The 115,343-nt window shown below is 67.5% G+C and carries 100 protein-coding genes and 2 pseudogenes (2 of these 102 cut by a window edge); 61 read left to right on the forward strand and 41 right to left on the reverse strand.

Annotated features, from left to right (window positions below):
• The 4 genes from ACFXKN_RS00760 to ACFXKN_RS00775 all read left to right on the forward strand — a co-directional run.
• Positions 1-1,298, forward strand: the 3' portion of a protein-coding gene (locus ACFXKN_RS00760; RefSeq protein ID WP_378948631.1) for a glycoside hydrolase family 65 protein. It extends 1,036 nt beyond the left edge of the window; only the last 1,298 of its 2,334 coding nucleotides appear in the window; the start codon falls outside the window, past its left edge; the stop codon is at positions 1,296-1,298.
• A complete protein-coding gene (locus ACFXKN_RS00765) occupies positions 1,295-2,023 on the forward strand; it encodes an HAD family hydrolase (protein WP_378948635.1) in 729 nt (242 codons plus the stop codon). Before ACFXKN_RS00760 ends, ACFXKN_RS00765 begins: the two co-directional genes overlap by 4 nt.
• Positions 2,024-2,152: 129 nt before the next feature.
• The gene (locus ACFXKN_RS00770) at positions 2,153-3,229 is read left to right on the forward strand and encodes a metallophosphoesterase (protein ID WP_378948638.1); all 1,077 of its coding nucleotides are present in this window, start codon (positions 2,153-2,155) and stop codon (positions 3,227-3,229) included.
• A gap of 37 nt (positions 3,230-3,266) precedes the next feature.
• On the forward strand, positions 3,267-3,884 hold the full coding sequence (locus ACFXKN_RS00775) for a methyltransferase domain-containing protein (protein WP_378948641.1): 618 nt from the start codon (positions 3,267-3,269) through the stop codon (positions 3,882-3,884).
• A 13-nt stretch (positions 3,885-3,897) separates the two neighbouring features.
• On the opposite strand, the gene ACFXKN_RS00780 is transcribed toward ACFXKN_RS00775, so the two are convergent.
• The 3 genes from ACFXKN_RS00780 to ACFXKN_RS00790 form a co-directional block, all read right to left on the reverse strand.
• Complete coding sequence (locus tag ACFXKN_RS00780; RefSeq protein ID WP_378948644.1) at positions 3,898-4,836, reverse strand: sigma-70 family RNA polymerase sigma factor; 939 nt, start codon at positions 4,834-4,836, stop codon at positions 3,898-3,900.
• Positions 4,837-4,846: 10 nt separating this feature from the next.
• Positions 4,847-6,031 carry an NAD(P)/FAD-dependent oxidoreductase gene (locus tag ACFXKN_RS00785; protein WP_378948648.1) on the reverse strand — a complete coding sequence of 395 codons (1,185 nt, stop codon included), beginning with the start codon at positions 6,029-6,031 and terminating at the stop codon, positions 4,847-4,849.
• A 147-nt stretch (positions 6,032-6,178) separates the two neighbouring features.
• Positions 6,179-7,024 (reverse strand): alpha/beta fold hydrolase, encoded by an 846-nt coding sequence (locus ACFXKN_RS00790; protein WP_378948651.1) that lies wholly within the window; start codon positions 7,022-7,024, stop codon positions 6,179-6,181.
• 65 nt (positions 7,025-7,089) lie between these two features.
• Between ACFXKN_RS00790 and ACFXKN_RS00795 the strand changes: the two genes are divergently transcribed.
• Complete coding sequence (locus tag ACFXKN_RS00795; RefSeq protein WP_379432099.1) at positions 7,090-7,701, forward strand: TetR/AcrR family transcriptional regulator; 612 nt, start codon at positions 7,090-7,092, stop codon at positions 7,699-7,701.
• A gap of 73 nt (positions 7,702-7,774) precedes the next feature.
• Here the strand turns inward: ACFXKN_RS00795 and ACFXKN_RS00800 are convergent, their stop codons facing one another.
• Positions 7,775-8,182 carry a hypothetical protein gene (locus ACFXKN_RS00800; RefSeq protein WP_378948657.1) on the reverse strand — a complete coding sequence of 136 codons (408 nt, stop codon included), beginning with the start codon at positions 8,180-8,182 and terminating at the stop codon, positions 7,775-7,777.
• A gap of 50 nt (positions 8,183-8,232) precedes the next feature.
• Positions 8,233-9,060, reverse strand: a complete 828-nt coding sequence (locus ACFXKN_RS00805) for an alpha/beta fold hydrolase (protein ID WP_378948660.1) — start codon at positions 9,058-9,060, stop codon at positions 8,233-8,235.
• 256 nt (positions 9,061-9,316) lie between these two features.
• On the opposite strand from ACFXKN_RS00805, the gene ACFXKN_RS00810 reads away from it, so the two are divergent.
• Positions 9,317-10,042, forward strand: a complete 726-nt coding sequence (locus ACFXKN_RS00810) for a helix-turn-helix domain-containing protein (RefSeq protein WP_378948665.1) — start codon at positions 9,317-9,319, stop codon at positions 10,040-10,042.
• Between the two features lie 81 nt (positions 10,043-10,123).
• Here ACFXKN_RS00810 and ACFXKN_RS00815 read toward each other — a convergent pair whose 3' ends face one another.
• Positions 10,124-11,038 carry an endonuclease/exonuclease/phosphatase family protein gene (locus ACFXKN_RS00815; RefSeq protein ID WP_378949757.1) on the reverse strand — a complete coding sequence of 305 codons (915 nt, stop codon included), beginning with the start codon at positions 11,036-11,038 and terminating at the stop codon, positions 10,124-10,126.
• 204 nt (positions 11,039-11,242) lie between these two features.
• Here ACFXKN_RS00815 and ACFXKN_RS00820 point away from each other — a divergent pair, with 204 nt between their 5' ends.
• Together ACFXKN_RS00820 and ACFXKN_RS00825 are read left to right on the forward strand one after the other, a co-directional pair.
• Positions 11,243-12,604: a M20/M25/M40 family metallo-hydrolase gene (locus tag ACFXKN_RS00820; protein WP_378948668.1), complete on the forward strand. Its 1,362-nt coding sequence runs from the start codon at positions 11,243-11,245 to the stop codon at positions 12,602-12,604.
• A gap of 128 nt (positions 12,605-12,732) precedes the next feature.
• Positions 12,733-13,260, forward strand: a complete 528-nt coding sequence (locus ACFXKN_RS00825; RefSeq protein ID WP_378948671.1) for a YbhB/YbcL family Raf kinase inhibitor-like protein — start codon at positions 12,733-12,735, stop codon at positions 13,258-13,260.
• 53 nt (positions 13,261-13,313) lie between these two features.
• On the opposite strand, the gene ACFXKN_RS00830 is transcribed toward ACFXKN_RS00825, so the two are convergent.
• From ACFXKN_RS00830 to ACFXKN_RS00840, 3 genes are all read right to left on the reverse strand, one after another.
• Complete coding sequence (locus ACFXKN_RS00830; RefSeq protein ID WP_378948674.1) at positions 13,314-15,137, reverse strand: AMP-dependent synthetase/ligase; 1,824 nt, start codon at positions 15,135-15,137, stop codon at positions 13,314-13,316.
• Between the two features lie 131 nt (positions 15,138-15,268).
• Positions 15,269-16,018: a GTP cyclohydrolase II gene (locus ACFXKN_RS00835; RefSeq protein WP_378948677.1), complete on the reverse strand. Its 750-nt coding sequence runs from the start codon at positions 16,016-16,018 to the stop codon at positions 15,269-15,271.
• Positions 16,019-16,140: 122 nt separating this feature from the next.
• Positions 16,141-17,583 carry a PfkB family carbohydrate kinase gene (locus ACFXKN_RS00840; RefSeq protein ID WP_378948680.1) on the reverse strand — a complete coding sequence of 481 codons (1,443 nt, stop codon included), beginning with the start codon at positions 17,581-17,583 and terminating at the stop codon, positions 16,141-16,143.
• 297 nt (positions 17,584-17,880) lie between these two features.
• On the opposite strand from ACFXKN_RS00840, the gene ACFXKN_RS00845 reads away from it, so the two are divergent.
• Complete coding sequence (locus tag ACFXKN_RS00845) at positions 17,881-18,279, forward strand: hypothetical protein (protein WP_378948683.1); 399 nt, start codon at positions 17,881-17,883, stop codon at positions 18,277-18,279.
• A 1-nt stretch (position 18,280) separates the two neighbouring features.
• Here ACFXKN_RS00845 and ACFXKN_RS00850 read toward each other — a convergent pair whose 3' ends face one another.
• The 3 genes from ACFXKN_RS00850 to ACFXKN_RS00860 are packed head-to-tail and all read right to left on the reverse strand — an operon-like array spanning position 18,281 to position 20,626.
• Entirely contained in the window at positions 18,281-19,360 is a 1,080-nt protein-coding gene (locus tag ACFXKN_RS00850; protein WP_378948686.1) for a quinone-dependent dihydroorotate dehydrogenase, read from the reverse strand.
• Positions 19,361-19,367: 7 nt separating this feature from the next.
• Entirely contained in the window at positions 19,368-19,619 is a 252-nt protein-coding gene (locus tag ACFXKN_RS00855) for a DUF5703 family protein (protein ID WP_378948689.1), read from the reverse strand.
• Entirely contained in the window at positions 19,619-20,626 is a 1,008-nt protein-coding gene (locus ACFXKN_RS00860; RefSeq protein WP_378948696.1) for a hypothetical protein, read from the reverse strand. The genes ACFXKN_RS00855 and ACFXKN_RS00860 overlap by 1 nt, the downstream gene beginning before the upstream one ends.
• A 167-nt stretch (positions 20,627-20,793) precedes the next feature.
• Between ACFXKN_RS00860 and ACFXKN_RS00865 the strand changes: the two genes are divergently transcribed.
• The 3 genes from ACFXKN_RS00865 to ACFXKN_RS00875 are packed head-to-tail and all read left to right on the forward strand — an operon-like array spanning position 20,794 to position 23,788.
• A complete protein-coding gene (locus tag ACFXKN_RS00865; RefSeq protein ID WP_378948699.1) occupies positions 20,794-21,150 on the forward strand; it encodes a hypothetical protein in 357 nt (118 codons plus the stop codon).
• A gap of 6 nt (positions 21,151-21,156) precedes the next feature.
• Entirely contained in the window at positions 21,157-21,690 is a 534-nt protein-coding gene (locus ACFXKN_RS00870; RefSeq protein WP_378913605.1) for a hypothetical protein, read from the forward strand.
• 19 nt (positions 21,691-21,709) lie between these two features.
• The gene (locus ACFXKN_RS00875) at positions 21,710-23,788 is read left to right on the forward strand and encodes an MMPL family transporter (protein ID WP_378948702.1); all 2,079 of its coding nucleotides are present in this window, start codon (positions 21,710-21,712) and stop codon (positions 23,786-23,788) included.
• A gap of 46 nt (positions 23,789-23,834) precedes the next feature.
• Here the strand turns inward: ACFXKN_RS00875 and ACFXKN_RS00880 are convergent, their stop codons facing one another.
• The 5 genes from ACFXKN_RS00880 to ACFXKN_RS00900 all read right to left on the reverse strand — a co-directional run bounded on the left by ACFXKN_RS00880 (position 23,835) and on the right by ACFXKN_RS00900 (position 28,573).
• Positions 23,835-24,167: a VOC family protein gene (locus tag ACFXKN_RS00880; protein WP_378948705.1), complete on the reverse strand. Its 333-nt coding sequence runs from the start codon at positions 24,165-24,167 to the stop codon at positions 23,835-23,837.
• A gap of 220 nt (positions 24,168-24,387) precedes the next feature.
• Positions 24,388-25,266, reverse strand: coding sequence for a heme ABC transporter ATP-binding protein (locus ACFXKN_RS00885; RefSeq protein ID WP_378948715.1), 879 nt, complete (start codon positions 25,264-25,266; stop codon positions 24,388-24,390).
• Positions 25,267-25,309: 43 nt separating this feature from the next.
• Entirely contained in the window at positions 25,310-26,431 is a 1,122-nt protein-coding gene (locus tag ACFXKN_RS00890; protein WP_378948718.1) for a FecCD family ABC transporter permease, read from the reverse strand.
• Positions 26,432-26,564: 133 nt separating this feature from the next.
• Complete coding sequence (locus tag ACFXKN_RS00895; RefSeq protein ID WP_378948721.1) at positions 26,565-27,578, reverse strand: hemin ABC transporter substrate-binding protein; 1,014 nt, start codon at positions 27,576-27,578, stop codon at positions 26,565-26,567.
• A 17-nt stretch (positions 27,579-27,595) separates the two neighbouring features.
• Positions 27,596-28,573: an aldo/keto reductase gene (locus ACFXKN_RS00900; protein ID WP_378948724.1), complete on the reverse strand. Its 978-nt coding sequence runs from the start codon at positions 28,571-28,573 to the stop codon at positions 27,596-27,598.
• Positions 28,574-28,813: 240 nt separating this feature from the next.
• On the opposite strand from ACFXKN_RS00900, the gene ACFXKN_RS00905 reads away from it, so the two are divergent.
• From ACFXKN_RS00905 to ACFXKN_RS00935, 7 genes are all read left to right on the forward strand, one after another.
• Positions 28,814-29,743 carry an undecaprenyl-diphosphate phosphatase gene (locus tag ACFXKN_RS00905; protein WP_378949759.1) on the forward strand — a complete coding sequence of 310 codons (930 nt, stop codon included), beginning with the start codon at positions 28,814-28,816 and terminating at the stop codon, positions 29,741-29,743.
• Between the two features lie 33 nt (positions 29,744-29,776).
• Complete coding sequence (locus ACFXKN_RS00910) at positions 29,777-30,493, forward strand: histidine phosphatase family protein (RefSeq protein WP_378948727.1); 717 nt, start codon at positions 29,777-29,779, stop codon at positions 30,491-30,493.
• 49 nt (positions 30,494-30,542) lie between these two features.
• Positions 30,543-31,130: a DUF3090 domain-containing protein gene (locus ACFXKN_RS00915; protein WP_266288581.1), complete on the forward strand. Its 588-nt coding sequence runs from the start codon at positions 30,543-30,545 to the stop codon at positions 31,128-31,130.
• A gap of 6 nt (positions 31,131-31,136) precedes the next feature.
• Positions 31,137-31,934, forward strand: a complete 798-nt coding sequence (locus tag ACFXKN_RS00920; protein WP_378948731.1) for an SCO1664 family protein — start codon at positions 31,137-31,139, stop codon at positions 31,932-31,934.
• A gap of 178 nt (positions 31,935-32,112) precedes the next feature.
• Positions 32,113-32,478 (forward strand): DUF4345 family protein, encoded by a 366-nt coding sequence (locus ACFXKN_RS00925; RefSeq protein ID WP_378948734.1) that lies wholly within the window; start codon positions 32,113-32,115, stop codon positions 32,476-32,478.
• A gap of 44 nt (positions 32,479-32,522) precedes the next feature.
• Complete coding sequence (locus tag ACFXKN_RS00930) at positions 32,523-33,074, forward strand: dihydrofolate reductase family protein (RefSeq protein WP_378948737.1); 552 nt, start codon at positions 32,523-32,525, stop codon at positions 33,072-33,074.
• Positions 33,075-33,187: 113 nt separating this feature from the next.
• Entirely contained in the window at positions 33,188-33,451 is a 264-nt protein-coding gene (locus ACFXKN_RS00935) for a hypothetical protein (protein WP_378948740.1), read from the forward strand.
• A 51-nt stretch (positions 33,452-33,502) separates the two neighbouring features.
• Here the strand turns inward: ACFXKN_RS00935 and ACFXKN_RS00940 are convergent, their stop codons facing one another.
• Both ACFXKN_RS00940 and ACFXKN_RS00945 read right to left on the reverse strand, forming a co-directional pair.
• Positions 33,503-34,345, reverse strand: a complete 843-nt coding sequence (locus ACFXKN_RS00940) for an alpha/beta fold hydrolase (protein WP_378948745.1) — start codon at positions 34,343-34,345, stop codon at positions 33,503-33,505.
• Positions 34,342-34,764 (reverse strand): helix-turn-helix domain-containing protein, encoded by a 423-nt coding sequence (locus tag ACFXKN_RS00945; RefSeq protein WP_378948748.1) that lies wholly within the window; start codon positions 34,762-34,764, stop codon positions 34,342-34,344. Before ACFXKN_RS00945 ends, ACFXKN_RS00940 begins: the two co-directional genes overlap by 4 nt.
• A 295-nt stretch (positions 34,765-35,059) precedes the next feature.
• On the opposite strand from ACFXKN_RS00945, the gene mshC reads away from it, so the two are divergent.
• The 5 genes from mshC to ACFXKN_RS00970 all read left to right on the forward strand — a co-directional run bounded on the left by mshC (position 35,060) and on the right by ACFXKN_RS00970 (position 40,387).
• A complete protein-coding gene (gene mshC / locus ACFXKN_RS00950; RefSeq protein ID WP_378948751.1) occupies positions 35,060-36,298 on the forward strand; it encodes a cysteine--1-D-myo-inosityl 2-amino-2-deoxy-alpha-D-glucopyranoside ligase in 1,239 nt (412 codons plus the stop codon).
• A gap of 90 nt (positions 36,299-36,388) precedes the next feature.
• On the forward strand, positions 36,389-37,087 hold the full coding sequence (locus ACFXKN_RS00955; protein ID WP_378948754.1) for a dienelactone hydrolase family protein: 699 nt from the start codon (positions 36,389-36,391) through the stop codon (positions 37,085-37,087).
• Between the two features lie 85 nt (positions 37,088-37,172).
• Positions 37,173-37,958, forward strand: coding sequence for a universal stress protein (locus tag ACFXKN_RS00960; protein ID WP_378948757.1), 786 nt, complete (start codon positions 37,173-37,175; stop codon positions 37,956-37,958).
• Between the two features lie 180 nt (positions 37,959-38,138).
• Positions 38,139-39,557 carry a hypothetical protein gene (locus ACFXKN_RS00965; RefSeq protein ID WP_378948760.1) on the forward strand — a complete coding sequence of 473 codons (1,419 nt, stop codon included), beginning with the start codon at positions 38,139-38,141 and terminating at the stop codon, positions 39,555-39,557.
• 2 nt (positions 39,558-39,559) lie between these two features.
• On the forward strand, positions 39,560-40,387 hold the full coding sequence (locus ACFXKN_RS00970) for an Abi-alpha family protein (protein ID WP_378949762.1): 828 nt from the start codon (positions 39,560-39,562) through the stop codon (positions 40,385-40,387).
• Between the two features lie 18 nt (positions 40,388-40,405).
• On the opposite strand, the gene ACFXKN_RS00975 is transcribed toward ACFXKN_RS00970, so the two are convergent.
• A complete protein-coding gene (locus tag ACFXKN_RS00975; RefSeq protein ID WP_378948763.1) occupies positions 40,406-41,062 on the reverse strand; it encodes an enoyl-CoA hydratase-related protein in 657 nt (218 codons plus the stop codon).
• Between the two features lie 12 nt (positions 41,063-41,074).
• Positions 41,075-41,683 (reverse strand): TetR family transcriptional regulator, encoded by a 609-nt coding sequence (locus tag ACFXKN_RS00980; protein WP_378948766.1) that lies wholly within the window; start codon positions 41,681-41,683, stop codon positions 41,075-41,077.
• Between the two features lie 214 nt (positions 41,684-41,897).
• Here ACFXKN_RS00980 and ACFXKN_RS00985 point away from each other — a divergent pair, with 214 nt between their 5' ends.
• Positions 41,898-42,443: a TetR/AcrR family transcriptional regulator gene (locus ACFXKN_RS00985; RefSeq protein ID WP_378629092.1), complete on the forward strand. Its 546-nt coding sequence runs from the start codon at positions 41,898-41,900 to the stop codon at positions 42,441-42,443.
• A 46-nt stretch (positions 42,444-42,489) separates the two neighbouring features.
• Here ACFXKN_RS00985 and ACFXKN_RS00990 read toward each other — a convergent pair whose 3' ends face one another.
• Both ACFXKN_RS00990 and ACFXKN_RS00995 read right to left on the reverse strand, forming a co-directional pair.
• The gene (locus tag ACFXKN_RS00990) at positions 42,490-44,349 is read right to left on the reverse strand and encodes a Na+/H+ antiporter (protein ID WP_378948769.1); all 1,860 of its coding nucleotides are present in this window, start codon (positions 44,347-44,349) and stop codon (positions 42,490-42,492) included.
• A gap of 117 nt (positions 44,350-44,466) precedes the next feature.
• Positions 44,467-45,195 carry a histidine phosphatase family protein gene (locus ACFXKN_RS00995; protein WP_378948774.1) on the reverse strand — a complete coding sequence of 243 codons (729 nt, stop codon included), beginning with the start codon at positions 45,193-45,195 and terminating at the stop codon, positions 44,467-44,469.
• A 175-nt stretch (positions 45,196-45,370) separates the two neighbouring features.
• Between ACFXKN_RS00995 and ACFXKN_RS01000 the strand changes: the two genes are divergently transcribed.
• Positions 45,371-46,102 (forward strand): DsbA family oxidoreductase, encoded by a 732-nt coding sequence (locus tag ACFXKN_RS01000; protein ID WP_379432100.1) that lies wholly within the window; start codon positions 45,371-45,373, stop codon positions 46,100-46,102.
• Between the two features lie 19 nt (positions 46,103-46,121).
• Here the strand turns inward: ACFXKN_RS01000 and ACFXKN_RS01005 are convergent, their stop codons facing one another.
• Complete coding sequence (locus ACFXKN_RS01005; RefSeq protein ID WP_379432101.1) at positions 46,122-47,171, reverse strand: glucose 1-dehydrogenase; 1,050 nt, start codon at positions 47,169-47,171, stop codon at positions 46,122-46,124.
• A gap of 291 nt (positions 47,172-47,462) precedes the next feature.
• Here ACFXKN_RS01005 and ACFXKN_RS01010 point away from each other — a divergent pair, with 291 nt between their 5' ends.
• From ACFXKN_RS01010 to ACFXKN_RS01045, 8 genes are read left to right on the forward strand one after another with little or no spacing between them, the layout of a single operon-like run.
• Positions 47,463-48,251 carry a DUF1460 domain-containing protein gene (locus tag ACFXKN_RS01010; RefSeq protein ID WP_379432102.1) on the forward strand — a complete coding sequence of 263 codons (789 nt, stop codon included), beginning with the start codon at positions 47,463-47,465 and terminating at the stop codon, positions 48,249-48,251.
• Positions 48,252-48,270: 19 nt separating this feature from the next.
• Complete coding sequence (locus ACFXKN_RS01015) at positions 48,271-48,468, forward strand: hypothetical protein (RefSeq protein WP_378948787.1); 198 nt, start codon at positions 48,271-48,273, stop codon at positions 48,466-48,468.
• Between the two features lie 17 nt (positions 48,469-48,485).
• Entirely contained in the window at positions 48,486-49,031 is a 546-nt protein-coding gene (locus ACFXKN_RS01020; protein ID WP_379432103.1) for a class I SAM-dependent methyltransferase, read from the forward strand.
• Between the two features lie 9 nt (positions 49,032-49,040).
• Complete coding sequence (locus tag ACFXKN_RS01025) at positions 49,041-49,457, forward strand: MerR family transcriptional regulator (protein WP_379432104.1); 417 nt, start codon at positions 49,041-49,043, stop codon at positions 49,455-49,457.
• Positions 49,458-49,486: 29 nt separating this feature from the next.
• A complete protein-coding gene (locus tag ACFXKN_RS01030; RefSeq protein ID WP_378913637.1) occupies positions 49,487-49,930 on the forward strand; it encodes a helix-turn-helix transcriptional regulator in 444 nt (147 codons plus the stop codon).
• 10 nt (positions 49,931-49,940) lie between these two features.
• Entirely contained in the window at positions 49,941-50,351 is a 411-nt protein-coding gene (locus tag ACFXKN_RS01035; RefSeq protein ID WP_378948801.1) for a VOC family protein, read from the forward strand.
• Between the two features lie 55 nt (positions 50,352-50,406).
• Complete coding sequence (locus ACFXKN_RS01040) at positions 50,407-52,788, forward strand: ATP-binding cassette domain-containing protein (RefSeq protein ID WP_379432105.1); 2,382 nt, start codon at positions 50,407-50,409, stop codon at positions 52,786-52,788.
• 58 nt (positions 52,789-52,846) lie between these two features.
• Positions 52,847-53,263, forward strand: a complete 417-nt coding sequence (locus tag ACFXKN_RS01045) for a GNAT family N-acetyltransferase (RefSeq protein WP_379432106.1) — start codon at positions 52,847-52,849, stop codon at positions 53,261-53,263.
• A 43-nt stretch (positions 53,264-53,306) separates the two neighbouring features.
• Here the strand turns inward: ACFXKN_RS01045 and ACFXKN_RS01050 are convergent, their stop codons facing one another.
• On the reverse strand, positions 53,307-53,717 hold the full coding sequence (locus ACFXKN_RS01050) for a RidA family protein (RefSeq protein WP_379432107.1): 411 nt from the start codon (positions 53,715-53,717) through the stop codon (positions 53,307-53,309).
• Between the two features lie 78 nt (positions 53,718-53,795).
• Here ACFXKN_RS01050 and ACFXKN_RS01055 point away from each other — a divergent pair, with 78 nt between their 5' ends.
• On the forward strand, positions 53,796-54,194 hold the full coding sequence (locus ACFXKN_RS01055; RefSeq protein WP_379432108.1) for a winged helix-turn-helix transcriptional regulator: 399 nt from the start codon (positions 53,796-53,798) through the stop codon (positions 54,192-54,194).
• A gap of 67 nt (positions 54,195-54,261) precedes the next feature.
• Here the strand turns inward: ACFXKN_RS01055 and ACFXKN_RS01060 are convergent, their stop codons facing one another.
• On the reverse strand, positions 54,262-55,179 hold the full coding sequence (locus tag ACFXKN_RS01060) for an aminoglycoside phosphotransferase family protein (RefSeq protein ID WP_379432109.1): 918 nt from the start codon (positions 55,177-55,179) through the stop codon (positions 54,262-54,264).
• A 47-nt stretch (positions 55,180-55,226) separates the two neighbouring features.
• Between ACFXKN_RS01060 and ACFXKN_RS01065 the strand changes: the two genes are divergently transcribed.
• Entirely contained in the window at positions 55,227-55,556 is a 330-nt protein-coding gene (locus ACFXKN_RS01065) for a carbonic anhydrase family protein (protein ID WP_379432253.1), read from the forward strand.
• A gap of 40 nt (positions 55,557-55,596) precedes the next feature.
• Here ACFXKN_RS01065 and ACFXKN_RS01070 read toward each other — a convergent pair whose 3' ends face one another.
• Positions 55,597-56,196: a TetR/AcrR family transcriptional regulator gene (locus ACFXKN_RS01070; RefSeq protein WP_379432110.1), complete on the reverse strand. Its 600-nt coding sequence runs from the start codon at positions 56,194-56,196 to the stop codon at positions 55,597-55,599.
• A 78-nt stretch (positions 56,197-56,274) separates the two neighbouring features.
• Between ACFXKN_RS01070 and ACFXKN_RS01075 the strand changes: the two genes are divergently transcribed.
• Positions 56,275-57,570, forward strand: coding sequence for a DUF3533 domain-containing protein (locus ACFXKN_RS01075; RefSeq protein WP_379432111.1), 1,296 nt, complete (start codon positions 56,275-56,277; stop codon positions 57,568-57,570).
• 29 nt (positions 57,571-57,599) lie between these two features.
• A complete protein-coding gene (locus ACFXKN_RS01080) occupies positions 57,600-59,414 on the forward strand; it encodes an AMP-dependent synthetase/ligase (RefSeq protein WP_378948830.1) in 1,815 nt (604 codons plus the stop codon).
• 724 nt (positions 59,415-60,138) lie between these two features.
• Here ACFXKN_RS01080 and ACFXKN_RS01085 read toward each other — a convergent pair.
• Complete coding sequence (locus tag ACFXKN_RS01085) at positions 60,139-60,495, reverse strand: hypothetical protein (RefSeq protein ID WP_378948833.1); 357 nt, start codon at positions 60,493-60,495, stop codon at positions 60,139-60,141.
• 576 nt (positions 60,496-61,071) lie between these two features.
• Here ACFXKN_RS01085 and ACFXKN_RS01090 point away from each other — a divergent pair.
• The 11 genes from ACFXKN_RS01090 to ACFXKN_RS01140 are packed head-to-tail and all read left to right on the forward strand — an operon-like array spanning position 61,072 to position 77,357.
• Positions 61,072-61,809, forward strand: a complete 738-nt coding sequence (locus tag ACFXKN_RS01090; protein WP_379432112.1) for a glycosyltransferase family 2 protein — start codon at positions 61,072-61,074, stop codon at positions 61,807-61,809.
• Entirely contained in the window at positions 61,806-63,176 is a 1,371-nt protein-coding gene (locus ACFXKN_RS01095) for a glycosyltransferase (protein ID WP_379432113.1), read from the forward strand. Before ACFXKN_RS01090 ends, ACFXKN_RS01095 begins: the two co-directional genes overlap by 4 nt.
• Before the next feature lie 8 nt (positions 63,177-63,184).
• On the forward strand, positions 63,185-68,416 hold the full coding sequence (locus ACFXKN_RS01100) for a glycosyltransferase (protein WP_379432114.1): 5,232 nt from the start codon (positions 63,185-63,187) through the stop codon (positions 68,414-68,416).
• A 4-nt stretch (positions 68,417-68,420) separates the two neighbouring features.
• Positions 68,421-68,834 (forward strand): hypothetical protein, encoded by a 414-nt coding sequence (locus ACFXKN_RS01105; RefSeq protein WP_379432115.1) that lies wholly within the window; start codon positions 68,421-68,423, stop codon positions 68,832-68,834.
• Entirely contained in the window at positions 68,831-69,664 is an 834-nt protein-coding gene (locus ACFXKN_RS01110) for a polysaccharide deacetylase family protein (protein WP_379432116.1), read from the forward strand. Before ACFXKN_RS01105 ends, ACFXKN_RS01110 begins: the two co-directional genes overlap by 4 nt.
• Before the next feature lie 2 nt (positions 69,665-69,666).
• On the forward strand, positions 69,667-70,611 hold the full coding sequence (locus tag ACFXKN_RS01115) for an NAD-dependent epimerase/dehydratase family protein (protein WP_379432117.1): 945 nt from the start codon (positions 69,667-69,669) through the stop codon (positions 70,609-70,611).
• Between the two features lie 38 nt (positions 70,612-70,649).
• On the forward strand, positions 70,650-71,729 hold the full coding sequence (locus ACFXKN_RS01120) for a GNAT family N-acetyltransferase (protein WP_379432118.1): 1,080 nt from the start codon (positions 70,650-70,652) through the stop codon (positions 71,727-71,729).
• A gap of 19 nt (positions 71,730-71,748) precedes the next feature.
• Positions 71,749-72,741, forward strand: coding sequence for a beta-propeller fold lactonase family protein (locus ACFXKN_RS01125; protein ID WP_379432119.1), 993 nt, complete (start codon positions 71,749-71,751; stop codon positions 72,739-72,741).
• Positions 72,738-73,580: a family 16 glycosylhydrolase gene (locus ACFXKN_RS01130; protein WP_379432120.1), complete on the forward strand. Its 843-nt coding sequence runs from the start codon at positions 72,738-72,740 to the stop codon at positions 73,578-73,580. Before ACFXKN_RS01125 ends, ACFXKN_RS01130 begins: the two co-directional genes overlap by 4 nt.
• Positions 73,581-73,584: 4 nt before the next feature.
• Complete coding sequence (locus tag ACFXKN_RS01135) at positions 73,585-74,736, forward strand: GNAT family N-acetyltransferase (RefSeq protein WP_379432121.1); 1,152 nt, start codon at positions 73,585-73,587, stop codon at positions 74,734-74,736.
• A complete protein-coding gene (locus ACFXKN_RS01140; RefSeq protein WP_378948866.1) occupies positions 74,733-77,357 on the forward strand; it encodes an HAD family hydrolase in 2,625 nt (874 codons plus the stop codon). The genes ACFXKN_RS01135 and ACFXKN_RS01140 overlap by 4 nt, the downstream gene beginning before the upstream one ends.
• On the opposite strand, the gene ACFXKN_RS01145 is transcribed toward ACFXKN_RS01140, so the two are convergent.
• Complete coding sequence (locus ACFXKN_RS01145; RefSeq protein WP_378948869.1) at positions 77,342-78,040, reverse strand: ANTAR domain-containing protein; 699 nt, start codon at positions 78,038-78,040, stop codon at positions 77,342-77,344. The two genes, ACFXKN_RS01140 and ACFXKN_RS01145, sit on opposite strands and share 16 nt — an antisense overlap.
• A gap of 66 nt (positions 78,041-78,106) precedes the next feature.
• Positions 78,107-78,641, reverse strand: a pseudogene (locus tag ACFXKN_RS01150) (alpha/beta fold hydrolase); the annotation flags it as partial.
• Here ACFXKN_RS01150 and ACFXKN_RS01155 point away from each other — a divergent pair.
• The 3 genes and pseudogenes from ACFXKN_RS01155 to ACFXKN_RS01165 form a co-directional block, all read left to right on the forward strand.
• Positions 78,642-78,770, forward strand: a pseudogene (locus ACFXKN_RS01155) (CGNR zinc finger domain-containing protein); the annotation flags it as partial.
• Positions 78,771-78,822: 52 nt separating this feature from the next.
• On the forward strand, positions 78,823-80,517 hold the full coding sequence (locus tag ACFXKN_RS01160) for an AMP-binding protein (RefSeq protein WP_378948872.1): 1,695 nt from the start codon (positions 78,823-78,825) through the stop codon (positions 80,515-80,517).
• A 279-nt stretch (positions 80,518-80,796) separates the two neighbouring features.
• Positions 80,797-82,044: an SGNH/GDSL hydrolase family protein gene (locus ACFXKN_RS01165; RefSeq protein WP_378948875.1), complete on the forward strand. Its 1,248-nt coding sequence runs from the start codon at positions 80,797-80,799 to the stop codon at positions 82,042-82,044.
• 173 nt (positions 82,045-82,217) lie between these two features.
• On the opposite strand, the gene ACFXKN_RS01170 is transcribed toward ACFXKN_RS01165, so the two are convergent.
• From ACFXKN_RS01170 to ACFXKN_RS01180, 3 genes are all read right to left on the reverse strand, one after another.
• Positions 82,218-82,712 carry a nuclear transport factor 2 family protein gene (locus tag ACFXKN_RS01170; protein ID WP_379432122.1) on the reverse strand — a complete coding sequence of 165 codons (495 nt, stop codon included), beginning with the start codon at positions 82,710-82,712 and terminating at the stop codon, positions 82,218-82,220.
• Positions 82,713-82,840: 128 nt separating this feature from the next.
• Entirely contained in the window at positions 82,841-83,227 is a 387-nt protein-coding gene (locus ACFXKN_RS01175; protein ID WP_378948878.1) for a hypothetical protein, read from the reverse strand.
• 154 nt (positions 83,228-83,381) lie between these two features.
• On the reverse strand, positions 83,382-84,608 hold the full coding sequence (locus tag ACFXKN_RS01180) for a PucR family transcriptional regulator (protein ID WP_379432123.1): 1,227 nt from the start codon (positions 84,606-84,608) through the stop codon (positions 83,382-83,384).
• A gap of 263 nt (positions 84,609-84,871) precedes the next feature.
• On the opposite strand from ACFXKN_RS01180, the gene ACFXKN_RS01185 reads away from it, so the two are divergent.
• From ACFXKN_RS01185 to ACFXKN_RS01195, 3 genes are all read left to right on the forward strand, one after another.
• A complete protein-coding gene (locus ACFXKN_RS01185) occupies positions 84,872-101,698 on the forward strand; it encodes an amino acid adenylation domain-containing protein (RefSeq protein ID WP_379432124.1) in 16,827 nt (5,608 codons plus the stop codon).
• A gap of 65 nt (positions 101,699-101,763) precedes the next feature.
• Positions 101,764-102,888 (forward strand): serine hydrolase domain-containing protein, encoded by a 1,125-nt coding sequence (locus tag ACFXKN_RS01190; RefSeq protein ID WP_379432125.1) that lies wholly within the window; start codon positions 101,764-101,766, stop codon positions 102,886-102,888.
• Positions 102,889-103,011: 123 nt separating this feature from the next.
• Positions 103,012-103,797 (forward strand): MerR family transcriptional regulator, encoded by a 786-nt coding sequence (locus ACFXKN_RS01195; RefSeq protein WP_379432126.1) that lies wholly within the window; start codon positions 103,012-103,014, stop codon positions 103,795-103,797.
• A 13-nt stretch (positions 103,798-103,810) separates the two neighbouring features.
• Here ACFXKN_RS01195 and ACFXKN_RS01200 read toward each other — a convergent pair whose 3' ends face one another.
• The 6 genes from ACFXKN_RS01200 to ACFXKN_RS01225 form a co-directional block, all read right to left on the reverse strand.
• On the reverse strand, positions 103,811-104,290 hold the full coding sequence (locus ACFXKN_RS01200) for a hypothetical protein (protein WP_379432127.1): 480 nt from the start codon (positions 104,288-104,290) through the stop codon (positions 103,811-103,813).
• Between the two features lie 8 nt (positions 104,291-104,298).
• Positions 104,299-104,712: an NUDIX domain-containing protein gene (locus tag ACFXKN_RS01205; protein ID WP_379432128.1), complete on the reverse strand. Its 414-nt coding sequence runs from the start codon at positions 104,710-104,712 to the stop codon at positions 104,299-104,301.
• A gap of 161 nt (positions 104,713-104,873) precedes the next feature.
• Positions 104,874-105,353: a carboxymuconolactone decarboxylase family protein gene (locus tag ACFXKN_RS01210; RefSeq protein ID WP_378913679.1), complete on the reverse strand. Its 480-nt coding sequence runs from the start codon at positions 105,351-105,353 to the stop codon at positions 104,874-104,876.
• Positions 105,350-106,429, reverse strand: a complete 1,080-nt coding sequence (locus ACFXKN_RS01215) for a dihydrodipicolinate reductase (protein WP_378948899.1) — start codon at positions 106,427-106,429, stop codon at positions 105,350-105,352. The genes ACFXKN_RS01210 and ACFXKN_RS01215 overlap by 4 nt, the downstream gene beginning before the upstream one ends.
• A gap of 49 nt (positions 106,430-106,478) precedes the next feature.
• Positions 106,479-107,426: a DNA glycosylase AlkZ-like family protein gene (locus tag ACFXKN_RS01220; RefSeq protein ID WP_378948902.1), complete on the reverse strand. Its 948-nt coding sequence runs from the start codon at positions 107,424-107,426 to the stop codon at positions 106,479-106,481.
• A 232-nt stretch (positions 107,427-107,658) separates the two neighbouring features.
• Positions 107,659-108,036, reverse strand: a complete 378-nt coding sequence (locus ACFXKN_RS01225) for a BlaI/MecI/CopY family transcriptional regulator (RefSeq protein WP_379432129.1) — start codon at positions 108,034-108,036, stop codon at positions 107,659-107,661.
• A 216-nt stretch (positions 108,037-108,252) separates the two neighbouring features.
• Between ACFXKN_RS01225 and rox the strand changes: the two genes are divergently transcribed.
• The 4 genes from rox to dinB all read left to right on the forward strand — a co-directional run bounded on the left by rox (position 108,253) and on the right by dinB (position 112,494).
• The gene (rox, locus tag ACFXKN_RS01230; RefSeq protein WP_378948910.1) at positions 108,253-109,692 is read left to right on the forward strand and encodes a rifampin monooxygenase; all 1,440 of its coding nucleotides are present in this window, start codon (positions 108,253-108,255) and stop codon (positions 109,690-109,692) included.
• Between the two features lie 83 nt (positions 109,693-109,775).
• Entirely contained in the window at positions 109,776-110,660 is an 885-nt protein-coding gene (locus ACFXKN_RS01235) for an RNA polymerase sigma-70 factor (RefSeq protein ID WP_378948913.1), read from the forward strand.
• 91 nt (positions 110,661-110,751) lie between these two features.
• Positions 110,752-111,225, forward strand: a complete 474-nt coding sequence (locus tag ACFXKN_RS01240) for a flavodoxin family protein (RefSeq protein ID WP_378948916.1) — start codon at positions 110,752-110,754, stop codon at positions 111,223-111,225.
• Between the two features lie 33 nt (positions 111,226-111,258).
• The gene (gene dinB / locus ACFXKN_RS01245) at positions 111,259-112,494 is read left to right on the forward strand and encodes a DNA polymerase IV (RefSeq protein ID WP_378948919.1); all 1,236 of its coding nucleotides are present in this window, start codon (positions 111,259-111,261) and stop codon (positions 112,492-112,494) included.
• Here dinB and ACFXKN_RS01250 read toward each other — a convergent pair.
• The gene (locus tag ACFXKN_RS01250) at positions 112,491-113,087 is read right to left on the reverse strand and encodes a TetR/AcrR family transcriptional regulator (protein ID WP_378948922.1); all 597 of its coding nucleotides are present in this window, start codon (positions 113,085-113,087) and stop codon (positions 112,491-112,493) included. The genes dinB and ACFXKN_RS01250 overlap by 4 nt on opposite strands.
• A 114-nt stretch (positions 113,088-113,201) precedes the next feature.
• Here ACFXKN_RS01250 and ACFXKN_RS01255 point away from each other — a divergent pair, with 114 nt between their 5' ends.
• Positions 113,202-114,233: a hypothetical protein gene (locus ACFXKN_RS01255; protein ID WP_378948925.1), complete on the forward strand. Its 1,032-nt coding sequence runs from the start codon at positions 113,202-113,204 to the stop codon at positions 114,231-114,233.
• A gap of 7 nt (positions 114,234-114,240) precedes the next feature.
• Positions 114,241-114,594, forward strand: a complete 354-nt coding sequence (locus ACFXKN_RS01260; RefSeq protein ID WP_379432130.1) for a PLD nuclease N-terminal domain-containing protein — start codon at positions 114,241-114,243, stop codon at positions 114,592-114,594.
• 31 nt (positions 114,595-114,625) lie between these two features.
• Here ACFXKN_RS01260 and ACFXKN_RS01265 read toward each other — a convergent pair whose 3' ends face one another.
• A protein-coding gene (locus ACFXKN_RS01265) for a class 1 fructose-bisphosphatase (RefSeq protein WP_378948933.1) crosses the window boundary here: on the reverse strand, positions 114,626-115,343 show its 3' portion. It continues 362 nt past the right edge of the window; the window shows 718 of its 1,080 coding nt (coding positions 363-1,080); its start codon lies beyond the right edge, outside the window; it ends in the stop codon at positions 114,626-114,628.

Below are 115,343 nucleotides of genomic sequence, written 5' to 3' on the forward strand. Positions count from 1 at the left end.
AATCGCTGTCCGGCGAAGGCTATCGGGGGCATGTCTTCTGGGACACCGAGGTGATGTTGCTGCCGTTCTTCCTGTTCACCCAGCCGCGCGCGGCCCGCGCGCTGCTCGGCTACCGCCACCACACCCTGCCCGGTGCACGGGAAGTGGCCGCCGAGAACGGAACCGGGGGCGCTCGCTTTCCGTGGGAATCGGCCGATACCGGACGGGAGGAATGTCCGCAGTACACCGCGGACGGCAAAGACCGTTTCTACACGCGCGAAGAAGAACTCCACATCACCGCCGATGTGGCCTACGCGATCATGCGGTACGCCACCGTGACCGGTGATGACGACTACCTGTTCGGCGAAGGCGCCGTGATCCTGTTCGAGACCGCCCGCTTCTGGGTGCAACGGTGCGTCGAAGAGGGCGATGCGCTCGTGATCCGCACGGTGATGGGACCGGACGAGTTTCATTCCCACGTCGACAACAACGCGTTCACCAACAAGCTGGTGCACTGGCATCTGCGGCAGGCGGCGGCGGTCTATGAACGGATGTCGCGGGAATGTGGCGAGCAACTGCACGACCTCATGGCATCGATCGGGCTCGACCCGGGTGAACCGGCGCAGTGGCTGGCCACCGCGGACCGGCTGCGGGCCCCGACCGATCCCGACTGCGGTGTCATCGAACAATTCGACGGTTATTTCGATCGCACGGACGTATCCATCGTCGAATGGGACGACAACGATATGCCGCGATACCCGGTCGGCTGCGACCCGTTCAACTGCGAGACCACGTCGCTGCTCAAACAGCCCGATGTGGTGATGCTGCTGCATATGCTGCCCGACGAATACTCGCTGTCCACGCGGCTGCTGAACTACGAGTTCTATGAGCGGCGCACGATGCACAAGTCCTCGCTGAGCCCGTCGATCCACGCGATCGTGGGTTTGCAGGTCGGCGATTCCCGCACGGCGGAACGGTATTTCGGGCGGTCGGCGTTCGTCGATCTCGACGACAACCAGGGCAATACCGAAGAGGGAATGCACATCGCGTCGGCGGCGGGCACGTGGCAGGTCGCGACGCACGGTTTCGGTGGCTTCCGGGCCGCCGCCGACGGGGTGCGTTTCTCGCCCGCGCTGCCGCCGTCCTGGCATCGGTTGCGGTTCTCGGTGCACTGGCGGGGGCGCACGGTGCGGGCCGATCTCGGGCGTCGGGAGGCGCGATTCGAGTTGGTCGGCGAGGGGCCCGAGGTGGAGATCACCGTGTGGGAGCGGCCGGTGACCCTCGAACCCGGTGTCGTGGTCGTGGTCGAGGCGTCATGACGCGCGTCTTCGATGCGCAGGCAGTGCTGTTCGATCTCGACGGCGTGCTCACCGACACCGCGGCGGTGCACCGGCGGGCGTGGTCGGCGCTGTTCACCGAGTACCTGCCGCGGGTCGCGCCCGAGGCGGCCCCCTACACCGACGCCGACTACTTCGAATTGGTGGACGGTAAGCCGCGTGCGGCGGGCGTGCGGTCGGTGCTGGACTCCCGCGGCGTGCGAGTGCCGGACGGGGAGTCCGAGGACCCGCCCGACGCGCAGACCGTGAATGGCCTGGGCAACCGCAAGAACATCTGCTTCACCGAGATCATCCGCGGTGACGGTGTCGAGGTGTTCGAAGGGTCGTTGCGTCTGGTCGAGGAGCTCGCGGCCGCCGGTATCCCGATGGCGGTGGTGTCGAGCTCACGCAATGCGGTGCTGGTGCTCGGGACCGCGGGTCTGCTGGACCGGTTCGCGGTGGTTGTCGACGGTGTGCTCGCCCAGGACGAAGGCCTCGCGGGTAAACCGGCACCCGACATGTTCCTCACGGCCGCACGGGTTCTGGGGGTGGATCCGGCACGGACGGTGGTGATCGAGGACGCGGTGTCCGGGGTCGAGGCCGGGCACCGGGGCGGATTCTGGGTCATCGGGGTCGACCGGGGGAGCGGACCTTCGGCGTTGCGCGCGGCCGGCGCCGACATCGTCGTCAGCGACTTGGCGGAACTGGTCGAGCATCAGATCCGGTGACGTAGGTCGTCGATCGTGCTGGTGTCATCCCACCGATGTGCGCCGTCTAAGCTGCGGCGGCGTCTCGATCATGACACTGTGCTTCGATCAGGTCAGTTGTCCAACAGAGCTACTACCCAGAAGGTGAGCATGCACGATCAGTTCTCGTCCGGAATCGGCCGTCGTGAAGTTCTGGCCGGGGCGGCCGGTGTCGTCGCGGGCGTGTCGTTGGTGGGGCTCACACCCGCCGCCGCGGTGCCTGCCGAGGTGCCCAAGTTCGCCCCGAAGGCCGGGCGCAGTGTGCGGGTGCTGATCACCGGCGACGCAGGCACCGGTACCCGCACCCAGTGGGCGGTCGCCGACGCGGCCCGTGCGTTCCACGCGCGTGAACCGTTCGCGATGGCGGTGGGACTCGGTGACAACATCTACGACTCGGGTCCCAGCGGCCCCGACGACGCCCAGTTCGCCACGAAATTCGAGGATCCCAATGCGGGACTGGACTTTCCGTGGGCCATGGTGCTCGGTAACCACGACACCTCCGGCGTATTCCCCGGTGACGGCGGCTGGCTCGCACGCGGCAATCACGAGGTCGAATACCACGCGAAGTCTTCGCGCTGGTGGATGCCGAGCCGCTACTACTCGGTTCGGGTGCCCGAACAGAACCCGGTCGTCGAGTTCTTCGTGCTCGATCTCAACCCGCTCGCGGCCTACATTCCGCCACTGCTCGACCCCTACTGGGCAGTGGACGGACCGTACATGAACGCCCAGCGCGCCTGGCTGGACGGCGCGCTGGCCGAATCGACGGCGCAGTGGAAGATCGTGTGCACCCACCACCCGTATCTGAGCAACGGGCCGCACGGCGACGCGGGCAACTACGAGGGCCTGCCGATCGAGCCGCTCAACGGCGTGCACGCCAAGCGCTTCTTCGAAGACCACGTGCTCGGCAAGGTCTCGTTCCTGCTCTCGGGCCACGACCACACCTTGCAGGTGCTCGATCCGACGCCGGCGACCAAGGGCACCCGCCAGATCGTGTCGGGTGCGGCGGGTAAGACCTCCGGTGGGCAGCCGCGCCTCACGACCGGCGCTCACGCCGCGCTGTTCGAAACCCAGCACGAGCTGGGATTCATGGTCATGGACCTCGCGCCGGATTCGGTGAATTTGCGCGTGCTCACCGTCGACCCGGCCTCGGGCGCGAGCACCCAGGTCTTCGACCGCCGGCTCGGCTGAACTCGACCGCCGGCGGTGGCAGGAGGATGATCGAAGGATGGGTTTCTATACCGATCGGATCCTCCCGCACATCGTCGACAAAGTGTGCGGGGTCGCCCAGAACGGGCCATTACGTGAACGGGCATGCGCCGCGTTGCACGGCACTGTCGTCGAGGTCGGCTTCGGGTCGGGCAACAACATCGGGTTCTATCCGGCCGAGGTCGAGCGGGTCAGCGGGGTCGAACCCGCGGACACCGCATGGAGAATCGGTGCCAAACGTGTTGCGGCGAGCGCGATTCCGATCGAACGTGCCGGTCTGGACGGACAGTCGCTACCGTTTTCCGACGCCACCTTCGACACCGCCCTTTCCACCTTCACTCTGTGCACCATCCCCGATGTGACAGCGGCACTCGCCGAGATCCGCCGGGTACTGCGACCCGGTGGCACCCTGCACTTCGTCGAACACGGACTCGCGCCGGAGGAGTCGGTGCGGACCTGGCAGCACCGACTCGACCCGATCCAGCAGAAGATCGCGGGCGGCTGTCACCTCAACCGCGACATCGCGGGCCTGATCACCGACGCGGGCTTCGAGATCGCCGAACTCGACCGGTTCTACCAGCCGGGCGCCCCGAAAGCCTTCGCGGCGTTATCCCTCGGTGTCGCCGGCCGTCCCTGAGATCGCCTGCCGACTACCACAATTCGACCAGCGGTGCCTGATGTTCGCGCCGCTGCCATTCGTCGGTGACACGGCCCAGCCGGTGCGGTGCGGCGATACTGCGCATGCCTGCGATCTTGTCGTCACGCAGCTCCAGGATCGCGACGCCGAGGACTCGATCGTCGAGCGTGACGAGCGCAGCCGGGCAGCCGTTGACCACGACGGCGTGGATCGAGGGTGAACCTCCGGCGAGTCGGCGCTTGGCCGGCGTCGGTGTGAAGCCCGCGCGCACCACGTTGGCGAGCCGCTGCGGGGTCGCGTAGTGGATCAACTTGGCGGCCAGCCCCCCGACGCCGTCGGAGATCCCGGTCGCGTCGTCGGTCAGCAGCGCGATCAGCCGATCGGTGCGGCCCGAGGTGGCGGCATCGACGAACGCCGCGACGATGCGCCGCGCGGCACCATGGTCGATGCGGGTGGCGTTGCGGGCGACGGTGATTCGCCCACGGGCACGGTGGAGGTGTTGCTGACTCGCGGAGACGGTGATGTCGAGGATCTCGGCGATCTCTGCATGGCGGTACGCGAAGGCCTCGTGCAGCACGTACACGGCGCGTTCGACGGGCGAGAGCCGTTCCATGAGGGTCAGCACCGCCAGGGTCACCGATTCGCGCTGCTCGACGGTGTCGGCGGGGCCGAGCATCGCGTCGCCGTCGAGGAGTGGTTCGGGCATCCAGGTGCCGACCGCACGTTCGTGGCGCGCCTTCGCCGACCGGAGCCGATCGAGGGCCAGATTGGTGACGATCTTGGTCAGCCATGCCTCCGGCACCTCGACGTACTCGCGGTCGGCGGCCTGCCATCGCAGGAACGCGTCCTGCACCGTGTCCTCGGCGTCGGCGGCCGAACCGAGCAGGCGGTAGGCGATCGAGGCCAGCCGGTTGCGGCTGGCCTCGAAACGCGCCACGGTGGCAGTGTCCATGGGCACGACTCTAGGTCGCTACCAACGCATGCGGTCGGTCGGTGGCCGCGCGGTATCGGCGGCTCGGCATACCGAACGTCGGGTGCCTCAGGCTCCAGGGGTTGACCCCGAGGATGGCCGCTTTGAGGAGTGCGGCCGTCCGGCCACGCAGGGCCAACGACTTCGACCGCGCGTCACCGTCGACCATCTGGAAGAGCCCGTCCTTGCGGCCGAGGCTGATGTGGTTGCCCACATACGACAGCGAGGTCGTCGAGATCGTGCGCCCGGTCCGGTCCCCGACGATCGAGGCCGTCGCCTGCATACCGGTGAATCCCGCGGAGGCGCACGACATCGGCAACGGTTGACCGTTGTCGCCGATGACGAAGGCACTGTCACCGGCGGCGTAGACGTCAGGGTGCGAGACCGACCGCATCTGACGGTCGACCGTGATCTGGCCGTTGGGTTCCACCACGAGACCGCTGGCCGCGGCGATCGGATGCACGGCGAACCCGGCGGCCCACACCGTCGCATCGACGGCGAAAACAGTGCCGTCGGCGGCAACGGCGCCCGCCGCCTCGACACGCTCGACGGTGGTGTTCTCGTGGACCGTGATGCCGAGCCGGTCGAACGCATCGAGCAGATGGCGGCGGGCCTTGCTGCCCAGCCAACCGCCGAGCTCGCCGCGGGTGGCGAGGCCGACCTGAAGCTCTGGATGGGATTCGGCGATCTCGGTGGCGGCCTCGATCGCGGTCAGGTTGCCGCCGACTACCAGGACCTTCGCGTGCGCGCCCAGATCGTCCAGGCGTGCGCGCAGCCGCAGCGCGGCCGGGCGGGATGCCACGTGGAAAGCGTGCTCGCCGACACCGGCGACGTCATGGTCGTCGGCGGTACTGCCGAGCGTGTAGAGCAGCGTGTCGTATTCGAGCCGGTCGATGTCCGTGCCGTCGGCAACGGTGACAGTCCGGTGCTCGACGTCGACGCCGGTCACCCGCGCTACGCGAAGCCGGATGCCGGTGCCGGCGAAGACCTGCGCCAGCGGCAGCCGGCGCAGGTCTTGTCCGGCCGCGAGTTGGTGATTGCGCAGCCGCTGGGCGAAATCGGGTTCGGCGTTGACGACGGTGATCTCGAAATCGCCGGAATGGAGTCGGCGGGCCAGTGCTCCGGCGGAAAAGGCTCCGGCGTATCCGGCCCCGAGGACGACGATGCGGTGCTTCATGATTCGCTCCTGTCTGCTTCGCGTGCACCCTGAACGCGACAGCACGCGATTTCCTGACAGGATCGATCAGTGACCTGGGTCACTGTCAATGGGTGACCCTTGTGCGGCGCGTACGGGGAAGGCCCGCGTTCGGTCGGTGCGACGTTGTCAGCGGTCCGCGGTGGTGGTGGTGAGGAATTCGGTGATGGCGGTGGCGACGGCCGTGGGTTGGTCGAGCATGGACAGGACGTAGGCGTCGTCTATTTCGACGAGACGGGAGTGGGGGATCAGGGCGGCCAGGCGGGCGCCGTGGGAGCGGGGCATGACTTTGCCCGCGGAAGACCAGAGGATGAGGGTTTCGCCGGGGAAGTGTTGGAGGGCTTCGGTGTTGGTGATGAGTTCGCGTTTGTCGAAGCCGGAGCGGGTGTAGGCGAGCAGGTCGGCGCGGATGCGGGGGTCGCGCAGGCCGGGTTCGGTCCAGGCGTGGACGAGGGTGTCGGGGAGGGGGTATTTGGCCATCCAGCCGAACATCAGCGGGCTGCGGCGTAGCCAGCCGATGCGCATCTGGCGCAGGGCCAGGGCGACGCCGCCGGGCAGGGCTGAAGCGAGGGTGGCGGTTTTGCCCGGAAGGCCGGGCGGGAAGTTGTCGAAGGCTTCGCTGGGGAAGATGATCAGTCGGCCGACGCGGTCGTCGAGGCCGTAGGCGGTGAGGAACAGGGCACCACCCCAGTCGGAGTGCACGAGGGTGACCTCGTGCAGGTCCAGCGCGGTGAGGAAGTCGGCGACCAGTTGGTTGAGGCCGCGCACACTCAGGTCGGTGCCCGGCCGCAGCGGTTCGGGATGGGCGCCCAGGGGCAGGTCGGGTAGGACATAGCGGAAGCCGGTGGGTAGGTGGTCGATGACCGAATCCCAGACGGTGTGGTTCATCAGCAGCCCATGGAGCAGGACCACCGGGGGTCCGTCACCGTGTTCGCGGTAGTGGATCCGGCCCGCATCGAGTTCGACGGTCGGCATGACATCCTCCCTTGCGCTCCACGGCTAGAGCATTCACTCTAGTGCGTTTGCTCTAGTCTGGTGGGGTGAGCGAGCAGATGTCAACGAGTACCCGCGAGCGCCTGGTGAGCGCGGTCGCGGAACTGATGCGCGTGCACGGGTACAGCGCGATCACCGTCAAACAGATCACCGCCGCCGCCGATGCGCCGATGGGGTCGCTCTACCACCACTTTCCGCAGGGCAAAGTGCAGATCGCGGCCGAGGCGCTGCGCAGCACCGGCGCGGTCTACATCCAGCTGCTGCCACTGCTGATGGACCCACACAAGGACCTGCGGGTGGCCGTGCCCGCCGCGTTCGACGACGCCGCGCGCACGCTCGAGGAGTCCGGGTGGATGAACATGTGTCCGGTCGGCACGGTCGCGGGGGAGATCGCCGACAGCGAACCGGCCTTGCGCGAGGTCGCCGCCGAGGTGATGCGGGACTGGATCGACCAGGGCACAACATATTTCGCCGACCGCGGAGTCGCGGAATCCGCAGCGCGCGAGCTGATCGTGGCCATGCTGGCCGCCCTGGAAGGAGCGTTCATTCTGGGCCGCACCCTGCGCTCGGCCGAACCGTTGCGTGCGGCCGGTCGAGCGATGGCGGCGCGGGTGGATCTCGTGCTCACCGAGCGCGAGGGCTCTGCCATCGATCGTTGAGCACCGCCAGACGCCACAGTGGCCGTGTCACGGGCCCTGTGACACGGCTGTGGTTGCGCGAGTAGATATTTCATCACGCAGCGGCGAGCGCTCCGGTGATCTTGCGGGTCATCTCGACCATCGTCGGGTTCGGCTGAGTCTGATAGAGCTGGGCGGTGTCGATGGCGACCACGATGGTGTTGCGGAAGTTCTCGGCCTCGACCGGGTCGTGCTTGCCGAGCAGGGTCATCGCCGCGGTGAGGGCGGGCAGCACCTGATCGGCGAGTTCGGCGACCGACGAGCCGCTCAGTGCGATACGTCCGGACTTCGCGGCCAGGATATGTCCGACCAGACCGGTCGCTGACGACAGCGCGATACTGCCGGTCGTGGCGATCTTGTGCGGCTTGCTGGTCGCACCGCCCGCAGCGGCGAGGAGGGAGACCGCACCGTACGCGGCGGTCCGCAGGGTGGCTTTTTCCTGGGTGGTGAGGGTGGCAGACATGGTGGTGTGCTCCTGGGGTTCTGTTGGGAGGGAAGGGGATCAGTGCTGGGTCAGTGGGTCGTCGCGGTGCCGGCGATGGTCTCGATCTCGCGGACGGCGTCGGCGATGGCACGGAAGTCCTTGCGCAGGATCGCACCGTGGTTGCTGGCGACCTTGGCGCTGACGCGGATGTTCGGGTTGCGGACCAGTACGTCGTCGAGGCCGGCGCGGATCTTCTCCTGCTCGTCGCCGCGGCTGCCGAACGAGGTGCCCGACGCGACCACGTACCGCACCGGGGCGGTGATGGCATCGAGCACCGGTCCGAGTGCGCTGACGCTGGAGAGCTTGCCGAGTTCGATATTGCTGTCGGCCTGCTGCTGCGCGGTCAAACGGGGTGCCAGGCCAGTCGGGCGAGCCAGCGGCAGCACCCAGCTCAAACGCTTGAACAGCTTGCGAATTCGCAGCTCCATGGCCTCGTCGAGCCAGTCGTAGGGGAACGCGCCGTCGACGAGGACGGCGCCGAGGGCGCCGTCGGGGTTGCGGCTGGTCCAGTGCGCACCGAGGTAGGCGCCGTAGGACCAGCCGACCAGGATCGGCTTTTCGGTGATCCCCCTGGCCGCGAGGATGGCGTCGATGTCGCGCACGCAGGTGTCGAAGGAGTAGTCGGCCGACTTCTTCGACTTGCCGCGGGCCCGCTCGTCGAAGGTGATGTGGCGGTAGCCGGGGCCGAGCTCGGCGATGACCTTGCGCCAGTAGCCCTGGGTGGCGAACTGGCCGTTGAGGTAGACCACCGGGGTGCCGGTGCCGCCGGTATCGGTGACGGCCAGTTCGGTGTCATCGATCGACACCATGCCGGTCCAGGCGGTGGCGGTCGGGCTGGTGGGGTTCGGGGAAGTCATTGTCATGTCCTTGCGTTGCGATGTTCGGGCTTTACTGAATGATTAAGACCATAAATTGCGTTCACTAGTCTGTCAACATCAAACATCACCGAAAAGCCATGTGAAAGCGCATAGATTCAGAACTATTGCAATGAACATGACAGTGAATGCAACGAATGATCACGTTGCACTTTGCAATGAGATGAGGGTGAATGCATACTTGGTGCGGTACGGGTGACGAGCCGAGTACCTGCCGACAGAGAGGTGACCAGTAGCGATGCCAGGAGGCAGACTCACCGACGTGGACCGCAGGCACATTGCCGCGGGCCTGGCCGACGGACTCGGATACGCCGAAATCGGGCGGCAGCTGGGTCGGCCCGCCTCGACCGTCATGCGCGAGGTCACCCGCAACGGCGGACCCGACGACTACCGACCCGAACGCGCACAAGAAGCCACCGAGCAGCGCGCGCGCCGGCACAAACAGGCCAAGTCCCCGGCGCCGCCGATCCCGGACAGCGCGCACGGGCGTGACCCCGAAGCGGTAGCGGAGTTCACCGAGTCGTTCACTGCCCTGCTCATCGAGCAGGGTCTGCCGAGGATGGAAGCCAGAGTGCTCGCCTGCCTGCAGATCACCGACTCGGGGGCACTCACCGCCGCCGAACTGGTCGAACGGCTGCGCGTGAGCCCCGCCTCCATCTCGAACGCGGTGGCCTTCCTCGAACAGCAGGGAATGCTGCGCCGCGAACTGGTCCCCGGCGCCCGGCGCGAGCGCTACGTCATCGACGACGACATCTGGCTACGCAACCTCGTGGCCTCCGTGCAGATGCAGAACGCCCTGGCCGCGATCACCCGGCGCGGAGTCGAGATCCTCGGCCCCGGCACTCCCGCGGGCGCGCGTTTCGAACAATCGGCCGAATTCGTCGTCATCGTGGGCGCGGCGCTGCGGCAGGCGATGGAACAGTGGCGAGAGCGATTGGCCGAGCGCAGCGCCGCACGCGAGTAGCGAATCGCGCCGCCACCCACGTGCGATGCCGCGGTGCGTCCGTCCGCACGAAACGACCTCTACGACAGGTGAATACGCCGTCTAACGATCACGGTGGAGGACCACGCGGGCGACCAGTGCTCGGTGATCGGCGCCGGGCAGTGCCACGGTTTCGACGGTTGTGGCGTGCGCGTCGGCGAGAAGGAAGTGGTCGATACCGACTAACGGGGGTACGCGTTTGTCGGTGGGGTAGGTGACCAGATGGCCTGCGCCTGCTTGTGCGGCGGCATCGGCGAAACGGCCCGATGCCATGGTGCGGAAGCGTGCGTGATCGTAGGTGGCGTTGAAGTCGCCGCCGACGATCGCCGGGCGGTCGGTGGGGGCCCGGCGCAGGATCTCGTGCAGGCGGGAGAGCTCGTCTGCCCAGACGCCGGTGTCGTAGACGGGCGGGACAGGGTGGAAGGCGTAGATCGCGACCGGGCCGAGATCGGGGATGGTCGCGGTGGCCGAGATCTGGTTGAGGACGTACCCGTCGTATTCGACGGTGTCGGACAACGGGAACCGGCTCCAGATACCGGTGCCGCTGGCCGTCTGGCCGGGAGCGAGGTAGCGGTGGGGCAGGAGCTGGTCGAGGCCTGCGCGAGACAGAGTCTCGACGGCCGGGCGGGTGAGCTCGTTGACGGTGAGAATCGCGATGTCACGGGTACGCACCTGGTCGACGAGCGCGCCCGGATCGGCACCGTCGAAGAGCAGATTGGCCTGCATCGCCATGATCGGATGTCCGTCACCGCCGGTCTGCGCGACATACAGCGGCGCCTGGGTCGCGATACCCGCGCCTGCCACGACCACGGCAACCCCGGTCGCGATCCACTGCCTGGTCACCGCGAAACCGACGACGCCGATCACCGCACCGCCCATCAGATACGGCGCTCCCGAAGCCGCCAGGACCAGCGGTTCCAGCGGCCACCGGTTGACATGCAGTCCGATCCCCGCGGCCGCGACCAGCGTCGCCGCCACTGACAACAGACGGACACCGCCCCGAACTACCTGCGCTCTCACTTCGTCAGCAAAGCACGCGTCGGGAATGGATGCGAATGCGTGCCCGTGTTCGGATCCGGGGAGTTCTGCTCACACCGAGTCTGTGGCACCGAGCAGCGGCGCAAGGGTCCAGAGCATCGGAGGTGGCGCGTCGGGTGCGCGAATGGTGGTAGGAAAGGGGGCGTGTCGGCATCTGGCGAGAATTCTGGTTCGAACGGGCGGTCCCGTGCGGAGGACGAGGTGGTGGAGCTGGTCAGCAAGCTGATCCAGTTCGACACCTCCAATACCGGCGAGCTGGCCACCACCAAGGGCGAGCGGCAGTGCGCCGAGTGGGTGGCACAGCAACTGCACGAGGTCGGCTACGAGACCGAATACGTCGAGTCGGGTGCGCCGGGGCGCGGGAATGTGTTCGCGCGGTTGCCGGGCGCCGATTCGAGTCGCGGCGCGCTGATGATCCACGGGCACCTCGACGTAGTGCCCGCCGAGGCCGCCGACTGGAGCGTGCACCCGTTCTCGGGTGCGGTGCGCGACGGCTACGTGTGGGGGCGCGGCGCGATCGACATGAAGGACATGGTCGGGATGACCCTGGCCCTGGCCCGCCAGTTCAAAGCCGAAGGCACAGTGCCGCCGCGGGATCTGGTGTTCGCGTTCCTCGCTGACGAGGAGAACGGCGGCAAATGGGGCTCGCAGTGGCTGGTGGACAACCGGCCCGACCTGTTCGACGGTGTCACCGAGGCGGTCGGTGAGGTCGGCGGGTTCTCGCTGACCGTGCCGCGGCCCGACGGCACCGAGCGCAGGCTCTACCTGGTGGAGACCGCCGAGAAGGGCCTGGGCTGGATGCGGTTGCGTGCCAAGGCCCGCGCCGGGCACGGGTCGTTCCTGCACGAGGACAACGCGGTCACCATTCTCGCCGAAGCCGTCGCGCGTCTGGGCCGCCACACCTTCCCGGTGGTGCTCTCGGATTCGGTGGCCGAATTCCTCGCCGCGGTCAGCGAGGAGAGCGGGTTGGCCTTCGACCCGCACGGACCCGATATCGAAGGACAGCTGGCCAAGCTGGGCACCATCTCGCGCATCATCGGCGCCACCCTGCGCGATACCGCGAATCCGACCATGCTGCACGCCGGATACAAAGCCAACGTCATCCCGCAGACCGCGGAAGCCGTGGTCGACTGCCGGGTCGTGCCGGGGCGGCAGGCGGCGTTCGAACGCGAGGTCGACGAGCTGATCGGACCCGATGTGGAGCGGGAATGGATCACCAAACTCGACTCCTATGAGACCACTTTCGACGGACACCTCGTCGACGCCATGAACGACGCGGTCCTGGCCAATGACGCACAGGGGCGCACCGTGCCCTACATGCTCTCCGGCGGCACCGATGCGAAAGCGTTCGCGCGCTTGGGGATTCGCTGCTTCGGTTTCGCGCCGTTGCAGCTGCCGCCGGAGCTGGACTTCACCGCCCTGTTCCACGGGGTGGACGAACGGGTACCGGTGCAGTCACTGGAATTCGGAACCCGGGTGCTGGAACACTTCCTTCTGCACAGCTGACCGGTTCTCGGCCGCCTCGATCTGGACTGACCAGAGGGTGCGACGAAGGAGTGCCCGGCGGGAGGGAAGATCGAGGGAACAGGCCGAGAACCCGCGGCGCCAGCCGCCAACAACACCGAAAGGTCCTCATGAGTTACAACCCGTATGGCGCGCTGCCACAGGTGCCGTCGTTCACCGTCACCTCCGCCGATATCACCGACGGTCAGCCGTTGGCCAACGATCAGGTATCGGGGGTGTTCGGGTCGGGCGGCAAGGACATCTCACCGCAGCTGAGCTGGTCCGGATTCCCGGAAGAGACACAGAGTTTCGCGGTGACGGTGTTCGATCCGGACGCGCCGACCGCCTCCGGGTTCTGGCACTGGGCCGTCGCCAACATTCCCGCCTCGGTGACCTCGCTCGACGTCGGCGCGGGCAGCGAGGGTGGCAGCTTGCGCGCCGGTGCGGTGACCCTGCGCAACGACGGTGGATTCCCCGGCTTCGTCGGTGCGTCCCCGCCGAAAGGCCATGGCCCACACCGGTATTTCGTGGTCGTGCACGCGGTCGACATCGGTGAACTCGAGATCGGACCGGACGCGACGCCCGCCTACCTCGGGTTCAATCTGTTCTTCCACACCCTGGCCAGGGCCACCCTGATCGGCACCTACGAACAGCACTGAGACGCACAACAGCGGTGGCCCTGAGACTTCCAGGGCCACCGCTGTTCTCGCAATCACTTCACGTTGATGACATGCCCCGGTGGTGTCGCGGCATAGAGCTCGGTGATGGTCTCGGCGTACTTCTTCGAGATCGGGGTCCGCTTGAGCGACATCTTCGGGGTCAGCTCGTCACCGCCGGGCTCCCACAGGTTGTCCACGATCACGAAACGCTTGATCTGTTCCACCCGGGAGAGCTTGCGGTTGCCCGCGAGGATCGCTTCCTTGACCTCGTCGACGATCTCCTGACGCCGGGCCAGCTCCGCGTGGGTGGCATCGGTGGCGCCGAAGTCCTTGGCGCGCAGCGCCGCCACGTCGGGATCGAGCATGATCAGGGCGGTGATGTAGGCGCGGGCCTCGCCGATCGCGACGGCCTGGCCGATCATCGACGAGGCGGCCTTCATGGCGTTCTCGATATTGGAGGGGGCGATGTTCTTGCCCGCTTCGCTGATGATCAGTTCCTTCTTGCGGTCCACGATGCGCAGATAGCCGTCGGCATCGAGGGTCCCGATATCGCCGGTGTGCAGCCAGCCGTCGTCGTCGATCGCCTCGGCGGTCTTGTCGGGCATATTGCGGTAGCCGGGGGTGATGATCGGGCCGCGCAGTAGCACTTCACCATCGGCGTCGAGGCGCAGTTCGCACCCGTCCATCACCCGACCGACCGAGCCGGGGCGTGGCTTGTCGAGCTCGGTGTAGGTGCCGACGCCCGCGGTTTCCGACATCCCCCACACCTCTGTGACGGCGAAGCCGAGGCCGAGGAAGTACTCGAGGGTCTCCGGCGGTACCGGCGCGGCACCGGAGGCAGCGCACTTCAACTCCGCGAACCCGAGCGCCTCACGCAGCTTGGACAGCACGAGGGTGTCCGCGATCTTGTGCTGCACGCCGAGCAGCAGCGAGCTCTCACCGGTCAGGTTCGCCTTGGCCTGCGCGACGCCGACACCGATCGCCCAGTTGGCCAGGACCTTCTTGACCGGGCTCGGCTCGACCGCGAGCTTGTTCTCGATACCGGTCTTGATCTTCTGCCACACCCGCGGCACACCGAAGAACACCGTCGGGCGGGCATCGGGCAGGGCGGCGGCGATCTCGCGCGGGTCGGTGACGGTGGTGATCTGGATGCCGGTGAGCAGGCTCATCGCGTGCGCGGAGATGCGGTCGGCGACGTGGGCGGCGGGCAGATACGACACGGCGCGGTCGTCGAAACCGACCGGCAGCGGACCCGAGACCAGGCCGACGACCTGGGCGATCACATTGCTCTGGGTGAGTTCGACGCCCTTGGACGGGCCGGTGGTGCCGGAGGTGTAGATCAAGGTGGCCAGGTCGCCGGGCTGGACCGCCTGCCAGGCCGCATCGAAATCGAAGTCCGGTTCGGGGTCGGATTCGAGCTGGGCCAAGGTAACGGTGCCTTCGGCGGTGCCGTCGACGATGATCGTGTGCTCCACAACGGCACCCGAGGCACGGATCGTGTCGAGGAACGCCTGTTCGGTGATGACCACCTTGTTGCCCGCGTTGGCGAACACGTGCGCGATCTGTTCGGTGGAGCTGGTGTTGTAGACCGAGAACGGGATGGCGCCCAGGTGCAGGGCGGCGGTGTCGATCAGGTTGAACTCGGGCCGGTTGGTGAGCATGATGCCGACCGCGTCGCCGTGGCGCACCCCTAGTTTCGCCAGCCCAGCGGCCAGCGCACGCACCCGCTTCGCATACTCGGCCCAGGTGATCTCCTGGGTGCCACCGACCGTGCGCAAGGCGATCTGGTCGGGCCGCAACGCGGCGGTTTGCTGGAAGGCGGCGGGCACGGTGTGCACCGTGACCCCGGAAGCGTGCGCGAAACCGATGTCTGTCATATCCCTGTTCCCATAGGCCGAGCTGGATACCGAGCCAATGCGAGTGAAGCTGTCTCGTTATCTCGAGGCAGAGGCGTCGGCAGTGGCGTGGCTCACTTATCGTAACCGGACATACGGGATTGTGAGGGGGGTTACCAGCGACGTCGGATGCGCATTCGGTGCCACCACCGTGGCAGGTCGCCGTCCGCCTGCGGGTTCGCGACCTCGGCCGTTGCGGTGGGCAGTGGTGCCCAGGGCGCGTAATCGCGCGGGATCATGTGCTTGCGCCGGCGCACCTTGGCGTCGAGGTAGCGGCGGCCGCGCTCGGTGCGCAGCTGGATTGCCAGCGGGATGACCTCGACCGCGATTCCCGCGTCGGTCAGCGCGCGCACCTTCTCCGGGTTGTTGGTGAGCAGACGCACCTGCGTCATGCCGAGGTCGCGCAATGTTTTCGCGACCAGCTCGTAGCGACGGGTGTCAGGGTCCAAGCCAAGCCACTCATAGCTGTCGAAGGTGTCGATATCGAGCTGCTCGCTGGTCCGGTAGCCGATGGCCTTCCAGATCAAACCCGCGCCGCGACCCTCCTGCTCGAGGTAGACCAGCACGCCGGCGCCTTCGTCCTGGATCAGGTTCATAGACATCGCCAACTCGGGGCCGCAATCGCAGTCGTCGGATCCGAGAGCGTCGCCGTAGAGGCAGCGCGAATGCACGCGCACGAGGGGTTTGTCGCCGAGGTCGCCGAAGGCCAGGACGTAGCCGCCATCGGTCGGACTGTCGATGGTGTGTACCTGCACCTGCATCTGGGTGCCGTTGCGGCTGAATTGATGCACCGGTCGCAGATCGTCAGCGCCGCGTCCGGGTGCCGTTTCCGGCGTTGCACGGACGGGATCGGTGATCGTCAAGCGCTCCTCCGAGGGCTGTTCCGGCATCGGGAAACCCGCTGCGTGGACGGCGTGTGCATAGCAACGGCGCGACTCTACTCGCGGTGTGTCGTACGACACGTCAACTGGGGGTCACATCGGGGTTACGTGTGCCGTCGGTGCAGGTTCACCTGTCGGTCCACTTCGCTCACGTCGGGGAAGACGGTCGAGACCGCGGCGAGCTTCTGGGTGGGTTGCATCGCCCCTGTGCACCACTCGAAATCGGCGGCGGTGAGAGCGTCTTCGGATTTCACCACTCGATAGGCGAGCGCTGCGGCGAACGCGGCGGCCGCGCCCATGGCGGCCTTGAGGATCGGCGGGAAATGGTCGACAACGATGTCGTCGTCATCGGAGTACACAGTGCACGCGAAGCCGTCGACGGCGCACACCGTCGAGACACCGAGGCCGCGTAGGCGCCTTGCTGTATCGGCGAGGGAATCGGTGTCGACCTCGGGCAGCAGCGCGTCGAGTTCGGTGGTGCTGCCCACGAGATAGTCGACGACATCGAGGAACGTATAGAGCCCCTGCGGCGTGGCGAGACTCGGGGCGGCGCACAGGATCACCTGCGGGCGATCGGTGAGGCCCCGGATGAACGCGAGGATCCCTTCGATGATCGCCGCGGGTTGTTCGAAGGTGAGTACGACGACGGCTGAATCCGCAAGCGCTGCGCGCACGGTCTGCTGATCGAGGTCCTCGGTCACCAGCTGCATGTGGGGGTCGCGACACCCGATCAATCGAACTTCGCCGCTCTGGGTCATGATCACCGCCGTCACCAATGTCGCGGCGGATGGCACCTCTTTGACCAGACTCTTGTCGACGCCGTGCTCGGTGAGCAGCTCAAGGATGCGTTGCCCGTTGTCGTCGGAGCCGATGGCGGCGAGCAAGCGGACATCGAGCCCGAGTCGTGCGGCGGCAACGGCCCTGTTCAGGCCCTTTCCTCCGGGAGGTCCGGCGAACGTGCCCTCGACCGGAGAATTCCTGGCCGGGAAGGTTGTGACCCGATAGAGGTGGTCGATCACGGCAGCGCCGATGACCGTGACGACTTCGCCGGGTGGCAGCGGTGCGGGTTGAGGTTCGAGGGGGCGGTACGTGGCCGCCGTCGGTTCGGCGATCAGCAGCCGTGCGAGTGCGGCCAGCGCTGCGTGCTCGGCGCTGGTACGTAGGCGCTTGACGGTCGGCGCGTCCGAGACCATGTCCACGCCGATCGCCGTGTGTAGTTCGGTCCAGTGTTGTGCCAGGTAGACGCGCCGGGCGCCGAGGTTGACCGTATAGAGCTGGTCGGGGTCGATTCCGGTGATCGACGGATCGCGCAGCAGACCGAGCGCGAGTGTCGCGTCGGCGATGAGCCGTTCGCTCGGGGGCAATTGCCGGGCTGCGTTTCGCAGGACCGGCAGCACCGCATCCTCGCGGGAAACACCCGTTCGCTGTGCGCGTCGCGCCACCACGGGCAGCTCGAGAACGGGAGCGGCACCGATTTCGGTGTGCCGCAGGCGATCCGCGCTGAGCCCGGAGAACTTGGCCAACCGCGCGAGGGTGCCTCGCAACACGTCCGTGCGTGGATCCTGCGGAACCGTCGGCAACGGGATCGACCTCCAGAAGTCGAGACAAATGTTGGTTTACCCACCGGCGCGTCGGGCAATTACCAAACTACAGGGGCAATTGACTGAAGCGAAGGGCAAATGCCACACTGGAATTGGCGAAACAGCGAGTTCACCAGGACATGGCGAGCTCGAGGTGCAGTCAGCGCCCACCGCTGATGCACGTGCCGAACGCGAGATGACGGGCGCGTTCCGCATCTGGAGGAACTGGGAGCGTGAGCTCCCCTTCTGGAATCGGAGAATCCGATGACCATTCACCTGACCCCGGACGACATGCGCAGCACCCGGAGCCCTGAATACGCCGTGCGCGTGGTCGCGGACTCGGAGACCTGGCAGCTGAGCTGGCTGCCCGAACGCGAACTCACCCGCGAACAGGCTTACGCGGGAATGCTTCTCGACGAGCTGATCAGCGATGCCGCTGCCACCCACGACCGCATGGCGCACGCCCAGATCAGCGCCTACGCCGATACCCTCGGGATCGTGTGGGAGCAGGCGATCATCCGCCTGTACAAGCGGATGATCGCGCGGTTCGACAACGGCGACCCCGAGGAGGCGGCCTATCGGGCGGTGCCGTCGGGCGGTCCGCGTACCGCGCCGCAGTTGTTCGGGCACGGCAACGCGCAGCGGCGCGTCTACTTCGGGTAGTTCAGACCGAGGGGGCGCGGTGTTCGGCGCCGACCGCGTCGGACAGGCAGGCGTAGCCACCCGCACGCAGATTGGCGGCGATGGCACGGTGGATGCGGGTGGTCCAGAAGGGGCCGCCGTAGATGAAGCCGGTGTAGCCCTGCAGCAGGGTGGCGCCGGCGAGGATGCGGGCCCAGGCCTGGTCGGGGGTTTCGATGCCGCCGACCGAGATCAGGACCACCTGGTCGCCGACGCGGGCGTAGAGGCGGCGCAGCACTTCCAGGGACCGTTCGGCCACGGGGGCGCCGGACAGGCCGCCCGCGCCCATGGCTTCGACCTCGGAGGCCGGGGTGTCGAGCCCGTCGCGGCGGATGGTGGTGTTGGTGGCCACGATGCCCGCCAGACCCAGCTCGACAGCGAGGTCGGCGACGGCGTCGATGTCATCGTCGGACAGGTCGGGGGCGATCTTCACCAGGACCGGCACCGAGACACTGTCGAGCACGGCCTGCAGGATCGGGCGCAGGGATTCGACGGCTTGCAGATCACGCAGGCCGGGGGTGTTGGGGGAGGACACGTTGACCACGACGAAGTCCGCGAGCGGGCCGAGTAATCGGGCGCTGGTCGCGTAATCACCTGCGGCGGCATCGGGTTCGGTGACCTTGGTCTTGCCGATGTTCGCGCCGATCGGGACGGTGGGGTGCGCGCGGTGTAGTTGGGCGGCCGCGGCGGCGGCGCCATGATTGTTGAACCCCATCCGGTTGATCAGGGCATGGTCGGCGGGCAGCCGGAACAGCCGCGGTGCGGGATTGCCGGGCTGGGCGTGGGCGGTGACGGTGCCGATCTCGGCGAAACCGAAACCGAGTGTGCCCCAGGCGTTCGCGCCGTCGGCGTTCTTGTCGAAACCGGCGGCCAGGCCGAGCGGTGCCGGGAAATCGACGCCGAAGGCAGTGGTGGCCAGGATCGGGTCTTCGACCACGGTGAGCTTGCGGGCCAGCCAGCGGGTCGGCGGGAACCAGGTGGCGAAACGCAGTGCGGCGAATACCAGGTGATGCACCCGCTCCGGCGGGATCAAGAACATCAGGCGTAACAGGAGGGCGTACATGGTCGGCTCACAATCCGGGTTCGGGCACAGGCAGGACGGCATTTTTGCGGCGGCGCAACAGCACCCGGCGGCTGCCGTCGGTGTAGGCGCGCACCCGGGACAACTCCCAGCCACCGAATTCGGCCTGGATGGCCAGCCGCATCGAGGCGGTGACCCGGTTGACCTCCGGTGGCAGCCGCAGAGGTACGTATTCGTAGTCGTCGTTGCTGGTTTCCCAGCTCGGCGGTATCGCCGAGCGCGAACTGCGAGGCCTGGTCATCACTGCCCTCTCTTCCGCTCGTCCGCGCCGATCCGCTGCAGGCCATCGCCCACGGCCGAAGCCACGAACAGGTCGCCGGTGCGTTCGTCGACAGCCATCGAGTCGGGCTGGCGCAGCGTCGCGAGCCTGGCCACCTCGACACCGATGCCGGTCGACAGGTCGTAGCCGACGACCTCGTTGCTCTGCGTGCTACTCACCCACACCAGCTCCGAACGCGGGTCGTAAGCGAGCGCGTAAGGCGACGATGATACCGGGAAACGCTGGCGCAGCACGAGCGGACCGGCCGAGTAGACCAGCAGTTCGCTACCCGCGGTGTCGGCCACGATGATGCGGCCGTGCGGGTCGGTGATGGCGTTGGTGGCGCCGTCACCCGCGCGCAGCATCAGGCCGAGCGCGTCCTTGCCCACGGCGACAACGGCGGTTTGCTTGCGATCGAGGACGGTGATGTTCTCGCCGGTCAGCGCGATCGCGTCGGCCGAGACGAGGCCGGTGATCGTGCGGGTGACCGCGCCGTCGGTGTCCAGTTCGCGCAGGGTGCCGTCGGCCGTACCGACGACGAGCGTGCCGTCGGTGCGGGTTTGCACGCTGTGCACGTCACCGTCGACGGGGATCTCGGTGAGCGCGCCGGTGGTCGCGTCGACCCGCAATACCCGGTTGGCGGCGGCGACGAGGACTTCGCCCGGCTTGCCTTGGGCCAGCGACACGCCGGCGGCAGGCAGGCTGACCGTGCGCGGGGTGGTCGGCGCGGCGGGGTCGATCAGCGCGAGTGCGGTACCGGCGGTGTCCAGGGCGGCGAGGCGGCCGGTCGAGCTCTCGGCGAGCAGGGCTTTCGCCGCGGCCGCCGGGAAAACCTGACCGGCCGGGTTCGCGGCAGCGGGCGAGACGGCCGCGGTGGCCGGGGGCCTGGTCGGGACATCGGGACCGCCGTCTTCACCGCTGCACCCGGTCAACACCACCAAAACCGCCGCGCTGACCAACGCAGAGGCGACCGAGCCACGAGGGCGCATGCACCGAACTCCTTCAATCCGCACGAGGTGACTCCCTTGATCACCATCTGACCATGATGACTCACCAGTAGCTTCGACCGGGTGCTCGCGTCGGAGGTGTCGGTGACCCGCGTTACTGTTGACACGTCGACACATTGATTGCCACACACCGGCAGGAGATCCCCACGATGACCGACCGGACACCAGCGGGTTTCGGCATCGATGACATTTCCGTCGGACCGTTCGCGCACGGTTTCGGCACCACCGACGACGGCCACCCCTTCGCCTTCCGCACCCACCGCGCCACCCTGACCGTGCAGATCTACCGCGCCGACCTGGGCGATGCGGTACCGGGATCCGACGACGTGGTGGCCCAGGCGCAGGCGCAGGTCACCGACATCGACCTCGGTGACGAACGCAGCGTCAGCGCGTTCGTGCGCGATCTGCTTCCCGACGCCAACCCCGTCGCCGCGGTCGCGACCGGTGACATCTCCACAGTTCGCGCCATCCTGGGACGGATCAGTGCCGTCATTGATGGTATGTAGATGGTGATGTCTTCCACACTTTTCGCCAGGGCCGCTGCGGCCACCGCCTGCCTCACGGCCCTCGTCGCCCTCGCCGCGTGCGCGGGAACCGCCGACGAGGCCTCGGTCGACGCCGCACGGTCTTCGGCCAACGCCTCCCTCGCTTCCTCCGTCGCGATCTCGGCCAGCAAGGCCAATGTGCCGCTGCCGACCGCCCAACAACTCGACGCGCAGATCAAACGCGCGCTCGACCCGAGCCTGCCCGATGTCGAACGCACCGAGCTGATCGAAGACGGCGCGGCGTTCTCCGACGCCATCCCCGACATGTACAAGGCGCTGCGCGACAACCCCCACGCGGTGTACGGCGTCGTCGACCCGGTGTTCGACAACCGTGACGGCACGCTCACCGCGACCATGCGCCTGGACAAGGACGGTTCGGGCGCCAATGTGCGTACCACCATCGTGCATTTCGTGCTGCTCGACGGGAAGTGGAAGATCTCGCGCACCGACCTGTGCGGCATCCTGCGCTCGGCCGACTATCGCACCGCCGCCTGCGGCTGAGATGCGCGAATCTCGATCCATGCGGTGGGGCAGGTTCGTCCACCGCCACCGATTCCTCGTGCTCGGCTTCTTCGTGCTGACCGTGCTGGTCTCGGGGTGGTTCGGTCGCGACTTGGCCGACCGCTACACCCAGGAGGGCTGGTTCGACGAGTCGAGCCAGTCGGTGGCGGCGTCCAAACTGGCCGACGAGACCTTCGGCCGCGACACCGACGGCGATCTGATCGTCATCTACACCGCCCCACCCGGCACCACCGTCGACGATCCCGCCGTGCGCGGACCGGTGACGGCGGCACTGGCCGACCTGCGCGAGCAGTACGGGGAGCGGATCCACAAGATCGACAGCTACTGGGACAGCCCGTTCTCGGCGAACGCCTCCGACCCGACCAAACAGCACGCGTTCGCCAGTATCGGGCTGGCAGGGGGCGGCGGGACCGCGACGGTCAACAATTATCTCGCGTTGAAACCGCACCTGGACGCCGGTGTGCCCGGCGGTGGACCCGGTGGGACCACGGTGCAGCTGGCGGGGCTGCAGCCGGTGGTCGAGGGCATCAATATCGGGATGCAGCACGACATCAAGCGCGCCGAGATCATCGCCTTGCCGATCGTGGCGATCCTGCTCTACTTCGTGTTCGGCGGGGTGATCGGCGCACTGCTGCCGGTGCTGATCGGTGGACTCACCATCCTCGGCACCTCCGGGATCTTGCGGGTGCTCACCGCCCAGATCGAGGTCAACGTGTTCGCCAGCGCGGTGATGACGCTGGTCGCGCTCGGGTTGGCGATCGACTACGGACTGTTCACGGTGACCCGGTTCCGGGAGGAACTGGCCGCCGGACGCTCCGTCGAGGACGCGACCGCACGCACCGTCGCCACGGCGGGGCGCACCGTGCTGTTCTCGGCGGGGATCATCGCCATGAGTCTGGGTGCGCTGTTCATCTTCCCGAACGGGGTGCTGCGCTCGGTGCCCTACGGCGGCATTTCCGCGGTGATGCTGGCGGCGCTGCTGTCGGTCACCGCACTGCCCGCCGCGTTGAGTATCGCCGGACACCGGATCGACTGGCTGGGCTGGAAACGCTTCTCGCGCAGCAAGACCGAAGCTCAGATCGATGCCGGGTTCTTCTCCCGGCTGGCGCAGTGGGCGATGCGACGGCCATGGGCGGTGGTCATCCCGATCGTGCTCGGTCTGCTGGCGTTGAGTATTCCGTTGCGCCACATCGAGTTCGGCGGCATCAGTGAGAAATACCTGGCCGCCGACAATCCGGCGCGGGTGGCCCAGGAAGACTTCGATCGCCTGTTTCCCGGATTCCGCACCGAACCGTTGAAGCTGATCGTGGTCGGTGCCTCGCCGGAGCAGTTGGGCGATATCCGGTTCGAGGCCAATCAGATTCCCGGGCTGACCGGGCGGTTCGAACCGGCGGCGCCGACCAAGGACAACGTCAATGTGCTCTCCGCCGGGCTCGGTGACAAACGCGACGCCGACCGGGTGATCGATGCGCTGCGTGCGCTGCCCGCGCCACCGGGCGTGCAGGTGATGGTCGCCGGTATCCCCGCGCTCGAACGCGACAGCATCAACGGCTTGATCGACGGGCTGCCGCTGCTGTTAGCGATCCTGATCGCGGCGGCGCTGGCCTTGATGATCGTGGCGTTCCGGTCGGTGATCCTGGCGCTGAAGGCCGTCGCGATGAGTGCGCTCAGTTTGGTCTCGACCCTGGGCGTGCTGACCTGGATCTTCGTGGAAGGACACGGGTCGCAGGCATTCCAGTTCACGCCCGGGCCATTGATGTTCGCGGTGGTGGCGTTGATCGTGACGGTGATCTTCGGGTTGTCCACCGACTACGAGGTGTTCCTGCTGTCCCGGATCGCCGAGAAACGCGCCGCGGGTGCCGATGCCGCCGAGTCCATCCGCTACGGCGTGGCCCACACCGGCGGGGTGATCACCTCGGCGGCCGCGATTCTGATCGTGGTAACCGGGGCGTTCGGGTTCTCGGATCTGGTGCTGATGAAATACATCGCCTACGGGATGATCGTGGCGCTGGTCATCGATGCCACGATCATCCGGATGGTGCTCACCCCGGCGCTGCTGAAGATCATCTGGAAATAGCCGCCTCAGAACTGCGGAAGTAGGCCGGCTTTCACCGGGGAGGATGTCATGTGCCGATGATGCCGAACGGGTTGCCGTCGGTGTCTTCCAGGACGCAGATGCGGGTGCCGGGGCTGACTTCGCGAGGGGCGGTGCGTTCGGTGGCGCCCGCGGATATGGCCGCGTCTCGGGCTTTGTCGACATCGTCTACTCCGGCGTAGGCGACAGGTCCTGCCGCGACGTCGCCACTGGGGTCGAGTCCGATCTGGACATCGCCCACCGCCCAGCCGACGTAGTAGGGCTCGTCGGTGTGCGGAGTCCCGTACAGGGTGGTGTAGACAGCTTTTGTCGCCGCAAGATCGGATACAGGGATGACGACGCTGGCGATGGTGGGGCTCATCGGATCTCCTCTGCGATGGGAGCGAGCCACGTTCGCGGGCGACGACTAGACCGATCGTCGCCGGCGCTGATGACCGCGATGGACGAATGACCTCAGCGCCCAGCCTACTCAGACTCGCTCGGCCCTCCGCCGCCGTCGAATCCGCGTGTCGAGGAGCGATTTCTCAGCGGCGGCCGCGTTCGACCAGGACGCCCTGAGTTCTTCATAAACCGGTGGTGCGTCAGTTGCGGCCGCGTTCGGGCAAGACGAGTTGGGCGCCGGTGGTCGGGTGATCGAAGACATCGACGGGGTGGTGGTAGACGGTGGTGAGCAGTTCGCGGGTGAGGATCTCACGGGGAAGACCGTCGGCGGCGACGCGGCCCGCGTCCAGGACGGTGACGCGGTCGGCGTAGGCGGCGGCCACCCCGAGATCATGGACGACGACGACCACGGCGGCACCCTCGGCGGCGCTGGTCGCGGCCAAGCGCAGGACGGCTTCCTGGTGGCCGAGGTCGAGTGCGGCGGTCGGTTCGTCGAGCAGCAGGGTGGCGGTGTCTTGGGCCAGGACGCGAGCCAGAGCGACGCGGGCGCGCTCGCCGCCGGACAACGACGGGAAGATGCGGGTGGCGAGGTGGGTGACGTCGGTGGCGGCCAGTGCCGCGGTGACGAGCGCGTCGTCGTTGGCGGCGGCCGCCGTGTGCAGCCACGGGGCCCGGCCCATGGCGACGACCTCGCGGGCGGTGAACGGGAAGCCGACGGCGTGGGATTGGGGCAGGACCGCGCGGCGGCGGGCCATGTCGGCGGGGGTCCAGTGCGAGAGTGCGTGGCCTTCGAGCTTGACAGTGCCGGTGCTCGGCTCCAGTTCGCCGGCGAGGGCGGCGAGCAGGCTGGACTTGCCCGCACCGTTCGGACCGACGAGCGCGACGATTTCGCCTGCCGCGACCTGAAAGTCGACGTCTTCGAGGACGGTACGGGTGCCGCGCCGCACGGTGAGCCCGGTGGCGCGCAGGGTGACGGTGCCGAGTTCGGGGCGTGCGGGCACATCGGGGGTTCGGGCGAACAGCGAACGCCAGGAGGCCCGGCGTCCGAGGTCGGCGTCGGCGGCGTGGGTGTCGGTCATCGCGAGCCTCCGGTCCCGGCGCCGCATCGGCGGGTGGTGTCGGTCATCCCCATCCTCCTGCGCGGGCACGGGTTCGGCGCAGCAGCCAGAAGAAGAACGGGCCGCCGATCAGGGAGGTGAGCATGCCCAGTGGCAGGTCGGCATTGTGGACCAGCGTGCGGGCCACGACATCGGCGCCGAGCAGCACCACCGCGCCCACGATCGCACTGAGCGGAACGAGCACGCGATGGCCGGGCCCGACCATCATGCGCACCAGGTGCGGCACGATCAGGCCGACGAACAGAATGATGCCGCTGAATGCCACACCCGCCGCCGTGAGCACGGCGACCACCACGATCACCTGCCTGCGCAGCCGTTCCACATCCACCCCGAGGTGGCGGGCCGCGGAGTCGCCGAGTGCGAGCAGGTCCAGGCGCGGCGCGATCACAATCGCGGCCAGGATGCCGACCGCGGCCAGCGCCGCCACGATCGCCACCGATGGCCAGGTGGCGCCGTTGAGGCTGCCGAGCTGCCAGAACACGATCTGATCCCGGGCGGCGGGGCTGGCGACGAACAACAGCAACGCGATCAAGCCGCCGGCGAAGGCGTTGATCGCGACACCGGTGAGGATCAGCGTCACCACTTCGGTGCGCCCACCCGACCTCGACAGCACATAGACCAGCGCGGTGGTGATCAATCCCGCGACGAACGCCGCGGCCGCCACCGACCAGGCGGCGACGAACGCGCCACCGACCACGATGACGGTGCCCGCTCCGACCGCGGCACCCGCGGACACCCCGATAACGCCGGGTTCGGCGAGCGGATTGGCGAACACGCCCTGCAACAGCGCACCCGCTGTCGCGAGTGAAGCCCCGACCAGGACGGCGAGGGCCACTCGTGGGAACCGCACCTCCCACAGCGTCACCTCACCGGCCGGATGCGCGAGCATGGGGCCGATGTCGAGGCCGATCCGGTGCGCCACACTGCCCAGCACCTCGGCAGCGGTCGTCGGTACCTGTCCGAGCACCGCCGATACCACGGCCAGCAGGACGAGAGCGAGCAGTGCGACAGCGAACACGACCGTCACGCGGGTGCCTCGATGGCGTGTCGGGGGCAGGTGATCAGGGGTCGCGTCGGTTATCCGCGGGGCGTTCGTGGACTTCGTCAGGTCGGGCGCATCGTTCATACGGTGACCGTCCGGCACGCTCGCGCAGGACTCACCGAAGCCGACCTCTGACCGCCTGGTCCGGTCCGCCTGCTCGGCCGCGAACCCAGTGTCGCCGCAGATGACCGGCGTGCCGGCGCCGAACGCAGACCGCTCATGCCGGTGTGCCGTAGACGGCGTCGGACAGGGCAGAGACCACGCGGCCGGTGTTGGGGCCGAAGCTGAGGACCACCGCGTCGGACATGTCGACCACGCGTCGGTTGCGGCCCGCCGGGGTCTGGGCGATGCCGGGCACCTTCTCCAGTCCGTCGACGCCGCCTACCGATTTCAGTCCGTCCGACATCACCAGCAGTACATCGGGGGAGGCGGCGATCATCGCCTCGCTGGTGATGGCGACGAAGGGCTCGTTCACTCCGGCGGCGGTGCCCGCGTCGACGCCACCGATCGCGGTGATCAGCGAATCGGCACCCGAACCGCGGCCCGCGATCATGGTGATCGCGGCGCTGCGCAGGTACAAGAAGGCGATCTTGGGCTGCGGATCCTGCTTCGGGACGCGGGCTGTCGCGGTGGCGATCTCGTCGTGGGTGCGCGCGCCGAGCTGCTTGCCCGCCTCGGGAACGCCGAGCGCGGTGGCCACTGCCTCGATCTGCGGGACGACACCGTCCATGCTCCGATCGGGGTCGAAGTAGACGACGGTCACCCCGGCTGCTCGCAGCTGCTCACGCACGGCGGGGGCGGCGCTGGTCGTATCGGTGAGGAACACCGACGGGCGCAGATTCAGGACCGCTTCGACGCTGAGACTGCCGTTGCCGCCCGCCACATTGGGCACGGCCGCGACGGCGGGGAACGAGGCGGAGGTACTGCGGCCGACGAGGTTCGCGCCGAGACCCAGTGCCCACACGGTTTGGGCGAGGGTGCCGTACCGGTCGACGGCGATGATTCGCGAGGTGTCGGCGATCGTCACGTCGGTGCCGTCGTGGGACTTCACCGTCACCGGCAACCGCGGCGTCGGTGCGGGCCCGATCGGTACCGGGTCCAGGTCGGCGAGTTGTGCCGTCACCGGCCCACCCGAATTGGCAGTCGATGCAGGATTGCTTCCGGTGCAAGCGACGGCGCCGGTCAGCACCGTCGCCGCGAGCATCGCCGTCAGCACACCACGCAGTTTCATATAGGTAAGGCTAGCCATCATTCGGAACGGGCGCTCACATCGTCCAGGGCCGCCGCGATCGCCCGCGGCAACTCGAGGGTTTCGGCGGCCAGCACGCCGGTGAGCTGACCGATATCGCGGGCACCGACGATCATGCTCGTGATGCCGGGCCGATCACGGATCCAGGCCAGCGCCACCGCCAGCGGCGAGGTACCGAGCCCGTCAGCGGCGGTGACCAGCGCATCGACCACTCTGGTCGCGCGATCGTCGTCGAGCCTGCGCCGGATCTCGGCCGCGGTCGCCTCATCGGCACCGCGCGAATCCGCCGGAACACCGTCGCGATACTTGCCGGTCAGGATCCCGCCGGCCAGCGGTGCCGACGCGATGATGCCGACCCCGTGGTGACGGGCGGCGGGAATCGCATCGTTCTCGGTGCCACGCGCGAGCAGCGAATACGGCGTCTGCGCGGCGGTGATCGGCGCGATCGCGGCCAGACTGGCCAGCTGCCATGCCGCCAACCCGCGCACACCCGCGTACCGGGTGCGGCCGGTCCGCACCGCGGTGTCCAGGGTGGCCGCGACCTCGTCGAGCGGCGTGTACGGATCCCAGGCGGCGATGCTCCAGATATCGAGATGGTCGGTGCCCAGTTCGAGCAGGGTCCGATCGAGTTGCTTGAGCAGCGTGCGCCGCGACGCGTCGACCACCGGGCCCGCCGCCGCGGGTGCGGGCACCGCGTCGCCGACCCCGTTGCCGGGCGCGCGCATCACCACACCCGCACTGCCGCTGAGCACCAATTCGTCACGCGAGACCAGGTCGCCGAGCAGATCCGCCAGGATCCGCTGCGCCGCACCCTCGCCGTAGACGGGGGAGAGGTCGACGAGCGTGCCACCGGCCTCGGTGAACGCCGCCAACTGCACCGATGCCTCGTCGGCATCGGTATGTGTTCCCCAGGTATGGGTCGCCAATCCGATTCGCGACACCCGAAGTCCGCTGCGTCCCACCGTTCGCTGTTCCATCACCGCGCCCGCGCATTCGTCACGGCGACAGCCTAATGGGCACACCACCGCTGCCCCATTCACCGACCCGCACCGGCATCGGCGGGATCCGCCTCGATGAGGTCCGCGGGCGGCGACCGGGCACGGCGACGGGTAGGGTCGCTGCGAGATCGTGGCCGTGCTGGTTGCGGCTAGTGCAAAAGCCCAGGAGGACGCGGTCTTTCGGGCGCGAGTCAGCAGGAGGACGTGGTGGGCGAGTCGATGACCTGGTTCCAGGCATTGGTACTCGGATTGGTGCAGGGACTCACCGAGTTCTTGCCGATCTCCTCCTCCGGACACCTTCGGATCGTCTCGGGCGTGTTCTTCGGCGACGACGCGGGTGCCTCCTTCACCGCTGTGACCCAACTCGGCACCGAGCTCGCGGTCCTGGTGTACTTCGCCAAGGACATCTGGCGCATCCTCGTCGCCTGGTTCACCACCCTCGGCATGCGCTGGCGGGAACGGTCGCAGCGCGAGGTCGCGGTCGGTGACCGGGTCACCACGAAACTGCCGGTGATGGACCGCAGCGCCCGCGAAGCGCACGAACGTGACACCCAGCGCGAACTCGACTACCGCGTCGGCTGGTACGTGATCATCGCCACGATCCCGATCGGTGTGTTGGGGTACCTGTTCAAGGACGAGATCCGCACCGGTGCCCGCAATCTGTGGCTGGTGTCGTTCATGCTGATCGCTTTCGCCCTCGTGATCGCCGCCGGTGAGTACTACGGCAAGAAGGAACGCTCCATCGAACAGCTCACCACCCGCGACGGCATCATCATGGGCCTGGCGCAGTGCCTCGCGCTGATCCCGGGCGTCTCTCGCTCCGGCGCCACCTCCACCGCGGGCCTGTTCCTCGGCTTGCAGCGTGAGGCGGCTGTGCGATTCTCCTTCCTGCTGGCGATCCCCGCCGTGACCGCGTCCGGACTGTTCAGCCTGCCTGATGCGTTCGAACCGGCCGGTGAGGGCCTCAATGCCAGTGGGCCGCAATTGCTGGTCGCTACCGTTCTGGCGTTCTTCGTCGGCTATGCCTCGGTGGCCTGGCTGCTGAAGTTCGTCGGCAATCATTCGCTGTACTGGTTCGTCGGGTATCGGATCATCGTCGGCCTCGCTGTGATGGGCCTGCTGGCCGCCGGCGTCGTCTCCGCCACCTGATCGGCGACCCCGACCCATGGTTAGGCTGGTCCCATGACGGTGATCCTGCTCCGGCACGGAGTGTCGACCTCCAACACCGCGCGCACCCTCGCGGGCCGCGCCCCCGGCGTAGAACTCACCGAACGCGGCACCGAACAGGCCGCCGCGGTGGCCGACCGGCTCGCGATGCTGCCGATCGAACACATCGCCAGCTCACCGCTGCTGCGCTGTCAGCGCACCGTGGCGCCGCTGGCCGAGAAGCTGGGCCTGGAACCCGACCACGACGAACGGCTCATCGAGGTCGACTACGGCGACTGGACCGGGCGCCCGATCGCCGAACTGGTCACCGAACCGCTGTGGCGGGTCGTGCAGGGTCACGCCTCGGGTGCGGTGTTCCCCGGCGGGGAAGGGCTGGCCCAGGTCCAGCAGCGGGCGGTCGCCGCGATCCGCGACATCGAACGCACACTGGCCGAGAAGGCGGGCCGGGATGTGCTGTGGGTGGCGTGCGCGCACGGCGACGTCATCAAATCGATTCTGGCCGACGCCCTCGGGCTGCATCTGGACAGCTTTCAGCGGATCGCGGTGGAACCGGCCTCGATCAGCGTTGTCCGCTACAGCCCACACGGGCCGTCGGTGTGGAAGTTCAACGACACCGGCGCCGATCTTTCCGCGCTGGCCGCCGCCGCACCGGCGACGCCGACGCCCGGTGGAGAGGTGCCTGCGGCCGCGAACGCGGATAATGGGAATGCGGGGCACCGCGATTCTCCTTAGAGGAGTGTGTTCGTGAGTGTCGATCAGGGTCACGTATCAGGAGGTGCATGTGTCACGCGCAATCCATGTATTTCGCACCCCCGATCGTTTCGTCGCCGGGACTGTCGGTGAACCGGGCGATCGTTCGTTCTACTTGCAGGCCGTGCAGGAGCCGCTGGTGGTGAGCGTGCTGCTGGAGAAGCAGCAGGTGAAGGTGCTCGCCGATCGGATGGGTCTGCTGCTCGACGAGGTAGCGCGTCGCTTCGGCGCCGAGGTGCCACCCGAAGGGGAGGACGTGCGCGATGTCGCACCGCTGGTCACCCCGATCGACACCGAATTCCGGGTCGGCACCATGGGTCTGGGCTGGGATTCCGACGCCGGAGCCGTCGTGGTCGAGTTGCTCGCGATCACCGAGACCGAGGTCGATGAATCGGTGGTGCTCGACGACACCGACGAAGGTCCCGACGCCGTGCGGGTGTTCCTGACCCCCATCCAGGCGCGCGAGTTCGCGTTGCGGTCGGCGCGGGTGATCGCGGCGGGGCGCCCGCCCTGCCCGCTGTGCGGGGAACCGCTGTCCTCACGTGGGCACATGTGTGTGCGCACCAACGGGTACAAGCGCGGCGAGATCTTCGGCGCTGCCGAGCTCGAAGAGGAGTGATCTTCCGTGCCGATACTCACCGAAGGTGAACTCGACATCGTCGGTCGGATCGGCGTCGCCAGCAATCTGACACTGGTGTGTGAGATCGCCGCACCCGAACCCGACGGTGCTCCGCTGCGGGTGGTGTACAAGCCGGTGCGCGGTGAACGACCGCTGTGGGACTTCCCCGACGGCACCCTCGCGGGCCGCGAGGTCGCGTCGTATCTGATCTCCGAACACCTCGGCTGGGGTGTCATCCCCGAAACGGTGCTGCGCGACGGGCCTTTCGGACCGGGCATGGTGCAGCGCTGGGTCACCTCGGTCGACAACCGCACCGATACCCGTCAGCGCCTCGACCTCGTCGACCTGTGTACGCCGGGCACGGTGCCCGCGGGATTCTGTGAAGTACTGCGCGCTCTCGACGAGCAGGGCAACGAGGTCTCGCTCATCCACGCCGACGATCCGCGCCTGCAACGGATGGCGGTGCTGGATCTGTTGCTCAACAACGCCGATCGCAAAGGCGGGCACGCGCTCGAAGGTGTCGACGGTCAGGTCTACGGTGTCGACCACGGCATCTGCCTGCACACCGAACCGAAACTGCGAACCGTGCTGTGGGGCTGGGCGGGGCGACCGGTGCACGAGTCGCTGATCACCGACATCGCCACCTTCGCCGCGAATCTGCCCGGCGCCGTAGCTGATTCGCTGGCCACCCACATCACCGACGCCGAGATCGCCGCGCTCACCGAACGCGCGAAGGCATTGCTCGAACATCCGGTGATGCCGGTGCCCAACTCGTCACGCCCGATTCCCTGGCCCGCTTTCTGATTCGAGCCGGTTGCGTAGCAGGTTTTCGGAAGCGCACGGGTGACCCCGGGTGTGAGGATCGCCAGACATCGATCCGAGGAGAAATCATGCGACGACATGCTGGTCCGGGCTTGCTCGGAGTCACGCTGCTACGGGATGAGCGCGCTGTCGCGCACGGGCTCTCGGTTGGGGGACGGCGATGAGAACCGTTGTGCTCTGCCTTCTCGGTGTGCTGTTCGCGGGGATGGGACTGTACGCGCTGGCCGCCCCTGCCGCGCTGGCCCGGCCGTTCGGGTTGTCGGTGTCAACGGCGGTGAGCCGATCGGAGATTCGTGCGGTGTACGGCGGGTTCGGCCTGGCTGTCGCAGGGGTGTTGGTGTGGTCGGCGTTCGGTACCGACGAGCTGCGGACCGGGGCAGCGCTGACAGTAGGGTTCGCCCTGGCCGGGATGGCGGGCGGCCGCATCATCTCGCGGCTGGTCGACAGCGGGGTGCGGTTCTATCCGATCTGGTTCTACTGCTCGGTCGAACTGGTCGGCGCCGCGCTCGTGCTCGGTGTCGCCTGACACGCCAGCGATGAGTTTCGAGCGCGAAGGAGGTCTACACAGTCATGAGAAAACTGATCTACGGGTTCGGCGTATCCCTGGATGGTTACGTCAACGACCGCGACGGCAGCATCGACTGGACCGACCCGGACGACGAGCTGCACCAGTTCCACAACGACAGGTTCCGCGGGCTCGAGGTCGCGCTGAACGGTCGTCGGCTCTACGAACTGATGGCCGAGTACTGGCCCTATGTGCCCGAGGACGCGCCACCCATCACGCGCGAGTTCGGCGAGCTCTGGACGAACAAGCCCAAGGTCGTCTTCTCCCGAACGCTCACCGAGGTCGAGTGGAACAGCACACTGGTCAGCGAGAACGCGGTCGAGGAGGTCCGCAGGCTCAAGGCCGACGGTGATGGCGTCATAGAGGTCGGTGGCGCGAACCTGGCTGCCTCGCTGATGCCACACGGGCTCATCGACGAGTACCAGGTGTTCGTCTCGCCCGTGGTGCTCGGCGGCGGCACGCCGATGTTCCCGTCACTGGACAAGCGCATCAGGCTCCGATTGGTCGAGACGAGGCGCTTCGACACAGCGGTGCTGCTGCGCTACCTCGTCGACTGAGTCGGTGCCCCGCTGCGGGTTTCTCGCGGGTGCCGAGGCTCTGTTGCCTGGTCAGTGCCGGTGCTAGTGTGCTCCAAGCACTTTCGTTATCCCCGCGAGATCCGAGGAACCACATGTCGACCCGTTCTATTGTCACCACCTCCGCCGCCGCGCTGCTGCTCACCGGTGCCGCCGCTGCCATCGCCGCACCCGCCCAGGCGTTTCCGTCCGGCTGGTGGAGCGAGAAGACCTTCGTCTGCACCGCGACCGACCGCGCCGGTGCGCCGCTGCCCGACGTCACCGTGCAGGCCGCCGACCAGGTCGGTGCCTCGTTCTACGCGCTGCCGCAGTTCGGCCCGGACGCCGACACCGCGAATGTGCAGTGCTACCAGCAGTGATGTGATCTCGTTCGGTGTCGCCGCACGTCGGGGAGCGGTGGCACCGAAGTATCATCCGGCGTGCTTCCGCACGAATTCCCGTACCGCCGCAGTCTGATTCACCAGAGCGTGGCCGACACCGGGGAGCACACGCACCTCGCCTCGCGTGAAAGCACCGCGAGCGCGTTCGGCGGTGCGCGCCGAATCGAACAGGGCGTCGCGTTCGCCGACGATTACCAGGACCGGGATGTCCACCTTGCGTAGTTGTTCGTCGCGGAAAATGGGCAGCTTTCCGGGGCGGGCCGAGAAATGTGTGAACGTCAGTTCGATGTGATCGATGATCGGGTCCGCTTCCGGCCCGTCGATGCCGAGGCCGGCGCGCGCCATGTCACGCGCGCTGTGCCTGCCGATCAGCCGCAGGCCGATCGCCTTCACCAGCCAGCCGTAGCGATGCTTACCCAGTCCACCCGGGCACAGCAGAACCAGTGTCGTGACCCGTCCCGGCCTGCGCAGCACGTAATCGAGCGCGGTCCACCCGCCGAGTGACATGCCGACCAGCGCCACGGTGTCGAGGCCGAGTCCATCGATCACCTCGTCGAGCCAGCTCGCGGTCGCATCGCTGTCAAGGGCCAGCCGGGTCGGGGCACTGAGCCCTGGTTCGCCGGGCAGATCCACGGCGTACACGCGGAAACTGGTCGACCAGTCCGCGATGTCGGCGCGCCAGGTACTCGCATTGGCTCCTGAGCCGTGCAGCACGACCAGTGGCGGTGCGTCCGTGGGTCCGGAGACCACGACGAACGTTTCGCCTGCACTGGTGTCGATGTGCAGATCCTCGCGCGGGACCGGCCAGGCGTCGAGGTGCTCGCGGTAGCGCTGCTGGATGAGCTGTCGGCCTTCGTCGGACTTGTAGATCATGAGCTGAGGATTCCGTCCAGGTAGTCGAGCAGGCGGGAACTGTCGGCGAGGCTGCCGAGCAGGATCACTTTGAGGCGATGGCGGGCCGGGTCGTAGCTGGTTTCCACGCGCATGCGCTGACCGCCCGCGCCTCGGGTGCCGGCGGTGGCGGTGAGCAGCGTGGTGATCCGGTCGACGGTGGCGCGGTCGATGTCGTCGATCTCGACGATGCAGGAGGACTCGGCATGCCGGCGCGGTGCCGTCTGCGGGGTGGTGATCGGCAGCCCGGTGAACGCCTCGAGATCTTCGTGGGTGATGCGGTACTGCTTGCCGATGCGGGCGGCGGGGAGTTTGCCGTCGCGCACATAACTGCGCACGGTGCGGACATGCAATCCGAGCAGTTCGGCAACCTGATCCACCGAATAGAGACGATCCGTCATGAAACTACCGTAAACGAATGTACCTATAGGGAGCAATAGGGAAGTTCAGGGAACTATGGACTGTGACAATGATCGCGATGGCAACCGTTCGCCCAGGTCGGAACGCACACTGGGCACGAAACGCCCGATGTGACCCGTTACCCCCGTGACCAGCGGATCTGCTCGAGTACAAACCTTGACGCGGGAGCCACAACACGTTTGTGTGCAGGTAGCGGGCCGTGCCGCGACACCGCGAGCAACCCCATGAGCCGGGCCGCGAGCCGAGCACATCGGCAGGGGCTCTACCCTCGAAGACATGCAGTCCTGGTCCGATATCGCCCTGCCGACCGTCCCCGGAACAGGGCCGCCATTGCGTTTGTACGACACCGCCGATCGTCAGATCCGCCCGGTCACCCCCGGCGAGACCGCGAAAATGTACGTCTGCGGCATCACTCCCTACGACGCCACCCACCTCGGTCACGCCGCGACCTACCTGACGTTCGACCTGGTCAACCGGATCTTGCGCGACGCGGGACACGACGTGCACTACGTCCAGAACGTCACCGACGTCGACGACCCGCTGTTCGAACGCGCCGATCGCGACGGCATCGACTGGCGCGACCTCGGCAGCCGCGAGATCGACCTGTTCCGTGAGGACATGACCGCACTGCGGGTGCTGCCGCCGCGGCACTACATCGGTGCCATCGAATCGGTCGAGGAGGTGGTGGAGCTGGTGCAGAAGCTGCTCGCCGCCGGCGCCGCGTACATCGTCGACGATGCCGAGTACCCCGACATCTACTTCCGCACCGACGCTACCGAGCAGTTCGGCTACGAATCCGGGTACGACCGCGCGACCATGGAGACGCTGTTCGCCGAACGCGGCGGCGACCCCGACCGGGCAGGCAAACGCGACACCATCGACGCCCTGCTGTGGCGGGCAGAACGCCCCGGCGAACCGTCGTGGGAGGCACCCTTCGGCCCGGGCCGCCCCGGCTGGCACATCGAGTGTGCGGCGATCGCGCTCAACCGCATCGGCGCCGAGTTCGACATCCAGGGCGGCGGCTCGGACCTGATGTACCCGCACCACGAGTACTCCGCCGCACACGCCGAGGCGATCACCGGCACCCGCCGCTTCGCTCGCCACTACGTGCATGCCGGGCTGATCGGCCTCGACGGCGAGAAGATGTCGAAGTCCAGAGGCAATCTCGTGCTCGTGTCGAAGCTGCGCCGCTCCGGTGTCGACCCCGCCGCGATCCGCCTCGGCCTGCTCGCCGGTCACTACCGGTCCGACCGCATGTGGACCGACGAGGTGCTCACCGCCGCACAGAACCGCCTCGACCGCTGGCGGGAAGCCGTGTCGCTGACCGCGGGCCCCTCGGCCACCGACACGGTCGCCCGGTTGCGTCAGCACCTGGCCGACGACCTCGACACCCCCAAGGCCCTCGACGCGATCGACAACTGGGCCGAACAGGCCATCGCCTACGGCGGCACCGACACCGAAGCTCCGACCCTGGTCCGCACCGCCGTCGACGCACTGCTCGGTCTCACCCTCTGACGCGGTGCGCTCCGGGCAGCTCCCCGACTACCCGGAACTCGTCAACCCGACATGATCGCCCGTGGCTGCCGGAGGGTTTAGATTCGGGAGATGGAATCGATCGAGATCGATGCTCCCACCGGGAAAATTGACGGACTGATCGCGCGCCCGGCCGGTGAGGGTCCATGGCCGGGGGTCGTCGTCGTGCACGACATCCTCGGCGTGAACGACGATCTGCGCCATCAGCTCGACATCCTTGCCGCCGCCGGCTATCTGGCGATCGCACCGAACCTGTTCACCCGCGGCACCGCGCGCTGCGTGCAGCAGGCGTTGCGGGCGGTCGTGTTCACCGGCACCGGTCCCGCAGTGGGTGAAATCCTCGCTGCCCGTGACCGACTCGCCGGCGACGCCGACTGCACCGGCCGCATCGCGGTGCTCGGCTTCTGCCTGGGCGGCGGCTTCGCACTGCTGACCGCACCCCAGGGTTTCCAGGCCTCGGCCCCGTTCTACCCCAGCCTCTACGGCGACTACAAAACCATCCTCGACGGCGCGTGCCCGGTGGTTGCCAGCTACGGTCGGCGCGACCCCGCGCTGCTGGGCGCGGCGGACAAACTGGAATCGGCGCTCACGGCGAACGATGTCGAGCACGACATCAAGACCTATCCGAGAGCCACCCACGGTTTCGCCAATGTCCTGCCAGGCAATCCGGTCCTGCAACGCATCGGATTCGGCTATGACGCCGACGCCGCCGACGACGCGTGGCAGCGGATCTTCGCGTTCTTCGACCGGCATCTGCGCGCCGACGACTGAACCACAGCACCGATAGCCCGGAGTGTGCGGCGCTGATACTGTTGGCCGCAGTGCAGCTGACCGGCCGTCGATCGGAGAGCGTCACATGGGGTGCTACCAGCACATCATCGTGGGAACCAACGGCTCGGAGTCCGCGCAGACAGCGGTCGCGGTGGCGGGGGAGTTCGCGGTGCGCCTCGATATCGCGGTCACCGCGGTGAGTGTGTGGAAGGACGCGGGGCGCAAATCGGGCACTGATGCCGAGTGGGCCGAACAGGCCACCGCCGCGGCCGCGGAAATCCTCACCGCCGCCGGTGTGCCCGAGGTTGTGCGCACCGAACTCGACGGCACCGCGGGCGCGTTGTTGCTCGAGATCGCCGAACAGCAACCCGACACGCTGCTCGTCATCGGTGGGGGCAGCCTGGGCAGTTCCAAGGCGCGCCTGCTCGGCTCGACAGCCAATCACGTGTCACACCACAGTCAGACCGATGTCGTGTTCACCAGCAAGGTCCCCAAACGCTGGACCACCATCGGCCTCACCACCGACGGATCGCCGAGTTCGCTGAGCGCGGTCCGGCGCGGCTACGACCTCGCCCTCGCCCTCGGCGCGCGCCCGTTCCTGGTGACCTCCGCCAAAACCGACGACGACGGTGCCGACACCCTGATCGAGGTGGAGGGTCAGCTCGAGGTCGATGACCCGGAACTGTTCGGCCGCGACATCCTCACCGGGGTCCCCGCGGCCGAGGCGATCTGCAACTCGGCCTGGAAATACGACCTCGTCGTGATCGGCAACCGCGGAATGAGCGGCCCCGCACGCCTTTTGGGCTCGGTGGCCAACAAGGTCACCCACGACATCGACACCAACCTCCTGCTGGTCAACACCACGCACTGATTCTTCGCCCGACGAGCACCGCCGAGGGCATCGAACGGCACGGCGAGAACGCCGCTGCTGCCCTGATTCGATGTTTGCTCCGGTTTAGCGGGTAACGGCGTAACTTGCCTGGAACGGGGAGTTCGGTCGCCTATGATGACCGTACGCGCGATGTTCGCCACACAACGGAGTGGACGCCGGATGAATGCTGGGATCGAGGCGGCGGGGTTCTTCGGCCTGCTCGACTGGGAGAAGACGACCGGTCTGAGCAGGTTCTGGGTCGACATGATCACCATCCCGATCTTCAGCGCCATGGCCGGTCTGATCACCAACTGGACCGGAGTGATCATGCTGTTCGCGCCGGTGCGCTTCACCGGCTTCTACGTGCCGGGTCTGAAAACGATCTTCCCGCTGCTGCCGCGCAAAGTGCAGATCCTGCCGACCTTCGCCCCCGGCGGCATCCTCGGCTTCCAAGGGTTCATTCCGGCCCGCTCGGAGAAGATGGCGAGCCTGATGGTCGACAACGCGGTCGCCAAGATCGGCACCGCCAAGGACTTCTTCGATCAGATGGATCCGCGCAAGATCTCCGCGCAGGTCGCGCAGGTCGCGCTGCCGAACGTGCGCTCGATGGTCGACTCGATCATGGTGGCCGAGCACCCGCGGCTGTGGGCCGACATGCCGCCGCGCGCACGCGAAGCCGTCTACGCGCGGGTGGAGGCCGAGCTGCCCGCGATCACCGATCGCGCGTTCGACTTCATCGGCGAGAACATCGACCAGCTCCTCGATGTGAAGCTGATGGTCGTCGGTTATCTGCGGCGCAGGCCCGAACTGTTGAAGGACGTGATCTACGGGCTCGGTGCGCCGGAATTGCGGTTCATGGTCCGCAGCGGGGTGTTGGGGTTCCCGTTCGGGGTGATCGTGGCGCTGTGGTTGTCGTTGCTGCACTACAGCACCCCCCATGGCGACACTCCCGCGGTGATCTCGCTGCCCGGCTGGCTCTACGACCTCCTGCATTTCCTGCCCGCGTGGGCGTGGGTGATCGCCGGTGGCGCGCTGGTGGGCGTGCTGGTCAACATCATCGCGATCAAGGTGGTGTTCGAACCCGCCGCGCCGCAACCGCCCTACCGATATCCGTGGCGGGTCGCGAAATTCGCGAAACGGCAGTACCAGGCCGCGGCCGATCTGGGACATGCGATCGGGTATCAGATCGTCACCCTCGACGTCGTCACCGAGCAACTGCTCGACGGTCCGAGCGGCGACAAGACCCGCGCGGTCATCGCGCACTTCCTCGAGGCCGAGATCGACCGGATCCTCGGCCCGTTGCGCTCGGTGACCCGGCTGGCGATCGGGCCACGCCACTTCGACGCCATCCAGGCCACCGCGGGCGCGAACCTGGCCACCGAGATGAAGCCATGGCTGGTCGAAGACGTCGAGTTCTCCCAGACCACCGCGGCCAGCGTCGACCGGCTCGCCACCGAGAAACTACGCGAACTGCCGCCGGAGGAGTTCGTCGAAATGCTCTACACCGCCATCGAACAGGATGCCTGGCTGCTGTATCTGCACGGTGGCGTGCTGGGCGCCTTCATCGGTGCACTGCACCTGCTGATCTTCGGAGCGTGAGCATGGAGCCCCAGCCTGATCGCGAACCCGGGATCCCCACCGATCTGCTCGGATTGGCCCGGATCGCGGGACTGTCGTTGCGCCACATCGCCGCAGCGGTGACCAAGGGCGCCGTGCACACCGCGACCGATCTCGTCGACGACCTCCGCTCGGGCGAGCCGATGTCGCAGATCTTCGACGAACGCGTGGACCTGTTGCGCCGCACCGCGCTGAGCGTGCTCGGCCTGACCAGCACCGCCACCGGCGTCTACGGCCCGGTCGAAACCACAGTCGATGCCGCCGATCTCAAAGCGATGGGCGACGCGATGATCACCGAGGGCTGGGATTGCGCCCAGCAACCGCGCGACCTGCACCCCTCGTTCGTGCCGATCCTGCACGACCTGACGCCCGACGAAGCGCGGATCCTGCGTTTCCTCGCTGTCGCCGGGCCGCAGCCCGCCATCGACATCCGCACCAAGGCGCCGTTCGGAATCGGCTCGCAACGGCTGGCCGACGGCATCAACATGATCGCCGCGATGGCCGGGTGCGCGCTGCCCGATCGCGACCACCACTACCTGGGAAACCTGAGCCGCCTCGGGCTGGTCCGCTTCTCCACCGAACCGGTCGCCGACTTCCGCCGCTACGCGTTCCTCGAAGCGCAACCGCCGGCGCAGGCGGCGTACAAGTCGGTGAAGATGCGGGCCATCAGCTCCTACCGCAGCATCTACCTGACGGTGTTCGGAAAGCAGTTCTGCGACGCGTGTTTCGTGCTCGGCGACTACACCGGGGGCGGCTGGGCAGGCGATGACCGTGGCGACATCTACCTGGGCAAGGGCCCCCGGCTGCCCTGATCAGTTCCGGCGCCCAGCTCAGTCCCGGCCGCGCAGCGCGTCGAGGACACCGGCGAACATCACCGATTTGATCGCCGTCATCGTGGTCTGATCCTTGCCGCCCAATGGGGCGACCAGAGCCAGTGCGGCATCGAGGACTTCGCCTTCGGCGGCGGTGGCGTCGACCAGATCCAGGGCCAGTGCGTCGGCGCCACCGAAGCGGCGGGCGGTGGTCATGCTGGCGACGGCGGTCTTGGGGGTCACCTTGGCTTGGATGAGTGCGGCCATGCCGTTGGTGAAGGGGATCCGGATGTCGGCCTCGGGGAAGCAGAAGTAGCCGCGGTCGGCGCGCATCACCCGGTAGTCGTGCGCCATGGCCACCATCGCACCCGCCCCGAAGGCATGTCCGCCGATCGCGGCGACCGTCGGCATCGGCAACGTGAGGACCCGGGCGAACAGGGCGTGCACCGCTTCGACGTATTCGGCGGCCCGGTCACCGTTGGCCGAGAGCCAGTCCAGGTCGAGGCCGTTGGAGTAGATCTTGCCGGTAGCGGTGGTCACCAGCGCGGATGCACCCTCGGCGACGGCGGTGTCGAGATGAGTCTGCACTTCGGTGAGGAAGTCGGGGGAGAAGCGGTTCTCGCCGTCGCCGAGGTCGAGCACGGCGATCGAATCATGGTGGCGCAGTGTGGGCACGGGGTTTCCTTTTCAGTGGGGACCGAGGTCGAGGACGGCACGCACGGCAGCGCGGAGCTGAGCGCGGGCCAGGGGATCGGTGAGCCGGTCGCGGCGCAGCAGCAGCGCGGTGGGCAGGTCTACCAGGCAGGTGGTGACGGTGGCGACGCCGCGCCGGTCGGCGCGACCCCACAGGGCGCGCGCGAGCCGGTTGAGTGCGGCGACGAGCGCCTTCTCGGTGTCGGCCACCTCCTGCGCCAGCGCGGGCGGGATGTCGCCGGCGAGCAGTTCGGCGCGGTCGACGAGCAGGAGCAGGCGCGCGGAGTCGGGGTGGTCCTCGGCCAACCGGGCCGGCGCCTCGGCGGCGTCGAGGACCGCGGCGATGCGGGTCTCGGGGTCGGCCGCCCTGACGGCGCGGCCGATGTCGGCCGACTGGAGGGCGAGGAATCGGTGCGCGGCGCGTAACCAGGTGCGCGCCAGCACAATCTGTCGCGACTGAAATGTGTGATAGAGCGCGCCATTGGATACTCCGGTGGCGGCGGCGACTGCGCGCACCGTGACAGCGGCGGGACCGGAACGGGCCGCGAGCCTTTCGGCGGCGTCCAGCACCGTCTGCGGGTCGTGTGTGCGCGGTCTCGGCATGAACAAAAGTTTACAGAGCGTCCGCTCTGCTATTCCATTCGGATGCGGTTTTAGGCCGTTGTGCACGTATTTCATTCCGCCACTTGGTATTTCGCTGTTCGATTAGCCGATTCTGGCACAGCGTAGACAACGTTACGTACGCGCGGGGGCTCGATACGATGGGGTACTGTTCGCATTCTTCGGCCCCTGCCCGCACGAACAGAACGGCATCGCGATGTCCCGAGTGGTCACCAAGGAGCAGTACTTCGACACCGCGGTGGCGGTGCTCGCCGAGTTCGGTTTCAAAGGTCTCAACATCGGGGTGCTGTGCCGTCGCCTCGGCGTAACCAGCGGCTCGTTCTACCACCACTTCGGCTCCTGGCAAGGCTTCGTCGACACCCTGCTCGAACACTGGGAGAACCGTCAGATGGTCGAGCTACGCGCGCTCGACGTCGGCCACGGTGACGCCGACGCCGACGTGCGCGCCATGTCGGTGCTCGCCAGCGGCCTCGAACACGGCGCCGAAGCCGCGCTGCGTGCTTGGGCGGCCAATGACGAATCGGTCCACGTCACCGTCAAGCGCGTCGACGAGTCACGGCGGCGCACCGTGCACCGGGTGATCGACGGCGTGGTCGATGACACGGCCACCGCCACCGTCGTCACCGAATTCGGCATGGCGATGATCATCGGCTACCAACAGCTCGCTGCCGCAGGTGAATCCACCGAACTCGACCACCTGCTCGCCGAGTACGCCCGCCTGATCTACTCCCACCGCGGCTGACCGAGCACGGCGCTCCGCCGCTGGTGCGGCGCGGGCAGTTCGCGGATTATCCGAGTAGCTGGTCCACGTAGCACCATCGCCACGCTTCGCCCGGCTCCACACTGCGCATCACCGGATGTGCCGCGGTGCGGAAGTGGGCGCTCGCGTGATCGCCGATCGAGGACTCACAGCAGCCGATGTTCCCGCAGCCGGTACACATTCGCAGGTGCACCCAGCGCAGACCCTCGTCCAGACAGGTCTGGCAGACCAGCTCACCGGTAGGTGGCTCCGCCAGTATCGGGGCCTGGTCAAGGTGTGCGCACCCCAGCCCACCGGCCGCGGTCGCCAGCGTTTCGACGCGGCGCTCGTCATCGCGTTCGTCGAAACGGTCGATCATCGATTCCTCGAGATCGAGCCGGGCCAGCACATGTTGCAGCACTTCGTAATCCACGGCTCCCGCGTCGCGGACCCGCAGCACCGCATCGCGTTCGGCACCCAGCATCGCCAGCCGTAGCCGCCGGTACTCCGCGGTCGGGGTCACCAGTTCCGCCTCCGGGCGACCCAACCGTTCCCACGCGGCGTTGGAACGCCAGATCAGTCGCTGGCGCAGCGACTCGATCACCGGCTCCGGGGTGTGCGGTCCGATCCGGCGGTCCAGTTCGGCCAGACCCGCGGCCGAAGCCTGTTGCAGCAGATCGGCTTTCGCGAGCGCATCCTCCTCGCGGCTGGGCCCACGCAACCGCAGCAACCGCACCAGCCACGGCAACGAACTGCCCTGGACGAGCAGCGTGCCACCGACCACCACCAGCGCGAGCAGTTCCAGGACCGGCAACTGCGGCGTCGAGTCGGGCAACAGCAAGACCGCCGCCAATGTCACCACCCCGCGCATCCCCGCCCACGACACCACCGCCGCGTGGCTCAACGGCTCGGTCGCGCGCCCGAACAGCCTGGCCACCAACACCGGCGTGAACACCCACACCGGGCGCGCCAGCATCACCGCGGCCAGCACGCCCGCCGCCGCGACGACGAGGGTGCCGTGATCCAAACCGCTGTGCCAGGCACCCTCGACGATCCAGCGCACTTGCAACCCGATGATCAAGAACACCGCGCTCTCCAGAATGAACTGGATGGTGCGCCAATTGGTGGTCTCGGCGACGCGCGAGGCCGCCCCCTGCCACCGTTGCGCGCCGTGTCCGAGGATCATCCCGCACGTCACGACCGCGATCACTCCCGATGCGTGAAAATGTTCGGCGGGCAGATACGCCACGAACGGGGCGAGCAGCGACACCGAGGTATCGAGCACTGGATCGGTGATCCGCCTGCGCAACATCACCAATGCCGCCGCCACCACGGCCCCGATGACCCCGCCACCGACGGCCGCGAGCAGGAAATCGCCCCCGATCTGCCACGCGGTCACCGCACCGGCCATCGCCGCGATCGCCGAACGCAACGCCACCAGCGCGGTCGCGTCGTTGAACAGCGACTCGTCCTCGAGCACCGTCACGATGCTGCGCGGCATTCCGGTGCGTCGCGCCACCGCGGTCGCGGCCACAGCGTCCGGGGGAGCGACCACCGCCCCCAGCGCGACCGCCGCCGCGAACGGCACCGGCAGCAACCACCACACCACCAATGCCACCGCGAACGTGCTGAACAGCACCAGCCCCACCGACAGCGACGCGATGGTGCGCAGGTTGTCCTTGAAATCGACCAGCGATGTGCGCAGCGCGGCGGTGTAGAGCAGCGGCGGCAGCAACCCCAACAGCACCACTTCCGGCTCGAGATGCACTTGCGGCACCATCGGCAGATACGACGCGGCCACCCCGGCCAACGTCAGCACCAGAGGTTCGGACACCCCGAATCGCCGCGCCGACGCCGCCAGCGCGGTCGCCGAACCGATGAGGACAACCAGACCGATCGCGACATCCACCCGCGCATTCTCCCATCGCCGGACCGGTCGGCCTGTCGGCGCCGCCCACCCCGCGCCCGCTCGGGTTGCGCACCAGTTGTGCGGCCGCCGACTCGAACAGCCTTCGCCCAGTGCGCCCTACCCGGTTTCCTCGTCCATGACCAGGTGGTCAACCGCGCCCCACACGCGCAAGGCCAGTCGCGGCCCCTCGCGCCGCCACTGCGACACCGACGCGTTGGGTACCGGCTCGAGCGAATCCGGTACCGGCGCACCGAGGCCGTCGAGGATGTAGCGCAACGACACCACCACCGCGTCATGGGTCACCACCAGCACCTGCTCGCCCGCGGCCACCACATCCAGCTCGTCGAGAAAACTGCGCACCCGTAACGCCACATCGGCCAGCGATTCCCCGCCCGGCGGGCGATACACCCAGTTGCCGACCAGTTCACGACGCGCACCCTCCTCGGGCGCGCGTCGCCGGATGGCCCGATACGGATGCAGTTCGAACACCCCCATCTCCCGATCGCGCAACCGTTCGTCGACCAGGGTGCGGATCGGGCGCAGGTGCCGATTGCGGGTAGCGGCCGCCTCGGCCATCACCGCCCAGGTAACTCTGGTGCGCAGGTAGGGCGAGCAGACCACCAGCGTGGGCCGCTGAACTCCGGCCAACCCGGCCAGCCAGTCGCCGAGGCATTGCGCCTGCCACTGCCCGTACGCGGTCAATTCCACCCCGGAGTCGGTCCCCCGCATCGGCCGCTGCTCGGTCGCCGGGTCGGCGAACCACGCATTGGCCTCACTCTGCGCGTGCCGCACCGCCCACAACCCACCCAGCGCGCGCGGCACCACCAATCCTTCGGGCACCTGCACCCACCCCCTCCGCTGCTCGAACCCCATCGATGTCCTTCGTGCTCATCCCGTCGTGCCCGGACGCGCCAGGGAATAGCGGCTTCGTTGCCGGCGTTGCACTCCCCGAATTCGAACGCCTGTCCAGAACTGTCCGGCGGACCGCCGCCGCACCCGAGAAGTGCCGCAGGAGGCCCGCTTGTCCACCACAGTAGAGATCTGGACCGACATCAATTGCCCGTTCTGCTACCTGGGTAAAGCCCGCTTCGAACAAGCGCTTGCCGACTTCGCGCACCGCGACGACGTCGACGTGGTGCACAGGTCCTTCGAACTCGATCCGACGCTGCCCGCCGGTACCACGCGCCCGGTCATTCCGGCGATCGCCGCGAAATACGGCATCACCGTCGACCAGGCCGCCGCCAACGAACGCGGCATCGGCGCCCAAGCCGCGGCGATGGGACTGCCCTACCAAACCTCGGGTCGCGACTCCGGCAACAGCTTCGACATGCACCGGCTCCTGCACTTCGCCCTCGACCAGGGCACACAGGAAGCCATGCTCGACGCGCTCTACGCAGGCAACTTCGCCGAGCCCGAACCCGTCTTCGGCGACACCGAACGTCTCGTGGCGCTGGCCGTTCGCGCGGGCCTGGATGAGACCTCGGCACGCGCTGTACTGGCCGACCCCGACGCCTACGCCGACGCGGTCCGCCGCGACGAAGCCGAAGCCGCCGCGCTCGGCGCCACCGGTGTCCCGTTCTTCGTCTTCGACGGCAAGTACGCGGTCTCGGGCGCTCAGCCTCCCGAAACCTTCACCCGGGCACTGAATACCGCGTGGAACGATCGACCCACCCCCCAGCTCATCGCCGACGGCGACGCCTGTGGCCCCGACGGCTGCGCGGTGCCCACCACCGAATCCGCGACGGCCGACTGAGCACCGCGGACTGACGGAGTCAGGCCAGGTCGATGACGACCTTGATATCGGACCCACCCGGATCGAACGCCTCGATCGCCTTCTCCAGCGGCAGCCGCCGCGTGATCAACCGTTCCAGCCAGGACACGTCCGCTTCGGCCAGCGCCTGCGCGCCTTGCTCGTAGTGGTGTCGGTTCGCGTTCACCGAACCGAACACCAGCGTGTTGCCGAGCACGATATTGCGGTTCAACCCGCCCACATCGACTTCGGTGTCGATACCGGGCGTCGTCACCCCGGTCAGGCAGATGATCACCCCGGGATTGTCGATCTCCATCGCTTGCAACGCCACCGCGGGCGCACCGGTCGCCTCGATCACGATATCGGGCCGGATCGCCGCCGCGGCCGCCGCTGTCGTCCCCGTGTGGAACGTGCCGCCCAACGCGGTGACCAGCTCGTCTTTGATCCCGCCGCGGACGCGGTCGAGGACGTGCACGTCGAGTCCGCGTTGCTGCCCGAGCAAGGCCGCCAACAAGCCGATCGGCCCGGCGCCGGTGACCAGTACCGTGCGCGGATCGAACCAGGCGCGGTTGTTGATCTTCTCGATCTGATCCCACGCTTTGGCGACCACTGTCATCGGCTCCAACAGCACACCGACCTTCTCCAACGCCGGATCGAGCGTGACCGCGAAGTCCTCGCGCACCACCCAGGCCGTCGACCCGTACCCGTCGATCTCCTTGATCCCGCGCTCCACATACAGCCCGTTGCGGCACATGTCCCACTGCCCGCGCGCGCACGCCCCACACGGCACCGGATCCGGCCTGCGCACGATCCCGACGACGAGATCGCCCGGAGCGAACTTGCTGCCCGCTGGCACCGTCTTCACTCGGCCCAGAGATTCGTGGCCGAGCACCATCCGCGACTTGCCCGGGGGCAGCCAGCCGTAGTTGCCCTGCGCGATATCGCGGTCGGTGCCGCAGATGCCCAGCGAGATCCCGTCGACGAGCAACTCGCCGGGGCCGACGTTCGGATCGGGTACGTCCTCCACCAGCAATGATTGCTTCTGCATGGGAACCACGGTCAACGCACGCATTTCGGCATCCCTTCCGCCCGCACGGGCCAACGGTCGACGTCTGCACGAACCACATCCACGACACCCGGGGAGCACCCCATCGCGAACTCGCCGCGAATACGGACCACCTGCGGCAACGGTACGCGAACAACCCATCGATCGGTCGATACGAGACCATTCGCGAACAAGGGGCATCGAGAGGCGAAACGACCATCGCGGCACCAGGTATGTCCGACACTGCGATCGTGTCGGTCGGCTCGGCTACGGTGGACAGCGCTCGCACCGATCGACCCGTGGCCAGCTGGAGGCGTCTTGCGCATCATCGTCCGGATCCTGCTCGTGCTCGCCGCGCTCCTGTGCGCGCTCGCACCGGCCTCGGCCGCCCCGTCCATCGACGACGCCACCGCACGCAAGATCGACGAACTGCTCACGGTGCGCGCCGAATCGGGCAATCTCGGCCGAGGCGAACTCATCGAACGCCTCTCCGCACGCCTGCTCGGCACCCCCTATGGCGCGAATGTGCTGATCGGCTCGGCCACCGAGCCCGAACAACTCGTCGTCGACCTGCGCCGCGTCGACTGCTTCACCTACCTCGACTACATCGACGCCGCCTCCCGCTCCGCCGACCGCGACCAGTTCCTCACCAACCTGATCGCCACCCGTTATGTCGACGGCCGTGTCGAATTCGCCCAGCGCAAGCACTTCTTCACCGACTGGGCCACCCGCGAGCGCCTGGCGGCCACCGACATCACCGCGAGCCTGAGCCCCGCCGCCGTCACCACGACCAAGCATCTCAACGCGAAAGCCGACGGCAGCACCTACCTGCCCGGCGTCCCCGTGGTCGAGCGCGCCGTCACCCATATCCCCTCGGCCGCGGTCGACGGGGGAGTCTCGGGTGCGCTTCGCACGGGCGACTACCTCGGCGCCTACACCCCGGAGGCCGGCCTCGACGTCACCCACGTCGGCTTCATCGTCCAGACCCCCACCGGCCCCGTCTTCCGCAACGCTTCCTCACTCGCCGTGAACAACCAGGTCGTCGATACTCCTTTGACCGACTACCTCCGGACCGTTCCCGGCATCGTCGTCCTGCGCCCGCTCTGACCACCGCCGAGGAATCGCCATGACCACGCTGCCCGACCGCGCGAACACCGCACTGCTCGTCGCCGACGCCCACACCGCCGGCGACAAAACCCGTTGGGGCGCACCGAAACCCGAGGATGTCATCGCCCATACGAACCTGTACTGGCAGTTCCAGCGAGCGCCTGGCCGCACCGCGGCGGTCCGCCCGACCGGAGAGCTTGACTTCAAGTCGACCTGAACACCCACAGTGGTCCCATGACCACCTTCGGATACGAACAGAGCCTCGGCTACGACCGCCGCGCCACCCGACTCCTTACCGGCCTGTACCGCCGGATCGCCACCGACATCGACGCCCGCACCACCGACTCGGCCACCGTCGTCGACCTCGGTACGGGTCCGGGAAAGCTGCTGTCACACTTGGCAGCTCGCCGACCCGACCTGCACCTGCACGGCATCGACCTGTCCCCGCACATGATCGAGATCGCCCGCCGCACGCTCGCCGAGCACACAGTGGAACTGACCGTCGCCGACGTCGGCGACCTGCCCCATCCCGATGCGAGCATCGACCTCGCCGTCTCGAGCGTGAGCATGCACGAATGGCCGGACCTGCCCACCGCCGTCACCGAACTGCGGCGAGTGCTCCGGCCGGGCGGCACCGCCGGGATCTACGATTTCCGCTTCGCCCGAACCCGCGAGATCCGACGCGCCCTCGGTGCGGTCTTCGGCTCGGTCGACACCGAAACAGTCCGTCTCCCATGGCATCCCGTCGCCGTAATCACCTGCTACCGCGTCACCGCATAGGCTCGGCGGATGGCCGAGGAACACACCACGATCGGTGCGGTGGCGGCGCGGTTCGGGCTGGCGACCCACGTCCTGCGCCACTGGGAAGACCGCGGACTGCTCTGTCCACCTCGCGACTCGGCCGGACGCCGCCACTACCGCGGCACCGATATCGACACCATCGCGATGATCGTGCTCGGTAAGAAGGCCGGCTTGTCCCTCGACGATCTCGCCATCCTGTTCACCCGCGCCCCCGACCGCACCACCCGCCGCGAGGTGCTCGAGGCCCACCGTGACCGCCTCACCGACAAGATCGCCCGCACCCGCGCCGCCCTCGATGCCGTCACCCACGTCCTCGAGTGTGATGCCGAGGACTTCCGCACCTGCCCCCACTTCCGCGCCGAACTCGCCGGAGTCCTCGACACCCGCCGCGGTCACCTGTCCTGAATACCGCCCGACATGGGACGATCGCGGATATGACCGGCACACCCGCGAAACCACAGCACCTGCGCGACCTCGCGCTGCTGCGTCGTGTGCGCGACCGCATCGACCGCGAATACGCCCAGCCGCTCGACGTCGAAGCGCTCGCCCGCGGCGTACACATGTCGGCCGGACACCTCAGCCGCCAGTTCCGTCTCGCCTATGGCGAATCGCCGTATTCCTACCTGATGACCCGCCGCATCGAACGCGCCATGGCGCTGCTGCGTCGCGGCGACCTGAGTGTCACCGAGGTGTGTTTCGCGGTCGGATCGTCCTCGCTGGGAACTTTCAGCACCCGCTTCACCGAACTCGTCGGCGTGCCGCCCAGCGTCTACAAACAGCAGCAGGACGAACAAACCGCGGGTATGCCGTCGTGCGTGGTCAAGAAGGTGACCAGACCGATCAGGAATCGAGAAGCTTCGGCTCCGACCGGCAATTAGCGTGGTCGGCATGAACCTCACCATTCACCAGACCTACCTGCCGCAGGACGACCCCGACGCCGCCCTCGCGTTCTACCGCGACGCGCTCGGCTTCGAGGTGCGCAACGATGTCGGTTACAACGGGATGCGGTGGATCACCGTCGGCCCCGCGGGCCAGCCCGATACCTCCATCGTGCTGCATCCGCCCGCCGCCGACCCCGGCATCACCGACGAGGAACGCCGCGTCATCGGCGAGATGATGGCCAAAGGCACCTACGCCGCCATCAACCTCGCCACCGAAGACCTCGACGGCCTGTTCGAAAAACTGCAGGCAGGCGAGATCGAGGTCGTCCAGGAACCCACCGATCAGCCCTACGGCATCCGCGACTGCGCCTTCCGTGACCCCGCCGGAAATATGGTCCGAATCCAGCAGGCCAAGTAAGCCACCACGCCGGTAGATTCGATATTCGGCGATGTCGACTGATCGAGGGAGACCCATGAGCACGGCCAAGAAGACCGGCACCACCATAGAGCCGGCCGACAGCCACGATTTGATCCGCGTGCACGGCGCGCGCGTCAACAACCTGCGCGATGTGAGCATCGAGATTCCCAAGCGCAGGCTGACGGTCTTCACCGGCGTTTCCGGATCCGGCAAGAGCTCCCTGGTCTTCGGCACCATCGCCGCCGAATCACAGCGCCTGATCAACGAGACCTACAGCGCGTTCGTGCAGGGCTTCATGCCCAGCCAATCGCGCCCCGACGTCGACGTGCTCGAGGGACTGACCACCGCCATCCTGGTCGATCAGTCCCGCCTCGGCGCGAACCCACGCTCCACCGTCGGCACCGTCACCGACGCCAACGCGATGCTGCGAATCCTGTTCAGCCGCCTCGGCGACCCGCACATCGGGTCCTCGCAGGCGTTCTCCTTCAACGTCGCCTCGATCAGCGGCGCCGGTGCGGTCGAAGTCGAGAAGCACGGTGTCACCGTCAAGGAACGCCGCAGCTTCTCCGTCACCGGCGGCATGTGTCCCACCTGTGAAGGCAAGGGCCACGTCAACGACATCGACCTCACCCAGCTCTACGACGAGAACAAGTCACTCGACGAGGGCCCGTTCACGATCCCCGGTTACAGCATGGACGGGTGGATGGGCCGAATCTACAAGGGCAGCGGCTTCTTCGACCCCGCCAAGCCGATCAAGAAGTACACCAAGAAACAGCTCGCCGACCTGCTCTACAAGGAACCGACCAAGGTCAAGGTCGAAGGGATCAATCTCACCTATGAGGGTCTGATCCCCAAGATCCGCAAGTCGATGCTGTCCAAGGATGTCGAAGCGCTGCAGCCGCATGTGCGCGCCTTCGTCGAACGCGCCGTCACGTTCGGCACCTGCCCGGACTGCGACGGCACCCGGCTCTCGGCCGAGGCCCGCTCGTCGAAGATCAACGGCATCAGCATCGCCGACGCCTGCGCCATGCAGATCACCGATCTCGCCGATTGGGTCAAGGAGGTCGACGACCCGTCGGTGGCGCCACTGCTGGAATCGCTGCGCCAAACCCTGGACTCGTTCGTCGAGATCGGCCTGGGCTACCTGTCGCTGTCGCGCTCCTCGGGCACCCTGTCCGGCGGTGAAGCGCAGCGCGTCAAGATGATTCGCCACCTCGGCTCCTCCCTCACCGACGTCACCTACGTCTTCGACGAGCCCACCGCGGGCCTGCACCCGCACGACATCCAGCGGATGAACGGGCTGCTGCTGCGCCTGCGCGACAAGGGCAACACCGTGCTCGTCGTCGAGCACAAGCCGGAAACGATCGTGATCGCCGACCACATCGTCGACCTCGGGCCCGCCGCGGGCTCCAAGGGCGGCACTATCTGCTTCGAAGGCACCGTCGACGGGCTGCGCGCCAGCGACACCGTCACCGGCCGTCACTTCGACGACCGCACCTCGGTGAAGGATTCGGTGCGAAAGTCCGACAGCGCCTTGGAGATTCGCGGCGCCACCGCCAACAACCTCGACAAAGTCGATGTCGACATCCCGCTGGGCATCCTGGTCGCGATCACCGGTGTCGCGGGCTCGGGCAAGAGCTCGCTGGTCCACGGCTCGATCCCGATCGACGAAGGCGTCATCAACATCGACCAGGCACCGATCAAGGGCTCGCGGCGCAGCAACCCCGCCACCTACACCGGCCTGCTCGACCACATCCGCAAAGCGTTCGCCAAGGCCACCGGCGCCAAACCCGCCCTGTTCAGCGCCAATTCCGAAGGTGCCTGCCCGAACTGCAACGGTGCGGGCGTGGTCTACACCGACCTGGCGATGATGGCGGGCGTCTCGACCATGTGCGAGGTGTGCGAGGGCAAACGCTTCATGGCCGAAGTCCTCGAGTACACCTTCGCAGGCAAGAACATCAGCGAAGTGCTCTCCATGCCTGTCGACGAGGCCCGCGAGTTCTTCGGCGAAGGCGAGGCCCGCACCCCCGCCGCCCACAAGATCCTCACCCACCTCACCGAGGTCGGCCTCGGCTACCTGACCATCGGCCAGCCACTGACCACCCTGTCCGGCGGCGAACGTCAGCGGCTCAAGCTCGCTACCCACATGTCCGACAAGGGCGGCGTCTATATCCTCGACGAACCGACCACCGGCCTGCACCTGGCCGATGTCGAACAACTCCTCGGCCTGCTCGACCGCCTCGTCGAATCCGGCAAGTCCGTCATCGTCGTCGAACACCACCAGGCCGTCATGGCTCACGCCGACTGGATCATCGACCTCGGCCCCGGCGCGGGCCACGACGGCGGCCACATCGTCTTCGAGGGCACACCCGCCGACCTCGTCGAGGCACGCTCCACCCTCACCGGCGAACACCTCGCCACCTACGTGGGCGCCTGAGAAACGTTCGGCCGGGCTCGTTCGGGGCCCGGCCGAACGACCGACATAATCTTGACCGATGCCCGAGATCTCCACCGATCCCGCCGCCGTCGACCTCGACTGGCTCCACCACCGCCTTTCCAGCGACGCGTACTGGGCCCTCGGCCGCAGCCGCGAGCGTGTCGAGCGCCTCGTCGCGAACTCCCTGCCTTACAGCGTGTTCCACGATGGCTCCCAGATCGCCTTCGCCCGCCTGGTCACCGACCGCACCACCTTCGCCTGGCTCTCCGACGTCTACGTCGACCGTCGCGAGCGAGGAAAGGGCATCGGCAAACTCCTTCTCGACCGCATCATGGCCGACGCGGACGAGTGGGGCATGCGCCGCATGGTGCTGGCAACCGGCGACGCTCACGACCTATACCGCCGCTACGGCTTCACACCCCACCCCGAACCGGACCAGTGGATGGAAAAGAACTGGCCGGCCAACCCCGCCTGAATCGCCAGCTGATGCTGTTCTGAGACCTTGCCCGAGGGAGTGGTCAGTCGAGGACGGCGTAGGCCTCCACCTCGACGAGGACGTCCGGTTCGAACAGGCTGTCGACGCCGATGGCAGACAGCGGGGGAAGCGGATCGGGCAGGGCGAGTTCCGCGGCAACCTGGTTGATGCCGTCGAGGAAGTCGGCGTATTTGTCAGGGGTCCAGTTGGTGACGAAGATCCTGAGCCGGACGACGTCGGCGAAGGTGGCGCCCGCCCCGGCCAAACCGAGGGCGGTGTTGCGCAGGGCATGGGCGAACTGGCCCGCGAGGTCGCCGGTGGCTACCGGGTGGCCGTCGGCGTCACGGGCGATCTGACCGGCGACGTGGATGTGGCGGGTCCCGGTGCTGATCGAAACATGGTGGTACGGAACAGGACCGAACATGTTCGGTGGCGTGATGAGCTGCACGGACACGGCAATTCCCTTCGTGATCTGACTAGGTTTCCCATGTATACGTGGTATTCGAAGGGCACTTCAACGAGACTAGGTGTCATGCAGGAAACCGACGATGCTCCTCAGCTCACCTCCCAGCACCGTGAGCTGCTCGACCAGATGCTCGACAAGTGGTCGCTGCAGATCATGGAGGCGCTGTGCGAACAGCCGTTGCGGTTCAACGAGCTCCGCCGGGCGATACCGGTGGTGACGCAGAAATCACTCACCTCGGCACTGCGACGGCTCGAGCGCAACGGGATGGTCGAACGAGTGGTCACCCACACCCGGCCCATCGCCGTCGAATACCGCATCTCGCCGATCGGTCGAACATTGCAGGGACTCATCGACGCGCTACTGGGCTGGACCACCGCCAACTTGCCCGAGGTCGAACAGGCGCGTGCGCAGTTCGATGATCAACAGCACGACGACACTGCGATAGCGGGAACCGCGGCTCCGTAAAACGCCCTCGCTCGACCGGAGCCTCTTGGTGCGCGCGGACGTTGTCAACCGCAGCGATCCGCCTGCGCTATGTCGCGCCGCCCACGTCCAGCATCTCGGCCAGCTGGTCGGTCGCTTGGATCAGCCAGCCGGGATCGCCGTGGCGACGGCCCCACAGCGCCGCCTTGACCGCGCGCACTTGCGCCCATCGACGAGCACGAGCACGGTCGATCCCTGCTGCCTCGCAATACAAATCCAGTCCGCGACGAATACCGGCGGCCGGATCAGGTGCGAACAGCAGAGGTACGAACCGGTAGCTGCGGAGAACGGTGATCGTGTCGTACGCAGGGTCGCCGACATATCCCTTGGGGTCGATCGCGAGCCACGGCTCACGTTCTCCCGCCAGGACATTCGCATCATGGAGGTCACCGTGGACGAGCGTCTGGGGCTGATCTGGACCGAGGTCGCGCAAGGTCTCGGCGACAGCATCCAGAACGCGTCGGGGGAGTGGATCACCCAGTTCGGCAGCGGTCGTGCGGATCTCGTCCGGCCAGTCGGCAACCAGGTCGCTCAAGCGCGGCAGCCCGATCGGGGCGTCGATGGCCAGGCGATGGGACAGTTTCCCGAGTACGCCGACAGCCTCGTCGAAGTCGGGGATATCGGCCAGGGTGCCGCGTCCTGTCCGCTCGAGCAGCATCGCGAACCGTTCGTCATCGCGTTCGAACAACCGCACCGCACCTCGCCCATTCCAGGCGGCGAACGCGTCGGGCTCGAACACATTGCCCGGGTGCGGAAAAGAGATCTTGACGACCGCAGGCGGCAGGTCCTGGTGCCGCACCGGTAGGACAATCCCGACGTTGCCGTGCATGACCGGCCCCTCCGGGGTACACGACCACCGTTGCAATAACTCATCCGCCAGGCCGGGAAGTGCCTCGATCCAGGCCCGCCCGGGTTCCCCTTCGCGACTGACTGTTTCGCGGGCGAAAACCTCTGGAATGTCGATCATGATTCGACCCTAGGTGCGTTCGGCAGGTCGCGGCGACTGCCGATGTGATGTATCTCGCCGCCGTCCTCCTGCACGCGCAAACCGATCCCACCCCGCTGAGCCGAATACTCACCGCCACGCCGAACCGCTCCGGCCTCACCCGCACTGTCACCACCGTCGACCCGCACGAATTCCTCCCTGCCGACCTCGCCCAATTCCGCTACCAGGGCTCCCTGACCACGCGTCCGTGCACTGAAGGCGTGGAGTGGATCGTGCTGCGCCACCCCGCCCCGGTCGCCGTCGCCGTCGTCGACAACTACCGTGCTCTGTTCCCACACAGCAACCGGCCGACCCAGCCGCTCAACGGCCGCCCGGTAGTCCTCGCCGGATCCAACTGACCAACCGGTCACTCCATCCGCACGGCGCCTTCGGCGATCGTCAGCTGGGGGAGGACCGGGGGAGTAGGCCCAGGGTGAGATGCCGGACCAGGTCGTCGAGTAGTTGCTCGGAGTCGTAGTCGGCGGTGTAGCCGGAACCGACGAAGGTGGCCAGGCCCTGGAGGGCGGCCAGGGCGGTGACACCCAGGCGTTTCGGGTCGCCTTCGACGATCTCGCCGCCGGCCTGACCTTCGGCGATGAGGGAGATCGGGACCGCGAAGGCCCGGTCGACGGCCTGCTGGATGTCGGCGGAGGTGGAGTTGTTTCGGCGCGCGAACATCAGCGGCAGGAGCTCGAGGTTGTCGACGGCGAAACGTAGGTAGGCGTAGGCGACCGTCTGCAGGCGTGCCGTGATCGATCCATCGATCACGGCCTGTTCGAAGCAGGCGCCGAGACGTTCCAGGCCGGTGACGGCGAGTGCATCCAGTAGTGCCTGCTTGTCGCGGAAATGCCGACTCGGCGCCGCGTGACTGACACCGGTGTCTCGGGCCAGCTGGCGTAGCGAAAGCCCATCCACGCCGGACTCGCGCAGCGTCGCCTCGGCGCGCGTCAGCAGCGCGGCGCGGAGGTCTCCGTGGTGGTAGGGGGTGTGCAGGGACATGGTACGAGCAGGATATCCGACAATCACTCAATGTTTGCGTTGACTACTTTGTTGTCGCTGACTACATTGACGAAGGCCATGACTGACAACACCGCGCCCACCCGCAAGCAGCGCAGCATGCCGATCCGCGAATGGCTGGCCCCGATCACCCTGGTCACCATCCTGGCGGCGCTGCTGGGCACCATGTACCTCGGCTACACCGCCGACCCCGAGAAGCACCTGCACGACTTCCCGATCGCCCTGGTCAACCAGGACGTCGGCGACACCGTCAGCGGAAAGCCCAGCAACATCGGTGAGCAGATCGCCTCGGCACTGAGCGACAACATCCCCGCCGACAAAATCGACCTGCGCCCACTCGGCATCAACGAAGCCCAGCGACAGCTGCAAAACGGCGAGGTCTACGGCGCCATCGTCATCCCCGGCGACTTCACCAAACGCGTCGCCATCCTCGGCGCCGCCTCGATCGTCCCGGGCGAGGTCGAACAGCCGATCATCTCCGTGCTCACCAATCCGCGGGCGGGCACGCTCGCCGCGCAGATCATGAACACCGTCGCCGACCAAGCCATGACACAGGTGAACAGCACCGTCGGCGCCCAACTCGCCGAGCAGGTCAGCGCAGCGGCAGGCACCACACCACTCAGCGGCGCGGCCCGACTGCAACTCAGCGAGCCGATCGACATCGTGGTCACCGCCTATCACCCGCTGCCCGAAGGCACCGGCCAAGGCTTGGCGGCGTTCTTCTACACCCTGGTCCTGCTGATCGTCGGATTCAGCGGCGCGATGATGATCAATTCGCTGGTCGACGCCTCACTCGGCTACATCCCCGCCGAATACGGCCCCTGGCACAAGACCACCTCGCCGGCCCCGATCAGCCGGTGGCGCACCCTGCTCGTCAAATGGGGGATCGCCGCCATCAGCGCCCCACTGGCATCCGGTGTGTTCCTCGCTGTCGGCACCCTGCTGAACATGGCCATCGAGCGGCCACTGATGCTGTTTCTCTATGGCACACTGGCGATCGCCGCCATCGCGGTCACCGCCCTGTCGGTGATGGCCGCCTTCGGCACGGCAGGCCTGATGATCAACCTCATCGTGTTCGTGGTGCTCGGCATCCCGTCGTCCTCGGGCACCATCCCGCTCGAGGCGACACCGCGCTGGATCGCCGACATGGCCACCTTCGAACCCATGCATCAGATCTACCTGGCCGTGCGCGCCATCCTGTTCTTCGACGGACATCTCGAAGCCGGTATGGCACAGGGTCTGTGGATGACCCTCGCCGGACTCGCGGTCGGCCTGGTCCTCGGTGCGGTCGCCACCAACGCCTACGACCTGCGCGGAATGCTGCGTCTGGGCATCGAGCACGCGCCCGCGCAGTAACTGATCAACCCACGTGGAAGGCCCCTGTGATGCATGAGTTCGAAGCCCCGGCTTCCTACACGATTCCAGAACACACGAACAATTCCGACAGTGTGTTCCTGCACGCCGAGAACTCGCCCCGCACGGTGCTGTTCAACGTCTCGAACGGCAGCGGCGGCCTCACCGACGTCACCGCGGCCGAGTTCGCGCGAACGGTCACCGACGTGGCCAAGGGCCTCATCGCCACGGGCATCGAACCGGGCGACCGAGTGGCCATCATGGCACCCACCCGCTACGAGTGGGTCGTACTCGACCACGCGATCTGGGCCACCGGCGGCTGCACCGTCGCCATCTACGACAGCTCCGCCGCCGAACAGGCCAAATGGATCCTGCAGGACTCCGCGACGAAACTGCTGATTGTCGACAGCGACAAACACCGCCGGATCATCGAGGAGATCGACGCAGGCGCACTGCCCGAACTGCGCGAAATCCTGCAGATCGACAAAGGCATCGTCGAGGAATTGACCACTCGCGGTACCCAGCTCGACGACCACACCGTCCACACCCGCCGCGCAGAGGTCGGCGCGACCTCCCCGGCGACCCTGATCTACACCTCCGGCACCACCGGCCGACCCAAAGGCGTGATCCTCACGCACGGGAACCTCTACGCCGAGTCGAAATCCGACCGTATCGCCCTGGGCGAGTTCGTCACCCAGGGCAATAAGACACTGATGTTCCTGCCGCTCGCCCACGTCTTCGCGCGTGCGGTGACACTGGCCGCGCTCGATGCCAAGGTGGTCGTCGCGTTCAGTTCCGACTGGTCCACGCTCGTCGACCAGTTCGGCAGTTACCGCCCGCACTTCATCCTCGCGGTGCCGCGCGTGTTCGAAAAGGTCTTCAACGGCGCGAAGCAGAAGGCGCACGCCGACGGCAAGGGCAAGATCTTCGACCTCGCCACCGAAACCGCCATCGCCTGGAGCGAATCGCTGGACGCCGGCGGCCCCGGTGTCGTGCTCACACTGCGCCACGCCCTGTTCGACAAACTCGTGTATCGCACGCTGCGCCGCGCGCTCGGCGGACGATGCGAGGCGGCCGTGTCCGGTGGCGGACCACTCGGCGCGCGGCTCGGTCACTTCTTCCGCGGTGTCGGCATCCCGATCTACGAGGGCTACGGACTCACCGAGACCACCGCCGCGATCACCGTGAACACCCCGACGAATACCCGGGTCGGCACCGTCGGCCGCCCGACCGAAGGCCACGCCGTCAAGATCGCCGACGACGGCGAGTTGCTGCTGCGCGGCCCGGTCGTCTTCCACGAGTACTGGGGCAACCCCCAGGCCACCGAGGACGCCTTCGCCGACAGCTGGTTCGAGACCGGCGATCTCGGCACCATCGACCGCGACGGCTACCTCACCATCACCGGCCGGAAGAAGGAAATCCTCGTCACCGCGGGCGGAAAGAACATCTCCCCGGGACTGATGGAGGATTCGCTGCGCGGCCACCCGCTGATCAGCCAGGCGATGGTCGTCGGCGACGGCCGCCCGTTCGTCGGAGCCCTGATCACCCTCGACCCCGAAGTACTCCCGGCATGGAAGCAAAGCCATCACCTGCCCGCCGACACCTCGAACGAGGCCCTGATCGAGAACCCCGATCTCGCCGCGGAGATCGATGCGGCGGTCGCGGACACCAACAAGCAGGTGTCACATGCCGAGGCGATCAAGAAGATCCGCATCCTGCCGGTCGACTGGACCGAGGCAACCGGCGAACTGACGCCCAAGATGTCGCTCAAGCGCTCAGCGGTCATGAAGAAGTACGCCGCCGAGGTCGACAAGATCTACGACCCCGCCACGGAAAGTAGTCACTGACACCGCAATCACTGCCGCCGTCTGTTACGTCTAACCAATTACCGCGCATCGCACCGAATCGACCCCTCGAGTTCGTATTCTCACCAGGACCGCGCCCGGCGTGCGGCACTGGAACAGGGGTTGAACACAGCAGATGGCTATATCTGACGTCGATGCGTACACACATCTCTCGCCAACCGACATCGAAGAGTTCGGGCAGCGCCTGGACGCGTTGCGCGGGCGGATCGAATCCAGCTTGGGCGAGCGCGACGCGAAATACCGTCGCGCACCGCATCTTTGCGATGCGTGCGCCAGCCGGGAAACATTCCATAGTTTCGTCACTGTGACGAATTAAGCCTGGGCAAGTGGACGGGGGAGTGCCACCCTTCGGGTGGCCGGATCGGTTTCCGCGGATATGGAGCCCGGATCGGCCGATTAGCACATTCAGCACGAACGGTCATTAATCGGTCAACCTGAGAAATAACCCGGATTTTCGTCAATTTTCATCCCGGGCCCCGAAATGCCATGAATAACAAGCGCCGCGAAATGCCAGCGCACACAGAACGGCAATGCGGGCAGGTGAACACCGAGTGCCTTTCAGCGCGCGATACAACTCAGCGCACGCCGCACGCGCATCCGCAAAACCCCTCCCGACCGGCCGCCTTCAAACGCCGATAATGCACATTATGTCAAGTAAACCCCCTGCATGCAGGAAGCGTGACATCAGAGATTGGTGATTGATCGGTCAGCGTTGGGGTGTCAGCGTGATGGCGCCGATCACGACTCCACCCAAATACGCCGGGCCCTGGTACCCACCATGTCCGTCGCTGATCAGTACGACTCGATGGCCGGGAAACAGATCCACGTAGCCGCCGTCGGGCGTCGAATGAATTGGATACCGCCCTATCAAGACCAGGTCCCCGCCCTCGACGCGCGCGTCGCGTTCCAGGAGCACGATGCCTGACAACCACGTCGTGGACGTGTAGGCACCGGGTTCGACGTCGGCGAATGCTTGACCGACCGTGCCAAAGATCGTGGCGGCACCCACGGCCACGGCGATCGCAGCAGTCCGGACTATCGCTGGTCTGGCGCGTATGGACATCGCCAACTCCTGTCGCCTCGGGTTACCAACTCTACGCCTGTCAACTCCGGCTGATCCGGCCGAAAATGATACGCGCCGTCCAGGCACTCGAATCGGACATCTCCCCCGGCATCATCACTGTCGTCGCCGACGAGCCTGCCGCCAGTCACTGACCACGGCGCCGTTGCACCGGGCTCGCGCCCGGCGAAAGAGGTTCGTCCTCAGCCTGTTCGGCGAGGGCGATCGTCACGCGGTCCACTCGGGTCGAGCCAGTGTAACGTTCGTCACCGTTGTTGCGACAATTCATTCAGCACACACCGTCCCAGACCCCGCCGGTGCTCTCGACCACCTCACCGCGGGAAGGGTAAGTGGAGATGGCTCAAGAATTCTCCCGAATGCGCCAAGAGCGCCCGCGCTGCCATCGCAGCGGCAACCACGGTGAGCACTCACCGCCACTGAACTGATAGCCGATACTTCGCATTCTGCAGCCTTGCCGCACCGTGCACATTTCGCACGGAACGGCGTCAGATTTGCTTTCAGTACTTTTTGCTTCGGCCGCCGTTGTGATGACCGGCGTCCTCAGATGAGGTGTGTCCCATGTTTGAGAAAACTGCTGTCAGCCTGGTTATTCCAGCGCGCAATGAAGCACGCAATATCGCGTGGGTGCTGGACCAGATTCCGGACAGCATTACCGAAGTCATCCTTGTCGACGGCTCGACGGACGCGACCCTGATCACCGCCCGCAGCTCCCGGCCCGATATCAAGGTGGTGCCGCAGCAGGGCCTCGGAAAGGGTTGCGCGCTGCGCGCCGGATTTCTCGCCGCGACAGGCGATGTGATCGTGATGATGGACGCCGATGGCAGTATGTCGCCGCAGGAGATCTCGCATTACGTGCACTTCCTGGAGAACGGCTACGACTTCGTCAAGGGATCGCGTTTCATCGGCGGCGGCGGTTCGCTCGACATCACCCGGATCCGGCGTTGGGGTAACCGGTTCCTGCTGACGGTGTTCAACGCGATCTATCACACGCGCCTCACCGATTTGTGCTACGGGTATTGCGCGTTTCATCGGCGCTATCTCGAGCATCTGAATCTGTGCGCGACCGGCTTCGAGATCGAGGCCGAGATGACAGTGCGCGCGATGCAGGCGGGTTTGCGGATCGCGGAGGTGCCCAGCCTGGAGTTACCGCGGCGGGCAGGCCAGTCCAACCTGCGCGCGATCCACGACGGAACCCGGGTCCTGCGGACCGTGGTGCGTGGTCATCGGATGGGGTCTGTGCGGGCGGCTGAACCGGTGCCGAATACACCTCCCGGCATCGCGATGGGATCGTCATGATCGCCGTGACCAGGTACCTGAAGCCGCACCGGGAATTCAAGGAGACGGGTGCGGCGCGTGCGCTCGAGCAGACCGATCTGCCGATCGGGCGGATCGATGTCGAGCTGAGCTTGCCGGAGAGCGAACTCGTGCTCGCGGATCCGTCGGTGCGGCCGGCGAAGATCCTGGCGCTGCTGCGGTTGCACGGGCACCCCGTCGGGATCGCGGTGCTGGATGGGCGGCTCGGCCTGTCCTGGCACAGGCATGCTCCGACGGTCTGGACGGCGGTCGGCGACGCCGTCAACGCGCACCTGGCCGCGGACGGGCTGCCCCGAGCGGAGTGCCTCGCCGAGGTGGCGCGCGAGCCGGTGGTGTCGGCGCAGTGTCTGCGCTGGCATGAGGAGCTGCTGCTGCACGCTCCCGTGATCAGCGTCGTCGTCGCCACCAGGGATCGGCCGGACAGTGTGTGCGAGTGCCTGGACGCGCTGTTGCGGATGGAGTATCCGGCTTTTGAGATCGTCGTCGTCGACAACGACCCGACCACCGAGGAGACCGCCACGGCGATCTCGCGGCGTTTCGGTGGCCGCGTGCGGTATGTCCGCGAGAACCAGCGCGGTCTTGCGGCGGCACATAATCGGGGACTGTCCGCGGCCCGCGGCGAGATCGTGGCCTTCGTCGACGACGATGTGGTGGTCGACCGGCATTGGCTGACCGGGATCGCCGAAGGCTTCGCTTCCGGACCCGACGTCGCCTGCGTCACCGGCCTGATCCTGCCCGCCCAACTCGAAACGCCTGCGCAGCTGTTGCTCGAGCAACACGGCGGGTTCGACAAAGGCTTCGAACTGCACGTCTTCGACACCAGCCGGAACCGGCCCGCGGATCCGTTGTTCCCGTTCACCGCGGGCCGGTTCGGTTCCGGCGCCAATATGGCGTTCGATACCGCGGTCTTGCGCGGACTCGGCGGGTTCGACCCGGCGATCGGGGCCGGCACGTTCGCGCGTGGCGGTGACGATCTGGCCGGGTTCTTCCGTGTTGTCGTCGCTGGACATCAGCTGGTGTACCAGCCCAGCGCGGTGGTGTGGCATCGCCACCACCGGGATATGGCAGCGCTGCGCAATCAGGCCTACGGCTATGGCGTCGGGCTCGGTGCGTTCCTGACCAGTGCGCTGGTCCACGAGCCCGCGATGGTCGCCGGGCTGGTGCGGCGATTGCCTCGCGGGCTCGGGTACACCTTCGGCGCGGCCTCGGATCGCAATCGTGGCCGCTACGACGGACTGCCCGGCGATCTGGCGAGGCTCGAGAAGCGCGGCGTGTTGTTCGGGCCCGTGGCGTACGTGGTCAGCCGGTGGCGCACCTACAGGGCGAGCAGTCCGGGTGGTCGGCAGTGAGTGTCGGGATGGCACGGCGACGAGCGCTGTCGGCAACGCCAGCACCGGCCATGCTCGGCACGTTCGCCCGGGATTGGCGTAAACCACTGCTGCGCAACGGCATACTGCTGACGGCCAGCTCCGGGCTGTCAGCGCTGATCGGGTTCGCCTTCTGGGCGCTCGTCGCGCGGCACTACGACGCCGCCTCGGTGGGCAGCAACGCGGCCGTGATTTCGATGGCGGTGCTCGCCGCCACGGTTGCCCAGCTGAACCTGTCCAGTGCCATGGTCCGGTTCGTGCCGACCGCGGGGCGCCGCACGACCGCGCTGATCGCGGGGGCACATGTGGTCAGCGCGAGCCTTGCTCTGATCATCGCCGTGGGTTCGGTGCTGGCGGTCGGGGTGTTCGCGCCCGGCACGACTTTTCTGTCCGACGACCGGGCCCAGGTGCTGTTCGTCGCGGGCACCGTCGCGGTCACCCTGTTCGTCCTGCAGGACGGTGTGCTGGTCGGATTGCGGCGCACTTCCGTTGTCCCGCTGGCCAACATCATGTTCGCGGTGACCAAGCTGGTGCTGGTCGTAGCCGTGGCTTCGACGTTGCCTCGCTATGGCATCTTCGCGTCGTGGACGGTGGCATCGGCGGCCATCGTCGTGCTCGTCGGCGCCTACCTCTTCCTGTGGGCGATCCCCCGCCGGGTCCGGGCAGCGAATCTCACCGAGGCGCTGCCGCCGATGCCGCAGATCGCTCGCTTCGTGACAGTCGACTATGTCGGATCGGTGTGCTCGATCGGTGCGGCGATGCTGTTGCCCATCCTTGTGCTCCACGCACTCGGCCCCGTGCCGACCGCCTACTTCTCGATCGCCTGGGCCATCGCGAACGTCATCCACCTGATCAATGTCAATTTCGGCACTTCCCTCGTCGCGGAATCCGCTGCCGATCCGTCACAGCTGGCTCGCAATGTGCATCAGATCCTGGTCCATGGCGCCAAGTTGGTGCTTCCGATCGTGGCCGCGGTGCTCGTGCTCGCCCCGGTCGTGCTCGCTATCTTCGGCAGCGAGTACCGCGCGGGTGCCGATGTGCTGCGCGTGCTCGCGTTCGCGGCGGTTCCTGGTCTGCTGGTCTCGACGGCGATCAGTTCGGCACGGGCGCATCGCCGGCTGGGTCTGCTCCTGACGATCCAGGCATCGAACTTCGTGCTCACTGTCGGCCTGGCGTGGGTATTGCTGGACCTCGTCGGCGTGGTCGGAGCGGGGGTGGCCTGTCTGCTGAGCCAGACCTCGATTGCCTGCGCACTGCTCGTGCGCCGCGACCTCTGGTGGTCCGTCGATGCGCCCCGGACGATGGTCGCAGCGCCGATGTCGGTCCGGTTACGCAGTGCGGCAGCACTTTTCGTGCTCAGGGTGGCCGGAGCCACGCGTCGACGGAAGGCCCTGGACCGAGCGAGGGCAGTGTTGCGCAGGCCGGATTCCGCCGACGCGAGTCGCGACCTGGTGCGTCGGGCCGCACGGCTGGATACCGATGTGCCCTCGAAGGAATGGACCCGCGCCCGGCCCGTCCGGACGGTCACCGATGTCGCGGTCGCCTACCTCGGTCACGGTGACGGTCCGCCGACCGCGGTCCTGAAAGTCGCAAGGTCTCCGCTGGCCGCCGCTGACCTGCGCCGGCAACGGGAGATCCTGTCCGCCGACTCCCCGCTCGGCGACTGGCCCTTGCTCCCCCGCGTTCTCGCGTTCGGCGACGACGCCGACGGGGTGGCTTCCATCGAGACATACCATCCGCGCGTAGACCTGACCACGGTCCTGACCGCGCACCCGGACCGGCTCGAGGCCCTGACGACGCTCGCGCTCACCTCGATCGACGAGTTGCACCGCCGCACAGGTCGCCTCGCCGTAGTGGATGACACCATGCTGACCCAATGGGTCGACGAGCCCGTGCACACCCTGACCGAGATGTGCCGGACCCTCTCCCCCGCATCGATCGACACTGCTGACCGGATCAGGACCGTGGTGCGCGCGGCACTGGCCGACCACACCATGGTGATCGGCTGGGCGCACGGCGACTTCCACAGCGGCAACGTCTTGCTCGAATCCGGGCGCGTTACCGCCATCATCGACTGGGGTGGCGCTCGGCCGGACTGGCTCTGCGCGCTCGACGCGTACCACCTGGTCTTGACGGCATCCTGCACCGTCGAACAGCGCGAACTCGGCTCGGTGCTGGCCCGGCGGTTGCGCGCAGGTGGCCTCACCGAGCGCGAACGTCGTCAGCTCGACCTCGTCGGTGGTGCCGCGGCGCGCGGCGACCCGCTGGACGAGCGGATAGCGATCCTGCTGACCTGGCTGCATCATGTCGCGGCGTTGTCGCGCACATGCGGTGTCTATCGCGAGCACCGCGTCTGGTGGGCCCTCAATGCCGAACCCGTGCTGCGCGCGTTCGCCGACCTCGCCCCGAAGCTCGAGGCACAGCAGCGCGCCACGGAACTCGTCGGTGCCGCCGACCGATCGGATCGGCCGGTCTCGGCAGCCGCTGCGGCACCGGCAGATCTCGTGGAATTCGAAGCCGAATGGGACCCCGACGCCGCACCTGCACCCGCACCGGATCACGGAGGGCGGTTCGACCAGCTGACCGTCTCGGTTGTCATCTGTTCCTATGCCGAGGACCGTTGGGACACGTTGGTTCTCGCGGTCGCCTCGATCCAGGCGCAGTCGCGGCCCGCCGAGGAAATCGTGGTGGTGATCGACCACAACACAGCGCTACTGGATCGCGCACGCACCCTGCCCGGCGTGACGGTCGTTGCGAACCGCGACGCGTCAGGGCTGTCCGGCGCCCGCAACACCGGAACAGCGGTCAGCACAGGCGATATCGTGGCGTTCCTCGACGACGACGCCTTCGCCGACGCCGACTGGCTGGCCGAACTCGCCGCGCCCTACGCCGATCCCGCTGTGCTCGGTGTCGGCGGCCTGGTCACCGCGAACTGGCTCACAGCACGGCCGTCCTGGTTTCCCCCAGAATTCGACTGGGTGGTCGGCTGCAGCTATCGCGGCATGGCCACCGGGCGCGCGGCGGTGCGCAACATGATCGGCGCCAATATGTCGTTTCGGCGTGAGCTGCTCGTCGAATCGGGCGGATTCCATATCGACCTCGGCCGGGTGGGGACACGGCCGCTCGGCTGTGAGGAGACCGAGCTGTGCATCCGCCTGCAGCGCGGCCACCCGGATGGCGTGCATGTCTATGAACCCGCGGCGCGGGTGTGGCACAGCGTCCCCGGCACGCGCGCGACGTGGTCGTATTTCCGCTCGCGCTGCTATTCCGAAGGCCTGTCCAAGGCGAAAGTCAGTGTTCTCGCGGGCTCCGATCGAGCCTTGGCCAGTGAACGGTCGTATCTGCGATCGACGGTGCCGCTGGGGGTGCTGCGCAACCTCGGTGCCGGATTGCGCGGGCGCCTCTGGGGATTCGTCACCGCGGTCGTGATGATGGTGGGGGTCATGGCTACCGCGATCGGCTATGCCGCGGGCACCCGCGCGGGACATCGCACACCGGCGGCGCGACCCGCGTTCCGGCGGACCGGCGCCTGGCGCTACATCGGTGTGGCGGTAGCGACAGGGTTGTGGCTGGTTTCGCTGCCCCGCATCGAGCTCGATCGCATCGGTGACTACGGCCTGCTGCCGCTGCTGCCGTTCACCTTCTGGGCGGCACTGGCTGTGCTGCTGGTGAGTTTCGGTGTGCTGGTGCAGGCAAAGGCGACGACGCGGCTGTTGGCCGCGCATGTTGTCGTCCTGATCGCGATAATGCACGCGACGCCGTCGGTGACTTATGAGACGCTGCGCTATTCGTGGGCGTGGAAGCACGTGGGCATCGTCGACTTCTTCCAGCGGCACAACGGCGTCGACACCACGCTGAACGAGCTGGCGGTGTACCAATTCTGGCCGGGCTTCTTCAATCTCAACGCGATGCTGGTGAAAGCCGGTGGGTTGGAGTCCTCGCTCGGCTACGCCGCCTGGGCGCCGCCGGTGTTCAACCTGCTGCTGATCGGCCCGCTGTATCTGATCTTCGCGACCTTCAGCACCGATCGGCGCCTGATCTGGTCCGCGATCGTGATCTACGTCCTCGGTGCGTGGGTGGGCCAGGACTATTTCGCTCCACAGGCCTGTGCGAACTTCCTGTACCTCACGATCGTGGCGCTGGTGTTGCGGTATCTGCGCCGGGAGTCCATGGGCTTCGACCGGCGGGTGATCGTGGTGGTCGCGATCGTGCCGATGATGGCGGCGATCGTGCCGACCCATCAGTTGACGGCGCCGATGGTCATCCTGGCGCTGGGTCTGCTCGCCGTGTTCCGTGTGCGGCGAGTCTTCGTGTTGACGGTCCTCATGGTCGCTATGACGGTGGGCTGGGATCTGCTCGTCGCCGGGCCATGGCTGAGCGAGAACCTCTCCGGCCTGCTGGCGAACTTCGGCAACGCCGAGTCGAATGCCGGGGCGAATTTCATCGATCTGGATGCGGGCAGCCGCAGTCAGGTCGTGGTCGCCGAGGTCGACCGTGCGCTGAGTGCCGCGATCTGGCTCATGGCCGTCATCGGGTTCGCCCGTCGTTTCCGCGGGCGCGGTGAACTCGCGCTGCCGCTGCTGGCCGTCGCACCGCTGCCGCTGATCCTCAGCAACGACTACGGCGGTGAGATGGTCTTCCGGGTCTACCTGTTCGGGCTGCCCTTCGTGGCCTTCTACGCGGCGGCCGCGTTCTTCCCACGCCCGGCCGTCGACGCGCCCCGCTCGCGCGGACGCCGGTTCGGTCGGCTGGTGCTGCCGGTGGTGTTGCTGCTGCTCGTGACGGGGTTCGGTTTCGGCTACTACGGCAAGGAGCAAACGGCCTACTTCGCGCCGGAGGAATACGCGGCGGCTCAGTTCGTCTACGGTATCGCGCCGCGCGGGTCGCTGGTCATCGGCGCGACGAGCGGCTTTCCCTGGGCGTTCAAGAATTTCGAGTTCTACGACCACATGTGGTTTGCCACCTTCGACGCCGATGACCGGGAAGACATTGTCGCGGAGCCGGTCTCGCAGTTGGGCGACATGATGTCCGCGCAACGTCATCACCACTCGTACCTCATCCTCACCCGCAGCCAGAGCGCCGGGATGACGCTGTCCGGTGACCTACCGCGCGACGCGCTCGACCGGATCCAGCAGACGCTGTCCGAGTCACCGAGATTCACCGAGCTCTACCGGAACACGCACGCCGTGGTGTTCACCCTGACCCAACCGGCACCGGAGTGAGAACATGACGCGAATTCCCGTCGGCCTCAGCCGGTTTCGGCTTCCCGATCCCGCGGCATTGCGACGTGGTCTGCGTGCGACGTCGGCCGCCACCTGGGTGCTGGCCGGTTCGGGCTGGGTCACGCTGCTGTGCGTGCACGCCATCTCCCCCGATTCGCCGCTGTCGGTGCTGCGGACGCTCGTCGTCTTCGCGTTCGTGCTGCTGTGTCCCGGTCTCGCCGTCGCGAGATTGCTGCCGTTGCGGGAGGACATCGAGGTCTGGGTGGTGGGAATCGCGTTGAGTGTGTCCTTCGGCCTGCTGGTCAGTGTCGCGTTCACGGCGGCGCGCGATGATTCGATTACGTCGCGGTTGGTGTCGTTGGCGGTCATCACCACCGGGGCGGCGGCGGTGCGGATCTATCGATCGGCGCGGCCATGACCATCGTCCCGATCCTGCTCTACCACTGCGTGTCGGTCGATCCGGCGGGGTGGATCGCGCCCTATGCCGTGTCGCCACGGACTTTCGCCCGGCACGTCGAGCTGATGGCGGCGAGCGACCGGACGCCGATGACCGTCACCACCCTGACCGACGCGCTCCGCGATGGCCGGGCGCTGCCCGCGCGCCCGCTGCTGGTGACCTTCGATGACGGCTTCGCCGACTTCGCCGACGCCGCACCGGTTCTCGCCGCCCATCAGATCCCGTGCACGCTCTACGTGACGACTGGCGCACTGCGCGGACCGCACCAGTCCTCGCGGCTGTGCCTGCCACCGGCCCGGATGCTGGCGTGGTCGCAACTTCCCGAACTGGCCGAGCACGGCGTCGAGATCGGCGCCCACACTCACACCCATCCGCAGCTCGACACCCTGCGAGAACGGGTGGCGGCGGCCGAGATCCGCGAATGCAAGGACCTGCTCGAGGACGCGATGGGCCGGGAAGTCCGCAGCTTCGCCTACCCCCACGGCTTCCACTCGACACAGGTCCGGCGCCAGGCGCAGTTAGCGGGCTACACCTCGGCAGCCGCTGTGGGCGATGCGTTGAGCTCGACTGCTGACGATCCCTTGGCGCTGGCCCGGCTCACTATTCGCTCGACGACCACCATCGACGAGCTGACAGCCTGGCTCTGCGGCCGAGACGCTGCTGTCGCGCCCTATCCGGAGGCGTGGCGAACCAAGGCGTGGCGAACCTACCGCCGATTGCGCGGTCACCGATCGACGCGCGGAGTCATCACGATGCCCGGCCAGTCATCGAGACCACCAGGAGGTACCTGACCATGCGCACCCTCGTTACCGGCGCTGCCGGATTCATCGGCTCGAATCTGGTCGACAGTCTGCTCGCCGACGGCCACACTGTCGTCGGTATCGACAATCTCGTCACCGGTCGAATAGGCAATCTGGACAGTGCGTTTCGGCACGACACGTTCACTTTCGCCGAGACCGGCGTCGACCGGCACGAGCTCGCCGAGATCGTGCGCGCGGTGGCACCGGAGGTGGTGTTCCATCTCGCGGCCCAGGTCGATGTCCGCAAATCGGTCGGCGATCCCTGCTCCGACGCGGGCACGAATGTGCTGGGCACCATCAATGTGGCCGAGGCGTGCAGGCAGGCCGGGACTCGCCGTGTCGTCTTCGCCGCCTCCGGCGGATCCCGCTACGGCACCCCCACCGCGCTGCCGATCGGCGAGGACGCACCACCCCATCCGCTTTCGCCGTATGCGGCCGCCAAGGTCGCCGGTGAGCTGTACCTCGCCGCGTATGCCGACATGTACGGGATGGCACCGATCAGCCTCGCGTTGTCGAATGTCTATGGGCCACGCCAGGATCCGCGCGGGGAAGCAGGCGTCGTCGCGATCTTCGGCTGTGCGTTGCTGCACGGACATCCGGGGACCATCTACGGCGACGGCACCGCCACCCGCGATTACGTCTATGTCGGTGATGTCGTCGACGCGTTCCGGAGCGCGGGCGCGGCGCCGGAATCACTGACCGGCACCTTCAATATCGGCACCGGAGTACAGACCACCACCACCGAACTGCACCGCATGATGGCGGCGGCGCTGGGCATCGACGATCCCCCGGTGTACGCACCGGCACGGACCGGGGAGATCCAGGCCATCGCGCTCGATCACACCGCGGCCCACCAGAGCCTGGGCTGGGATCCGCACGTCGACATCACCGCCGGGATCGATCACACCATCGCCTGGCTGCGCGAGACCTCGATCTGAGCGGCAGCGCGGCTGTCACCGCGTGAACGGAGCTGGACATGGCGCCAACGACAACCGCGATCGGCTCATCGGCACCCAGGGTGACCGTGGGGGTGCCACGAGATGTGTGGGCCGAGCTGCACCGAGCGGACGCGCACTCGGTGCCTACCCAGACGCCGCAATGGCTGGACTGCCTCGTCGCGACGGGGAACTACCGGGACGCGAGCCGACTGTACGAAATGCCGGACGGTCGCCGGGCGCTGCTCCCGTTGGTTCGACGGACCTATCCGACCGGCGGGTCGACGATTCTGCAGTCGCTGCCCAAGAGTTGGGGGTACGGCGGGCTGATCGCGCCCGACGGGGTCGCGCCCGATCTCGTGTCCGCGGTGTTCGACGACTTGTCCGCGACACCGGCGCTGCGGATACACATCCGCCCCAACCCGGTGCACGCCGCCGCGTGGGCCGAGGTGGCCGCGGCGCGCACCGGCGTCACTGCGGTGCCCGCACGCGCGCACATTCTGGATTTGGAGGGTGGTTTCGAGCAGGTGTGGCAGCACCGGTTCAAGGCCGCGACGCGCACCGCCGTCCGGCGCGCCGAGCGGGCCGGGGTGAGGGTCGAGACCGACACCACCGGCCGCCTCGTTCCGGTGTTCTACGACCTATTGCAGCGCTCCTTGGATCGGTGGGCGCGACAGCAGCACGAACCCGTGCGGCTCGCCAGACTCTGTGGGCGACATCGGGATCCGGCAGGCAAGTTCGCTACGATCGCCGCGCACCTCGGTCGCGGATGTCAGGTGTCGGTGGCCTGGTTCGATGGCCGTCCGGTGGCTGCGATCCTTGTGTTGCGCTGCGGGGCGAACGCGCATTACACCCGCGGAGCGATGGACGAATCGCGCGCCTTCCCGACGGCGAACCGGCTCCTGCACACGGTGGCGATCGAAGACGCGTGCCGCAGCGGCTGCCGTAGTTACCACATGGGAGAGTCCGGTGCCTCGCCCGGCTTGGCCCGATTCAAGGGCTACTTCGGTGCCGAGCCCTACGACTATTGCGAGTACTGGCTCGAGCGCGTCCCTGTCTATCGCGTCGACCAGGCTCTGCGGGGCTGCGTCAAACGCGTGATCGGCTTCCGCGATGTCTAGGCCCGCGCTCCGAGCGCGCGTGCGTGCGGCTCTGTTGGTGAGTGTCGCCGCCGCGGTCGTGGCCGCCTGTGGGACAAGCGTGCCCGGCCCTGTCGATCCTTTGCCGGGCGGCCGCTACGTCCTGCTGGCCAACGCGCAGACCAGCGACGTGCGCGTGCTCGACGCGTCGACCTGGGCCGGTCAGGGGGAACCGATCGAGGTCGGTCCCATCCCGTCCGACGTGGTGGTGAGTCCGACCGGCGACCGGGCCTATGTCGTCAGTCCCACGGCCAGCGTGATCACGGTGGTCGACATCGCCACCCGCCGCACCGTCGGTGACCCGATCCGGGTCGGCACCTATCCGGCGGGCGTGGTCGTCAGCCCGGACGGGGGTCGCCTCTACGTCGCGGGCGGTGAGACCGACGACGTGCGCGCCTACGACACCACCACCCATCGCATGGTCGGCAAGCCGATGAAGATCGGCGACGCGCCGGGCGGTCTGGCGATCAGTACGGACGGACGGTGGATCTTCGCCACCAGCCAATACCAGAACGACGTGCGCGTGATCGACACCGAGGCGCTGGCCGTTGTGGGCAACCCGATCGTCGTCGGCAAGGCTCCGGCGCGGGCGGTGGTGAGCCCGGACGGGCGTCGGGTCTATATCGCCAACGCCAATTCCGACGATGTCTCGGTCGTCGATACCGACACCCGGCGGGTCGTCGGGGAGCCGATCCCGGTCGGGAGCTATCCGACCGGGATCGTCACCAGCGCCGACGGAAAGCGTGTCTTCGTCGCGAGCCAGAACTCCAATGATGTGCGCGTCATCGACACGACGACACTGCGGGTGATCGGGGAACCGATCAAGACCGGCGCCGCGCCCGCCCAGATGACGGCGAGCCCGGACGGGCGCCTGCTCTACGTCGCCAATGTGTACTCCGACGATGTGACCGTGATCGACACCCGGACACTGCGGGCAACCGGCTCGGGCCCGGTCGGCCGGACTCCACGAGGCATCGCGGTGGTGGCGATATGACCGTGCGGCACCATCGTGCGTCCTCGCGCGTCGGCATCGTGGTGGCCGTCGCCCTGCTCGGTGCCGGCTGCGGCCAGGCCTCGACGACCGTCGACCAGACCCGGCCGGCATTCGCCGACGAGTTCGACGGCCCGCCCGGCGCAGCACCCGATCCGTCGATCTGGCGCCCCGATGTCGGCGGAACCGGCTGGGGCAACGAGGAATTGCAGTATTACACCCGCGGCGTCAATACCGCGCTCGACGGCCGGGGAAACCTCGTGATCGAGGCGCGTGAAGGATCGGACGGGCACTCGTGCTGGTACGGGCGCTGCCGCTACACCAGCGGAAAGCTGACGACCCGGCAACGGCGCGGTGTCGCCTTCGCCCAGAGCTACGGCACGTTCGAAGCACGGATCCGCATGCCGAGCGGGGCCGGGCTCTGGCCCGCCTTCTGGCTATTGGGCGAGAACATCGACGCCGTCGGACATCCGGCGGCGGGCGAGATCGATATCGTCGAAACGCTCGGCGCGCGAACCGATTCGGTGGAGCAGCACGTGCACGGGCCCGGACTCGACTTCGGTGCCGAATTCCGCCTCCCGGCCGGACAGTCGGTGACGGACTGGCACACCTACGCCGTCGAGTGGGCGCCGGACCGGATCACCTGGCTGGTGGACGGACAGGCCACGCGCACGCTGACCCGAGCCGAAGCCGGTCCGGGCTGGGTCTTCGATCACCGGTTCTACCTGCTGCTCAATCTCGCCGTCGGTGGCGAGTGGCCGGGGTCGCCGGACCGCGACACCGTGTTCCCGGCCCGGATGCTCATCGACTACGTCCGGGTCTATCCCGGGGAACGGTACTGAGACGATGACAACGCTGACGTGGGACGTGCAGACACCGCGGGGCCCAGCGCGGGTGACCAGTCCGGCGCCACGCGCGGTGTGGGACGAGATCGTCGCCGCCGATCCCCTTGCGGGGCCGTCACATCTGCCCGCCTGGTCCGACTCCGTGTGCCGAGCCGACGGCTGGACCGAGGCCAGCAGGCTCTACGAACTGCCCGGCGGCAGGCAGGCCGTGCTACCGCTGGTTCGCCGCGCCTTCGCCGGATCACCGGGCGACCCGAAGCTGCTCACCGTGCAGGCCTCGTTCCCGCACGGTTGGGGGTCGGGTGGAATCGTGGCACCCGGCGGTGCCGGGGTCGGCGATGTCGCGGTGGTCCTGGCCGATCTCGCCGCGGGCCGAGAGCTCCAGACTTTGCTGCGGCCCGGTTTCGCAGCGGCCGCGGCCTGGCGTGAAGCATCGTCGGGGGCGAGTGGCCGTGTCCCGGTTCGGATTCCGGTGCAGACCCATGTGCTCGACCTCGGCGGCGGGCTGGATGAGGTCTGGTCGCGGCGGCTCAGTTCGAAGGCGCGCACGGGCATTCGCAGTGCCCGCCGCAAGGCAGACAGTGCCGGGCTGGTTATCGAGGTCGGTAGTTCCCCCCAGTTGGTCGAGGACCTGTACGACGTGTACCTGCGATGGGTGGCCCGGCGGGCAGTGCAGCGGCGGATGCCGCGCCGGGTGGCCCGGCTGCGGGCGATGCGGGCCGAACCGCTGCGCCGGTTCCGTACCGTCGCAGCGGCATTCGAGGATCAGTGCCGTATCTGGGTGGCGCGCCTGGACGGGATCCCGATCGCCGCCGCCATCGCGGTCTTCCATGGTGGGGTCGGTGTCGGCTGGCGTGCGTTCAGCGACCGGGAGCTGGCCGGGCCGCTGCGGGCCCATGAGCTGATGCAGTTCTTGGCCGTCGAACATGCGTGCCGGATCGGGTGCCGCTACTTCGACATGGGCGAATCGGGCGGAGTCAGCACGCTCGCCCACGTCAAGGACCGGCTCGGCGGCACCCGGCAGCATCTCGCCGAGTACGCCTTCGAACGGGTTCCGCTCAGTCGCTTCGACAGTGGGCGCATCGCACTGCGCGGCTACGTCGAGCGCCGCGTACTGACGATGGACCACGCCGCGGATCGACCTCGCCCATGAGTGAGCGGGTGGCACCGCTGGATCTGCTCTGCACCGCGCAGACGGTCACCGACCTGCTGGGCCGGGCGATCGCCGACCGGGACCGGCTCGACACCTTCTTGCTCACCGCAGGATTGAACCAGCTGGTCGAGGATCACCTCCATCCCGATCCGCTCCAATTGCACCGCGCCGCTGACTTTCTCGACGACAGCGCTGCCTGGGGTGCCCACCTCGCCGCCGCCCTGGCCCGCGGCACGGCGCTGGTGCTGGGCCCGATCGCTGTCGGCCGGGGTGCGGGCGAGCTGTGGCGGCTGCGCGACGCGCTGGGCGAGATGTCGATCCGGTGCGGACACGCTGTCTTCGATCCCGCCGCCGACCTGTCGATCGGCCGCACCACGGCAGTGCGGGCAACCCGGCGGCTGCGCGCGGACCTCCTGCGGATTCCCACGTGTTTCCGCAGCTTCGACCAGCACCCGGACGACGTCGTCGAGCTTGCGCACCGGTTGCTGAAGGACGTCGAGCGCTCGGCGCCGATCTGCGTTGTCGGGGTTCGGACCTCGGGAAGTTATCTGGCTCCGCTGTGTGCCGCCGCGCTCGAGCTCGCCGGGGCGACGGCAGTGTCTGTGTGCACCTACCGCCCCGGCCTGCCATGGCGGCGCACCGAGGCGGCGCAGCTGCGCGCGGTCGTGGCCGCAGGCGGCACGATCGTGGTGATCGACGATCCGCCGGTCACCGGAACCGCGTTGGCTCGGACGGGACGAGCCGTCGAAGAGCTCGGCATCCCCGCACGCGCGATCGTCTTGCTGCTGGCCTTGGCCGGAACCGATCCGCCGACGACGATCCGGTGCTGGCACACGATCACGCTGCCCTGGCCGCAGTGGAGTGTGCACCAGCGGCTGACCGAGGAGGCTGTCGGTGCGACGCTGGCCGGGCTGCTCGGCCCGGGACACGAAGTGGTGGCGCGGCATCGGCCCGGAGCGCACGGACGCAGCCGGGCTCGCGTGCGCGAACGGTACACGGTGGAGATCACCACCGGCAGCGACATGATTCGCCGCGAGATCGCCGTCGAAGGCGCGGGTCTCGGCTACTTCGGGCGGCACGCGCTGGCGGTGGCAGCCGCCCTGCCTGGCCATTTTCCTTCGGTGTACGGGCTCGTCGACGGCTTGCTCTACCGCGACTGGGTTCCGGGTACCCACGCACCTGCCGAAAGCGCGGCGGCCGAGCAGATCGCTCGCTATGTGGTCGACCGTCGGCGTGCGCTGCGGGTCGGTGCCGACCCGACCACCCGATTGCGTGGACGCCGGCCGGCCTGGGAGGTGGCGGCCGGGCTGCTGAGCCGGGAGTTCGGCCGGCTCAGGCCTGCCGGGCAGACCGTGCTCATCGATCGAATCGTTCGCCACCTGCTGCGGGTCGACACGGCGAGCATCCCCGATGGCCACACCCATGCCCGCTACTGGTTGCGCGCCGAGCCGACCGGACCACTGCGCAAGGTCGACTTTCACCAGTTCTCCTTCAGCAACCTGGAAATGACCTGCTACGACGCGATCTTCGACCTCGCGGGCGCCGCCGCCGATCCCCCCTCCGGCACCTTCGAATCCCAGCTGCGCAGCGCCTATCTCGCGCAGACCGGCGAAACGGTCGATCCCGAAAAGTGGCTGCTGTATCGGCTCACGCAGCTGTGGGGGCTCGGCTGGGCCGACGAGCTGGCCGGTCCCGACCTCGAAGACCGTTGTGCGGAGGCCGTGCACGACTACCTGTCCACGGTCTTCGCTGTTCCCCAGCCGGCGAGCACCAGGGCGGCGGCCCCGATCTGCGCACTCGACCTCGACGGAGTCCTCGAGACCGATCCGCTGGGCTTCCCGTGCACCACGCCGGCCGCCGCGTTCGGCTTGCGGGCCCTGCTCGTGCACGGGTATCGGCCGGTTCTGGTGACCGGACGCAGCCTGCCCGAGGCAGTGACCCGGTGCCGACAGTTCGGCCTGGCCGGCGCGGTGGTGGAGTACGGCACCGCGCTCTACGACCACCGGAATCGGCACTGCGCCGACCTGCGTGACGGCAGCGCCGCGCAGACCGATCACGAGATTCGCCGCTACCTCGACGCGCACGATGGCATCGAGGTGGACCGGCGCTACCGCTACAGTGTGCGCGCCAGGTCGCAACGCGGACCGATCCCCGCTGAGCTGACCCGCGCGATCACCTCGATGACCGACGGAGCGGTGCGCGTCGTCGTCGGGGCGGGGCAAACAGATTTCGTCCCGCACGGGATCGATAAGGGCACCGGTCTGCGCGCACTGTCGGCTCGGCTCGGCGGTCATGTCGCACTGGCTGTCGGTGACACCAGCGAAGACCTGCCGATCTTCGCCGAGGCCGTGATCTCACGAGCGCCACGCAACGCCGACGACGCGGTGCGCGCCGCCGGAATTCCGCTGACCAGAGGCTCCTACCAGTCCGGATTCGCCCAAGCGTGTGCCGCGCTGCTCGGGCACCGACCGGGCAGCTGCCCGCTGTGCCGCCTGCCCGACCTATCTCCCCGGACTGCCGCACTGTGCGGGGTGCTCGGGCTGCGGGAGAACGGCGTGTGGGGACTGGCCACCCGCTCGGCCGTCCTGGCCGCTGTCGCAGCCACTCACAATCGCAGATGAAGTTCGACGATCGCGCTCGCCACCGACTGCACGGTGACATGGTGGCGGCGGGCATGGTTGCGGATCAGCGCGAACGCCTGGTCCATATCGATGGTGTTCTCGTTGGCGAGGATGCCCTTGGCCTGCTCGATCACGATCCGTGTGTCCAGGGCTCGCTGAAGCTGCTCGGTGAGCTGCCGCTGGTGGTGCTGGACGGCGGAGTTGACGAGGTACCCGCCGACGATATCGGCCAGCGCCCGTGCGGCCTCGAGGTCGGCGCTGCACCATGATCGCTGTTGGGCGGCGTAGAGGTCGAGCACCCCGACCCCTTCGGTGCCGTGGGTGATCGGTATGGCGGCTACCGCGGCGATACCGGCTCGCCGGGCGGCGGCCACGTAGCCCGGCCAGCGCACGGTGTATTGCCCCACATCGGTGACCGGCACTGTCACCTGGGTCGTGTGCGCGACGCAGCACGGCCCCGACCGAAACTGCTCCTGACATCGCTCCAGCTCAGCGGCGGGTTCGGAGGCCGCGGTGACGTAACGCAATTGTCCGCTGGTCGCCAGACTGACTCCGGCTCCCGTCAGGTCGAGAAGTGCGGTGACGGTCTGGGTCAAGTCGAGCAACACCGCATCGGTGTCGTTCGAGACCGGCAGCCGGGCGAACCGTGACACCGCCCCGATAAACGATTCGATGTCATCCACACGCAAAATCCTCAGCTCGCACAATCAGCTATCTCACCGTTACCATCGGCGGACGCGCGAACCCTATTACATCGGCTGTGTGCCCGAGGGCAGATGAAACGGCGATCGGACATCAGCGGCCAGTACCGCCGCGAGGCCTTCTCGCAGGTCCTCGACGAAATACTCGGGAACCTCCAGCGACGGGAAATGTCCCCCGGCTTCGGGTGAGCTCCATCGGACGATCTGCCGGTACCGCTCCTGCGCCCAGACGCGCGGACACTTTTCGATATCGCGGGGATACATAGTGATTGCTGACGGGACGTCGACCCGAAGTTCGGGGTCGAGGGAGTTGTGGCTTTCGTAGTAGATGCGGGCCGCCGATGCACCGGTTCGCGTCAGCCAATACAGGGTGACGTCGTCGAGAATCCGGTCTATGTAAATCGTCTCGAACGGGCTGTCGTCGGTATCTGTCCACTCAGCGAACTTGTCCAGGATCCAGGCGAGAAGCCCGCAGCTCCACCCATGCGGCCGCGATCTTTTCGGTTCCCCACCCGGTGGTGGCCGGCTTGTCGCTGTAACCAAATCCCGGTAGCGAGGGAACCACGACGTGGAACGCCGGCGCCGGGCCGCCTTCTTCGACACCAGCCAGAGTCGCACTCGTAAATGGTGTGACATGAACACGTGCGGGAATCGTGAGAAGAAGGCGCGCTTCATCGCCAATCAGCGCAAGAATCCCAGATCAACGGACTGATCATGACCTTCCATGCATCGAGGTAGGCTCCACCGGAACAAGGAGTCTCAGCATGGCGATCATCGATCCGAACAGCCCAGGGGCGCCGCAGCGAATGGCCGAGGGCCGTGCGGATATCGCGACCATGCTGCTCGACCGGCTCGGCGACCACCGACTCGGCCTGCGCACCCGCGATACCGACTGGACCTGGGACGCGGTCGTCCGCGAGTCGAGCGCCCGCGCGGAGCTCGCCCGCACCCTGCGCCGCGACGGCCCGTTCCACATCGGGGTCCTGTTGGACAATGTGCCCGACTTCGTCTTCTGGCTGGGCGCAGCGGCTCTGGCCGGCGCGACGGTGGCGGGTCTCAATCCGACCCGGGGTGACGCCCAACTGGCTGCCGATGTCCGGTATGTCGACTGTCAGCTGATCGTCACCGATGCCGCGGGGATGGCGCGGTTGCGGCAGCTGGATCTCGGTCTCGCGCAGGATCGGTTCCTGCTGGTCGACGATCCCGGCTATGCCGACCGGATCCATGCCTGCCACGTGCAGCCCTCGGCGGTGGGCGGACCGGACGCGTTGCTGCTGTTGCTGTTCACCTCCGGCACTACCGGCACCTCGAAGGCGGTGCGGTGCACCCAGCGCCGCCTCGCGACGGTCGCGAACGCGGCGACGGCGAAGTTCGGGCATGTCCGCGACGACGTGGACTACTGCTGTATGCCGCTGTTCCACGGCAATGCCATCATGGCGCTGTGGGCGCCCGCGCTGTCGGTCGGCGCGACGGTCTGCCTGATCCCGAAATTCTCGGCGTCGCAATTCCTTCCGGATGTTCGGTACTTCGGCGCGACCTACTTCACCTACGTCGGTAAGGCGTTGGGGTATCTGCTGGCCACGCCCGAAACCGCGACAGATTCGGACAATTCACTGGTGCGCGGGTTCGGTACCGAGGCGTCGGTGGCCGATCAGGACGAGTTCCGACGACGCTTCGACGCGAAGCTGTTCGAAGGGTACGGCTCCAGCGAGGGACCGAATCTGGCGGCCCTCGACCCGGCCGCGCCGCCCGCCGCGCTCGGCAGGCCCGCGCACGCCAGTGTGGCGGTGGTGAACCCGGACACTTTGCGGGAGTGCTCGCGGGCCGAGCTCGACGAGCACGGCCGGGTCCGTAATCCCGACGAGGCCATCGGGGAAATGATCGACAAGGCCGGTGCGCTCGCGTTCGAGGGCTACTACAAGAACGAGGTCGCCGATGCCGACCGCGTCCGCAACGGCTGGTATTGGACAGGGGATCTCGGCTACATCGATACCGCCGGATACCTGTACTTCGCCGGGCGCAAGGGCGACTGGATCCGGGTCGATGGCGAGAACACCTCGGCGCTCATGATCGAACAGGTCCTGCGCCGTCACCCCGCAGTCATCGCCGCCGCCGTGTTCGGGGTACCGGACCCACGCTCGGGCGATCAGGTCATGGCCGCTGTCGAGGTCGCCGATCCGGTCGGCTTCGATATCGACGCGTTCACCGAATTCCTCTGTGCCCAGTCCGATCTCGGTAGCAAAGGTATTCCCCGGCTCCTGCGTGTCTCAGCGAACCTCCCGGTGACCGGGTCGAACAAGGTACTCAAACGCGAACTGCAAGAACAGGGCTGGCGCACCGACGAACCGGTCCACCGCTGGGCGGGGCGCGGTCGACCGCACTACGCTCGGATGACCGAGGCGGACCGGCACGCACTGGAGTTGGAATTCGCCGCGCATGGCAGAGGGCGCATGCTGTGATCGGCTGCGCGCGCGGCACTTCGGTTCGATCAGCTCAGTAGCCGCATCAGGCACCTGGTCGTCGGGAGGCGTGGACACCGGTGCGGGTGGCCACGGCCGCCGCGCAGGACCGAAGGTTCTCGAACCGCTCTACACCGCGATGGGCTCGCGAATCTCCGGCATGAGTCACATCCTCGTGTCTTAAACGGGAATACAGTTCCATTAATGCGAGTTGATGGAGATAGTCCCCAGCGTTGGGGTTCCGCAGGCTCATCGACTGGGCTGTTGAGAGGATAGAAAATGTTGCACAACACGCGTGTCCGACTTGCTGCCACTGCCGCCGTTGCCGTACTCGGCGGGCTCGCTGCCTGCTCCACCGCCGAACCGGCACCGGCGTGGGACACCGGGTGGATGGCCGCTCCGCAATTGCCCAGCATCGGATTCGAGCCCAACTGGGCTCGGGAGGGTTTCGACAACCACACCGTGCGTCAGGTGGTCCGGGTGACCGACGGCGGCACCGCTGCCAGGATCACGCTGTCCAACCAGTACGGCACAGCGCCACTGCGGGTGGACAATGTCACGATCGGACGGACTGCCGACGGTGCGGAGGTGGAACCGAACTCGGTGCGGCAGTTGACCTTCGACGGCAACTCGGCCACCGCGATCCCCGCCGGCGCGACCTTGACCAGCGATGTCGTCGACCTCGATCTCGATGCTTTGGATTCGGCGGCGGTCACCATCTACCTGCCGGAACGCACCGGGCCTGCGACCTTTCACTCGCAGGCCTATGCCACCACGTATCGCGCCGCGGGCGACCACGCTGCCGACCCGTCAGCCGGGGCGTTCACCGAATCCACGCACTCCTGGTACTACCTGACCGACGTTCAGGTATCCAGCGATACTGACGACGAAGGCGGCACTGTCGTCACGATGGGCGACTCGATCACCGACGGATACGGGTCCGGCTACGACGCCAACACGCGATACCCGGACTGGCTCGCGCAGCGGCTCGCCGATGCCGGAACCCCACGTCCGGTTCTGAACGCGGGTATCGGCGGCAATCTGATCCTCAACGATTCGACATGGTTCGGTGAGGCCGCGATTCGCCGATTCGAACGGGATGTGCTCACCAAGCCTGACGTCAAAAGCGTTATCGTCTTCGGCGGCCTCAATGACATCGGCTTCTCCGAAATCGACCTGCCGACCTACAAGCCGAATCCGCAGGTCTCGGTGGCGCAACTGATCGCTGGTCATCGGGAATTGATCGCCGCCGCGCACCGGGCCGGGATCAGGGTCACCGGCGCGACTCTGCTGCCGATGAAGGGAGCCGAGTACTACAACGACGTCTCAGCAGCGAAGATCCGAGAGTTCAACCAGTGGATGCGGACCAGCGGGGAGTACGACGCGGTGGTCGACTTCAATGCCGCGGTCGCTGATCCATCGGACCCCGAAGCGCTGAACCCCGTCTTCGATTCCGGCGACCACAAGCACCCCAATGCCGCCGGCTACCGCGCCATGGCGAACAAGATCGACCTGACGACACTCTGAGTTGTCCGTCTGACTGCCATCGCTGGGCATCGGTTCGAAGCAACGGCGGTGGGGTGGCACCACAGTAAGGTGCCACCCCACCGCCGAACGATTCCCGCCCGATCGAAGCGGGCAGGTGGTTCTCCTGGAGGCGGACACGCGCCACCTGAGCGATCTTTTCGACATGTCCACTGCTACTGCGTGATCCGGGTGCCGTCATCGAACGGGCGGGTGATCGCCCACAATTGGCGGAACGTGCACGTCGCGATTTTCCAGCGACCGTCCTCCACCCGGTATTCGTCGGCGTACTCGCCGGTGGCGACGGTTTCGGTGCGCTCGATCAGGTTGACCTGGCGGAAGCGCAGCGTCCACCGGCCGCTCGCTGTGCCGTCCTCACGCACGGTGATGTCGGGGTGCACGCCGTGATGCATGTCGAGGATCGCGTGCTTGCCGTCCACCTGCTGCAAGGCGATCGACGCGAAGACCGCGGCCATGCCGTCGGCGTCCGTCGCGCCGAGCTGGCCGTAGTCCAGCGCCGAGCCGACCGCGACGAAACAGTCGCGGAAACCGACCGGGTCTTTGGCGTCGCAAGCACGGAAGTAGCGGTGCTTGAGCGCGGTGATCGACTCGATCGCCGCCGACCGTGCAAGGTGGCGGGCCAGGTCGTCGGGGAGCGATGGTGCGGACATGTCCGCCACCGTAGGACCGGGACGACGTCACTGATTGCCTGTCGTCCCGCTCATCGGGAATGCCCGCCGGTCTCCGCGACATGGCATTGCCGGCCGGGTCCGCGGTCGAGGTTCGCTGGAACTCGAGCTCAGGGACGGTCGACGTCGCGGATGATGGTCTCGGGCTTGAAGATCACCTTGTAGTGGTAACGGCTCACCTCAGCGGCCTCGAGCTGTTCGACGAAGTAGCTCACGTTGTCGGAGAGGCCGAGGAAGTGTTTCTTGTATTCGTCGTCACCGGTCTTGCACGTCACCTCGAGCTGGTTGTTCTCGTCCTTGATCGAGCACTTGCCCTCGATGGACAGCAGGTACTTGTCGGTGATTCCGTTGAAGAACACCACGCGGCGGTCGATCTTGAACTGGTCCGACTCTTTGGACAGGTTCTTGGACACTACGTCGGCGTCACTCGAGCATCCGGTCAGTGCGATGACACCCGCAGCCAGAGCCGCGGCAGCGGCGATGAGCTTGTTGTTCATGTTCTACCCCCTCCTCGACCATCATGACCGTAAGCGGCCGAGACCGCCACTGTCAGAGGGATTCTCGCCCGATCGCAACAGGATGCGCAGCGCGCGTCGCGTGCCCAGCGCTGCGGCGGAGGTGCACTGTGCGGCACGCACAAACCACCTGGACTCAGATTGTCCGAGTCAGGACGTGGCGATACCAGCGGCAGACGCCCAAGGCGAAGCGGAGTTCGAAGGTGTCTGTGTCGACCGCGATGCCGTAGCGGCCGGTGACCTGTTGGATGCGGTATTGGACCGTGTTGCGGTGGACGTCGAGGACGCGGGCGGTGCGTGAGTAGCTGGCGCCTTCGGAGAGGAAAACGTCGAGGGTTTTCCTCAATAGCTCCACCTTGGCACCATCGCCGGCGAGCGGGCCGAGGACGCGGTGGACGAGGCCGGCTAGTTCGCCGGGGTCGTCGGACAGCAGCGCGAAGGGTGCGATCGTGTCGAAGTCGATAACCGTGGGTGCGCTCTCCCCTGCCGAGATGACCAGCGCCTTCGCCCGTGCGGCACTGCGGGCCGAGCGCCGGAACCCGGGCAGCCCGTCGCCGATCGGGCCGAGAGCGACGCGTACCGGCAAGCCGGACGCCTCGACCTGTTCGGCGAGTTCGCCGAGCACGCACGACTGCTCGACCGGGAACCAGATACACATGGCGCGGTCCCCCGACGCTGCGACCAATTCGGTGCCACCGGTGCGCATCGCCGCGGACAGCAGCTGTCGTGCCTGCTCGAGCGCGCGCACGGCGTCCGTGCCGGTGGCCGTCGACCACACTTCGGCCGCGTGGTGTCGCCGGTCGAGCCGGTAGCCCAGCACTTCTTCGGCCGCCGCGACATCGACATCGTCGTTGTCGAGCAGACGCGCGATCCACTGCTGACGAGCGGCTTGGCGACTGCTGAGCCAGCGGTCCCGTTCCGCCTCGTAGATCCGCCCCATCGACGAATTGAGCCGATCCAGGTAGGTCCCGGCGAATTTGAGCAACTCCGCGATCCTGGCGGGTTGGTCAGGGCCGGGAACGGCCAGGACCAGCCCGATCGCCGCGTCGAGGATCCGGTACTGCCCCAGCCCGTAGGCGCGCAGCAGAATCGTCAGCGGTACTCCGCGCCTGGCCAGGCGTTGGGCGTAGGCGGCGGCACCGGCGGGCGTGCCGACGGTGGCCGGGTCGATATTGTTCGCCAGTACGTACTGCACGGCGGCGATGTTCTCCGCGATGCTCGCGGCTCGCATCTCGGCCAGGTCGGCGGCGACGTCGTTGAGCGGAATCATCTGCTCGGTCACCCGGATGAGGTCTTCGGTGATGGCGTCGACGCGCGGGCCGAGGGCCTGTCCCACCCATACCAGGGATCCGTACGCTGCCACGGCCGCTTCCATCCGTTGAACAAAAACCGTCGACACCATTGTGTCATCAGCACAAATTTCTGATCGATTCGGTCCGGACGTAGGTAAACAAACCAGTCATGTGGTCGTGACACCGTGACATGTGATGTCATGGTCGCCGAACGCCCCGATATCGACTCCTTCTTGCTTGTTCGACACTGGTCCGCCCCGGTAGGCCGAATCCGACAGGGTTCGTGGGTCATCGCAGAGCTGTGGGCCGCACAGATGAAGGATGTTGTACTCGAATGCGTGAAGCGCGCACCTCTCCACGTGAAGCTCGTCGTGCGCCGCGCGGTCGAGGCAACCGAAAGGCGAGTACTCCGCTCTTCACCCAGCTGCTGACCGCGGCGGTCGACACCGCGGGCGATGCCCTCGCCGTGTCCTGCTCCCCGGTCGACGGTGAGCGCCGCGAACTCACCTACACCCAACTCGACGAGTACTCGTCACGGCTGGCCAGAGACCTGCTCGAGCGCGGGATCGGCCCCGGCGATGTCGTCGCGCTCGGATTCACCCGTTCGATCGAATCGGTGTCGGCGGTGTGGGCCGTGGCCAAGACCGGTGCCGCGTACGTCCCCGTCGATCCGGCGCTGCCCGCGGAGCGGATCGCCTACCTCCTCGAGGACTCCGGCGCGATCCTCGGACTCACCTGCACGCCACATCGGGACAAGTTCGGTGAATCCGTCGCGTGGCTCGATATCGACGCCCCGGCCCACCACGACCGCATCGCGGCGCACCCCGCCCACCCGATCACCTACCTCGACCGAGTCCGCCCGCTGACCGATCAGCACCCGGCCTATGTCATCTACACCTCGGGATCGACGGGCAGGCCCAAGGGTGTCGTCGTCACCCACACCGGTCTGGGCGCCCTGGTCGCGGCGGCCAGGGAACGCTATTCGGTCGACGGCGGCGACCGAGTCCTGCACGTGTGCTCGCCGAACTTCGACGTCTCAGTACTCGAGCTGCTGCTGACCTTCAATTCCGGTGCCACGCTGGTGGTTTCACCGTCGACGGTCTTCGGCGGCCCCGAACTCGCCGAGTTGCTGCGCCGCGAACGGGTGACCCACCTGCTGATCACCCCGGCAGCGCTGGAATCGGTCGACCCGCACGACCTCGACGACCTGCGGGTGGTCGTCGTAGCGGGCGACGCATTCGGCCCGACCCTCGTCGACCGCTGGGCCGTGAACCGCGCCTTCTTCAACGGCTACGGCCCGACCGAGGCCACCATCCTCGCCACTGGCACCACCGAACTACTACCGGGCCAGCTCATCACGATCGGTTCGGCTTTCGCCGGAGTCGGTGCGACAGTGCTGGATTCGCGCCTGCGCCCGGTCCCCGTCGGTGTGGCGGGTGAGCTCTATCTGTCCGGCCCCGCACTGGCCCAGAGCTACCAGGGCAGGCCCGCTCTCACCGCCGAACGATTCGTCGCCTCACCCTTCACCAGTTCTCGCATGTACCGGACCGGCGACCTGGTCCGCCGCACCGCCGACGGCGATTTCGAATACCTCGGGCGCTCCGACTTCCAGGTGAAGATCCGTGGCTTCCGCGTCGAACTCGGCGAGATCGACGCGGCCCTCGCCGCCCACCCCGACATCGAGTACGCGGTGACCCTCGGCACGAAAGCCGACTCGGGCGCGACCGTGCTGGTGTCGTATGTGCTGCCCCGGCACGGGGTTTCGATCGACACCGAGGAAGCAGCCCGCTTCGTCGGGACGTCGTTGCCCGCCCATATGGTGCCGACGGTCCTGATGACCCTTGACGAGATCCCGTTGACCCCCAACGGCAAACTCGACCGAAATGCCCTGCCCACCCCCGTTTTCGGAGCTGTCGGTTCCCGCGCGCCCGAAGGCCCGGTCGAGACCGCCATCGCCGAACTGTTCGCTCAGATCCTGGGCCTGGAGCAGATCGGTGCCGAGGATTCGTTCTTCGCCGCCGGTGGCGACAGCATTCTGTCCATCCAGCTCGTGTCGCGAGCACGCAATGCCGGCATTTCGTTCACCCCGCAGGCGGTGTTCGAGCACCGGACTGTTGCCGGGTTGGCGCGGGTGGCGGTGGTGGGTGCCGAGTCCGCGCCCACCTTGACCGAGCTACCCGGCGGCGGCGTGGGTGAGATGCCGTTGACGCCGGTGCTGGCCGCCGCACTGGCCGGTGGGCGTGTGTTCGGCCGGTTCACCCAGCAGATGGTCCTGGCCCTGCCTTCCGGTATCGATCGACACGCCCTGGTGGACACCCTCACCGCGGTGATCGATCACCACGACATGCTGCGAGCCGGTCTGCGCCACGTGGACGGCAAGTGGGAGCTGCACGCACTGCCGCCCGGTGCGGTGGACGTGAACGACCTGCTCATCCGCGTCGATGTCCCGGCAGGCACCGACCAGCTCGATGACATCGCCGAGACCGCGATGGATTCGGTGCTCGCGTCGCTGGATCCGCAGGCGTATCGGATGATCGGCTTCGCGTGGCTCGCCCGCGAGGACGGCCCGGACGGGCTGGTCGTCGCGGCCAATCACGCGGCGATCGACGGTGTTTCGTGGCGAATCCTGCTGTCGGACTTGGTCGCCGCGTGGGCGCAGTCCGGTCAACGGGTCGTCTTGCCCCCGGTCGGCACGTCGTTCCGTCGATGGGCGCACGGCCTGACCGACGCGGCGACGAGCAGGCGCGAGGAACTGGACCACTGGCAGCAGACATTGTCGGTGCCCGACCCGCTGCTGGGCGGTCGTCCGCTCGGCGCTGCCGATACCGCGTCCACGGTGCGATCCATCAGCGTCGAAGTGCCCGCCGACATCACCCAGGCGGTCCTGACCGACCTGCCGACGATGTACCGCGCGGGTGCCGAGGACGGCCTGCTCGCCGCTTTGGCGATGGCCGTGCGCGCGTGGCGGGCCCGACGTGGTGTGGACGCACCCGTGACCCGAGTCCGTCTGGAAGGTCACGGCCGCGAGCAATCCGCGGTCGACGGTGCCGACCTGACCCGCACGGTCGGCTGGTTCACCAGCATGTATCCGGTTGCGCTCGATCTGAGCGGGGTCGACAGCGAAGCCTTGTGGCACGGTGGTGACGCCACTGCCGACGCGGTGAAGGCGATCAAGGAACAGCTACGCGCGGTGCCGCACAAGGGCATCGGTTTCGGCATGCTGCGCCACCTGGACCCGGACTCGGCTGCCTTGCTCGATGGCCCCCTCGGCCAGATCGGCTTCAACTACCTGGGCCGCATCTCTGCGGGCGATGTCGCCGAAACCCTCACCGACCACAGCTGGCTCCCCACCGCCGACTGGGGCGAGCCCACCGCGGAGCAGGACCCCGCGCTGCCCGCTGCCGCCGTCATCGACATCAACGCCCTGGCAACCAGCACGGACGCGGGCCTGCAACTGCGCGCCTCCTTCTCCTACGTCACCGGAATCGTCGACGAAGCGTCGGTGCGGGAACTGGCCGACTGCTGGACCCACGCGCTGGCGATCCTCGCCGAACACCTGCGCGATCCGGCAGCGGGTGGTCTCACCCCCGCCGATGTTCCGCTGGTCCAGGTCACGCAGGCAGAACTCGACAGCTGGCATCGCGAACGCCCAGGCCTGACCGATGTGCTGCCGTTGGCGCCCTTGCAGCTCGGTTTGATGTTCCTCGCCCAGGTGTCTGCGGCCGACCCCTATCTGGTCCAGCTGGCTGTCGAGCTGGCAGGCGAGGTCGACACCGACCGCCTGCGACGGGCCGCCCAGGCGGTCCTGAACCGGCACGCGATTCTGCGCACAGCCTTCGGCTCGTCGGCGGCGGGCACCCCGGTCGGCTTCGTGGCCGAGGGCGTCACGGTGCCGTGGCAGATCGTCGACACCGAGGGTGCCGACGCCGAGCAGTTCCTGGCGGCCGAGGCGCGGATCGGCTTCGACCTCTCCGCAGCGCCGCTGCTGCGCTTCACGCTGTACCGCCGCGCCGACGGCATGCACCTGGTGTTGACCGCGCATCACCTGCTGGTCGACGGCTGGTCGATGCCGTTGCTGATGCAGGAACTGCTCATCTGCTACGCCACCGACGGCGCCCCCGCGGTGCTGCCGCGCGTACGCCCCTACCGCGACTACCTCGTCTGGCTCGCCGATCAGGACCGGTCCGCCGCCGTGCGGAATTGGCGCGAGGCGTTGTCCGGGCACGAGCCGACCTTGCTCACCGCGGCGATCGCACCCCCGACCGCACAGGCCGAGGGCCACGGAATGTGCACCCTCGATCTGTCACCGGCTGAGGCCGAAGAGCTGGCGGCTTGCGCGGCGGCCAACGACGTCACGGTGAATACCCTGTTCCAGGCGGCGTGGGGTTTGGTGCTGGCCGGGGCCGTCGGTCGCAGCGACGTCGTGTTCGGTGCCGTGGTCTCGGGGCGCCCGCCGCAGTTGGACGGCGTCGACAGCATGGTGGGCCTTTTCGCCAACACCATCCCCGTGCGGGTGAACTACGACCCGGCCGAGTCGTTGCGAAACCTGTTGTCGCTGGTGCAATCCGAACAGGTCGCACTCCTCGACGGCCACCACCTCGGCCTCACCGACATCCAGCGGGCCGCCGGCGCGGGCGAACTGTTCGACACGCTCATGGCGTATGAGTCCTACCCCGTCGACACCGAAGGAATGCGGCGCGCGCACGGCTCGATCGACGGCCTCGAGATCGTCGACGTCCAGGCAGCCAACGCCACGCACTACCCCGTAGCAGTCGGTGTCGAAGTGGGCGACGGGATCCGCGTCGGTATGCAGTATCGACTCGACGTGATCGACACGGCCATCGCGGAAGCGCTGGCCCAGCGACTGCGCACGACTCTCGACTCCTTCGTCCGGACACCGGACCGCACCGCGGCTGAACTTCAGGCCACCCTGGAGCAGCGCAACGACCCGATCGCGGAGTCTGCCTATTGGCGTTCGGTCCTCACCGACCTGCCGCAGGACCTGAACCTCCCGACCGACCGCGCCCGCCCCGCAACTCCCGTAGCGACCGACGCCCACGTCAGCTTCGAGATTCCCGCCGATCTCCACCAGCGCATGCGGGACTTCGCCCGGGCACGCGATACGACCGTGTTCACCCTCGTGCACACGAGCTTCGCGGTGCTCCTGGCCCGACTGTCGGGCACCGGCGACATCGCGATCGACACTCCGTGCCCCCAGTCTCCGGACACGCACCTGGTGTTGCGACTACCGGTGCAAGGCGCTACCTCTGTCGAGGAACTGCTGGCCGAGGCCGCTGCCGTGGCCCGGCAGGCGTTCGCGCGAAACGGGTTGTCCCGCACTGCGTTGACGACCCATCTCGCCCGGGATGCGGCGATGCGACGCTCGGAGGACACGCAATGGTTGTCAGCGCAGTCGCCCGCACGTGATGAGCAGCCGTTGGTGCGGGTCATGCTCGCGTCCGAGGCGCGTCGAGACGCGGCGCCGCGCGATCTCATCCTGTCCCTGTGCTCGTCGAACACCTCAGATATCGTCGCCGACCAGTGTTCCCATGGTGATGACCGGCAGGCATTTCGTGCCGACAATGCCGGGCCGCCGGAGGCCGAAGTCAGCGCGGGTTTCACCGCTGAGTTCGCCTACGCCAGTGCCTTGTTCGACCAGCAGACGGTTGCGGTTTTCGCGGAGCGTCTGGTTCGCTTGCTCACCGCAGCGATCGAGCACCCACAGACCCCCGTCGGCGACCTCGCGATGCTCAGCGTCGAAGAGCGAGCAACCGTGACCGCGCGGGTCGCTGACCTCCGGACACCCGCCGCTCTGTTCCCTGAGCTGGCCTCGCGCGGTGGGACACTGGGCCGCGACCGAATCGCCGTGCGGCACGAGAGCCACTCGATCACCTACGGCGAGCTGAGCGAGCAGACCGCTCGACTGGCCCGCGAGCTGATCGCCCGTGGTGTCGGGCCCGAAGTCGCTGTCGCCGTTGCCCTTCCACGGTCTTTCGAGATGGTCGCCGCCGCACTCGCCATCGCCGCGGCAGGTGGGGTGTATGTGCCGATGGACCCGCGCAATCCCGCCCACCGTCTCCAGCACTTGGTCACCGACTCAGGTGCGGCACTCGGCATCACGGCCCCCGCACTCCTCGAAGACCTGCCCGGCGACACGACCTGGCTGACGTTCGACGACCTCGACCGAGCAGGCGCTGCGCACCAGACGACGCCGATCACCGACGCGGACCGCCTCGCACCCCTGCGCATCGACCACCCCGCCTACATCATCTACACCTCCGGTTCCACGGGTCTGCCCAAGGGCGTCACCGTGACCCACGCCGGTCTGGCCCCCTTGGTCGAGGAAGCCGTCCACCGCTACCACCTCGGGTCCGACCACCGTTTCCTGCACATCTGCGCCCCCTGGTTCGACCCTTCCGTTCTCGAATGGCTGTGTGCCTTCGCCACGGGAGCGACGCTGGTCGTCGTCCCGTCCGACATCGCGGGCGGCGTCGAACTCGCGGAACTGCTGGCCGCCGAGTCCGTCACCCACGCCATCATCACCCCCGCGGTCCTGGGCACCCTCGACCCGGCCGGTCTGGACGCACTGGAATCGTTGTCTGTCGGCGGTGACGTGACCACCCCGGAACTGCTCGCGAAATGGCAGCCCGGTCGCCGCTACCTCAACGGCTACGGTCCCACCGAGACCACGATCATCTCGTCCTACGCCGAACTCACTGCCGGACAGCCCATCTCGATCGGCAACCCCGTGCACGGCACGCATGCGATGATCCTGGACGCCCGCCTGAACCCGGTCCCGCCGGGCGTCACCGGTGAGCTGTATCTGACCGGCCGTGCGTTGGCACGCGGCTACCGCAATCAGCCGACGACGACCTCGGCCCGATTCGTCCCCGATCCGTGGGGTGCGCCCGGCGCCCGCATGTACCGCACGGGCGACCTGGTGCGCCGTCGCGACACCGGCGATATCGACTACCTCGGCCGCGCGGACACCCAATTGAAGGTGCGCGGCTTCCGGATCGAACCGGGTGAGATCGACGCCGTGCTGGTCAGCCACCCCGACGTCGAGTTCGCGGTGACCGTGGGTCGACAGACCTCCGCCGGGTCGACAACGCTGGTCTCCTACGTGCTCGCGGCACAGGATCATTCGGCCGACCCCCACACGCTCACCGAGTACGCCACAGACCGCCTGGCCGCGCACGCGGTGCCGTCCGCGATCGTGGTCCTCGACAAGCTGCCGCTGACCTCCAACGGCAAACTCGACCGCAACTCCCTGCCCGAACCGACCGTTGCGACGGCGCCCGCCGCCGCTCCGACGGGCACGATGCAAACCCTCCTGGCCGAGCTGTTCGCCCGCGTCCTCGGCGTGGCACAGGTCGGTGTGCACGATTCGTTCTTCGCGATCGGCGGCGACAGCATCCTGTCGATCCAGCTGGTCTCGCTGGCCCGTACCGCAGGCATCGTCTTCAGCACCCGTGACGTGTTCGAACACCGCACCGTGGCGAAGCTGTCCGACATCGCCGCCCTGGACAGCCCGGATACGCCCGTCCTGGCGGAACTGCCCGGCGGAGGCATCGGCGAGGTCGCGTTGACGCCGGTCCTTGCCGATTTCCTGACCACCGGTTCGAGTGACCGCTTCGCCCAAACCATGGTCCTGGCACTCCCCGAAAATATCGACCGCGCAGGCCTGACCACCACGATCGCCGCAGTCCTGCGCCACCACGACATGCTGCGCTCCCGCCTGCGACGAGACGGCGACAACTGGCGGTTCGAGGTCCTGCCAGCCAACGCCATCGACGTGGATTGCCTGATCACCGAGATCGACGCCTACTCGCCTGAGCAGGATTCATCGGCGACAGCGACCCTTCGCGCGGGTTCGCCCGGGGCTGTTGTCGGCGACCGAACCGACAGCGCCGCACCGCACTCGACGTTCGAAGCCGCACCGTCAGCCAGTCCTGGCGACACACCAACAGCAGGCACACCAGGTGAGCTGACCAGAATCGGCAGCGCGGCAATGGATTCGGCGCTCTCAGCACTGGATCCCGCGGCCGCTCGCATGATCGCCTTCACCTGGATCCGCAGGAACGGCGCCCGCGATGTCCTCGCGGTGGCCGCCCACCACTACGTCATCGACGGTGTCTCCTGGCGAATCCTGCTACCCGATCTCGTTGTGGCGTGGGCCCAGTACGCGGCAGGTCAGCAGATCACCCTGCCACCGGTCGGCACCTCGTTCCGCCGGTGGGCACACGGCCTCGCCACCGCCGACCGCACCGCCGAACTCGACCACTGGCAGCGGGTCCTGTCCACCCCCGACCCGTTGCTCGGCGCCCGCGCGGTCGACAGCCGCGTCGACACCGAGGCGACAATGCGGTCGATCACGGTGCAGATCCCGACCGAGATCACCGAACCCCTGCTCACGACCCTGCCCGCGCAATACCGGGCAGGCGCCGACCACCCACTGCTCGCCGCGCTGGCCTTGGCCGTGCGGGTCTGGCGTGCCCGTCGCGGTATCGACTCGCCTACGCTGCGACTGCGACTCGAAGGCCACGGCCGCCAGGAGGACGCCGTCCCCGGCGCGGACCTGACCCGCACCGTCGGCTGGTTCACCACCGTCTACCCCGTCGCCCTCGATCTGCACGACATCGCCCCCGCGAACTTCGACGACGAAGCCCTCGCCGCAACGGTGCGCACGGTCAAAGAGCAGCTCCTGGCGGTGCCCGACAACGGCATCGGCTTCGGCCTGCTGCGCCTGGCACCGGATACCCGAAACCTGGTGTCCGGCAACATCGGCCAGATCGGCTTCAATTATCTGGGTCGCGCGAGCACCGCCGCCCAGCCCACCGACGACACCGCGTGGCTGCCCACGGCCGATCTCGGCGACATCGAGGTCGACTACGACCCCGCGCTGCCCGCGCACACCGTCCTCGACATCAACGCGATCGCCGTCACCACCGACACCGGTCTGCGACTGCGGGCGAATTTCCGCTACGCCACCGGCATCCTGACCGAGTCCGAGGTCCAGGAACTGGCCGAAGACTGGACGAGCTGGCTCACCGCCCTCGCCGACCACACCCGCCACCCGTCCGCGGGCGGGCTCACCCCGTCCGACGTGGCGCTGGTACAGGTTTCGCAAACCGACCTCGACACCTGGCGCCGAACCCATCCTGGCCTGTCGGATGTGCTGCCGCTGTCGCCGTTGCAGCACTCGCTGCTCGCGCTGGGCGACATGCTGGACGAGTCGGTCCACGCCTACGTCATCCAGCTCATGGCCGAATTGACCGGCGAGCTCGACACCGACCGGCTACGCCACGCGGCCGCGACCGTCCTGAACCGGCACGCCAACCTGCGCTCGGCCTTCGTCACCGCACCCGACGGCACCCCGGTCCAGCTCGTCCCCGACGCCGTCGAAGCACCGTTGCGGATCGTCGAAGCCGCCGACACCGAGCTGCCCGCCCTGCTCGCCGCCGATCAGCGGGCCGGCTTCGACCCGACGATCGCGCCACTGCTGCGATTCACGGTGTACGCCACCGGTTCCGGGCGCAGCCACCTCGTGCTGACCGGCCATCACATCCTCCTCGACGGCTGGTCCATGCCGCTGCTGATGAAGGAACTGCTCGTCCTCTACGCCACCCACGGCGACGCGACCCCGCTACCGCCGGTGCGCCCCTACCGCGACTACCTCGACTGGCTCACCCGCCAGGATCGCGCCGCCGCCGAACACGCATGGTCGGCGGTCCTCGACGGGGTGCGCACGACCATGCTCGCCCCCGAGCTGACCTGGCCGCCCGCGACCGGCGACGGCTACGGCCTGTGCGAGTTCGAACTCGACGCCGCGCGCACATCGGAGTTGACCACCTTCGCCGCGTCCGCCGAGGTCACCGCGAACACCGTGTTCCAAACGGCCTGGGGCCTGGTCGTCGCCGCGAGCACCGCGCGCGAGGATGTCGTGTTCGGCGCCACCGTCTCCGGGCGCCCGCCGCAGCTCGACGGCGTCGGCGACATGATCGGCCTGTTCGTCGACGCGGTCCCGGTGCGCGTGCGTATCGATCCCGGCGACAACGTCGGTGACCTGATCCGCGCCGTACAGGCCGAACAGGCCTGCGTGCTCGACCACCATCACCTCGGCCTCGGCGCGATCCAGCGCGTCGCAGGATTGGGCGAACTCTTCGACACCATGCTCGCTTTCGAGTCCTACCCCGTCGACGTCGAAGGCCTCCAGCAGGCAGGCGGCGCACTCGACAACCTGAGCATCGACGACCTGCGGGGCGCCGACCACACCCACTACCCGATCACGGTCCTGGTCTTCCTCGGCGCCCGCACCCAGGTGCAGATCAAACACCGTCGCGACCTCGTCTCCGACGCCGTCGCGCAGGCGATCACCGACCGGCTCCGCACCGCCATCGACAACCTCATCGCGACACCGAGCACTCTCGCGACCACCATCGCCGAACAACTCGCCGCCGACCCCACCGACCCGATCACGCGATCCCGGTTCTGGCGCCGAACCCTGGCCGACCTACCCGCCCGCCCGCCCCTGCCCACAGACCACCCACTGCCGCCCACACAACCCGGCCGTCGGCCCGCGAGCTCGCGCTCGGTCGATCGCCGCGACAACGACCAGACCCCTCCGCGGGATCACACCAAGGTCGTGATCCCCGCGACGGTGCACCGCGACCTGCGCCGACTCACCGAAACCGCGAACGTGAGCCGGCAGTCGCTGATCCGCACAGCCTTGGCAGTTCTGCTCGCACGACTCACCGCTTCCGACGACATCGTGATCAGAACCCGCACTCCTGATCTGTTGCTACGCACCGCAATCGATCCCACGGCACCGTTCCTCGATCTGCTCACTCAGGCACACGAGTCCGAATCCCGGGCGCTGGCCCATGCGGGAATCCCGCTCGCGGACTTCGCCGACCTGCTCGGCGTCGAGCCCCATTCCTGGGGACAGGTGTCCCTGGCGATCCACTCCGGCGACTCCGCGACGCGCGAATCCGCCGACTGTTCGGACGCCCACTTGCCCGATGGCGCCCTTGCCAAGGCGGGCACCGAAGTCGGTTCCGATGCACGGCGCCTGCCGGGCGATGACGCCGAGGCAGCCGGTGAGCTCACCGTGACGGTGATCGAGGCCAAGTCGAGCATGACAATCGAGTTGTCCTTCCCCCGAACCCTTTTCGATGATCACGAGGCCGGCACCTTCGTGCGGCGTCTGGTCCGGCTGCTCACCGCGATCGCCGCCGAACCGCGGACCCCGGCGGGCGACCTACCCCTGTCCGACCACGCCGAGTACACCTTCCTGACCCACATCGGTGACGGCACAGCCCCCACGACCACCGGCACCCTGCCCGAGCTGCTCGTGCGTGGCACCGGCTACGGCCAGCGTCGAATCGCCGTGCGCGACAACGCGAACACCTACACCTACGGCACCCTCGACGCCGACTCCTCGCGCCTGGCCCGGGTCCTCATCGCCGAGGGCATCGGCCCGGAAACCGTTGTCGCCTCGGCGATCCCGCGCTCCTACGAGTCGATCCTCGTCTTCTGGGCCGTCGCCAAAGCCGGTGGCGTGTACCTCCCGGTCGATCCGAACTACCCCGAAGACCGTGTCCGCCACATGCTCGACGACTCCGGCGCGACAATCGGCCTCACCGTCGCGGCCAGGGCACATGGACTCCCCGAATCCCTGCGCTGGGTGATCCTCGACGAGCCGACCGTGCGCGGCCGTATCGCCGCCTGTTCGTCGACCCCGGTGCGCGATCGCGACCGCCGAGCACCCCTGCGCCACGACAACATCGCCTACGTGATCTACACCTCCGGCTCCACCGGCACCCCCAAAGGCGTTGCGGTCACCCATGCGGGACTGGGTGCCCTTGTCACCCACTCGGCAGCCCTGATGCGCCTGCGTCACGACCACCGCATGCTGCACGTCTGCTCGCCCAGCTTCGACCAGTCGATCGAGGAACTCGGCACCGCCTTCCACCTCGGCGCCACCCTGGTCATCGCACCGCCGGACACCCTGGGCGGCGCCGACCTCGACGACCTGTTGCGCACCAAACAGGTGACGCACACGATCATCACCCCCGCCCTGCTCAGCACCTTGGATCCGGCCGCTCTGCCCGATCTCCAGTGTGTGTCGGCAGGCGGCGAAGCCACCACCCCCGAACTCCTCGCCACCTGGCAACCCGGCCGCAGCTTCCTCAACGGCTACGGCCCCACCGAAGCGACCATCGGCGCGACCTACTCGGCATTGCGTGCCGGGGACCGCGTCACCATCGGCCGCTCCGTACCGGGCGTGCGTGCGGTGGTCCTCGACGCCCGCCTGCACCCGGTACCGGTGGGAGCCACCGGTGAGCTGTATCTGGCTGGTCCCGCACTCGCCCGCGGATACCGCGGCCGCAGCGCCGCCACCGCCGATCGTTTCGTCGCCTGCCCGTGGGCCGGACCCGGCGAACGCATGTACCGCACCGGCGACCTCGTCCGCTGGGTACACGGCGACACCTATGAGCTGGAGTACCTGGGCCGTACCGACTTCCAGATCAAGATCCGTGGCTTCCGCATCGAACCCGGCGAGATCGACGCCGTCCTGCTGCGGCACCCGCAGGTGAGTTTCGCCCTCACCGTCGGCGCCGAGAACCCCGCCGGTGACACCGCGCTGGTCTCGTACGTGACGGGCCGCGAGATCGATCCCGGCGCCATCGCGCGGTGGTCGTCATCGATGCTGCCCGCGCACATGGTCCCGGCAGCCGTGGTCGTGCTGGACCGCATCCCGCTGTCGGCCGCCGGAAAGATCGACCGAAACGCGCTTCCCGCACCAGAATTCGCGACCCGCACCTACCGTGAACCCGCGCCCGGGCTGGAACGGACGGTCGCCGAGGTGTTCGCCGAGGTGCTCGGCGCCGAGCGTGTCGGCGCCGACGACAACTTCTTCGACCTGGGCGGCAACTCACTGCTCGCCACCCGCCTGACCGCACGCCTCGGCGCGGCGGTCGACATCCGGGTGCCGGTGCGTGTGCTGTTCGCCGCACCCACCGTCGCCGAATGCGCCGACGAGATCGCCGGATTGACCCGCGCCGCTCATCGCCCTGCCCTCCAGGCGCGGCCGCGACCGGACCACATCCCCCTCTCCCCCGCCCAGCAACGGATGTGGTTCCTCAACCGCTTCGACACCGGGACCGCCGCCTACAACATTCCGGTCGTGCTCCGTCTGACCGGCGCGCTCGACACCACCGCGATGCGGCAGGCATTCACCGATCTCGTCGCACGCCACGAGATCTTGCGCACGATCTATCCGACCGTCGACCACGCACCGGCACAGATCGTCTTGCCGATCGACCACCCGGACGTGCCACGCCTGCAGGTCACCGCGATCGCCCGGACCGGCAACACCGCTGACACCGACGAAGACATGACAACCGCGGTGACAGCACTGGTTTCGACAGTCTTCGACGTCACCGCCGAGGTCCCGCTGCGCGCCACCCTGTTCGAAGTGGGCCCGGATGACTACATCCTGGCCATGGCGGTCCACCACATCGCAGGCGACGGCTTCTCCGGTGGCCCCCTCACCCGCGACCTCGTCCTCGCCTACACCGCACGCACGCGAGCACATGCCCCCACCTGGGCACCGTTGCCCGTGCAGTACGCCGACTACGCGATCTGGCACCAAACCCTGCTCGGCGACGAAACCGACCCCACCTCGATGTCGGCTGCCCAGCTCGCCTACTGGCAGCAAGCCCTGGCAGACCTGCCCGACCAGCTCGAATTACCCCGCGACCGGCCACGACCGGCGATCCAGTCCTATGCGGGCGGCCGAGTCCCCTTCACCGTCGACACCGCCACCCACGCCGCCCTCGCCGAACTGTCCCGCACCCATGGCGCGACCCTGTTCATGGCCGTGCACACCGCCCTCGCGGTGGTTCTCGCCGAGCTGTCGGGCACCACCGACATCGCCATCGGTACCCCCGTCGCGGGCCGCGGCGACGCCGTCCTCGACGACCTGATCGGCATGTTCGTCAACACCCTGGTCTTCCGCACCCGAGTCGACACCGGTGTGAGCTTCGCGCAACAGCTCACCCGCCAACGCGAAACCGACCTGGCCGCCTTCGCCAACGCCGACATCCCGTTCGAACGGCTCGTGGAAGTGCTCAACCCAGCCCGCTCCACCGCCCGCCACCCCCTGTTCCAGGTCGGTCTGTCGTTCCAGAACCTGGCCGAGGTGCGGATGGACCTGCCCGGCATGAGCGTGTCGTCAGTGGAGCTCGACCGTGAGCTGTCCCAGTTCGACCTGCACCTGATCCTGGCCGACCGCTACACCGCCGAGGGTTCTCCGGCCGGCATCACCGGCTACTGCACCTATGCGGCCGATCTGTTCGACGCGGCCACGGTAGAAGGCTTCCTGGCCCGGCTCACCCGCCTCATCGCCGCGGTGGTCACCGACCCCGGCGCACCGCTGCACACCATCGACCTGCTCGCCCCCGTCGAACGAGTCCAGATCCTCGACACCTGGAATCACACGGCGCGACAGGCAGATCCGAACACCACGCTGGTCTCGCTGCTCGACGCCACCGTCTCCCGCTCCCCGGATGCCGTAGCCCTCGTCGCCGACAAGGTTCGTCTGACCTACGCCGACCTCGATGCCCGAGTGAACCGCCTGGCGCGCTGTCTCATCGCGGCGGGTGTCGGCCCGGAAACCCGGGTGGCGCTGGCCATGCGCCGATCGGTCGACCTGGTCGTCGCGATGTACGCGGTCAGTACGGCGGGCGGGGCCTACGTCCCCATCGATCCCGACCAACCACAGGCACGCACCCAACACATCCTGGATACGGCCGCTCCGCTGCTGGTTCTCACGAACGCCGATACCTGGCCCGGCGCGACGGCTCCAGCCCTGGGCGGAAGTCGCAACACCGAGCGCACGGCCGCAGCATCGGGTGACCTCGGCAGTGGCCGCACAACAGCGATGGGCTCCGCCGCAGCAGACGACCTCGGCACCGAAACAGCCCCTCCCGTCCTGGCGGTCGAGCAGTTGGACCTCTCGACGCACAGTTCCGCTCCGATCACCGACCGCGACCGCCGCGCACCGTTGCGCCCGGCGAATACCGCCTACGTGATCTTCACCTCGGGATCGACCGGTCGCCCGAAGGGGGTGGCCGTCTCGCACGCCGCGATCGTCAACCAGTTGCGGTGGAAGACCACCGAATTCGGTCTCACCGCACAGGACTCCGTGCTGCTGAAGACCGCCGCCACCTTCGACCTGTCGGTCTGGGAGTTCTGGTCCGCAGCGGTCTGCGGTGGCCGGCTGGTGCTCGCCGCATCCGACGGCCACCGGGATCCGGCGTACCTCGCCGACCTGATGCGACGCGAAGAAGTGACGACCCTGCACACCGTGCCGTCGATGCTCGACACCCTGCTCACCGAAACGCTCCCGTCGTCGCTACGCCGCGTCCTGGCCATCGGCGAAACCCTCCCGGTCGCGCTGGCTCGCCGGTTCGCCACCGTGGCACCGAATACCGCGCTGTTCAACGTCTACGGCCCCACCGAGGCCGCGGTCTCGATCACCAGCCACCGGGTGAGCGCCGCCGACACGACCACTGTCCCGATCGGTACACCGGTCTGGAACAGCCAGGTCTACATTCTGGACGCCCGCTTGCGCCCGGTTCCCGCGGGTGTTCCGGGTGAGCTGTACCTGGCAGGCGCCCAGTTGGCCACCGGTTACCTCGCCCGCCCCGACCTCACCGCCGAGCGGTTCGTCGCCAACCCGTTCCACGCGGGCGCCCGCCTGTATCGCACCGGCGACCTCGCCGTGTGGAGCGAACAGGGCGAACTCGAATACCGCGGCCGCACCGACTTCCAGCTCAAGATCCGCGGTTTCCGCATCGAACTCGAGGAGATCGACGCGGTCCTGGCGTCCCATCCCGACGTCGGCTTCGCCGTCACCGTCGGCCGCGAGAACCAGGCCGGCGCAACAGTCTTGGTGTCCTACGTCGTCGCCGCACAAGGTCACGAGGCCACCGTGGACAGCATCGTGCAGTGGGCGACCCAGGCCCTGCCCACCCACATGGTCCCCACCACGATCATGGTCCTCGACGAAATCCCGCTGACCCACATCGGCAAACTCGACCGGGCCGCGCTGCCCGCCCCCGAACTCGCCACCCGCACCTATCGCGCCCCGGACACGACCATCGAACACACGGTCTGCGACATCTTCGCCGACATCCTGCGCCTGGACCGCGTCGGAATGGACGACCACTTCTTCGAACTCGGTGGCACCTCCCTGAGCGCCACCCGGCTGTCCACCCAGCTCGGCGCCGCGACAGCCGCCACCATTCCGGTCACCTGGATCTTCACCACGCCCACCCCGGCGGGCATCGTCGCGGCGTTGCGCGCCGACAGTGCGGGCTCCGACGCCGCCTTCGACGTCTTGCTGCCCTTGCGCACCGACGGCACCCGCGAGCCGCTGTTCTGCGTCCACCCGATCAGCGGCCTCGCCTGGTCTTTCAGCGGCCTCGCCGCCCACCTGGACCGTCCGCTCTACGGACTGCAGTCACCCGCGTTGAGTTCGGCTGAGCCCCTTCCGGATTCGATCGAGGAATGGGCGCTGCTCTACCTCAAGGAAATCCGCGCGGTGCAGGCCGAAGGGCCCTACCATCTGCTCGGCTGGTCCCTGGGCGGCGTCATCGCCCACGCCATGGCGGTTCAGCTACAGGAAGACGGCGAGGAAGTCGCGCTGCTGGCCATGCTGGACAGCACCCTGTCGTCGAAATCGACGGCCGTCGCAACCACCGTGACCGCTGCCGATCTGCTCGGCGGGTTCGTCGGTGCCGACGAGGTGAACCCCGCCGAGCCGGTCGACGTTCACCAACTCGCCCGAACGCTGTTCGAACTGTCCGCCCCGCAGGCGTCACTCGACTCCGCCCGCATCGACCGAATCGTCGACGCGACGATCACCTCGGTCGCCCTCGACGCCTCCTATCGCCCTCGCCGTTTCGACGGCACCATCACCTATTTCACCGCGGCCCAGGATGATCCGACCGGGACCACCGGTGCGTCGTCCTGGGACGAGGCAGTGACCGGCTCTGTCGACAACCATCCCGTAGACGCAACCCATTGGCGAATGACCGAGGACCGAGCCCTCACCGTCATCGCCGAGACGTTGCGGGAGGAGCTGGGCTAGCCGACACCGACTATGACTCAGATCACTCTTGCGGTTGACCTTGGGTCAAGGTGGACGCTCATCTCATGACTTCGAACTCGAACAACGCAGCGACCACCACAACCACTGCCGCACAGGCTTATCCGAACCTGCAGCAGACCATCCAGGAGATCGTCGACACCGGCGTGGTCGGCCTGCACCTGCGGGTCGACGACGAGCAGGGCGTGTGGGTCGGCAGCGCCGGGCGCAGCGTGCTCGGCGAGCCCGCGACGCCGCCGATCAACGGGCGCGTCCGGATCGGCAGCAACACCAAGACCTTCCTCGCGACCCTGGTCCTGCAACTGGTGGCCGAGGGCAAGATCGCGCTGGACACCCCCGCCGTCGACTACCTGCCCCGGTTCGCACTCGACCCGCGAATCACGGTGCGGATGCTGTTGCAGCACACCAGCGGAATCTTCAATTTCACCGGTGAGGTCTACGAGGACGGGACGACTGCGCCGGGAATCGTCGCCTGGAGTGGCAAAGATTGGGTGGACAACCGTTTCCGGACCCACCACGCCGATGACCTGGTGCGCCTGGCTCTGGCCAAACCTGCCCGGTTCGAGCCGGGCATGGACTGGAGCTACGCCAACACCAACTACGCGCTGGCCAAGCTGCTCATCGAGGCGGTCACCGGTCACTCGCTGGCCGAGGAGATGCAACGACTGATCCTGGGTCCGCTCGGGCTGTCGGACACCGTGGTGCCGGAGACCTCCACCGAGATCGGCGGACCGCACGCCCACGCCTACTACCGCTACGACGACGCCGGTGTGGAGAAAACGGTCGACGTCACCGCACAGAACCCCTCCTGGATCTCCAGCGGCGGCGACATGATCTCGACCACCGAGGACCTGCACACCTTCATCTCCGCGCTGCTGAGCGGCACCCTGCTGCCCGCCCCGCTGCTGGCCGAGATGCTCACCCCCGAAACCAAGGTCGGCTACGGCCTCGGGGTGTTCGTCCAGAAGACCGCGACCGGCACCGTCATCACCCACAACGGCGGCCACGGCGGCCATGCGGCACTGATGTACAGCACACCGGACGGCACCAAGACCATGACCGCCGCGCTGAACTATGTCGACGACGCCGACCTGTCCCTGGCCGTCGCGTTCCAGGCTGCGACGCAACGGCTCGTCGAGGAGGTCTTCGGCGCACCGGCCGGTGCGGTCTGAGTGCATCGCCGATCGCGAACCGGGCCGCGCCCGACCGGGCGCGGCCCGCAGACTTGACCTCACCGAGCCCATCAAGGTCAACTACTCCCGGTAGGACTACCCCGAGCAGGGCGGACTGAGCAGATGAACAACGGCGTCACAATCGGCCAGGCCGCGGTATTCGCCGGCGTCACGATCAAAACCGTGCGGCACTACGAGAAGAACGGTCTGCTCGACGAACCGGCACGCGACAGCTCCGGCTACCGCCGGTACGGCTCGGCCGAGCTGCTGCGGCTGGTGCAGGTCAGAACCCTGGCCGCCGCCGGGGTGCCGCTGGCCGAGATCGGACCACTGCTCGACGCCGACGCGGCAGCGTTCACCACCGAACTCGCCGATGTCGAGCGGCGCCTCACCGAACGGATCGAGGAGTTGATCGCCCGCCGTGACACCCTGCACCGCCTCGCCGACGGCGACCGCACGCTGCTGCCCGACCGCGCGGTGGCGCTGCTCGCCCGCCTGCCCGAACTCGGTATCAGCTCAGCGGACATCGCCGCCGCCCGAGAGGGCTGGGTGCTGGCCAAAGCCCTTGTCCCGGAAGGCTTCGACGACTACCTCGCCAACGTCGAGAACGCCATCGCCGACCCCGAGTTCCTCGCCGTGTACCGGCGCGCCGCCGAGGCCATGAGCTGGGAGCCCGACGACCCACGCATCGACGACGTCGCCGGCGCGGTCGCCGAGCACTACCTCACCAACCCCGAACACCTCGAGATCGTGACCGGGCTGCAAGCCCGCACCGAGGCCGCGACACGCTACAAATTGATCGCTCACCACGGTGAAGAGCCGGAATCGGCCGCGGCCAAGATGTCCGCGCTCGTCGAAGCGAAACTTCGTGCCGCCGGTGTCCGGATCCCCGGACCGAACTCCCACTGAGGCGCTGCCACCCTCAGATCTGGTGCACCCACGCCACGAAGAACAGCGCACCCGAGGCCGCGAGAACCAGGGCGATCGGGATCGCCCACCACGATCGGTCACCGCCGAGCACCGTCCGGGTCACCCGCAACTGCAACCGGCCGAACAGGGCGATCATGCCGACGAACACCGGCGCGATCAGCACGCCGAGCGCCGCGTGCACCGCCCACGCTCCCACCAAGGTGGGCCCGCCCCACGAGTTCTCGTAACCATCGGCGGCGACCAGCGGATAGGCCAGACCACGCACCAGAACCAGCACGCTGAGCATCGCGAGAAACCAGCCGAGAAGCCCGACACTCCCGGACAGCACCGACTGGATCAGGCACCGCGCCAGCGAAACCTTGTGAGCGCCAACAGATTCGCGCAACAGTAAGCGCGGCACCCGCAGCCGGGTTCGCACGCGAGTGAATGCCAGTGGCAATGCCAGCAGTTCATAGACCGCCGATCGTGCCACCGCGCCGATCACCGCAGGGACCCGGCCGCCGCGAGGTCGTCGAACAACAACTGATCGACAGGCGGAACCAGATCGCGGTCGCCGAACCCGAACCAGGCCAGCGCCTCGATCTCGCTACTGGCCGTGAGCACCCCGCGGTAGTCGGCGGTATAGCACGCCATCCGGACGACAGCGTGGTGCCCGTCGGCGAGCGCGGCCTCGTAGGTGCCGACGTGGACCGCGCTCTCGGGCGCGAGTTCGACGGTCAGTTCCTCGGCAACCTCACGGACCAGGGTCTGCAGGTCGGTCTCGGCGCCTTCGCGTTTGCCGCCCGGAATGAAGAACACATCCTTACCGCGTGGGCGGGCACACAGGATGCGACCGTTCTCGATCAGCACCCAGGCCACCGTATCGACGAGCTGCTGTTGCGCAGGTTCCACCACGGCCCGCAGCATAACGGGCGCAGACGCGCAGCGTTCCTCAACTGCGCATGGCCGGAGCGAATGCGGAGGTACGCCTGATCGGCACGTGCGCGACGGTGTTGCCCAGTCCCTTGCGCACGGCCACGGGCAAGGCGGGGTGCTACGCCTGCGGCATCCGGCGGTCAGTGACCGGGCAGCACGCACACGGTGTCCAGCCCGAGGACACGATTGAGGCGGCCGAACGCCAGCCAGGAACCGATGCTCATGCTCAGCTCCACCACTTCGGCCTGGGTGTACTGCGCGAACATTCTGGCCCAGAATTCGTCATCGAGGCCGTGATGGTCGGTGGCATAGCGCTCGGCGTATTCGGCAGCCAGCCTGGCGCGTTCGTCGAACCGGTCGGTGTCACGCCAGTGGGTGACGGCGTCGGCGAATTCCGCTTCGACCTTCTGCCCGTCGCGTTCGGTGCGCCAGTCCTGGCAGAACAGGCACCCGTTGATCTGGGCGATCCGCAGCCGAGCCGCTTCGAATTCACGCAGGCCCAGGGTGGAGTGCTCGTAGACCGACAGCGAGAACGCCGCCGCGGCGACTCCGATGCCGGGCACCATCTCGCCCCACACGAAACCGATGGGATCTTTGCCCTCGGGAATGTCGATGATCATTGTGGTGTCCTTCCGAGTTTGCCGACCGCGGCACGCAGCGGCACATCCAGTGCGTCATACAGACCCGGTGGCGCCTCGACCAGCCAGTCGATGGCATTGACCAAACGTCCTACCGCCGTGGCGTTTCCGCCCGCCGCGCGATTGCCGCCCTCGTCGGTCGCTTCGACGCTGACCTCGATACGCGGCGAGCCCTCGATGATCACCCGGTGTGCACCGTCACCGTCGGGCGGTGTGGGCCAGTCCGGTGCGCAGCTCGGATGAATGCGGGTGACATGCTCGATCACGATGCGCGGCTGCCCGTCGACGATGCCTTGCACCTCGAAGCGCACCGCGCCCTGTGTGCCGGCGTCGAACGCCCCCATCTGCTTGGTCTGCACGGTCGCATCGAGGGCGCGCCGGTCGACGGTTTCGCGAATCTCGTCGAGTTCGACACCCAAGGCCCTGGCCATCAGCCGAATCTGGCCGCCCCACACCATCGTCGGCACGCTCGCCATCAGCATCGGCGGCTGGTAATCCATCGGCTGGCCCATCCCGACGAGATAGCGCACTGAGTCGGGTTGGTCATAGGTGGAGTAGTCGAAGATCTCCTGGCAGCGCACCACCTCGACGGTGGCGGCGAGCCCGCTGATCAACAGTGGCAGCACATCGTTGCCCCAGCCGGGATCCACCCCGGAGACGAACAGCGAACCACCGCCCGCGGCAATGGCTTCCAGCACCGGCTCGCGGATTTCGGCTGGTGCGTTGCGCGGGTCGTAGAGGGCGTAGAGCGCGGGCGTGACAACGACGGCACCGGCGCGGATCGCCCGCGTGATGTCGGCGAGCGCGTCGTCGGGCCGGATATCTCCGGACGCCGCGTACACCACCGCCCGCGGACCGGCGGCGAGTAGAGCGTCGATGTCGTCACTGGCGGCCACCCCCAATTCGGTGTCGAGGCCCGCGAGCACGCCCGCGTCTCGGCCGACCTTGTCGGGATTGTGCACGAGCACCCCGGTGAGAACCAGCGCCGGATGGGCAGCCACGGCACGGATAGCGGCGCGGCCGACATTTCCGGTGCCCCAGACGATCGTGGGGATCATCGCGCCACCGTAGCAAGCGCTTGGTTCGGCGTCCGGGGTATCCGCAATCTCAGCCCACGCGCAGGCCGAGCCCGCGCGCATCGATCGCCTCGGCCAGCCGATTCACCGCCGCGGACAGCGCTCGCTTCGGGGTTCTGCGCGCGTCGAACATCGACACCACGACTTCTGTGCCGACCTGTTCCCAGGTGCCCGAGATCCGGCCGCCGACCACTACCAACGGGGAGATCCAGCCCGCTGTCCTGCTCACCTTCGACCGGTGCTCGGCGGGCAGTAGCGCGGTGTCGCCCGTTCCAGGCCCCAAGACGTACTGGTCGAACGGGCCGAGCAGATGGATGCCGCCGTCGAGAGTCGCCGCCGCGAGATCGTCGACGAACTCGCTCGGCATCCAGCCGATCCGGCCGTCGACGTCGACCTCGGTCAGCGCCTCGCCCATGGCCGCGAACCAGCCACGCACCACGGGTTTGCGCACGCTGTTGCGGCTGAGCCACGCATCGAACGCCTCCGGTGTCGCGGGACCGTACGCGCCGAGGTAGGCGCGGATCAGCGTCGGTGCGGCGATGTCGAGTTCGGGTATGCCCTGCCACCCGGAAGCCAGGTCGGCCGGTGCGGTGAAGGTGACCTTGTTGCCGCGCGCGGGACCGTGGCACAGCGCGCCCTGCCAGGCCAACGGTTTGAGCACCGCACCCCACCCGGACCGTAATTGCTCGCCGAGGTGGGCGAAGCCGGGTTCGGCGAGGACCGCCTCGACCAGTTCGTCCCGGGTCATCACCTGACCGGCCAGGACGCCGGACACCACCTCCACCAGGGCAGCCACCTGCTCAGGGGTCGCACCGAAAGTCCTCTGCCATGCGGGTTTCTCCCACGTGCGGGCCGATCCGATCAGCGAGAGCGCCGCCGCGGCCTGCTCGGGCACCATCGCGTGCAGGGTGCCACGCATCGCCCATGTCTTGATCAGCGTGCCCGCGCCCAACGCCTCGCCGACGTCGAGTGCCGGCATCGGAACTGCGCACCGCGACAGCCAACTGCGCCGCCGACGCCACCTGCGCCTGCACCCCGGCCAGCCTGGTCGCGACATTCTCGACCGACCCCGCGGTCGGTGCCGCGACGAACTGACGACCCAGCCGCCAGGCGAACACCTGATCCCATCCGACACTGAGCATGCGTCCCCATCCCCATGACCGATCCCGTTGGACGTCCCCATCAGATCAGATCACCCCGACACGTTCGGGCTAGCTCGCCTCGGTCCGTCGGGTGGCGACTCGGCGCAATGCCGCGCGCAATCCCGCGAATTCGTCGTCACTGATCCGGTCGACGAAATAGTTGAGAACGAGGTCGGACCGCCCGCCGACACCGAGCGCTTCGTGCATGAGCTGGGCGCTGTGTTCCTCGCGGGTCACCGTCGGCCAGTACCGGTACGCGCGCCCCTCGCGCTCCCTGGCCAGCCACCCTTTGCGGTGCAGATTGTCCATCGTCGACATCACGGTGGTGTAGGCGATGTCGCGTTCGGTCGCGAGTTCGTCGAACAGTTCGCGCACCGTGGTCGTGTCCACATCGCGATCCCACAGCCGATCCATCAGCACCGCCTCGAGATCCCCGAAACCACGCACCGCCGATCGACTCCTTCACCTTGCCCGAACCGGCTTCACAGTACCGGCACTGCCTCGGTGAGAGTCGCGAGCATGGCAATGGCAAGGAGGGAAACCCGCTCCTTGCCACTTCTAATCTATAGCGCACCCCGGGGCTTGCGGCAAGACCCCGGTCATGCCGCACAATCTCTCGGCAAGCCCGCAACCTGCGGAAATCTGGTCGAAGGGGAGTTTTCGATGATCGAGGTGATCGTTGCCGGCGGTGGACCCACCGGCATGATGCTGGCCGCCGAATTGCGGCTGCACGGGGTGCATGTGGTGCTGTTGGAAAGGGACACCGAGCCGACGAAGATCGTCCGCTCGCTCGGCCTGCACGCGCGCAGTATCGAGATCATGGATCAGCGCGGTCTGCTGGACAGGTTCCTCGCGCTCGGCCGCAAGCATCCGGTCGGCGGTTTCTTCGCCGGGATCCCGAAACCGGCACCCGAGCGACTCGACACCGCCCACCCGTATGTACTCGGCATCGCGCAACCGCTCACCGATCAGCTGCTGAGCGAGCACGCCACCGAGCTCGGTGCCGAGATCCGGCGCGGCACCGAGGTGGTCGGACTGAGCCAGGACGACGACGCGGTCACGGTCGACCTGGCCGACGGCACGCAGGTGCGTTCGCGCTACCTCGTCGGTTGCGACGGCGGCCGAAGCACCGTACGCAGGCTGCTCGGCGTCGTGTTTCCGGGTGAGCCCAGCCGGGTCGAGACGCTGCTCGGCGAAATGGAATTGACCGCGTCACCGGAAACGATCACCGAGGTGATGACCGAAGTCCGCAGAACCCAGCTGCGATTCGGTGCGATGCCGCTGGCCGGCGGGGTCTATCGCGTGCTCGCCCCCGCGGCCGGAGTCACCGAGGACCGCGCGGTCGCGCCCACCTTCGACGAACTGAAGCAACAGCTCATCGCCACCGCGGGTACCGACTTCGGTGCGCACTCACCACGCTGGCTGTCGCGTTTCGGCGACGCCACCCGCCAGGCCGAGCACTACCGTGTAGGCCGCGTGCTGTTGGCAGGCGACGCGGCCCACATTCACCCGCCCGTCGGTGGACAGGGCCTCAACCTCGGCGTTCAGGACGCGTTCAACCTCGGATGGAAACTGGCCGCGCAGATCAACGGCTGGGCACCACCGCACCTGCTCGACACCTATGAGGCCGAACGCCACCCCATAGCCGCCGACGTGCTCGACAACACCCGCGCCCAGATGGAACTGATGTCCCTCGACCCGGGACCACAGGCGGTGCGCAAGCTGGTATCGCAACTGATGGACTTCGACGACGTGAGTCGTTATCTCACCGAGAAGATCATCGCCATCGGAATCCGCTACGACTTCGGCCAGGGCGATCCACTGCTCGGTCGGCGGCTGCGCGATATCGCCTTGAAACGCGGCCGCCTCTACGCGCAGATGCACGCGGGCCGTGGACTCCTGCTCGACCAGACCGGGCGCCTGTCGGTGCGGGGATGGGCAGACCGGGTCGACCACATCGTCGATGTCAGCGAAGAACTCGACGCCCCCGCGGTGCTCCTTCGCCCTGACGGGCATGTGGCGTGGGTCGGGCAGGACCAACAGGATCTGCTCGCCCACCTGCCTGTCTGGTTCGGCCGAGAGGACCTCGCCACGCTGCGTTGACGTGGCGCGCGACAACCGCTGTGGTTGCGCCGACTCGCTGTCTCCCGGAATCATCGGCGTATGAGGTTCGCAGGGGTGGCCCGATGACCGAGCTCGACACGTTCGCCACATACCGGCCACTGCTGTTCACGATCGCCTACGAAATCCTGGGCTGTGCCGCCGATGCCGAGGATGTGTTGCAGGACAGCTACCTTCGCTGGCGCGATGCGACGGAGGTGACGCATCCGCGCGCGTATCTGGTGCAGATCGTCACCCGTCAGGCGATCAACCATCTCCGCTCGACCCGGCGCCGCCGCGAGGACTACGTCGGCACCTGGCTCCCCGAACCGATCCGCACCGCGCCGGACGCGGGCCACGATGTGTTGCTGGCGGAGTCGGTGTCGATGGCCATGTTGCTCGTGCTGGAAACCCTCGGCCCCACCGAACGCGCGGTGTTCGTCCTGTCGGAGGTGTTCGGGCACAGCCACGGCGAGATCGCGGAGATGATCGACAAGTCCGACACCGCCGTGCGGCAGATCGCGCACCGGGCCCGCGCGCATGTGGCGTCACGGCGCCGCCGCTTCCAACCGGACTCCGACACCAGCCGCGCGGTGATCGGCCGTTTCCTGCTGGCCGCCAACACCGGTGACATCGGCGCGCTGATGGCTGTGCTCGCACCCGACATCGTCCAGATCTCCGACGGTGGTGGCCGCGTGAGCGCCGCGCGCCGCCCGATCATCGGTGCCGAGCCCGTCGCGCGGTTCCTGATCGGGCTGGCACAGAACTCGATGGCGGGCGCGACTGTCGAATTCGGCAGTTTCAACGCACAGCCTGCGGTGATAGCCCGATCGAAGACCGGCGAGCTGGACACGGTGCTGGTGGTCGAGATGACCGACGACCTCGTCACCGGCCTCTACGCGGTCCGTAACCCCGACAAATTGCAGTCCATCGATGTGTTCCGCACCCTGAACATCGCCGCCGAGCTGTGACGGAGGACACATCTCCCCCGTGTCACGCTGAACCCCCGAGCGGTGTCTCCGAGAGTGTCCAGCAATGCAGCGGAACGAAAGGACCATCCCCATGAAGGTCATCCTCGTGTGCAAGTCGGTCTCGCACGGCAACACCCAGCGCGTCGCCGAGACCATGAGCCAAGTTCTCGGTGGCCGGGTCGTCGCCCCCGCCGACATCGATCCGGCCGAGCTCGCCGACTGTGACCTCGTCGGCTTCGGCTCGGGGATCTACTACATGGATTTCCACCCGGAACTGCGCCGATTCATCGCATCGCTACCAACCGGGCACCAGGGCAAGGCGTTCGTGTTCCGCACCAGCGGAGTCGCGGAACCACCGTTCCGCCGCTACGTCACCACCCTGACCAAGAGCATCGAACGGAAGGGCTTCGACGTGGTCGATGCCTTCGACTGCCGCGGCTTCGACACGATGCTCCCGTTGCGCCTCGTCGGTGGCATCCGTAAGGGCCACCCCGATGCCACCGACATCACGGCCGCTCGCACGTTCGCCGAAAACCTGCGGGCCAGGACCATCGCAGCACCCTGACCGGCCTAACTCGTCATACCCCGATGCGAACATATGTTCGTGTCCGATTCCGCCGCCCCACGTCGCCCGCGTATCCAGTCCCGCGCCGATGCCTCGATCCTGCACGCCGACCTCGACTCGTTCTACGCCTCCGTCGAACAGCGTGATCAGCCGTGGCTGCGTGGCAAACCGGTCATCGTGGGCGGCGGGGTGGTGCTGGCGGCCAGTTATGAGGCCAAGGCGTTCGGTATCCGCACTCCGATGAACGCGGGCCAAGCGCTGCGCTTGTGCCCGCACGCGATCGTCGTGCCGCCGCGAATGTCGGCCTATGCCGAGGCGAGCAAGGCGGTGTTCGCAGTATTCGGTGACACCACCCCGGTGGTGGAGGGGATCTCGATCGACGAGGCGTTCCTCGACGTCAGCGGGTTACGCCGGATCAGCGGCGAGCCGATCGACATCGGCCACCGGCTACGCGCCCAGGTGGCAGAGCGGGTCGGCCTGCCCATCTCCGTGGGTATCGCCTGCAACAAGTTCCTCGCCAAGGTCGCCTCCGCCGTCGCCAAACCCGACGGGTTGCGCCTCGTGGAACCCGGCACAGAGCTCGACTTCCTGCACCCACTGCCGGTGGAGCGATTATGGGGCGTCGGCAAAGTCACCTCGGCGACCTTGCACGCCAACGGCATCACCCGCATCGGCCAGCTCGCCGAACTCGGCGAACCCCATCTGCGCGCGATCCTCGGTCCCGCCGCGGCCCGCCACCTGTTCGCGCTGTCCTGGGCTCGCGACCCACGGCGCGTGGAAACCGGCAAACGGCGACGCTCGATCGGCGCCCAACGGGCTCTCGGCCGACGCCCCCGCGAGCCCGAAGAGATCGCCGCCTATCTCGACGGCCTCACCGACCGCCTCGGCCGCCGCCTGCGCGCCGCCGACCGTGTGTGCCGAACAGTGGTGCTGCGCCTACGTTTCGACGATTTCACCCGAGCCACCCGCTCCCACACCCTCGTCGAAGCCACCGACGCCTCCGCCGCGATCCGTCACGCCGCCCGCCTGCTTCTGCACACCGCGCAACCGCTCATCACCGACCGCGGCATCACCCTGATCGGCCTGTCGCTGACCAACCTCGACGACGCCGACACCATGCAACTCACCCTGCCCCTGGAGGCACGCGCCGAGAACACCCTCGACGCCACCCTCGACGACTTGCGCCGCCGTTTCGGTTCCACCGCCGTCACGCGTGCCGCACTGCTGCGCAGCGGCGAAGGGATCTCGGTTCCGCTACTGCCCGACTAGCCGCGCCGACGAACCAGCGGCAGGTACACCTCGTCGACGATCTCGACCAGTACATCATCGGGAGCGGTCGGCACGCCACGCAGCACGAACTCGTTGCGCAGCAGCACCACCGCGACCGTGGCGACCCGCGGATGCAGGCACTCCGGCGGCGCTTCGCCGCGCGCCACCGCACGCCCGAGCACCGTCAACCACATCGCGGCCGTCCCATCGGCCGACTGTTCTGGCAGCTGCGCCAGCATTTCCGCGGCACCACCGGCAGCGGCGATCAGTTCGCGCATGATCGCACCGAGTGTCGAACTCCAGTGCCGGTTGGCCCGGCGCAGCAATTCGAGGGCGTCGTCGCGCAGGTCACCCGTATCGGGCACGTCGACGGTGGTGGCCAGCTGCCGATACGCGGCGATGCCGAGCGCGAGCCGGTTGGGCCACCGCCGGTAGAGGGCGTTCTTGTTGGTCCCCGCACGCTGGGCGACCTTGTCCATGGTCAGTCCGGCGTAGCCGGTCTCGATGAGTTCGACCGCGGCGGCCCGCAGAATCGCGTCCTCGAGTTCGGTGCCACGCCTGCGCGTCGCACCCGGCTTCCCCTGGTCCACCATCGTCGATCTCCTCCGAAGTTCGTACGACCGTACCTTAGTAAACCATCCTTGTAGCCTGTTAACTCTTGATATACGGTACTGAACGTACCTTATTTGCTGAGAGGGAGACCCATCATGCGCGCCAACGGAATCACCTACGACACAGGCTTCATCCGCGACGGCCAATCGTCTCGCCCACACTTCGACCCTGAAATCGTCCACCAGGAACTGCGGATCATCCGCGACGATCTGCACTGCACGGCGGTCCGCATCGTCGGCGGCGACCCCGACCGGCTCGAGCTCGCCGCCGCCTACGCCGCCGACCTGGGCCTGGAAGTGTGGTTCTCGCCGTACCCGCTCGAACAAACCACCGCGCAGATGCTCGATCTCCTCGTCGACTGCGCCGAACGCGCGGAACGCATCCGGCGGCAGGGCGCCGAGGTGGTGTTCGTGACCGGTGCCGAATTGAGTCTGATGAACATCGGCTTCCTGCCCGGTGAAGGACTCGACGAACGAGTCGCGGCACTGGCCGTGCCGGGTGCACTCCCCGAATTGGTCGGCGAGGTGGGCACGCGCATCACTGACTTCCTCGGCGCCGCGGTGCCGCTGGTCCGCGAACACTTCGGCGGCAAGATCACCTATGCCGCAGTGCCGTTGGAACGGGTCGACTGGACACCGTTCGACATTGTGTCCCTTGACCTGTATCGCTCCGCCGAGGTCGCTGACCGGTTCGCCGACGGCGTCCGGGACTTGGTCGCGCAGGGAAAGCCCGTGGCCATCACCGAATTCGGTGCCGCGAGCTTCCGCGGCGCCGGCGATGTGGGTGCGCGCGGACTCGAGGTCGTCGAGTACGGTCCCGGCCCCGTCCGCCTACGCGCCGCCCTCCTCCGCGACGAAGCAGGCCAGGCCGCCTATCTGCGCGAACTGCTGCGACTCTTCGAAGACGGCGGTATCGACAGCGCCTTCGTCTTCCTCTTCGCCCTCTACGACATGCCGCACCGTCCCGACGGCGACCCCCGAGACGACCTCGATCTCGCCAGTTACGGCATCGTCAAAGTGCTCGACCGCACCGGACACACCTACCCCGGCCTGGAATGGGAGCCGAAACTCGCCTTCGCCGCGGTCGCCGACCACTACGGATCCACCGTGGGAGCCGACGTGGAATAATCGCCGAATGCCTTACGCCGTCATCGGCTTCCTGACGCTCGCCCTGTGGGTGTATTGCCTGGTCGACATCATTACCAGCCCCGACACGGGCATCCGGCACCTACCGAAAATGGGATGGATCATCGTCGTCGTCCTGGTCCCGACGATCGGCGCGCTGTTGTGGTTGTTCGCGGGTAGGCCCGTCGGCGAGTCACGACCTGCCTCGAATACCCGGTTCAGTGAATACGATCGGCCCGGTCGCCGGGTCGCGTCGAATCCCGACGACGACGAGGCCTTCCTCCGCGGCCTGCGTGAGCGCGCCGAACAGCAGCGTCGCGAGGCCCGCAGGCAACAGGAAGAACGCGATCAAGACCCGGCCTGATCACCCCAGAAGCACTGGACCGGTCGCGCGTCTACGTGCGCTGGTCGTGCTTGGCGGGCCGGAACAGTGATCGCGTCCCGAACAGTGAACTGTCGAACCGCTTGCCCGCGTCCGGTTCCCGGTGATAGCGCTCGATACGCAACACCTCGTTGCGGGAACCGAAGATGAACGGCACCCGCTGATGCACCTGGGCCGGGGGGACCTCCATCATGCGTTCGTGCCCGGTGGTCGCCGCCCCGCCCGCCTGCTCGACGATGAACGCGATCGGATTCGCCCCGTACAGCAACGAAACACGACCCGGCAGTGCGGGATTGCGGGTGTCGCGCGGGTAGAGATACAGCCCACCCCTGGTCAGGATGTGAAAGGTGTCGGCCACCAGCGACGCCACCCACCGCATATTGAAATCGCGCCCCCGCGGCCCCTCGACTCCCTCCAGGCACTCGAGCACGTACCGGCGCACCGGCCGCTCCCAGAACCGCTCATTGGCGGCATTGATCGCGAAACCCGAAGTGTCCTCCGGAATTCGCATCTGCGGATGAGTCAGCACGAACGCGCCGATCTCCCGATCGAGGGTGAACCCGTCGACCCCACTGCCGGTGGTGAGCACCAGCATGGTCGCGGGCCCGTACAGCGTGAACCCCGCACACACCTGCTCCACACCTGGTTGCAGGAAGTCGGATTCGGCGGGTTCCGCGTCGCCGGCGACCACCTCTTCAGGCGCCCGCAGAATGCTGAAAATCGAACCGACA

The organism is Nocardia sp. NPDC059195, from assembly GCF_042754695.1.
GTDB lineage: Bacteria > Actinomycetota > Actinomycetes > Mycobacteriales > Mycobacteriaceae > Nocardia.

What these genes read in the sequence shown, in the direction of transcription:
- ACFXKN_RS00905 (WP_378949759.1), top strand. Translation starts at nt 28,814, where the DNA reads ATGACCTGGTTCCAGGCATTGGTACTCGGATTGGTGCAGGGACTCACC.
- ACFXKN_RS01210 (WP_378913679.1), bottom strand. Translation starts at nt 105,353, where the DNA reads ATGATCATCGACATTCCCGAGGGCAAAGATCCCATCGGTTTCGTGTGG.
- ACFXKN_RS01015 (WP_378948787.1), top strand. Translation starts at nt 48,271, where the DNA reads ATGACCACGCTGCCCGACCGCGCGAACACCGCACTGCTCGTCGCCGAC.
- ACFXKN_RS01030 (WP_378913637.1), top strand. Translation starts at nt 49,487, where the DNA reads ATGACCGGCACACCCGCGAAACCACAGCACCTGCGCGACCTCGCGCTG.
- rox (WP_378948910.1), top strand. Translation starts at nt 108,253, where the DNA reads ATGATCGAGGTGATCGTTGCCGGCGGTGGACCCACCGGCATGATGCTG.
- ACFXKN_RS01065 (WP_379432253.1), top strand. Translation starts at nt 55,227, where the DNA reads ATGTATCTCGCCGCCGTCCTCCTGCACGCGCAAACCGATCCCACCCCG.
- ACFXKN_RS01040 (WP_379432105.1), top strand. Translation starts at nt 50,407, where the DNA reads ATGAGCACGGCCAAGAAGACCGGCACCACCATAGAGCCGGCCGACAGC.
- ACFXKN_RS01095 (WP_379432113.1), top strand. Translation starts at nt 61,806, where the DNA reads ATGATCGCCGTGACCAGGTACCTGAAGCCGCACCGGGAATTCAAGGAG.
- dinB (WP_378948919.1), top strand. Translation starts at nt 111,259, where the DNA reads ATGTTCGTGTCCGATTCCGCCGCCCCACGTCGCCCGCGTATCCAGTCC.
- ACFXKN_RS01215 (WP_378948899.1), bottom strand. Translation starts at nt 106,429, where the DNA reads ATGATCCCCACGATCGTCTGGGGCACCGGAAATGTCGGCCGCGCCGCT.
- ACFXKN_RS01175 (WP_378948878.1), bottom strand. Translation starts at nt 83,227, where the DNA reads ATGAACAACAAGCTCATCGCCGCTGCCGCGGCTCTGGCTGCGGGTGTC.
- ACFXKN_RS01005 (WP_379432101.1), bottom strand. Translation starts at nt 47,171, where the DNA reads ATGCGTGCGTTGACCGTGGTTCCCATGCAGAAGCAATCATTGCTGGTG.
- ACFXKN_RS00875 (WP_378948702.1), top strand. Translation starts at nt 21,710, where the DNA reads ATGCGGTGGGGCAGGTTCGTCCACCGCCACCGATTCCTCGTGCTCGGC.
- ACFXKN_RS01130 (WP_379432120.1), top strand. Translation starts at nt 72,738, where the DNA reads ATGACCGTGCGGCACCATCGTGCGTCCTCGCGCGTCGGCATCGTGGTG.
- ACFXKN_RS00860 (WP_378948696.1), bottom strand. Translation starts at nt 20,626, where the DNA reads ATGCGCCCTCGTGGCTCGGTCGCCTCTGCGTTGGTCAGCGCGGCGGTT.
- ACFXKN_RS01235 (WP_378948913.1), top strand. Translation starts at nt 109,776, where the DNA reads ATGACCGAGCTCGACACGTTCGCCACATACCGGCCACTGCTGTTCACG.
- ACFXKN_RS00845 (WP_378948683.1), top strand. Translation starts at nt 17,881, where the DNA reads ATGACCATTCACCTGACCCCGGACGACATGCGCAGCACCCGGAGCCCT.
- ACFXKN_RS00780 (WP_378948644.1), bottom strand. Translation starts at nt 4,836, where the DNA reads ATGGACACTGCCACCGTGGCGCGTTTCGAGGCCAGCCGCAACCGGCTG.
- ACFXKN_RS01255 (WP_378948925.1), top strand. Translation starts at nt 113,202, where the DNA reads ATGCGCGCCAACGGAATCACCTACGACACAGGCTTCATCCGCGACGGC.
- ACFXKN_RS00770 (WP_378948638.1), top strand. Translation starts at nt 2,153, where the DNA reads ATGCACGATCAGTTCTCGTCCGGAATCGGCCGTCGTGAAGTTCTGGCC.
- ACFXKN_RS01185 (WP_379432124.1), top strand. Translation starts at nt 84,872, where the DNA reads ATGCGTGAAGCGCGCACCTCTCCACGTGAAGCTCGTCGTGCGCCGCGC.
- ACFXKN_RS00960 (WP_378948757.1), top strand. Translation starts at nt 37,173, where the DNA reads ATGGGGTGCTACCAGCACATCATCGTGGGAACCAACGGCTCGGAGTCC.
- ACFXKN_RS01120 (WP_379432118.1), top strand. Translation starts at nt 70,650, where the DNA reads ATGGCGCCAACGACAACCGCGATCGGCTCATCGGCACCCAGGGTGACC.
- ACFXKN_RS00925 (WP_378948734.1), top strand. Translation starts at nt 32,113, where the DNA reads ATGAGAACCGTTGTGCTCTGCCTTCTCGGTGTGCTGTTCGCGGGGATG.
- ACFXKN_RS01115 (WP_379432117.1), top strand. Translation starts at nt 69,667, where the DNA reads ATGCGCACCCTCGTTACCGGCGCTGCCGGATTCATCGGCTCGAATCTG.
- ACFXKN_RS00885 (WP_378948715.1), bottom strand. Translation starts at nt 25,266, where the DNA reads ATGACCGACACCCACGCCGCCGACGCCGACCTCGGACGCCGGGCCTCC.
- ACFXKN_RS00980 (WP_378948766.1), bottom strand. Translation starts at nt 41,683, where the DNA reads ATGCCGAGACCGCGCACACACGACCCGCAGACGGTGCTGGACGCCGCC.
- ACFXKN_RS00900 (WP_378948724.1), bottom strand. Translation starts at nt 28,573, where the DNA reads ATGGAACAGCGAACGGTGGGACGCAGCGGACTTCGGGTGTCGCGAATC.
- ACFXKN_RS01055 (WP_379432108.1), top strand. Translation starts at nt 53,796, where the DNA reads ATGCAGGAAACCGACGATGCTCCTCAGCTCACCTCCCAGCACCGTGAG.
- ACFXKN_RS00850 (WP_378948686.1), bottom strand. Translation starts at nt 19,360, where the DNA reads ATGTACGCCCTCCTGTTACGCCTGATGTTCTTGATCCCGCCGGAGCGG.
- ACFXKN_RS01110 (WP_379432116.1), top strand. Translation starts at nt 68,831, where the DNA reads ATGACCATCGTCCCGATCCTGCTCTACCACTGCGTGTCGGTCGATCCG.
- ACFXKN_RS00805 (WP_378948660.1), bottom strand. Translation starts at nt 9,060, where the DNA reads ATGACTTCCCCGAACCCCACCAGCCCGACCGCCACCGCCTGGACCGGC.
- ACFXKN_RS00935 (WP_378948740.1), top strand. Translation starts at nt 33,188, where the DNA reads ATGTCGACCCGTTCTATTGTCACCACCTCCGCCGCCGCGCTGCTGCTC.
- ACFXKN_RS00775 (WP_378948641.1), top strand. Translation starts at nt 3,267, where the DNA reads ATGGGTTTCTATACCGATCGGATCCTCCCGCACATCGTCGACAAAGTG.
- ACFXKN_RS01090 (WP_379432112.1), top strand. Translation starts at nt 61,072, where the DNA reads ATGTTTGAGAAAACTGCTGTCAGCCTGGTTATTCCAGCGCGCAATGAA.
- ACFXKN_RS01100 (WP_379432114.1), top strand. Translation starts at nt 63,185, where the DNA reads ATGGCACGGCGACGAGCGCTGTCGGCAACGCCAGCACCGGCCATGCTC.
- ACFXKN_RS00890 (WP_378948718.1), bottom strand. Translation starts at nt 26,431, where the DNA reads ATGAACGATGCGCCCGACCTGACGAAGTCCACGAACGCCCCGCGGATA.
- ACFXKN_RS00830 (WP_378948674.1), bottom strand. Translation starts at nt 15,137, where the DNA reads ATGACAGACATCGGTTTCGCGCACGCTTCCGGGGTCACGGTGCACACC.
- ACFXKN_RS00930 (WP_378948737.1), top strand. Translation starts at nt 32,523, where the DNA reads ATGAGAAAACTGATCTACGGGTTCGGCGTATCCCTGGATGGTTACGTC.
- ACFXKN_RS00955 (WP_378948754.1), top strand. Translation starts at nt 36,389, where the DNA reads ATGGAATCGATCGAGATCGATGCTCCCACCGGGAAAATTGACGGACTG.
- ACFXKN_RS00945 (WP_378948748.1), bottom strand. Translation starts at nt 34,764, where the DNA reads ATGACGGATCGTCTCTATTCGGTGGATCAGGTTGCCGAACTGCTCGGA.
- ACFXKN_RS00965 (WP_378948760.1), top strand. Translation starts at nt 38,139, where the DNA reads ATGAATGCTGGGATCGAGGCGGCGGGGTTCTTCGGCCTGCTCGACTGG.
- ACFXKN_RS01190 (WP_379432125.1), top strand. Translation starts at nt 101,764, where the DNA reads ATGACTTCGAACTCGAACAACGCAGCGACCACCACAACCACTGCCGCA.
- ACFXKN_RS01195 (WP_379432126.1), top strand. Translation starts at nt 103,012, where the DNA reads ATGAACAACGGCGTCACAATCGGCCAGGCCGCGGTATTCGCCGGCGTC.
- ACFXKN_RS01045 (WP_379432106.1), top strand. Translation starts at nt 52,847, where the DNA reads ATGCCCGAGATCTCCACCGATCCCGCCGCCGTCGACCTCGACTGGCTC.
- ACFXKN_RS01085 (WP_378948833.1), bottom strand. Translation starts at nt 60,495, where the DNA reads ATGTCCATACGCGCCAGACCAGCGATAGTCCGGACTGCTGCGATCGCC.
- ACFXKN_RS01140 (WP_378948866.1), top strand. Translation starts at nt 74,733, where the DNA reads ATGAGTGAGCGGGTGGCACCGCTGGATCTGCTCTGCACCGCGCAGACG.
- ACFXKN_RS01220 (WP_378948902.1), bottom strand. Translation starts at nt 107,426, where the DNA reads ATGCCGGCACTCGACGTCGGCGAGGCGTTGGGCGCGGGCACGCTGATC.
- ACFXKN_RS00985 (WP_378629092.1), top strand. Translation starts at nt 41,898, where the DNA reads ATGTCCCGAGTGGTCACCAAGGAGCAGTACTTCGACACCGCGGTGGCG.
- ACFXKN_RS00765 (WP_378948635.1), top strand. Translation starts at nt 1,295, where the DNA reads ATGACGCGCGTCTTCGATGCGCAGGCAGTGCTGTTCGATCTCGACGGC.
- ACFXKN_RS00910 (WP_378948727.1), top strand. Translation starts at nt 29,777, where the DNA reads ATGACGGTGATCCTGCTCCGGCACGGAGTGTCGACCTCCAACACCGCG.
- ACFXKN_RS00865 (WP_378948699.1), top strand. Translation starts at nt 20,794, where the DNA reads ATGACCGACCGGACACCAGCGGGTTTCGGCATCGATGACATTTCCGTC.
- ACFXKN_RS01070 (WP_379432110.1), bottom strand. Translation starts at nt 56,196, where the DNA reads ATGTCCCTGCACACCCCCTACCACCACGGAGACCTCCGCGCCGCGCTG.
- ACFXKN_RS00790 (WP_378948651.1), bottom strand. Translation starts at nt 7,024, where the DNA reads ATGCCGACCGTCGAACTCGATGCGGGCCGGATCCACTACCGCGAACAC.
- ACFXKN_RS00855 (WP_378948689.1), bottom strand. Translation starts at nt 19,619, where the DNA reads ATGACCAGGCCTCGCAGTTCGCGCTCGGCGATACCGCCGAGCTGGGAA.
- ACFXKN_RS01135 (WP_379432121.1), top strand. Translation starts at nt 73,585, where the DNA reads ATGACAACGCTGACGTGGGACGTGCAGACACCGCGGGGCCCAGCGCGG.
- ACFXKN_RS01250 (WP_378948922.1), bottom strand. Translation starts at nt 113,087, where the DNA reads ATGGTGGACCAGGGGAAGCCGGGTGCGACGCGCAGGCGTGGCACCGAA.
- ACFXKN_RS00880 (WP_378948705.1), bottom strand. Translation starts at nt 24,167, where the DNA reads ATGAGCCCCACCATCGCCAGCGTCGTCATCCCTGTATCCGATCTTGCG.
- ACFXKN_RS00785 (WP_378948648.1), bottom strand. Translation starts at nt 6,031, where the DNA reads ATGAAGCACCGCATCGTCGTCCTCGGGGCCGGATACGCCGGAGCCTTT.
- ACFXKN_RS01060 (WP_379432109.1), bottom strand. Translation starts at nt 55,179, where the DNA reads ATGATCGACATTCCAGAGGTTTTCGCCCGCGAAACAGTCAGTCGCGAA.
- ACFXKN_RS01080 (WP_378948830.1), top strand. Translation starts at nt 57,600, where the DNA reads ATGCATGAGTTCGAAGCCCCGGCTTCCTACACGATTCCAGAACACACG.
- ACFXKN_RS01035 (WP_378948801.1), top strand. Translation starts at nt 49,941, where the DNA reads ATGAACCTCACCATTCACCAGACCTACCTGCCGCAGGACGACCCCGAC.
- ACFXKN_RS01240 (WP_378948916.1), top strand. Translation starts at nt 110,752, where the DNA reads ATGAAGGTCATCCTCGTGTGCAAGTCGGTCTCGCACGGCAACACCCAG.
- ACFXKN_RS00970 (WP_378949762.1), top strand. Translation starts at nt 39,560, where the DNA reads ATGGAGCCCCAGCCTGATCGCGAACCCGGGATCCCCACCGATCTGCTC.
- ACFXKN_RS01260 (WP_379432130.1), top strand. Translation starts at nt 114,241, where the DNA reads ATGCCTTACGCCGTCATCGGCTTCCTGACGCTCGCCCTGTGGGTGTAT.
- ACFXKN_RS00800 (WP_378948657.1), bottom strand. Translation starts at nt 8,182, where the DNA reads ATGTCTGCCACCCTCACCACCCAGGAAAAAGCCACCCTGCGGACCGCC.
- ACFXKN_RS00940 (WP_378948745.1), bottom strand. Translation starts at nt 34,345, where the DNA reads ATGATCTACAAGTCCGACGAAGGCCGACAGCTCATCCAGCAGCGCTAC.
- ACFXKN_RS00825 (WP_378948671.1), top strand. Translation starts at nt 12,733, where the DNA reads ATGAGTTACAACCCGTATGGCGCGCTGCCACAGGTGCCGTCGTTCACC.
- ACFXKN_RS01020 (WP_379432103.1), top strand. Translation starts at nt 48,486, where the DNA reads ATGACCACCTTCGGATACGAACAGAGCCTCGGCTACGACCGCCGCGCC.
- ACFXKN_RS00870 (WP_378913605.1), top strand. Translation starts at nt 21,157, where the DNA reads ATGTCTTCCACACTTTTCGCCAGGGCCGCTGCGGCCACCGCCTGCCTC.
- ACFXKN_RS01025 (WP_379432104.1), top strand. Translation starts at nt 49,041, where the DNA reads ATGGCCGAGGAACACACCACGATCGGTGCGGTGGCGGCGCGGTTCGGG.
- ACFXKN_RS01105 (WP_379432115.1), top strand. Translation starts at nt 68,421, where the DNA reads ATGACGCGAATTCCCGTCGGCCTCAGCCGGTTTCGGCTTCCCGATCCC.
- ACFXKN_RS01160 (WP_378948872.1), top strand. Translation starts at nt 78,823, where the DNA reads ATGGCGATCATCGATCCGAACAGCCCAGGGGCGCCGCAGCGAATGGCC.
- ACFXKN_RS00810 (WP_378948665.1), top strand. Translation starts at nt 9,317, where the DNA reads ATGCCAGGAGGCAGACTCACCGACGTGGACCGCAGGCACATTGCCGCG.
- ACFXKN_RS01075 (WP_379432111.1), top strand. Translation starts at nt 56,275, where the DNA reads ATGACTGACAACACCGCGCCCACCCGCAAGCAGCGCAGCATGCCGATC.
- ACFXKN_RS00895 (WP_378948721.1), bottom strand. Translation starts at nt 27,578, where the DNA reads ATGAAACTGCGTGGTGTGCTGACGGCGATGCTCGCGGCGACGGTGCTG.
- ACFXKN_RS01170 (WP_379432122.1), bottom strand. Translation starts at nt 82,712, where the DNA reads ATGTCCGCACCATCGCTCCCCGACGACCTGGCCCGCCACCTTGCACGG.
- mshC (WP_378948751.1), top strand. Translation starts at nt 35,060, where the DNA reads ATGCAGTCCTGGTCCGATATCGCCCTGCCGACCGTCCCCGGAACAGGG.
- ACFXKN_RS01165 (WP_378948875.1), top strand. Translation starts at nt 80,797, where the DNA reads ATGTTGCACAACACGCGTGTCCGACTTGCTGCCACTGCCGCCGTTGCC.